Consider the following 115343-nt stretch of genomic DNA (forward strand, 5'->3'; position numbering starts at 1 on the left):
TGGACCTGTGGTCAGCATCATTCCTTATCAAAATATTGAAGAAGCTATTCGGGAAACAAATGATTCATCATTCGGTTTGCAAGCAGGGCTGTTTACAAATCAAATGGATTTAGCTTACCGTGTTGCTGAATCTCTAGAAGTAGGAGGAGTTGTGATTAATGGAACCTCTAATTTTCGACTCGACCATTGGCCGTACGGTGGAATAAAAGACAGCGGCGTTGGTAGAGAAGGACCTCGATTTGCGATTGAAGATATGACAGAGACAAAAATGATTGTCCTGCAGCTATCGTAGCTGAGTTTATTACCTGAAAAAATATATAGTGAATTTAAAGGAGGATATACAATGGAAAAATTAATATCACATCAATTAGTAAATTATCTTGAGGAACGAGGCATCGAGCATATTTTTGGTTTGTGTGGTCATACAAACATAGCGGTACTAACAGCCTTAGAAGAAAGCAAAATTAAATTTATCAACGTTCGACACGAACAAATTGCAGCGCATGCAGCTGATGGCTATGCGCGTGTGACGAAAAAAGCAGCAGTAGTATTAAGTCACTTAGGTCCTGGCTTAACAAATGCTGCTACAGGTGTAGCTAATGCAGCGTTAGATTCAATTCCAATGGTTGTCATCGCTGGTGATGTTCCTACTCATTATTATGGAAAGCATCCGCATCAAGAGGTAAATTTACATGCTGATGCTTCGCAATATGAAATTTATCGTCCATTCGTTAAGCGTGCATGGAGAGTTGACCGTCCAGATTTATTTCCAGAAATATTAGAGAAAGCATTTTTACTAGCGGAAAGTGGAAATCCTGGCCCCGTATTAGTATCTGTACCTATGGATATCTTTTCAAAAAAGATCGATGTTTCTTTATTTGATCGATTGCATCGCCAAACGAAATCTTTGCAAAAACCTTCTATCGATGATGAAACGGCAAAGAGTATCGTACAAAAATTAATTAATGCCAAAAATCCAGTGTTATATGTAGGCGGAGGTATCCTATTAGCAGATGCAGCAAATGAATTAAAAGAGCTTGTGGATCACTTGAACATTCCGGTAGCCCACTCCTTGATGGGCAAAGGAGCACTTCCAGATGATCATGACTTGACTCTAGGAATGACTGGTTTTTGGGGCACGAAGTTTATTAATGAAAAGTGTCGGACTGCCGATTATATTTTAGCATTAGGAACAAGATTTGCAGAAGCAGATTCTAGCTCCTGGGAGCCGGAATATACGTTTGATTTTTCAAAAACAAAATTGATTCATATTGATATTGATCCTAGCGAGATAGGGCGTAATTATCCTGCCGAAATTGGTGCAGTAGCTGATTTAAAACAAGCTCTTAAAGTCTTAAATCGCGTAGCTAAACAGCTTATTCCGGAAGGAGTAAAAAATGAAGCATTAATCAAAGAGATTGCTTCTTATCGTGAAGAGTTTAAAGCTAGCAATGAAGAGTATATTCACGATAATTCATTCCCAATGCAGCCGCAGCGAATTTTAAATGAAGTTCGTGAAGTCCTGCCGAAAGATGCCTATATTACTACTGATGTAGGCTGGAATAAGAATGGGGTAGGACAGCAGTTTCCAATCTATGAAGCTGGAAGTATATTAACTCCAGGAGGCTTTGCCACAATGGGCTTTGGAGCGCCGGCAGCTTTAGGCGCAAAGGTAGCTCAGCCTGATAAAATAGTTGTTTCTCTAGTAGGAGACGGGGGTTTCGGCCAGAATCCAGCTGTGCTTGCTACGGCAGCCGAAGAGAATATTCCTGTGGTTTGGATCATTATGAACAACTTTGCGTTTGGTACGATCGCGGGACTGCAAAAAGCACACTTTGGAACCACTCTAGGCACGGTATTTGAAAAAGATGGAGAGGTATATTCTCCTGACTTTGCAAGTATCGCTAAAGCTTATGGAGTAGAAGGCATAAAAATTCAATCAGCTGAAGAGTTTAAACCGGCGCTTCAAAGAGCTGTTGCTTCTAATAAACCAGTTGTAATTGATGTAGCGATGTTAAACAATCCTGTACCAACATCAGGACATTGGAACATCATGGATATTTACTCACCGGATAAGAAAGTACACCATGTATCTGTTTAACAAGTATCGAACAAATGCTGAATTGAAAACGGAAACATTTAACTTTGATAAAAAGGAGCTGTTCCTATGTTAGAACGAGGAGAAGGAGCTCATTCTCCAGCTATTTGTACCCCTTTAGTAGGCAAAGATCGCAAAGAGCTTTTAACAGAGCTAGCGGAAATTTTATTAAAAAAACCGGATATAATTGAATGGCGCTTAGATTTTTACGAAGAAATTCAAGATATAAACAGCGTCCTTTCTGCAGCTAAAGATATATATGAAAATAGTGAGCGCACGCCTATTTTGCTTACTGTACGTTCTCAAAAAGAAGGGGGGCAGCCTATTTCCTTATCAGAAAAGGAAGTAGTAGCCATACTTGCAGAGGTATGTAAGCATCCATATGTAGCAATTATTGATTTTGAAGTATCAAATCAGCCGGATCATATCCGCTATTTACGTGAAGTTTCCAAGGAAAATAATAAGAAACTTGTGCTTTCTTATCATAATTTTTCTTTTACGCCTCCTAAAGCGGAAATTTTTAAAAGCTTATTTTTAGCTGAATTTTACGGAGCAGATGCAGCAAAAGCAGCTGTCATGCCTCAGAACAATCAAGATGTTTTAACTTTATTGGAAGCTACAAGAGAGGCTGAAAAAGAGCTCACCATTCCTCTCATTACCATGTCGATGGGAGGACTAGGAGCTATTAGCCGGATTGTCGGGTGGATGTACGGATCTTCTGTTACTTTCGCTGTAGGGAAAAGCAGCTCAGCTCCTGGGCAAGTTCCAATTGATGAATTACGAAAAATAATTCAGTTAACAAAAAAAGTTACGGATCCTGAGAACTATCATTCCCATCAAATCGTTTCGATGTAAAATAAAAAGCACAAGAGCATGCTATGCTCTTGTGCTTTTTATTTATCCTTTAAATGCATGGAAAGATACACCCGAGTATCTTTTTTGCGGTCGTACTTTGGATTAGCGCTTCGCGTATATTCTTTTGACTGATGTTCTATATGGTAGTTCTGTTCAAACTGTTTGATTGCTTCATTAATTTCTTCTTGTGTTCCCATTAATCTTACTTGCAGCATTGTAATGTCTCCTTCCATACACTTTGCTTTTTGACTATATCATGAAATGAAAAAGAAGTAATTTTATTTTTGTTGACGAACCTGTATATACAGGTTAGAATAAAAACATAAAATTTGTATATACAGGTTTGTGGTGAGATTTATATGGGGGATAGGAAATACAGGAATAAAATGAAAACGGAAACAAGGGGGAAAAGACATGAATCGAGAATCTGTGGAGCGTATTGTAGAAGCCGTTGGCGGAAAAGAAAATATCTCTGCTGCAACGCATTGTGTAACGCGTCTTCGACTTGTTTTAAAAGATGAAGGTAAAGTCAATCAACGTATGCTAGATGAGCACGAATTGGTAAAAGGATCTTTTTCTACAAACGGCCAGTTTCAAGTTGTTATTGGTCAAGGCACAGTTGATAAAGTATATAAAGAAATGGTGACGCTTACAGGGATAGGTGAACTGTCAAAAGAGGAAGTGAAAAACGAAGCGGCTAAAAACTTAAATCCGCTGCAGCGCGCAATAAAAACATTAGCTGACATTTTTATTCCCATTTTACCGGCCATCGTAACCGCGGGTTTATTGATGGGAATCAATAATGTACTAACAGGAGCCGGAATTTTTTACGATGATAAATCAATTGTAGATGTTCATACACAGTGGAAAGACTTCGCAAGCATGATTAATTTAATTGCCAATACGGCTTTTGCCTTTTTGCCAGCTCTTATTGGGTGGTCAGCTGTTACGCGTTTTGGAGGAAGCCCTTTATTTGGAATTGTCCTTGGGCTCATGCTTGTCCACCCTGATTTGCTAAATGCTTGGTCTTATGGAGAAGCATTAAAAAAAGGAAGTATCGATACGTGGAATTTATTTGGCCTGCATGTTGAGAAAGTCGGCTATCAAGGACAGGTTTTACCTGTGTTAGCTGCTTCGTTTGTACTAGCAAAAATCGAATTATTCTTAAAAAAACGAATACCGGATGGTTTTCAGCTTTTAATTGTAGCGCCTGTAGCTCTTTTAGTAACAGGGTTTCTTGCTTTTATTGTGATTGGTCCGATTACATTTGCAGTAGGAAATGTTATTACAGGTGCAGTTGTATGGCTGTTTAAAACGGCTCCATTTATTGGAGGGCTCGTATACGGAGGCTTATACGCTCCTCTTGTTATTACAGGCATGCACCATACATTTTTGGCCGTAGATTTACAGCTGATTGGAAGCGTAGGGAGTACGTTCTTATGGCCAATGGTAGCATTATCGAATATTGCACAGGGCTCTGCGGCTTTCGCGATAATGGTTCTTTCAAAAGATGATGAGAAATTAAAAGGATTATCTTTAACGTCAGGGGTTTCAGCGTGGCTTGGCATTACGGAACCTGCAATGTTTGGTGTGAATTTGCGTTTTAGATTTGCTTTTATTTCTGCAGTGATTGGTTCAGCTATTGCGGGTGTTGTCATATCTGTAGCCGGAGTGAAAGCAGCGTCGGTGGGAATTGGGGGTATACCAGCTCCGTTATCAATTGTTCCACAGAGCTGGCCGCCTTTTATTATTGGAATGGTAATCGTAATCGTTGTGCCGTTTCTTTTAACGTTAACGCTCGGAAAGCTTCAGAAAAAATCAACCGTTACATCAACTGTCGCGGCTACAGAATCGTTTCAACATAATCCAAAGAATTAAATGGTGGTGTTAAAAATGCAAGAACCTTGGTGGAAAAAATCGGTTGTCTATCAAATTTATCCTAAAAGCTTTTACGATACGACTGGCAACGGCGTGGGTGATATAGCTGGTATTATTGAAAAGCTAGATTATTTGAAAAAGCTCGGGGTAGACGTTGTGTGGCTAACGCCAATTTATAAATCGCCGCAGCGGGATAATGGATATGATATAAGTGATTATTTTGTTATTCAAGAAGAATACGGAACAATGGAGGACTTCGATCGTTTAGTAACAGAAGCGCATAAGCGGGATCTTAAAATCATCATGGATATTGTCGTTAATCATACGTCAACTGAACATGAATGGTTTCAAGAAGCTAAAAAATCGAAAGATAACCCGTACAGAGATTTTTATATTTGGAAAGATCAAAAAGAAGATGGAAGTGCTCCGACGAACTGGGTTTCAAAATTCGGAGGATCCGCGTGGGAGCATGATAAACTCACAGAACAATCGTATCTGCATTTGTTTGATGTTACGCAAGCGGATTTGAACTGGGAAAATGAGCGTGTGCGCCGCAGCGTGTATGATATGATGACGTTTTGGTTTGAAAAAGGAGTAGATGGATTTCGTCTGGACGTGATTAACTTAATTTCAAAAGATCAGCGCTTTTTAGATGATGATGGTTCTATCGCGCCAGGAGATGGACGGAAATTTTATACCGACGGTCCTCGCGTTCACGAATATATGCGAGAAATGAATCAAGAAGTTTTTTCAAAATACGACAGCATGACCGTTGGGGAAATGTCGTCGACAACTGTTGACCACTGTATTCAATATTCTCATCCGGACCGGGGCGAGCTTAGCATGACGTTTAATTTTCATCATTTGAAAGTCGATTACCCAAACGGAGAAAAGTGGGCGTTAGCAGATTTTGATTTTATTAAATTAAAAGAGATTCTATCAACTTGGCAAACGGAGATGAATAAAGGAGGGGGATGGAATGCACTATTTTGGTGCAACCATGATCAGCCTCGCGTTGTTTCCCGCTATGGAAACGATGAACTCTATCATAATAAATCTGCCAAAATGCTCGCTGCAACGATTCATCTGATGCAGGGAACACCTTATATTTATCAAGGGGAAGAAATAGGTATGACAAACCCGAAGTTTTCTTCTATTGATGAATATAGAGATGTGGAGTCATTAAATGTGTATGAGATAAAACGTGCACAAGGAACGAACGAAACTGAAATTTTGGAGATTTTAAAACATAAATCAAGAGATAATTCCCGTACACCGGTGCAATGGAGCGATGAGCCAAATGCAGGTTTTACAAAAGGAAAGCCATGGATTAATCCGGCCGATAACTACCGTGAAATTAATGTAGAAAAAGCGTTAGATGATGAAGATTCAATTTTTTATTTTTATCAAAAGCTTATTGCACTGCGAAAGCAGTACGAGATTATCACCTATGGAAACTATGAATTGATTCTTGAAGAAGACGAGCAGATTTTTGCTTATATCCGAAATGGAGCAGATGAAAAGCTGTTGGTTATAAACAATTTCTACGGCAGCGAAACGACTTTTGAACTGCCAGAAAATCTGAATTTTGAAGCATATCATAGTGAAATATTGCTGTCTAACTACGAAGATTCATCAAAGGAATTCAAGCGAGTCTTACTTCGGCCGTATGAATCGATCGTGTATCATTTAAAAAAATAGAGAAAAAAGTAAAAAGAACGATGGGTGACAATCTATCGTTCTTTTTATACAATTGGGTATATATAGAAAGTAAAATAGGTGATGGCAATTGAAAGAAAATAAATTTATCAGCATTTACGAACAGCTAGTCGATAAAATTAAACGTGGTGACTGGCGTCCTAATACAAAACTTCCTTCTGAAAATGAGCTTGTTGAACAGTATCAAACGTCTCGTGAAACGATACGGAAAGCGTTAAATTTACTTTCACAAAATGGGTACATTCAAAAAATGAAAGGAAAAGGCTCATTTGTATTGGACGTATCACGCTTTGATTTTCCAGTATCAGGACTTGTTAGCTTCAAAGAAGTAGCGGAAAAGCTAGGACATACATCGACTACTATTGTAAAAGAGTTTGAATTAATTAAGGCCGATCAAGATCTGTGCACACAGCTTGGGGCGACGAAAAAAGATCTCATATGGAAAGTAGTTCGAGCGCGTGAAATCGATGGAGAAAAAATTATTTTAGATAAAGATTTTTTTCATAAAAAGTATGTTCCTCACCTCACAAAAGACATATGCAAAGGCTCTATTTATGAATACTTAGAAAAAGATCTTGGGCTGAAAATAAGCTTTGCCAAAAAAGAAATTTCCGTTGACGAGCTGACGGACGAAGATAAGTGTTACTTAGATTTAAAAGACTATGAACATATTGTGGTAGTAAGAAACTATGTGTATTTAGAAGATGCAAGCCTTTTTCAATATACGGAATCACGTCATCGTCTTGATAAGTTTCGTTTTGTGGATTTTGCTCGCAGAGGTATATAATGGTTCACTGCCCATGAGTTTTTCCTTTTTGTACATGTTCACAAAAAACTGCTTTGGTATAAAAAACAAAGCAGTTTTTTTATGGGAAAAATGGAAAAACGTGATCATTTTGACGATAAAATTTTAAAAAAGTTGAATTTTTCTTTGGAGTTTGTTTTAGTAGAACATAAGATTATTTTATATTTGTATAATGTTATCCATACAGGATAGGGATTTATTGTTCTTTTTTTATTAGATGTATAAGAAAATGTTATTTAAAAACAACAATTCCATTAGTAATTCTAATGGATGTATCTAACTACAGCATTAAAGGGAGCTGCTCAAACAATACTAAGTAAAAAGGAGGAGACGGAATGAGTCACGATTATCGACTTTATCCTCTTGGTGACAGCGGCATTGTCGTTTCATTTGGAGACGAAATTAATTTCGGTATACATAAACGTATTCAGCAATTTACTGAGGTGCTAGAGCAATCATTATGTAAGGGAATGATTGAATATGTGCCGGCTTTTGCAACAGTTACAATCTATTATGATCCTTGGATAATGAGTGAAAAAGGAAGAAGAAATCCTTACACAGAAATATCTACATATATTGAAGAACTGCTTTTCCGCCAGGAAGAAAAATCTGAAGCGGTCGCTAGACAAATTGAAATTCCGGTGTGTTACGGAGGAAAGTACGGCCCGGACTTAGAGAGAGTAGCCGCTTTTCATTCATTAACGCCTGATGAAGTTATCTCTATTCATACAAATGGAGAATATTTGGTGTATATGATAGGCTTTGCTCCTGGTTTTCCTTACTTGGGAGGGATGAGCGAAGAAATTGCGACTCCAAGAAAAGAATCACCGAGAAACAGCATCCCAAAAGGGTCAGTTGGCATCGCAGGAATGCAAACCGGAGTGTACCCAATTGAAACACCTGGAGGATGGCAGTTAATCGGGCGTACTCCTCTTACACTATTTAACCCAGAAAAAGACTCGCCAAGCTTACTTCAAGCAGGTGATCGTATCCGATTTGTTTCCATTTCTGAAACGGAATATGAAGCACAAAAGGAGGTGGATGAAGATGAGTATTAAAGTGATACGTCCTGGTTTATTAACAACGATTCAAGATATCGGCAGACATGGATATCAAAAGGACGGCATGATTGTCAGCGGGGCAATGGACAAAGTTGCTTTAAGGATTGCCAACTTATTAGTAGGAAATCAAGAAAACCAGCCGGTTATTGAAATTACGTTAATGGGACCAAAAATTGAATTTCAGCAAGATGCTTTGATTGCCCTGACAGGAGGGGATTTATCGCCAACTGTTAATGATGAAGCCGTAAAGATGTGGCGGCCTTTATATGTGAAAAAAGGGAGCGTGCTGCAGTTTGGTGTTCCGACTTTAGGGTGCCGTTCTTATTTATCGGTTTCCGGTGCTTTTAATGTTCCTGCAGTTATGGGAAGTACATCTACTTCACTTCGCGCTCGGATAGGCGGGCTGCACGGTAAAGCATTACAGTCAGGAGACGAAGTATTAAGCCATCCTCCTACAGAAATAGGGGAAGCAATTATAAAGAAACTGGTGAAAAAGCAAACGGACCGCTCTTTTCAGCAGGCTTTTTGGACGATTCATCCTAAACTTCTTCCTTCATACGAGACGCCTATTATCCGCACGATGAAAGGTGCGGAATTTGATTGGTTTACGAAAGAAAGTCAACAACATTTCTTTAATCAAGAATTTGACGTTACGCCGCAATCTGACCGAATGGGCTATAGGCTAAAAGGGAAGAAACTAGTCCTTGGTCAAGAAAAAGAGCTGCTTTCTAGCGCTGTGACGTTCGGTACAATTCAAGTACCAAAAGAAGGACACCCTATTGTTTTATTAGCAGATCATCAAACAACAGGCGGATATCCTAGAATCGGACAGGTAGCAACTGCAGATTTTTCAGCGCTGGCGCAAATTTCTCCAGGGAAAAAGGTTTCTTTTCAAGTAATTTCACTGGATGAAGCGCAGCATTTATATATGGAGCAGGAAAAGAAAATAAATCATATTAAAAGAGCACTTCGAATGAAAATATAAGGAGAGAAGAAGATGGCTACCGTTGATCTGAACTGTGACTTAGGGGAGAGCTTTGGGAACTATAAATTAGGAAATGATAAAGAAATTTTACGCTATGTAACGTCAGCAAACATTGCTTGTGGCTTTCATGCCGGAGATCCTTCGGTTATGAGAGAAACAGTAAAGCTGGCTTTGAGTGAAAATGTGGCGATTGGCGCGCACCCCGGATTGCAAGATTTAGCTGGATTTGGACGTAGATATATGAAAATTACGCCTCGAGAAGCTTATGATTTAATGGTGTATCAAATGGGGGCTCTTTCAGCTTTTATACGTGCAGAAGGAGGGACCCTTCATCATGTGAAACCTCATGGCGCTTTATATAATATGGCTGCAGGGGATCGAGACATAGCTAAAGCTATTGCTGAAGCTGTTTATAATGTTAGTCAGGAAGCTATTCTATATGGTTTGGCTGGAAGTGAATTGATTAAAGCTGGAAACGAAATGGGCTTGCGTACGTCTCAGGAAGTATTTGCAGATCGAACCTATCAACAGAACGGCATGCTGACGCCGAGAAACGTTGAAAACGCCGTGATTCAAGATGAAGAAGCGGCTATTGCTCAAGTAATTAAAATGGTCAAAGAAAAGAAAGTATTCACTGTGCAAAACGAAGAGATTTCCATTCAAGCAGATACCGTTTGTATTCATGGAGACGGTGCACATGCTGTTGAATTTGCCAAAGCTATTTGTGACAAGCTAAAAGAAGAACAAATCATTATTCAACCACAATGAGGTGACATCATGAAAAAAGAACGCAACTGGAGCGTGCTGCTCGGCGCAGCATTTTTAATGGCTACTTCAGCAGTGGGTCCAGGTTTTTTAACTCAAACAACGGTCTTTACACAAGCTCTCGCCGCAAGTTTCGGTTTTGTCATTTTACTGTCGATTTTATTAGACATTGGCGTTCAGCTAAACGTATGGCGTATTATTGCCGTTTCAGAAAAAAGAGCACAGGATATCGCTAACAGTGTTTTGCCAGGTCTCGGCTTATTTATTGCTATTTTAATTGTAATTGGAGGCTTAGCATTTAATATTGGAAACGTAGGAGGAGCGGGTCTTGGCTTTAATGCGCTATTTGGTATTTCTCCTAAAGCGGGTGCAGTCATTACAGCCATCATTTCTATCGCAATCTTTTTAGTCAAAGAAGCCGGAAAATTAATGGATCGATTTGCTCAATTAATGGGCGGAATATTAATTATTTTAATGGTGTATGTGGCTATTTCGTCCGCTCCCCCAGTAGGAGAAGCGGTATCTAAAACATTTTGGCCGGATCACATTGACGTAATGGCAATTGTGACTCTTGTAGGAGGAACGGTAGGAGGATATATTACATTTGCAGGAGGTCATCGTTTATTAGATGCAGGAATTAAAGGAAAAGCTGCGATTCCTGAAGTAACAAGGGGAGCAGTATCCGGTATTACGATTGCTTCCATCATTCGAATTTTTCTATTTTTAGCGACATTAGGTGTGTTGAGTCAAGGGTTAAAACTGAATCCTGATAATCCACCAGCCTCTGTTTTTCAGTTAGCCGCAGGGGATATTGGCTATAAATTATTCGGTGTCGTCATGGCAGCAGCGGCTATCACTTCAGTTATTGGTTCAGCATATACATCGGTTTCCTTTATTAAATCCTTCAGCAAAAGGATTGAGAAATATGAAAACTGGATTATCATTGCATTTATTACGATTTCAACCCTGGTTTTCTTGACGATTGGCCAGCCGGTCACTCTGCTTATTTTAGCTGGAGCATTAAATGGGTTAATCTTACCTATTACACTTGGAACAATGCTTATAGCGGCGTATAAAAAGAAGATAGTAGGCGATTACAAGCATCCGACTTGGCTTACCGTTTTTGGCGGTTTTGTGGTCGTTATTATGGCTGTACTAGGAGTCTATACGCTTGTGACTCAAATGGCAAAACTGTGGTAAGGAATTCTATAACCAATTAAAAAAGGGCCTTCTGGCCCTTTTTTAATTGGTTATAGGCAATACATATAAAATGATTGCTAAAAAGTGGAGTACGGTTCCGCCAAGAACAAACATATGCCAAATCATATGATGAAAACGAAATCCTCGCCATACGTAAAAAACGGCCCCGATTGTATACAACACGCCTCCAACTACGAGAAGGACAATTCCTTGATGGGCAATGTTTTGAGTTAACGAATCCCAAGCAAACACAATCATCCATCCCATAAATACGTAAAGAATGGTGGAAATAAAAAGGAATTTCTTCACAAAAAAAGCTTTGAATACAATTCCTGCAAGAGCGATGCCCCACACAATTCCAAAAAGTGTCCAGCCGGTGGTTCCTTTTACTGCGATAAATAAAAATGGAGTGTACGTACCGGCAATAAACAAATAAATAGAAGAGTGGTCAAATATCTCAAAAAGATCTTTTACCTTACCTTCCGGAAAACTATGGACAAGCGTAGAGGAGACATAGAGAAGCAGCATGGTTACTCCGTAAATAGTAAAACTGATAACATGCCAAGGCGTTCCTTCTAACGAAGAAAGTACGATTAAAAGCGTTAATCCAACAATGCTGAGTATGGCTCCAACGCCGTGTGTAATCGCATTTGCAATTTCTTCTCCTCTTGTAAATGTGTGTGTAGTAGCCATTTACAAAATCCTTTCTTTACACAAATTTATCTTCTATTTTCTCAGAGGTTCAGGTTTGAACATACCTGCTGAGAAAAAATCCGTAACTGTCAAAAACATGAGTGGAAAGTTCATTGATTATTTCTTTATTATAGACCATTCTTTTGATTTTATCTATTTTGACTGGAGGTTCGAAAAGAGGAAAGATGTATATGTGAATGTTCACTAGCTGTAAAAAGCATGTATAGAAGAAAAAAATGCTTTTTGAAAAAATGGCAGAAAAGTTGTCATGAAGGCATGATTTTGAAATACATATAAAATAAAACTTTTAACAGTCAAGGTTACGATTACTGCTTAGCTCATTTGCAATAGATAAGTAACAAGATTGTAAGAAGGCAGGGGGATGGAAGCAGTGAAAAAAGAAGTTATTTTTGATGAAACAGGCACATACAAATACTCTCTATTATGCAAATGGAGTGAAGTAAACGAACGTAAACTTACGTTTGTCTTGTCATTTCCAGAAAATACGTATGAATACAGCGACGATACAGCTATATCCAAATGTATAGAACTGGCGCAAAAGTGGGGATTTGGAGTCTTAGAAATCGTTTATTTATTCAGCTATCAAACCGATCATGTTTCGTTTTTACGCATGCTTTCAAAAGAAGAAGCTGTTGGAACAAGAACAGGTGAGTATATTCAAAAAGCAGTGGAAGATGCTGAACTGGTTGTGGTAGCTTGGGGTGATCATGGAAGCATTTATAACCGGCAAGAGGAAGTAGAACGCTTTTTGAAACACAAGCCGGTATACTGTTTTGGAAAAACGAAGCAGCAATTCCCTCGCCATATTTTATCCGTCGTGCACCGTACAGAATTACAGAAATACGAAGTGCCGGCTAATCGTGAAGAGTCAGAAGAAGTTTCTTCGTTTATTGAAGACATAGATCAAAGTTTTGGTGGAGAGGATTATTCTCCAATTAAACAACTAACAGAAGAAGAACCGCTTATGTTTATTGAAGACATTTCCAGTATGTATCGGTAAAAAGAAGAAGCGAGGTTTATATTCCTCGCTTTTTCGTTAGTATAAAACACCAAGTTTTGTCATATGGTTGTATCAAGAAGCGTGTGTGAAGGGGGAACTTTATGAAGTTGAATGAAGTGTTGCACCGCATCACAACTATTTATAATGAGTTAGAAGAAGAGTGCTTTCAATATATAGGGGCTGTGATCAACGAAAATGCAGAGCTGGATATTTCTCGTCTAGAAGAATTAAGTACGCTGTTAAACTTCGTATATGAATGCTCGCAGGATATATTAGTAGGTTCTATTTTAACAAAATTGGATTATGGACAACCCATTTATCAATTTGCTATGTTAAAGCCTATTTCTCTGGAAGGAAATGAAGATAAGTTAGATATTTTATATGAAGAAAAAGTAAAAGTAGAAAGAGCTATTCTAGATGTGTATACAGCTCAGCGAAAGAAGTTATTGACTCAAGCAGCTGAAGACTTAAAAGAACTGCACTACGAGCTGCAGACCTATGTATATGCTTGCAACATATAAGTGAATCTGTTGAACTGGCAAGGCATATATACAAATAAAAGGGAACATGTTAGGATAAATAAAAAGAACTCCTAATCAAAGAGTTCTTTTTATTGTAAAATATATGATTTTGAACTAGTAAAGCATAAAGACGGTGGTAATGGCAGTTACCCTTTTCTTTGTGCTTTTTTTATCCAATTGTGTTGATGATGCTGCTTACCGCGTTAAATAAGTTCATTAAAACGTCGTTGAACATGTTTGCAACCTCCTTTATGATAGATTTACATAGTAATACGAGAAAACATAAAGTTTGGATCACATTTTTTTAATGTTTTTTTAGAAAAATAGTTAAAAAAAGAGTTTAATGGAGGTTGAAGAAGATGAATTCGTTTACAAACGACGAAAAGCAAGCAGTATACAAAGCGATTTATGGAAGAAGAGATGTACGAACATTTTTGTCTGATGAGATTCCGAATGAAACGGTTTATAACATTCTACAGGCTGCTCACAGCGGACCTTCCGTCGGGTTTATGCAGCCTTGGAATTTTATATTAGTATCTGATACAGAAGTGAAAAATAAACTTGCCTGGGCAGCAGATAAAGAGAGAAGAGCACTGGCTATTCATTATGAAGGTGAAAAGAAAGAAGATTTTTTAGAGCTAAAGATTCAAGGATTAAAAGAAGCGCCGTTAACTATTTGCGTAACGTGTGATCCAACAAGAGGGGGCTCTCATGTTCTCGGAAGAAACTCAATTCCAGAAACCGATATGATGTCAACTGCGTGTGCGATTCAAAATATGTGGCTTGCTTCATATGCAGAAGGACTGGCAATGGGGTGGGTAAGTTTTTATAAGAAAAATGATGTACGTGACATTTTACATATTCCTCCTCATATTGATCCTGTAGCGCTCATGTCAATTGGCTATACAGATAAATATCCTGAGAAACCAATCTTAGAACAAGCAAACTGGGAAAAAAGAAGGGATTTAGACAAGCTAATTTATCATAATGTATGGGAAAATGAAAAAGAATAGCGAAGAGAAAATAAAGACATACTAAAAAGCGCCGAAATATAGTGAAATTTGAATATTAAATGATACACTATATATAGCGAAAGCGGATATGAGCGTCTAGCGTATCCGTTTTATTTATATGTATACAAATGACTTGGGAAAAAGAGAGATAGGAGAATTGAAGGTTTCATGAATATTGCAAGAAGTTGGCTTCACAACAAACTTACTGTTCGCATCATTACGCTTATTATCATTACAGTTTTACTTGTCAGCATTAGAAGTATGCTTCAGCTGCTGTTATTTACGTTTATTTTTACCTTTTTAATTGGTCGTCTTCAACAAACGTTAAGAAGAAAGCTTCCGCTTAATTCAACGCTTATACTCATCGTCATCTATATCGCACTGATTGGGGCCCTCGGTATTGTAGGATATGTATATATCCCGGTTATTATGACGCAAGTTACTGAGCTTGTACAGAAGCTGATGTATTTTTACAAACACCCCCCTGATAATACATTCGTCACCTATATTATCGATAATCTAAAGAGATTCAAATCACCAGAAAATATTCAGCAGAATATTGATTTAGTATACAGCTATTTATCTAATATTGGAAAAGTAAGTGCACAAGTTTTCTTAGCACTCTTGTTAAGCCTATTCTTTTTACTTGAAAAGTCGCGGATTCACCGATTATTTGTCCAACTGGAACAATCTAGGCTGGGCTGGTTTTTCAAAGAAGCTGGCTATTTGGGGAGAAAATTTGTTAATTCCTTCGGCAAGGTAATAGAAGTTCAGTTTATTATCGCTTTTGTGAACAGCATTTTGTCCGTTATTGCGCTGTGGGTGTTAGGGTTTCCTAATTTGCTTGCACTTGGCGTTATGGTCTTTCTACTAGGGCTAGTGCCGGTCCTTGGGGTATTTGTTTCACTCATTCCACTTTGTACAATCGCTTACAGTTTAGGAGGCGGTGTAAAAGTACTATCTGTGTTAATTATGGTGGTAGTACTTCACGCACTTGAAAGCTATGTATTAAATCCAAAGCTCATGTCATCTAAAACAAACTTGCCAACGTTCATTACGTTTATCATTTTAGTGTTTGGTGAACACTTCTTGGGCGTGTGGGGGCTGATTCTTGGTATTCCTATCTTTATTTTCTTTTTAGATCTAGTAGGAGTAGATTCAGCACAGCAGCTGTCAAAAAAAGAAACCTCCGTAGACTAGTCTGCAGAGGTTTCTTTTCTTAAGCAGCGTATCGTTTTTTGAATAGTAGGATGATCGCGATGCTTAAGTTTATAAGCAAGAAAGATCTGATTTTTTACTGCTAAATGTTCAAGTTCGATTTTTACTTTTCTTTCTCGAAGCGCTTCTTGAATTAAATAGCGGGGAAGCAGGCTGATTCCCATGTGATGCTGAATGGCTTTTAACACCGTTTGAAGATTTGGAATGACGTGATGAGGCTGAATTTCAGGTCGTTTTTTAAAATGCTGTCGCCAAAAACGTCTAATAATAGGAAGTTCAAGACCATAGCTAATCCACCGCTGGTTGTATAAAAAATCTTCTACGTCTTTACTAGCTGTCATTTCAAAAGAAGGAGGAACAGTTAAGACAAACTCTTCTTCTTCAATGACCGTATATTCAATTCCAGGTATTTGCAATCTTTGGGTTGTAATCGCAATATCAATTTCGTCGTTTTGAATCTTTTCAAGTAAAACAGAAGCAATACCAAACTGGCTGTAGCATCGGATACCTGCATCTTTTATTCTCTCTAAAGCTTGTTCGGTAAAATACTCTACGGGAGAACCAATTTTTACGACCGGCAGCGCGTTGGGAGATGAAGCGGTCATTTTTAATTCAATTGAAGCAGCTTCTAGACTTTCAATTAACGGGACAATACGCGTGTACAGTTCTTTACCTTTTTCTGTTGGAATCATCTTTCTCGGTGCACGGATAAATAAACCTTCGCCTATTTCAGCTTCTAAAGCAGCTAAGTGCTGACTCATGGCCGGCTGCGTTAAGATCCTCGCTCTGGCTGCTTCAGAAACGGATCGATATTTGTAAATGCTTATAAAGCTGCGATACCATTCAAAATCAATCATTTATGTCATCCTTTCTTATAAATTTATTTATGGTTATCTATTTATTTTCTAATTTGTATTATAGACAAGCTCTCTTTAAAATAAAAATAGTAAGCAAATCATTTTTAGATAAAATAATAATAGCAACGCTAGGCAAATGATTTAAAAAGGAGAGTTAGACTGTGAAAGCATTATTATTGCAAGATAAAAATAAATGGACAGAAATGAAAGTAGAAGAAATAGAAAAACCTCTTCCGAATAAAGGGGAAGTAGTAGTTGAAGTTCACGCAGTGGGACTTAATCCCGTAGATTATAAAACAGCTACTAACGGAAACCCTCATTGGACATATCCTCACATTCTAGGTTTAGATGTAGCTGGGACAATTGATGAAGTTGGAGAAGGAGTAGTTGATTGGAAAAAAGGAGACCGCGTCGTCTATCACGGGGACTTTATGAAAAAAGGTGGATATGCTGAATATGCGGTTACAACTGCTCATTCAATTTCGCGCATTCCTGATGCTGTTACATTTGAAGAAGCTGCTGCTTTGCCTACTGCAGGTTACACGGCGTATGAAGCACTATTTCGTAAACTTCCAATGAACCATATTCAAACCATCTTAATTCATGGAGGAGCTGGAGGCGTAGGGGGCTTTGGCGTGCAGCTTGCTAAAAACGCTGGAAAGACCGTTTTCTCAACAGCTTCAGCACATAATCATGAGTATGTAAAGTCGTTAGGAGCCGATTATGTAATTGATTATCGCGAGGAAAACGTCGCAGAAAAAGTATTGGAGCTGACAAATGGCCGCGGCGTAGATGCTGTGCTTGACACGGTGAGCGCAAAGAACGCAACAGACTCTTTAGATATGATTGCCTATAGAGGGCATTTAGCACATATTGCTGGTGCACCTGATTATACAAAAGTAAAGCCTTTTACAAAGGTGATTTCTTATCATGAAGTAGCTTTAAATGCTGCACACCACGTTGATGACATGATTGCGCAAGCGGATTTAGCAAAAATGGGCGATGAGCTTTTAGCATTGGTAGCAGAGAAGAAAGTAGCTCCGATGATTGAGCGCATCATCTCGTTAAAAGAAGTGCCAAGTGCATTAGAAGAGCTTTCAAAACGCCATGTGAAAGGGAAAATCATTGCTAAAATTAAATAATAGCAGGACAGAAAAGACTCTTTTATTACAACTAATAAAAGAGTTTTTTTCTGCTATTTTCTTTTTTTGCGTTACTTCACTTATGAACTGCATATGATAGAAGATAATCAAATATGGCAAACGAGTGCGTATGAGCTTTTTTTACTAGTAAAATTGCTTTGAAATCGTGAAATTTTGAATAGTTTGAGTTATGATGAAAGAACGTGAAATTTGTATGATTGAAAGGAGAAAAAAGGTGCAAGGGTTTATTGATTTTGTACAAAATTTAGGCATAGTGGGCATCTTTATTGCTACAGCAATCGAAGCTGCGGCAATTCCTTTTCCGTGTACGTTATCGATTTTGCTCATTGGCTCGGTGCTGCAGCTTTCAATATGGAAAATCCTTATTGTTTCAGCTGTCAATACCGTTATTTATATCGCATTCAACTATATTCCGTTCGTTATGGGATACAGGTTTGAATTTATTACCAAGCGCTGGTTTGGTGAAAAAAATATAAAGCGTGCCCAAAAATGGTTTCATAAATATGGAAAATGGAGTATTACGATTTCTCGTCCCATCAGTATCGCAAACTATATAACCTATTTGGCAGGCCTTAGTAAAATCAAATCTAAGGACTTTGTTTTATACAGTACCTTAGGAATTTTTCCGTGGTTTGTTTTTTTGCTCTATGTAGGAGGACTTGGAGATATTGAAAAAATCCAAAAATATTTGCATGATGTAGATCGTTTAATATTTGTTATTCTTATAATCGGAGTGATAGTTGGTGCAGGCTGGTGGATGAAAAAGAGAAGAGAAAGCCACGCTCAAGAATAAAGCTATAATGATGGTTATAGCTTTATTTTAATATAAAGAAATTCTTTAAATAAAAAGATTTTTCTGAAAAATAATAAAAAAACATTTTTCCTTTTAAAAAAATGTGATACTATGATACATAAGGTCGCTAAGAATTATCTTGGTTCATCCGGTGTTTACTGCAGTTATTTAATAAAAGAAGCCAGGTATAGGTAAAAGCTTTGTTTCTAGCAATGTTGAGAAATGCTGCCTTGTGAAGGGAGGTAAGACGTACAGTACGTGTCAAACGTGTGTTATTAAAACCATAAATTTGTAAGCGATTTCTTTCTTTTTACATGTGAGTAGAGCAGCTTTGGTTTTGAATGCAGCTTGTTACAGATTAGTTAAATAATGAGTATAGTTTAAAATTAGATCGATCTAATTACCCGTACTATATGCATATGAAATGTGTTTGATCGTAAATGAAAATAAGCTTAAAAAGTACAGGTTAGGCACCACAAGTATTTCTGAAATTTTAATAAAACAGGAGGTAGAATCATGAAAAGTGCAGGGCGTATCAACGGCAAAACTCAGCTCATTGGCCTGTTAGCAACTCCAATTGGACATTCATTATCACCATCTATGCATAATATGGCCTTTAAAAAACTGGGATTAAATTATGCTTATTTAGCTTTTGAGGTAGGAAATGACTCGTTAGAAGATGCGATTAAAGGGCTGAGAGCGTTAAATGTTAAAGGTTTTAATGTATCCATGCCAAATAAAACAAAAATTCTCCCGTTTCTTGATGAATTAGCAGACAGCGCCAAATTTTCAGGAGCTGTCAATACCGTCGTAAACGATAATGGCGTACTAGTTGGGCATAGCACAGACGGTATGGGCTACATTCGAAATTTAAAAGAGAACGGCGTGGAGATCACAGGGAAAAAAATGACGTTGGTCGGTTCGGGTGGAGCAGCGACGCCTATTGCTATTCAAGCGGCTTTAGAAGGACTTGAAGAATTAACAATTTTTGCTCGTCATGATGAATTTTATTCAAAAGCTGTAGAAAACGTAAAAATTATTAATGAAGAGATGAAACATGTTTCATGTAAAGCGAAGCTGTATTCTCTTGAGGATACAGACAGGTTAAGAGAAGAAATTAGAACGAGCGATATTTTGACAAATGGAACAGGAGTAGGAATGAAACCGTTAGAAGAATTCAGCATTATTGAAGATATATCAATGCTGCGTCCTGATTTAATTGTAACAGATGTCGTGTATATGCCTATGAAATCAAAACTGTTAGAACAAGCTGAATCAATTGGATGTCACACTGTTAATGGAATAGGAATGATGATCTGGCAAGGGGCCATGGCGTTTGAATTGTGGACAGGAAAAGAGATGCCTGTGGAGTATATTAAGCAACAAATGTTTGAACCGAGCTTACAGTATTAAAAACGCGTATTTTTTAACTTTGCTAGAAATTTGTATAAATGAAGGGACTATATCTTCTTTTCCTCTAGCACAATAAAAAAATGATTCTAGACGATTAATATATAAAAGGTTTTGTTATATTAAAAAAGTATATATTTCAATTTTCTAAAAATTAAAAATATATATTGCGCAGAGAAATGTAATTCAGTATACTAAAACTCAAGTTTGAATTAATTTTACATTAGGCTGTGTCAAAAGACGACGCTTAGTCAAAAAAGGCAGGTGTTACAATGAGAAATTAAAAAAGCAGACACTAATCACATCATGTTCGGATATTTGAGTAGATCATAAAATATACGGCATCGTTCCGCAATATGTGAAGAGATTCCCGTTGGAATTAGATCGTTCTAATAAAAATTTATTAGATCGTTCTAATTAGAACTTTCTATTAATCTTTTTAATTCCACTAATAAAAGTTTTACGGAAAGGATAAGAGAACAAGTAAATAGCTAGAGGATTAGGTTTTCAGCATTGCCATCTTTCAACTTTAGTTCAGGCAGACTTTATGTAAGTAAGCAATTGTAAATGGGATCTGAGCAAAGAAATATTTCACAAAAATGAAAGCGCATACTTAAAATCTTATGAGTGAGGGAAGATAATGAAAAAACATCGTTGGTCGATTGTATTCTTGATTGCGGTTGGTGTAGTTGTAAACTATTTTGATCGAATTAATATGTCCATTGCTATGCCATTGTTACAAAAAGAATTTAACTTGACAGCAGGTCAGATGGGGATTTTCCTATCAGCATTTGCATGGTCTTACGCTTTACTTCAACTTCCTATAGGGCCTTTGCTAGATAAAATAGGCGTAAAATGGGTAACGCGTGTAGCGACTGTGATATGGACAGTAGCTTGTCTTTTAACTGCAGTAGCAAATGGATGGGGGTTAATTATTTTATCTCGAGTGCTGTTAGGAGTTGGAGAAGCACCATTCTTTCCATCTGCTGCCAAAGCAGTTAGCCATTGGGTTCCGCGTCAGGAACGCGGAAAAGCTATAGCAGCTTATGATTCTCAATCCAAACTTTCCAACGCCATCGGGGCGCCTATATTAGCACTAATTGTAACAGAGTGGGGCTGGCGAGGCGGTTTCTTAGCAACTGCTATTCTTAGTTTCATATATGCTATTGTTTATTGGATCTGGTATCGTGAACCTCATGAAGATGAGCGTTTAACGAAAGAAGAATATGACTACATTGTTCAAGGCGGTTCTCAAAGTTCAGAAGAAGTTAAAGGCAGTGCAATGGAGAACATTCGATATTTGCTAACTAAAAGAAAAGTCTGGGCAGTATTCATTGGGTTTGCGGCATACGGCTATTCATGGTTTTTGTTCTTGACTTGGCTTCCTGGATATTTAGCAACAGAAATGAACATGTCTATTTTAAAATCAGGCTGGTACTCGGCTATACCTTGGATTGTAGGTACCATTACTGAAATAGTAATCGGGGGCTGGCTTGTTGATCGTCTTATTAACAAAGGGTATAACCGGACGCGTGTCAGCAAGTTTTTTCTAGTAATAGGTATGGTATTTGGTTTGTCAATTATTGGGGCAGCGTTTACTCACAGTGCGAACGTAGCTGTATTTTGGATTTCAACAGCACTTGGAGGTCTTGTTGTCACATCTGCTGTTGCCTACAGCATTCCTACATTTATTGCACCAAAAGGAACGGTAGGAACATTAACGGGACTTTTAACATTCGGGAATAACTCAATGGCTATTGTTGCACCTATTACGACTGGGTTTATTGTTCAGGCCACGGGTTCATTTATGTATGCTTTCCTTTTAGCAGCTGCTTTTTTAGTGATTGGAATTTTAAGCTATACGTTCTTATTAACAGATTTAGACCCGATTGAAAGCAAAGAGTCTATCCTATTAGAAGAAAAAGAGTTAACTTTAGAAAAATAAATAATCTTAATATTTTGACTAATGATATCCGTTTTTAACATATCAAAGGAAATCTACTAATTAATTATCTTAATTAAGCATACAAACAGTTATTACCGGAGGGGATTCAACGTGTTAACCAAAAATTATGGACCTTTAACAGGAGTTCAAATACTGGATATTTCTACTATGATTGCTGCTCCTTTTGGAGCTACTTTACTAGCGGACTTGGGGGCGGAAGTAACCAAAATTGAACTTCCGGGAAAAGGAGATACGCTTCGGACTGTAGGGCCTTGGAAAGGGACTGAACCCTTAAGGTGGCCCGGACTTGCCCGCAATAAAAAGTCTGTTACGCTGGACATTCGATCAGAAGAAGGAGCAGAAATTTTCAAAAAGCTAATTAGTGGAGTAGACATTTTAATTGAAAATTTTCGCCCCGGTACACTGGAAAAATGGAACTTAGGATATGAAGAGCTTAAAAAAGTTAACCCTAAGCTAGTAATGGTGCGCGTATCAGGTTATGGACAAACAGGTCCTTATCGAGAAAAAGCTGGATTCGGTACACCTGGTACAGCATTTAGCGGACATACTTATTTACAAGGATATTCAGATCGTCCGCCCGTCAGTCCTTCTTACTCTTTACTAGATTATGTAACGGGCATATATACCGCGTTCGCTTGTGTAAGCGCTATCTATCATAGAGATGTACACAAACAGCCGGAAGGTCAAGTAGTAGAAATGGGATTATATGAATCTATTTTTCGAATGATGGAGTTTTTAATCGCTGAATATGATCAAAACGGAAAAGTAAGAGAGAGAAGCCCTGGACTTGCAGGTCACTCAAGCCCTGCAGGCACATATGAAACAAAAGACGGAAAGTTTGTTGTATTAGTATGTAGTACAGACTCTACCTTTGATCGTCTTGCAGAGGCAATGGAAAGAAAAGATATGTTAAAGGATCCGCGATACTATACAAACGTAGAGCGTCTAAAGCATGATCATGAAGTTCAGGAAATTGTGTCAAATTGGATTAAGTCCTTCACTCAAGACGAGCTGCAGGCAAAGTTAGATTCATTTGGTGTGCCAGTTAGTCCTATCTACAGCATTGAAGATATATTTAATGATCCTCAGTACAGAGAACGAGAAAACATTGTAGAAGTAGAGCACCCCCGCCTAGGAAAAATTAAGGTTCCGGGAGTAGTGCCAAAGTTTTCACATACACCGGGAGCAATTCGTCATCGTGCCCCTGAATTGGGAGAACATAATGAAGAAATTCTAGGCGGGAGACTGGGGTTATCAAGTGAAGACTTAGCGGTGTTAAAAGAAAAGGGGGTTATTTAATGAATACTATTCAAAAAATAGAATTACCGGAAAAAGTCATAATCTGTGAAGTAGCTCCAAGAGATGGGTTTCAAGCTGAACATGAGTGGATTCCTACAGAAGAAAAAATATCTATTATTCGTCAGCTAGCCAAGACAGGCATTCAATCAATGGAAATTACGTCTTTTGTACATCCGAGAGCGATTCCTCAGTTAAAGGATGCCGAGCAGGTCGTAGAAAGTGTTCAAGATTTAACCAATATCAAATTTCGCGCGTTAGTGCCGAATGTAAAAGGTGCACAGAGAGCCATTGACGCCGGAGTGAAAAAGTTAAAGCTTATGCTTTCAGCTACAGATTCTCACAGCTTATCTAACGCAAATTGTTCTGTAGAAGAAGCCCAAAAAGGTTTTTACCCTATTATCGAATTAGCAGAAAAGCATAACGTTAAAGTGGGAGGTTCAATTTCGGTAGCGTTTGGATGTCCTTATGAAGGTAAGGTTGCTATAGAACGCATTTCTTCTATTGTAGAACGATACAGAATGATGGGTGTCGAAGAAATTTCTTTAGCGGATACAACGGGGATGGCAAACCCTCAGCAAGTGTATCGTATACTAGGGTTTCTTAAACAAAATTATCCCGGCATTATTTTCTCCATGCATTTGCACAATACGAGAGGAATGGCATTTTCTAATGTAGTAGCTGCTTTGCAGCAGGGTGTTATTCATTTTGATAGTTCTATTATCGGTTTAGGAGGGTGTCCCTACGCTCCAGGCGCCACTGGAAATATAGCTACAGAAGACCTGGTTCATGGATTAAGTGAAATGGGAATTCATACGGGCATCGATCTTAACAAGCTTATTCAAGCAGCAAAAGAGGTAAAGCACGTAATTGGCCATGACGGTGGAAGCTATATGCTACAAGCAGGTCCTTGTTCAGAACTTCATGCCAAGCCAAAGGTTCAAGAGAAATTAGTATAACTAAGCCGTAAACATGATAGCCTTTTAGGAAGTGATGGAAGCGTTTAAATTAAAATAAATTAGATCGATCTATTTTCCTCTCATGTAAAAACGTTCAGGCCTTGTTTTATATAAAAGTTTGTTTAATAAAAATGAAAAGTTGGTGCTAAACATGATAGAAACTATTGAAAAGAAATCACAGCCTTATATTAACGGTGAATGGATTATTGAAGATCGAGAAGTAGCTTTAATAAAAAACCCCTATTCTGGAGAAGTCATAGGTGAGCAGCTATTAGCGAATGAAGAAGATGTTGAAAAAGCATTAGCATCAGCATATGAAGCAAAAAAACATGTTGTTGCCCTTTCTTCTTACCAGCGTTCTAAAATCTTAAAGAAAGCGGCTCTATTACTAGAACAAGAGAAGGAAAAATTTGCTCGACTTATTTCTTTAGAATTAGGAAAGCCTTTGAAAAATACGCTGGACGAAGTGGCCCGTTCAATCGAAACATTGGAACTGTCAGGGGAAGAAGCAAAAAGATTGATTGGTGAAACATTGCCTGGCGACGTTTCAGAACGAGGTGCACAAGCTATTGCATCTACTTTCCGAGTGCCCGTTGGTGTTGTAGCGGCTATCACACCGTTTAACGCTCCTTTAAATCTTGTATGCCATAAAATTGGGCCGGCTTTTGCTGCTGGGAATAGCGTTATTTTAAAGCCATCTTCGCAAACAACTTTAATTGCAACAGAGCTTTTAAAGCTGCTGCTGCGGGCAGGCTTCCCTAAAAATGCTGTAAATATGGTGCTTGGTCGAAGACAGGTTGCACAGCAAATTGTAAAAGATGATCGTGTGAATATTATTTCATTTACAGGTGGAACAGTAGCTAGTAAAAACATCTGTGAGCTAGCTGGAATGAAAAAAGTATTGCTCGAGCTAGGAGGAAATGCTGCAACGATCGTCCATAACGACGCAGATTTAAATCGTGCTGCGGCTATGTGTGCTAAAACCGGATTTAGCAATTCTGGCCAGAGCTGTATCTCTGTTCAGAGAATTTATGTACATCGATCTGTGGTCTCTGAGTTTACCAATCTTTTAAAAGACGAGGTGCTGAAACTTAAAATCGGAGATCCTTTATTGCCTGATACGGATGTAGGGTGTGTAGTAGATGTCCATGCAGCTGAGCGAGTGACGAGCTGGATTGATGAGGCCGTACAATCGGGAGCACAAGTGATATGCGGAGGAAAGCGCCGCGGAGCTACGGTGGAACCTACCGTTCTACTAAATCCTTCTAAAGAAAGCAAAGTTATTTGTGAAGAAGTATTTGGTCCTATTATTAGTATTGTCCCGTACGGTACGATTGAAGAAGCTATTGAAGAGACAAATGATTCTACTTTTGGTCTTCAAGCAGGGATTTTTACGAACAAAATGGATTTGGCTTATAAAGTGGCTCATTCTCTTGAAATGGGCGGTGTAGTTATTAATGGAACATCTAACTTTAGATTAGATCATTGGCCATATGGCGGAGTGAAAAACAGCGGTATTGGCAGAGAAGGCCCACGTTACGCCGTTGAAGAAATGACTGAAACGAAGATGATTGTATTAAGACTCCCTACGGAGAATTAAAATCAAATCAATATGTAGGACGTCTATAAATATATATCGTCATTTTGATTAGATCGATCTAATTCGTTTGAATAAAGGAGGAATTTATAAAATGCCTAATCAATTTTCACTTGCATATCTTACTGTTCTTGGATGTTCACCGCCTAAAATGACGTATATGGCTGCAAAGGCAGGGTATGATTTTGTTAGTTTAAGGCCTATTTACATGGGGTTGCCTGGAGAGCCTAATTATGCGTTAGCTGAAAATAAGCAGCTGATGCGAGAAACAAAATCTGCCATGTCAGAGACAGGAGTGAAGCTCCTTGATATAGAGTTAGCACGTATCTATGAAGGAGTTGATCCAAAACGTTACTTACCTGCAATGGAAGCAGCTGCTGAACTTGGAGGACGTCACGTCCTTAGTAGCATTTGGACGGACGATCGCAATTTTGGTATCGAATGCTTTGCTGAACTCTGTGATCTAGCTAAGCCTTTTGGGTTAACCATTGAATTAGAATTTGTTCCTATTGCGAGCGTATACAACCTTAAAGGCGCAATGGATGTTCTTTATACGGCTAATCGTGAAAATGCAGGTCTTATGATTGATATCCACCATTTTCATCGATCAGGAGATAAGGTGGAAGATTTGGACGACGTGCCTCGTGAGTGGTTTCGCTATCTTCATCTTTGCAATGCTTCTGCGGAAATTCCAAGTTCAAAGGAGGAGATGACTCGAGTTCTTAGAGAAGAACGATTGTATTTAAATGAAGAAGGTATTGATGTTGCAAGTATTATTAATCGTATCCCGCAGGTTCCTTATTCCATAGAGTTGCCAAATGTAAAACGTGCCAACGAATTAGGGTATGAAGAGTTTGCGCGTCAATGTTTACAAACTGCTAAACAATACTTAGATAAACATCCGCGCAAGAAGTATGTTTCTCATCAAGATCAGCTGCGTTTTCATTCTACACGATAGGTGCTTGTATACCCTTTTAAGTCTAACTGATGTTAGATAGTTTAACAAACTTTTAAAAAAGTAAACTTTTGTAAAAGGCGAACTATATATAATTTAATTAAAAAGATTATTCGTTTATAGTTGACTTGTAGAGAGACCTATAGTATATTTGTAGACAAGAAAAAGCTAAATACGGTTCACTCATATATGTTTGAGAATATGGCTCAGACGTTTCTACCTTATCACCGTAAATGATAGGACTATGAGTAAAAAGTGAATCTAGGTTCCCATTTTTACGTTAGTAGAAAGTTTGGTCCAAGCGATTCACATATTCACTTTTGAAAAGAAGTGGATATGACACCGAAGGGATAAAAGCCCAGGCGGGTAGGTTTTTGCTCATTGTATTTGAGAGACCTGCCTTTGTTTGGGCTTTTTCTTATGTGTCTATTTACAGTATGAGCGAGTGATCGAAATTTCTTGTTTGTATCTGCATTGCTTTCTGGGGAGAATAGCGATGCAAAGCATGAAATCACTCACTGAAGCTTTATCTGTAAGCCCTCATTTAACCATGGGAAGTACATTCTATCTATTTTCTAGCATTTTTTCTTTGATGAGCAGCGTGGGGACGCTGCTCTTTTTTTTGTTCTTGCTTTTTTCTCTGTAAATAAAGGTCTCTAAAGAGAAGGTGATTTGCGAAATTTGGCGAATTAATGCTTTAAACAATAAATGATAGAGAAGATAAAGCGGTCTATGAAAAATGAAGAAGTTGAAAAATTGAGGAGGGAATTATATTGCTTCACTTAATTAATGTTCGTTTGCCAATTATGCACGATCACGCTCTTTTTGAAGTGAAAATTTCAAATGGAATGTATACTTCTATCGTTTTACAAAACGGTTACCTTGAAGGTGACGAGTTTTTTCCGCTGCACGCAGCCGTGTTAGGAAAAGAAACTTCACTTGATGCACAGGGCCGTGTGCTATTACCAGGATTTGTAGATATGCATATGCATTTAGACAAAGCTCATTCGCTTCCTCAAGTGCCAAATATATCTGGAACTCTTCAAGAAGCTATTAAAAATTACAGCAGCAGCCTGCCGGCATTTCCAGAAGAAGAAATTAAGCAGCGAATGTTAAAAACTGCTTTGCAAGCATTAGGTAACGGTACGACTACGATTCGAACGCATATTGATTTTGACTGCAGCATGGAAGAAGATAGTTTATTTCGAAGTTTACAAGCGGCTGTCGAAGTGAGAGATGAATTAAGCCCGTATATGGAAGTGCAGGTTGTTCCGCTATTCTCTAACTTAGACATTGATGATATGAGTAAAATGAATAAAATCGAGCGAGTATTCGACCTTGAAATCGATGCGATTGGAGGCTGTCCTCATTTAGCTAGAAATCCAGAAAAAGAGATTGATGCTCTGTTTTCGCTCGCTCAAGCCTATAATAAACCTCTTGATTTACATGTGGATGAAAGCGATGATCCATCTGTTGATACAATCATTAATATTGCTCATAGAACGATTGAACTGAATATGGAAGGAAAAGTGGTAGTGGGGCATCTTTGCTCGCTTGCAGGAATGACTGATGCAAAAGTGAAAGAAATCTTAAATCTTTTGAAGCAGGCAAAAATTGGAGTTGTCACATTACCTGCTTCTAATTTATATTTACAGGGAAGAGAAGATAAAGGAATTGTAAGACGAGGCGTAACGCGTATTCGAGACATACAAAAAGCAGCGATTCCAATTGCTACTGCATCTGATAACGTGAACGACCCCTTTCATCCGTTTGGAAAAGCAGACTTGCTGCAAGTAGGGTTACTAACTGCCTATGCTGCACATATGGGAAGTCCGGATGATCAGCGGCAGTTGCTCCGCATGATTACAAGTATACCAGCTCGGCTGATTGGAAAAGAAAAGTATGGAGTCGAAGAAGGAAACGAAGCAAACTTTGTTCTATTAAATGTGCAGTCTGTACAGGAAATATGGACTGAACTTCCTGAAACTCGCTTTGTTTTCAACAAACATCGCTGGCTTAGCGTAAAAGAGACGCATCAGCGGCTCGCGGATACGAACTTGACTAACCTTTGGCAGGAAAACCAAATTTTAATTGGTTAAAAATGAGGTTGAGACATAACTATATCAATTTAATCTAAAGATGAACAAATAGTATAAATCATCTAATAGATATCACTACTTGTTACACCGCTGTCGTTGATTTCCGTGCAAGACTTCGCTTTCCGCGGGCGGCCGGTGAGCCTCCTCGTCGCTTGCGCTCCTGCGGGGTCTCACCTATTCCGCTTTTCCCGCAGGAGTCTGCGTCTTGCCCTCCAATCAACAACTAGAAGAAATTATATACATGAATCCTACGTGCACAAGCCTAATGAAAAGATCCGAACGAGTTGGATTCTCCATCAAAAATCCACTTCGTTCGGACCTTGCTTCAACGAATATACTCTTCTCTGTGCCTCATCTCTATAAATGTTTTGTTTAGCTCTGGCGTCCTAAAGTAGAACGTGATTGTACTTTTGCCACTCGAATGCCTTTCTTTAAGCGTATTGTACTAAGTTTTAACATCAGAAAAGCAATGCCTACTGAAAAGATAATTATAAGAGCAATGCCTATTAGATAAGTTATAGCAGGATGTGCCATTTTAAATGAAAGCAAATCAGAAACTAGACCAGCTATGAAACCAATGAATCCACTTCCTGCAAGTTCGTCTGCAAATACTTTAAATGAAGAAGGGAGGTTTAGTAAAGCAAATGGAATAAGGGCAATAAATAAATACACATAGGCTAAAATTGCTAAGAGAATCGACACACCAAATGTAAGACGGTTCTGAGGATTGTTAGGGTTGTGTTTAGCACCAATGGTACCTAACCAAATCCCGATACTGCTAATTCCAACGGTTAAAATTCCTTTTAGCAAAATACCACCAATTATTTGTAAAGCAGACCAATGAATGAACAAGCCTAGAACAATTTCAATAGTTGATAGCAGGATGAAAGGAAGCAGCCAGCTGATCCACAGCTTACCTAGTGCGAGTTGCCAACTTGAAATCGGCAGACTTTTTATAAGTGAAGCTGTTTCTGCTTCACGTGCGATGGAAGAGGCAGACATTGATCCGTTAAAGAGAGCGTAAAAGAAGAGGAAAAAAACTTGTACGCCGAGCCATACGTTATCTTTATAAGAAATTAAATTCTCTAAAGTAGCTCCACTTTTTAAAAACCCAACGGTAGGAAAGATAAGAAAGAATACAAAAGGCATAAAAACGAGCCATTCTCGCAAATCTCTTTTTATGTTTTTCCAGTCTGTCAAACCAATAACCATAATCGGATGATGAACTTTATACTTTTTGCTTGATGAAATTTTAGCTCTCTTTTTTGCTTTTCCTTCACTTAAACGAACCCATCCAGTTCTAAAACCTTTCTCCACTAAAGAAGAAGATAAGAGAATACTTAAAAAAGCTAACACCATAATACTTAACGCCGGTACAAAAGCATGAACAGATCCTTTAGCACTTGAAGTTATCGCTATGCTTGCCCAGTGAAAAGGTGTCCATGTAGGAAATAAGGGAAGGCCTGCTATTGCTTTTTCAAAAGGTGCTCCATTAGAACTAAAATTAGGAAGTTGAAATAATACATACACAATGACACCTGATAAAGCACTCATGGCTGTCATAAGTTCGTTTGCTCTCTGTGCAGGAATGAGTTGAACCAATATAAGGTTAAGTAAATAACAAAGAGAAAGTCCAGTTACCACTGTACTTAATAAAACTGCAAATGAAATAATGTAAAATAAAAAGTTAGTATGAACTCGAATACCGTATACGATAAATGGTATATAAAATAGAAAAAACATTATCAACGGTGTAGAAAGAAAACTCTTAATATATTTTACCCAAAAAAGCTGTCTTGTCGGAATGGGCAGTGTAAATAAAAAAGATAGGTCCAAAGAAGAATACAAGTTTTTAAATACCTGTGGGATCCCCATTAAGACCAGCATCCCTATTAATAATAAACAGCTATAAGAAAATAAGCTGCCCATCAGCTCAAAAGAGAGAGAGGGTGCGATTCTCCATACGCCTTTTGATAAAAAATACACAATAAGAGCAATGAATAAAGTAGAAAACCCAACCGTGGCGTATGCCTGTTTTTTAGAAGATCTAAAATGATTAAGAAGTAGTTTTCCTTCTGTTTGAAGCAAGAGTTTCATCATTGAATTTCACCGGCTTTTGCAAGTTCTTCTATGATGTTTTGCTGCTCTTCATTGCCTGTTAAATTGAGGAAAATGTCTTCGAGGGTAGACTGATCATTGTTCGCTTGCTGTCTAAGCTCTTTCATGGAACCTAAAGCAATAACTTCTCCATCTAAAATAATGCCAATTCGATCACAAAGCTGTTCAGCAATTTCTAAAATATGAGTAGTGATAAAGACCGTTACGCCATTATCGCAAAGTGTACGTAATAGATTCTTCAGCGTTTTTGCGCTTTTGGGGTCAAGTCCTACAGTTGGCTCGTCCAAAAAAATAATTTCAGGGTTATGTAAAAGCGCTCCGCATAAGGCTATTTTTTGTTTCATGCCGTGTGAGTAGCCTTCAATGAGTTCATGTGCTCGTTCTTCTAGCTGAAAAAGGCTTAGCCATTTATTGGAGCGTTTCTCGAATTCATCAGCAGATAATTTAAAAATAGAGGCAATAAACTGTAAGTATTCCATACCAGTGAGTTTTAAGTAAAGTGTAGGTTGATCAGGAACGTAGGCGATTTTTTGTTTTGCTTCAACAGGGGACTCCCACACATTAATTCCGCACACATTAATAGAGCCGGAAGAAGGTTCTAATAGTCCTGTCATCATTTTAATAGTCGTTGTTTTTCCTGCACCGTTAGGGCCTAAAAAGCCGAATAGTTCGCCAGTTTCTACGGTTAAATTAATGTTTTTTACCGCTTTGTACGAACCGTAACTTTTAGATACATTTGATAGTGAAATAGAGTGCATCTTTATCCTCCTCATTTGTTTTTCTACTATCATATACGATTGAAAAAGGATAAAGTTTCATAAAATGTAATAAAAAATCCAAAAAAGAGCATAAAAAGAAGCTGTCACATTAGTGACAGCTTCTTAATCAATTACTTTTGAACGTTAGCAGCTTGTGGTCCACGAGCTCCATCTTCGATTTCAAATGTAACTTCTTGACCTTCTTCAAGTGATTTGAAACCTTCGCCTTGGATAGCTGAGAAGTGTACGAATACGTCGTCTTGTCCTTCTACTTCGATGAATCCAAAACCTTTTTCTGCATTAAACCATTTTACTTTACCTTGTACCATTGTAGTACCTCCTGTGTGGAAAATCCACGAATATATTACTATCTCTGCTCAATTTCAATAAGAATCACTTTAAAGAAAGTCTTTCTATTTGTTAACACCGAACAAGAAATAATATACCTAGTATAACACTTTTTTATAAAAAAGAAACCTTTTTTCATAAAAAAGTACTCTGAGATAAAAATAAGTTGAAAATATGGATATATTTTGAAATAGTAAACAAGCTATTGTTTTGTGGATTTTTAGCAATCACTAAAATCTTGTATCTCGTAAAAAAAAATGAATAGCGAGGTTGACAAATTGAATAGATTGTAACTATAATGGTTACAACAAGCTGAGAAGAATTAGCAGTGCTATAAAAAGCTCAAATTTTTTTGTGTCATATGTAACCGTAATGGTTACAACTAAAATAAAAGGAGAGAATAAAAATGAAAATTGGTGTTATTGGAGCAACAGGAAAAGCAGGTCAATTAATTATGGAAGAAGCAAAACAGAGAGGACATGAAGTAACAGCCATTGTTCGAAATGCTTCTAAACTAAAAAATCAAACAAACGTAATGGAAAAAGATATTTTTGCCATTACTTCAAAAGACATTGAACAGTTCGATGCTGTGGTAGATGCATTTAATGCACCTCCTGGAAGCGAACAGCTCCACGTTGAGTCTATACAATCACTTATTAAAGTATTTCAAGGTGTTCAAACGCGACTCGCAGTAGTGGGCGGAGCGGGAAGTTTATTTGTAGATGCAGAAAAAACAACGCCTTTAATGAGCACAGAAGGTTTTCCAGCAGCTTATTATCCAACGGCTTCAAACATGGGAAAAGGTTTAAAAGAACTTGAAAAGTCGACTATAAATTGGACTTATTTAAGCCCATCAGCCTTTTTTGATGCAGAAGGTGCTCGCACGGGAGCCTATCAATTAGGAAAAGATCATGTGATCACAAATAGTCAAAATGAAAGCTATATTAGCTATGCTGATTACGCGATTGCTTTAATAGATGAGTTAGAGAATAAAAAACATGTGAATAAACGTTTTGCTGTAGTGGGTGAGAAAGCATAAGCTTACGTTTGAATCATATTGAGAAACAGCTTACATTTGTTGTGAGCTGTTTTTTATATAGAACAAAATAGATATAAAGCAATGGAAAACGGTATAGATTTTTTATTATTTCTTCGTTTTTCTTTTTAAAAACGATACAATACAACATAGATGATAAAAAGGAGATGAAAAGATGATTCGTTTTGGCGTAATAGGAACAAACTGGATAACAGATCGATTGTTAGAATCAGCTCAGTATGTAGACAACTTTCAGCTTGCAGCTGTTTATTCTCGAACTATTGAAAAAGCAGAAGAATTTGCAGGTAAATATGATATTCCTCATATATTTACTGATTTAGAGGAAATGGCAGCGAGTGCGGAAATTGATGCAGTGTATATTGCTACTCCAAATGCTTATCATGCGGAACAAGCTATCTTATTTTTGAAAAATAACAAGCATGTACTGTGTGAAAAACCGCTCGCAGCTAATGCAGCAGAAGTAACTCGCATGATTCAAACAGCCAAAAATCACAAGGTGTTACTAATGGAAGCGATGAAATCAACCCTTCTTCCCAACTTCCAAGTGATTCAAGAGAACTTACATAAAATTGGTCCAATTCGGAAATACGTTGCATCTTACTGTCAGTATTCTTCTCGTTATGATAAATATAAAGAAGGTATCGTGCTTAATGCCTTTAAGCCAGAGCTTGCCAACGGTGCACTAATGGATTTAGGCGTATATTGTCTTTATCCTCTGATTACATTGTTTGGAGGGCCTCATAAAATAAAGGCAACGGCGTTTATGCTAGAATCTGGAGTAGATGGAGAAGGGTCAGTTGCTTTAGAGTACGAAGATCGCGACGCGGTCATCATGTATTCTAAGATTACAAATTCGCATTTACCAAGTGAAATTCAAGGAGAAAAAGGCAGTATGATTATTGACAAAATACATACCGCTGAAAAGGTAGAAATTCGATACAATGACGGACGTGTAGAAGAGTTAACGGTCGATCAGCCTTATCCTGCTATGTACTATGAAATAAATGAGTTCGTAGAGCTGTTAAAGCAAGGAAAGACGGAATCGGACACAAATTCGTATGAAAATTCGTATCTAACAATGCGCGTAATGGATAAAGTACGAGAGCAAATTGGTCTTGTATATCCAAATGATAAGAAGTAAATAACAGAGGCTGGAACAAAAATAGTTTAGGTGAAGGATAATCCGACCGAGTTTGATTCTTGATGTAGAATCAAACTCGATCGGATTTTTTCGTGGGTGGGGTAAAAGCAGGTTTCAAGTAACAAGTAGTGATGCTTATTAGATGATTTATACCATTTGTTTGTCTCTAACTTGGATTCAAATCGTTATGTCTCATTCTCTTTTATTGCGGTTATAAAGAGCATAATTGAGATTCCAAATCTTGCTGCAGCACACTTTAAAAGCAAATATGTTGAAATAGGGGAAGTTTTTTAGTATCTTCTATGTTCATTCATCCCTGCATACATAGGATTGATCAAGGGAAAGAATAAAAAGAGTGGAAAATATTCGATAATCAATCCTAGATTAAAATTATTATAAAAAAGTATTGACTATAATAATAGCTCGTGTATAATAAAGAGTGTAATCAATAGTTATTCCTAGTTTATAATGATACTAATAATCGTTATCAAATAGTAAATAGCGCTGATTGCATTAAAAATAATACATACAAGCATAAGCTTGTGAAATATATTGCACAAGGAGAGGTTTTGACATGGCAGAACGTATGGTAGGAAAACAAGCACCACGCTTTGAGATGGAAGCGGTACTTGCAAATAAGGAGTTTGGAAAAGTAAGTTTAGAAGAAAATATGAAAAATGGTAAATGGACAGTATTATTCTTCTATCCAATGGACTTTACATTCGTATGTCCAACAGAAATTACAGCTCTATCAGATCACTACGAAGAGTTTGAAGATCTAGACGCTGAAGTTGTAGGTGTTTCTACAGATACAATTCATACTCACTTAGCTTGGATTAACACTGATCGTAAAGATAATGGACTTGGAGATTTGAATTATCCATTAGCTGCAGATCCAACGCATGCAGTAGCGCGTGATTACGGCGTATTAATTGAAGAAGAAGGTGTAGCGCTTCGCGGATTGTTTATTATTAATCCAGAAGGTGAATTACAATACGCAGTTGTAAACCATAACAACATCGGTCGCAGCGTAGAAGAAACGTTACGTGTACTTCAAGCACTTCAAACTGGCGGACTTTGCCCAGCTAACTGGAAACCAGGTCAAAAAACACTTTAATAAATAGCGGTGGAGTAGAGGGGAAATTCCTCTACTGCTGCCATTAAAATAGAAAAGATAGTTTTCTAATTATAAAAGACTGAATATTCAGTCTTATTAATATAGAGGAGGATTTTAACATGAAATTACGTGAACAAATGCCTGAATTAACTGGAGCAACATCTTGGATTAACGACGAAGTAACAAAGGAAGATTTAGTAGGTGATAAAGCAACGCTTATCCACTTTTGGTCAGTAAGCTGCCATTTATGTAAAGAAGCAATGCCTGAAGTTAATGATCTTCGTGATGAGTATGATGATCAATTGAATGTTGTAGCTGTTCATATGCCTCGTTCGGAAGATGACTTAGATATGGGTGTTATTGAGGCAATGGCAATGGGACACGATATTACTCAGCCAATTTATGTAGACAGTGAGCATAAGTTAACAGACGCTTTTGAAAATAAATATGTACCAGCATATTATGTATTTGATAAAGAAGGTCAGCTTCGTCATTTCCAAGCGGGTGGAAATGGAATGCCAATGCTTCGCAAACGTATCAACCGCGTCTTAGGCGAAGAATAATCTCTACATGAAGAAGAAATAAAAAGGGCCGGGATAAAAATATTTTAGACGAAGTTAAAAACGAACCACTGATCAACATGTTTGATTAGCGGTTCGTTTTTTTTTGCTATGCTGAACGTAGATTTCATCTGTTTCGTTCCTATAGCAGTTGATTGGAGGGCAAAGCGAAGTCTTGCACGGAAATCAACGGCCGTGTCACAAGCGGATCAGCTCATGTATCCTATTTGTGCGTCTTTAAATTAGATTCATTTCGTTATCTCTCAATCTCTTTTTTTATTTTTTACTGAGTCATTTCAATCATTAATAAGCCTTTCATCATATTGACATAAAAAACCTAATATAGTTAAATTTATATAAGAACAAATGTTCGTTTTAGTGTTGTTATTTTACTCTTTTCTCCCTTTTTAATAAGTATAAGAAAAAAAGGAGGAGATTTGCACAATGACTCAGCTCTATTCGCAGCAAGAAAAGCAGCACGACAAAGAATGTACTTTTCATACATTTCTTACAAACCACAGCGCAACTCTTCAGACTCATATAATGAATACATTTTTGACACCAGAACGCTATGAGCGATTACAAAAAGCGGTTGTTAAAAATGATACAAAAGAACAAAGACTTCTAAACAAAGAATTTCATCAGTTTTATAGCGAAGTTAGATTGCTTCATTATATTAACAAGCTTTGCAGACATTATTCCAGAGATGTTATGCGTGTAAAAGAAAAAGAGCGTTCTTATATTCCTCTTCGCCTGCAGCAGCCGGCTCTTCTAGATGGAAATCGAACAGTTGAAGATATGCTAGGAGTACAGGACGGAGCTGTATGGGAGCATGAATTTTTAGGAAATCAACTTGAAAATCGTATGCTTCATCATGCATTTCGCCAATTAACGGCCAAGCAGCAGTGTATGCTGCACTTGATTATTGTCGAACGCTGGACTCATAAAGAAATCGCTGCTTATTTTTCTATTTCTCAGCAAGCGGTTTCTAATCATTATCAACGTGCGCTAAGCAAGTTAAAAAAAATTATGAAGGTGAGTGATAGATATGTTTGATCCTCAGTGGCTTCAACTTGTTGGAAACGTAGGATTTCCCGCTGTCCTTTCTTTTTATTTATTACTGCGTGTAGAAAATAATATAAAGCGACTTGAAGAAAAAGTGGAAGAATTAACAACTGACCTAAGAAAGAAGTGAAGAAATGGAAACTCTATACGAACTTGTAAATAAAGTGAAAGCTGGAGATGAAGAAGCATCAAGGCGTTTATTAAAAAAACTGGAACCCAAAATAAATAAAGCTGTTCAAAGCTTTTCACTGCATGATAGAGACGACGTAAAGCAAGATTTAAAGGTTAAAATTCTTTCCGCTGTTAAGACCTTCGATTTTTCTCAAACGCCAGGTCTTTGGGAATTTTTACATCAAAAATAAAAAAGAGCGCTCGTTTTATCGACGCTCTTTTTTTATTTTTGTCGCATTTCGACTACTTACATTTCAGTGGAACATTCAAAAAACAGAAAATGGATAAATATTTTAAAAAAGGTAAAAGGTGATGTGTACACATAGAGTTTAGTAGTATACTAACAAGTAGAATTTCTTATGTGAAAAGAGGGAAGTCGTTTCTTTCGTATAGAGGATTGTCTGCAACGAATATAGTATAGAAGCGTTTTATTTAATGAAGAAAAAAATAGTGCTGTTCGATAAATCAAACAGCACTATTTATAAAAAAGCAGCAGTAAACAAAACGTAAGCTAAGAAGCCTATTGTTTTTTGTTTTAGCTTTTGGAAAGAGGTGAAGAATAAAGTGAGTCAGCTTCTCTTTAATATTACGCTAATTATTTCTTTTTTGTTTGCTGCGAGTATAGTTCGAGAGCAAATTATTTATAGAGTAGAAGGAATAAAACGGTACAAAATGTATCGCTTAATTTATTACGGATGTTCTTACGGACTATTAGGCAGCATTTTAATGATATATACAATTAAAATAGATTCTACTATTATTCTTGACCTTCGCTTTTTAGCGGTGACAATTGTTTGTCTTTATGCAGGAATGGTACCCGCTGTTATTGCGGCTTGTATTATAGGGGTAATGCGTTTGCTTTTGTTTGGAATTACGGAAAGCGGAATAATAGGGGCAGCTACAATTATTGTAATGGCTTTACTGTCTGGGTGGACGGTTCGCTTACCTTATCGTCCATTTATTCGTTTTCAATTAATGAATTCGATCAGCTTGCTTTGCGTATTTTTCTCATTGTCCTTTCTTTTTAAAGATATCAAGCACGCTGCTACAACTATCATCTATTTACTGCCTGCTTCTTTTATAGGTGGGGGTTTAGTGTATCTGGTAGGCAGATATATATATGTATCCCGAGTAACGACAAGTCAGCATAAAAAGCTGTCTAAAATGTTTTCGGTTATGGTTCAAAACGCAAAGACTGGTACCATGATTGAAACGCCAGAGCGCGAAGTAGCCGTTATTAATCAAACTTTTTGTGACATGTTTGATATACCCGGACCTCCTAATCAATACATTGGATTGAAAAGTAATCAGCTGTTTTTATCTCACGCTCCTATGTTGAAAGATCCTGCTAGGTTTTTAAAAACGGTAGAAAGCACTGTTTATTCAAAAGAGTCAATAGTAGATGAAGAAATTACGTTTATTAACGGTAAAATTTATGCGCGTGACTACATTCCAATCTATGAAGGTCATGTGTATATTGGCCACTATTGGGAATATCGAGATATTACGGAGAAAAAGAAGGCTGAGTGTGATCTTCGCAAAGCCAATAAAAAGCTTGAAATGCTGTCCATGAAAGATGGCTTAACGGGTCTGAACAACCGCCGATCTCTTGATAAACAGCTGGAAATGGAGTGGGAATACGCACAGAAAGAAAAAGAGCCGCTTTCTTTTCTCTTATTTGATATTGATTATTTTAAAGCATATAACGATACCTATGGCCATATTCAAGGAGACGAATGCTTAAAAGAAGTAGCGAATATCGCTAAAAGCGTTGTCTTTGACGAATCGGCTTTTGTCGCAAGATACGGAGGAGAAGAGTTTGGTATATTGCTTCCTCGAGCTAATCAATATGAAGCGATAAAAATGGCAGAAGCTATTAGACAGCAAGTGGAGCAGCGTGGAATTGTCCACCAGGCTTCTGAAGTGTTTAAGTGTATCACAATCAGCGTTGGAATAACGACGGTCGTTCCATCCGAAAACATACCGCCGATTTCAATTATCCATGGAGCAGATCAGGCTTTATATGAAGCAAAGCGTACGGGTCGAAATCGAATTTCAGTATATTCTCACCACAAAGAAGCTGACTCAAACGTTTGAGTCAGCTTTTAAAAGAGATATAAGCATCTTATTTAGGAGGGGCTTTTTCTTTTTCGTCTTCTTCCATAATTCCTTTTGTAGCATTTTTAAACTCTTTTAACGTTTTTCCAGCAGCTTTGCCTAATTCCGGCAGTTTCTTTGGACCAAAAAGCAATAGAGCGACAAATACAATTAAGGCAATTTCTCCAAACCCAAGGTTCATTGTCATCGTCTCCTATTTTTTGAAAGTGTTTACAAGTTTAGTATAGCATGAAAAGAGGGGAAGTAGTACACCCTTATCCAGTGATTTTAAGGCCGATTACACCTGCTACAATACAAAAAATAAATAAAATTCGACGCATATCTTTTGCTTCGCGAAAGCAAAGCATGCCAAGAAGTACGCTTCCGGCAGCTCCTACGCCCGTCCATATACCGTAAGCTGTTCCAAGAGGTATTTCCTTTAACGCTAAGGAGAGAAAATAAAAACTTCCTGCACCGAAAAGGATAAATCCAATCGAAGGAAACAATCGCTTAAATCCATTTGAAAGTTTTAAGAAAATCACAAATCCCACTTCGCAAAAACCGGCAGCTATTAATGCAATCCAAGCCATGTTAAGATTCCTCTCTTTCTGTTTCTTCAGTAGAAATTAACTTTAAACCGATGATTCCAAAGATCATTAATCCTAAAAATAAAATCTTTCCAATATTTGCGCCTTCGTCTAAAACGGTCATTCCAAGTATCGCTGTGCCAGCAGCTCCTATACCAGTGAACACTGCATAAGCTGTTCCCACAGCAATTTTTTTTAAGGCATTTGAAAAGAAATAAAAGCTGATGACAATTGTGACGATCGTAATGATTGTTGGAGTTAATTCAGTAAATCCGTGTGAATATTTTAAGCCGATTGCCCATACAATCTCGAGCAAACCAGCGATAATAAGGTAAATCCAAGCCATTTTAATTCCTCCTTACATAATAATAAGCCCTTTTTACAGGGCCTATTTAGCACGTATGCCTTCCCAAAATATTGTCCAAGCATCGTGGATTTTTTGGTCATAATACTCTGGTTCATAATAAAAGCGCTGAATGAACAGTCCGTCGGTTAAACAATAAAAGCTATTGATATACAAATCAATGGGACGTTCAATTATTTCGCCTTCAGCCATTCCCTGTGTAAAAATAGCATGCAGAATTTGATCAGACAATCGTTCGCTTCTTAAGAAAATAGCTTTTACTTCCGACTGCAAATGTTCAGGTGGAAACAAAATAAGACGACGGTACATCTGGCCAAAAGAATCTTTTTCAATCATCGTGCAGAAATCTACAACAAAGCAGTGAAGCTGTTCTTTAGCAGACTTTGTTTTATGCTGTTCGTATATAATAGATAACTTTGTTAAAAGTAAATTCATTAAATCATGCACGGTTAGTAAAAATAAGTCGTCTTTGTTCTTAAAATGAGCGTACAGGGAAGGTTTTTTTATGCCTACTTTTGATGAGATATCAGCAAGCGATGTTTCTGTATAGCCTTTTTCTCCAAAGAGCTCCATTGCTGCAGCTCTAATTTTTTCTACAGTTGATAATTCACTCAAGAAAAGCTCCTCCTCAATCTAACTAACGGTCGTTAGGTAAAAGATATCAAATATAAAAAAAAGAAGCAAGGGAATCGCTTCTTTTTAATGTATTTTCACTAAATGACGCTGAGTTAGAAATAAAGAGAAGATAAAAATAAGCTCAAACGTATTTGTTACGGCTGTGCTTGGTATAGGAATTGACACGGCACTTCCTATAATCATCACGGCTACTCCAATCATCATACTGCTCCACCTGGTCTTGCGAAATAAGGAAATTCCAACGAAAAGCAAAATAATCGCCACAATGAGAACCATAAGAGGGGGACCGGATGATCCCACTAACGTATAGCGAACAATGCCATATTCACGTACAACTTCCATGCGCTGACTAATCGTCTCGATTATTTCATAGCCGATTAAGGCAAACGTAGTTAGCAAAAAAAGAATGCCGGCCACAGGTTTTTTAGCCCATGTAATCGTCGAGTATTTCGCTACGCCATAAGCAAAGAGCACCAAAGTAGGGGTAAATAAAGCGTGAAACCAAAAGCGAAGCATGCTGAGTGAACGTAAAGTATCGCCTTCACCGATAAATGAACCAATCCCAATCATTATATTATCGTAAATTAGTCCAGCTATTACTAAAGGAAGAAAAAGCATGTAAAACGGCGAAGTGTTTTTTCGTACTACATATATGCTAAAGAAAAACAGGACGATATAGCAAAAAGAAAATAGAAAATAAAGGATTGTATCAACCATTGTTTTCCTCCTTTTGGTGATACTTCTTCTTTTTATGATAACATCATATGCCAAAAAAGTGAGAAATCATGCATTTTTCTAGGCAATCTTATCGGACAAAAGCTACCTTTATCGGTAGAAAGATTCAGAAAATATTGAAATAAAAATAGGAAAAGAGGCCATAGTCAAGAGATTTAGATTTACTGAATTGATTATTAAATAAAGGGAATCTATAAAACAACAACAAAAGAACTAGGAACATATGGAGTCTAAATGCTTATATAATTAGAAAAAAATATTTAATGTCCTTTCTATCTAAGTAAGTTAAATGTAAGCGGAAAATGATAAGAAAATGTATTTTTTTTACTTTTATATCTATCTATCATCCTTACAAGTACGGTTGTTAGACAAATTCAATTGGTATATCCATAAAAAGTAATTAATGTAATAAAATATATTTTATCCCATCTTTATATTACAAAACGTTTTCTAAAGTTAAGAAATTTTTAATTACGTAATATTTCCGTGTGTTAACTGTAAGAGTGATGTATAAAATATTCCTGTTGTTATGGTAAAAAAAGGTACGTATGGGATTTTTCTAGGTAAATAAACTTTAGACCTATTCTGTAAATTTTAAATAAAACGATGAGTTTTTAATTCTGTGAATAGACAATCGGAATTGTAAGAATATATAACATTTGAGCTATTGACCACTAATGAGCGCAGATGATAGTTTTAGAGCTGTTGAAATTGGTACTCGAGTCCATTTTTCAAAGCAGGTGTTTTAGCAGCATGCTAGCGCTGTTAATTGATTAGCTCCCATACATATATATAGGGAGTGAAACTATGAAATCGTATATCTATCATTATGAATCAAAAGCATTCATAACGTATCCAACAGGAGAAGTTTGGAAGGAGAAGAATGAAACATGATCTTAATTATCCTATGCTGCCTATTTTTAGTAGGGTATGGCGTTTGGGAGTATCGCAGACATTTACGCAAGCTGCATTCAATTCCTGTACGAGTGAATGTTAATGGTATTCGCGGAAAATCCACCGTTACACGATTGATTACAGGTATTGTAAAAGAAGCAGGTTATAAAACAGTAGGGAAAACGACAGGAACACAAGCGCGTATGATCTACTGGCATACAAGTGAAGAAGAACCAATTATTCGTCGTAAAGAAGGTCCGAACATTGGAGAACAGCGACGAGTGGTAAATGAAGTTGCCGATATTGGCGCGGAAGCTCTTATTTGTGAATGTATGGCGGTACAGCCTGATTATCAAATCACATTCCAAAATCAGCTGATTCAAGCCAAGGTAGGCGTTATTGTAAACGTACTAGAAGATCACATGGATGTAATGGGTCCAACTCTAGATGAAGTTGCTCAAGCGTTCACTGCTACTATTCCTTATGATGGCCACCTTGTTACGATTGAAGGCCCATATTTGGAATACTATAAAAAAATAGCTGCAGAGCGCAACACAAAGGTTATTGTAGCTGACAATGATAAAGTATCTGAAGCGTATTTACGTGAATTTGATTATATGGTTTTCCCTGATAATGCTTCCATCGGTTTAGCAGTAGCAGAAGCACTTGGTATCGATGCTGAAACAGCGATGAGAGGAATGCTAAATGCCCAGCCTGACCCAGGAGCTATGAGAATTACAACGTTCGGCGATGAAAAAAATCCAGCATTTTTAGTAAATGGATTTGCTGCCAACGACGCTTCTTCCACGCTTCGTATTTGGGAACGTGTAGATTCAATGAACTATAGTGAAAAGCTTCCTATTGTCATTATGAACTGCCGTCCGGACCGTGTAGATCGCACGGAGCAATTTGCTGAAGATGTAATGCCATACATTGAAGCGGACGTAATGATTGCAATTGGTCAGACGACCTCACCAATCGCTGCTGCACACCAGAGAGGCGAATTGCCAACAAAAGAATTCTGGGATATGGAAGGCGCTTCTACAGAAGAAATTTTAGAGCGCATGAAGCCTTATTTAAAAGATCGTATTGTATACGGTGTCGGAAATATCCACGGTTCAGCCGAGCCGCTTGTTGAAGCTATTATTGAAATGAAAAAGATGAGAAAAGCAGTTTAATCTAGGAGGCCATTTCATGTTCGGATCAGATTTATATATTGCCCTTGTGTTAGGGGTTACACTAAGCTTAATTTTCACAGAAAAAACGGGCGTATTGCCAGCCGGTCTTATCGTACCGGGGTATTTAGCTCTTGTATTTGATCAGCCAATTACCATTTTAATGATTTTCTTAATTAGTATTTTAACGTATGTTATCGTCGTGTACGGAATCTCAAAAGTAGTTATTTTATATGGACGTCGCAAATTTACAGCGATGTTAATTACGGGTATTGTGATTAAAGTTGCATTTGATTATTTCTTCCCGATCTTGCCGTTTGAAGTGTTTGAATTACGCGGAATTGGTATCATTGTACCGGGCTTAATTGCAAATACAATGCAAAAGCAAGGTCTTCCTTTAACAGTTGGAACAACGGTTTTATTAAGTGGTGTAACATTTGGAATTATGCAAGTTTATTATTTATTTTAATACACAAACAAACCGCAGCTGGTAAAGGAAGGTGAAAGCGTTGAAAGAGAAAAAATTAAACTTTCAAGAAAAAGTATTGATGTTTATAAAGAAAACAAAGCCTACAACAGGCAAGCAAGCTCTTATCTTAACGCCAATTTTAATCGTAATTTTAGCTCTTTCAGGATGGATGGAGCGTTCGGATGCTCTTGAAAACCCTGAGACGGCTAATCCAGAGGCCAATAATGATTTAACGATGACTATGGTCGGAGACATTATGATGGGTCGCCATGTAAGAGAAGTAACTGAACGCTACGGAGAAGATTTTGTATTCCGCAACGTGGAGCCGTTCTTTAAAAATTCGGATTACGTAAGCGGGAACTACGAAACGCCGATTTTAACAAATGACGTAGATTCATATAAAGCAATGGAAAAAGGTATTCATTTATATAGTAAGCCTGCTGATCTAGCGACCGTTAAAAATGCAGGTTTCGACGTATTAAACTTAGCGAATAACCATTCAATGGACTACAGTGCAAAAGGGTTAGAAGATACGATCTCTACTTTTGAAGCAAACAAATTAGATTTTGTTGGTGCTGGCCGTAACTCTGAAGAAGCAAAGCATATTTCATATAAAGATGCTGACGGCATCCGCATTGCAACCGTAGGTTTTACGGATGTACATTCAGACGGAATGTCGGCTGGAAAAAACAACCCAGGTATTTTAAAAGCAGACCCGGATCTTATTTTCAGCACGATTCAGCAAGCGAAAGCAAATGCTGATTTAGTTGTAGTAAATGCCCACTGGGGTGAAGAATACGATGCACAGCCAAGTCCTCGTCAAGAAGGACTAGCAAAAGCGATGGTAGACGCTGGTGCGGACATTATCATCGGTCACCATCCGCACGTTCTACAGTCATATGACGTATATAAAGGTTCGGTTATTTTCTATAGCTTAGGAAACTTTATTTTTGACCAAGGGTGGTCAAGTACGAAAAATACAGCGATGGTTCAGTATCATTTAAACAAGCAGGGCCAAGCTAAAATTGATGTTATTCCAATGGTTATTAAAGCAGGTACACCAACTCCAACAGATAACCCTTGGCGCATGAAGCGTATTTATAACGATTTAAACAAGTTTTCTTCAAACCCTGAACTGTTAGAAAAAGAACGAAACAAGTTTGAATTAAACTTAGATCATTCTCGCATTATAAAACATGCAGAGGAGCGCAAAAAGAAAGAAGCGCAAGCTAACTAATAGCCCGTCATACACAGAGGAGGTAAAAGATGATAAATAAACGTAATACGATTATTGTTTCCATTGTCATCTTTTCACTCATAGTAGGTGTATGTGTTTATCAATTTATGTTTCCAAAACAAGAATATGCAGTAAGTACTTCAGATCCTCGCGCCACAAAAGTAGGTATGGAAATTCTTAAACAAGGCGGTACAGCAGTTGATGCAGCTATTGCCATTTCCTACACGCTTGGTGTTGTGGAACCGTACGGATCAGGACTTGGGGGAGGCGGCGGAATGCTGATTGATCCAGCAGATGCCTCTCCAACATTTATTGACTACCGAGAAATTGCACCTAAGAATGATAAAGAAGATGAGATTGGCGTACCAGGGTTCGTCGCTGGTATGGATTATATTCAGCACCACTACGGATCTCTGTCGATGAGCAAACTAATCGACCCGGCCATTAACTATGCCGAGAATGGGTACAAAGTGGACAAAGATTTGCACGATAGGCTGGTTTCATACAAAGGTAATGTGAATGAAGATGAAATTCCTAGCTTTTATCCAGATAAGGACGCCATTAACACAGGTGAAATTGTCAAACAGCATGAATTAGCGAACACGCTGCAAAAGATTAAGGAAGAAGGGCCAAATGCTTTTTATAGAGGGAAAATTGCAGACGATATTACAGAAGAAACAAAAGTAAGTCACAAAGACTTGCGAAAGTATGCGCCTGTTGAGCGGAAACCTCTATCAACGAATTATAAAGGTCATCAAATTATTTCAGCACCTCCGCCTTTTGCTGGTGCTACGCTCATTCAAATGTTAAAAATGACGGATCAAGAAGATATTTGGAAGCTGAAGAAATCGCATCCTAGTCTTTATTATCATTTTCTTGGTCAAATTTCAAAAGTAGCTTATCAAGACCGCTTGAAAAAAATTGCCGATCCGGCTTTTATAAAAGAAACGCCAAATGATTGGATCGACGATCATTACGTGCATTTACTTCGTAATAAATTAAATAATACTGAAACAGATCATACAAAAGTAAGCGACGTCGAAGAACATGAAAGTACCACTCATTTTGTTGTCATGGACGGTGAAGGAACCGTTGTATCAACAACAAATACGCTGAGTAATTTCTTCGGCAGCGGTGAGTATGTAGATGGATTCTTTTTAAATAATACACTCAATACGTTTGGAGAAGGAATTAATAAGCGTCAACCTGGTAAGCGTCCAAGAACATTTACAGCCCCTACCATTATTCGTGAAGGTGATGAATGGGTAATGTCCATTGGCACACCGGGAGGAAATCGCATTCCTCAAGTATTAACGCAAGTAATTGGGGATTATTTTGAAGACAAAGATTCCATTAAAAACGCAGTAGAAAACAAGCGTGTCATTTTTGATTCTCATAAGTTTTATTCAGAAGCTAAGCTTAAACAGTCAACTAAAGATGGTTTAAAAACGTACGGCTATGACTTAAAAAACAATGATAACGCGATGTTTTACGGAGGCGTTCAAGCACTTGTGAAAGACTTAAAGAAAAACAAAATTCAAGGTGACGCTGATCCGCGCCGCCACGGTTTATGGGAAAAAAGTACAGACTAACTTAATTGGAGGAATAGAAAATGATCGCAAAACGAATCGTAGGGATTGTAGGACCAATTGCTATTGTAGCAGGAGTAGTAGCAGGACTTGGAGCTTTAAAACATCCGGCTACTCTTTCAACAGATGAACAGCAAAAAATTGAAAATAACGTAAAAATGATTGAACAAACAAAATCTGCTGCTACAGATGCAGTAAATGATGCTGCGGCAGCTTCTGGAAAATAAATCTTAGGTAGTGACAAAAAGGCATCGTCCTAGACGATGTCTTTTTTGTGTGCAATGTAATGTATGGATAAAAATGAAAGCGCTTCACAAAATATACAGATGAGTAAAAATGGAGGGTAAGATGTGAATAAAAAATTACTGTTGTTTAATATTATGGCTTTTTTATTATTAATTTGCGTTATAGTCGCTTTTTTTATGACTCAATCGAGTACAGACCTTAGTCCTGAAAAGCTGCTTAAAAAAAATAATGATCATTCTTATGGTGTGAGTTCTTCTAATTCTCTGGCAGCAAATGTAGGGATGGACGTATTAAAAGAAGGCGGGAATGCAGTAGATGCGGCCATTGCTATTTCGTATGCCCTCAATGTAGTCGAACCTTTTGGATCTGGAATTGGCGGAGGTGGAGGTATGCTGATTGCCAAAAAAGATCAGCCTGCTACCTTTATCGATTACCGGGAAACCGCTCCAACTTCTATGAGTGGTAAAAACGGCGTGCCGGGATTTGTCGCTGGTATGGAATATATTCAGCAGAAGTATGGTACAAAATCAATGAGTGATTTGATTCAGCCGGCTGTTGAATACGCTGAAAAAGGGTTTGAAGTAGACTCTCTTTTATCTTCTCGATTGTATTACTCTAGAGGAAGGATGGATGTAGCCGATCTATCCGCTTTTTATCCAAAGGGAGAAGCAATCGAAGAAGGAGAAACGCTGTCGCAGCCAGTGTTGGCTAAAACGTTAATTAAGATTCAGCGAGAAGGTGCATCTGCATTTTATAAAGGAGATATGGCACAAGATCTTGCTGATGCAACGCCTATTTCTAAAAAAGACCTATCTTCCTATCAAGTGACAGAAACCAAGCCTGTCGTTTCTGCTTACAATGGAACGGAAGTGATTTCAGCGCCTCCGCCTTTTTCCGGAATTACACTTATTCAAATGTTAAAAATGGCAGAGAAAGAAAATCTTGAAACCAAGCCTGATAAAGACTATTACGAAACGATGAACAGAATTAAAAAAGCAGCTTACTCCGACCGCTTAAAACAAATCGGCGATCCTGACTTTCATAATCAAAACTCAAGTGAGTTAGTTAGTGATGATTATATAACAAACCTGGTCAATCACCCGACACGTTCTTCAGGTGAAGGCGATGAAGAACACGAAAGTACAACACATTTTGTAGTTATTGATTCAGAAGGAACCGTCGTATCTACAACCAATACGTTAAGTAACTTCTTTGGTACAGGGGAACAAGTTGACGGCTTTTTTCTTAATAACAATGCTGATACGTTTGGAAGCAAAGAACCGAATAATCGTGAGCCGGGAAAAAGAGCAAGAACCTTTACGGCTCCAACTATTATAAGAGAAAAAGGCGAGTGGGCGATGGGAATAGGTTCTCCAGGCGGAACACGGATTCCTCAAATTTTAACTCAGGTACTTTCTAAAAATCTTGAAGGAAATGAACCGCTTCAAAAAGCTGTAAATGAACCGAGATTTATTTTTGACGATTCGACTATTTATGTAGAGCCTGATTTAAATACAAAAAATATTCCTTCTGCGTTTCGAATAGAAACAAAGGAAAGCGACGTCTTTTATGGAGGTATCCAAGCGTTAACCATTAATTTTCAAGATAAACAAATGGAAGGAGCGGGAGACCCTAGAAGAAATGGAGTTTGGAAAACAGGAGATTAACGAAGTAAAGATCCCTTCTCATATGCTTAGGCATAGTGAGAAGGCGTTTGAAAATATCGAATGGAACGAAATTCTTTGTCACTGGAATGAAAATGTACGTAAATGGGGGAACGATCTAAAGCAGGGTGAGCGTTGAAAAACGTGGCATCACCGTAGCGCAATGCTTTTAGCAAGTAAGGCATTTCTTGTTTGAAAATAGCATATCGTATGGCTTGAACGGATTTTTCCGTTTGTTCATTTCCAATAAATACGTATACATACAGTGTATCAACACCGTCTTTGTGGAGCCATTCGGCAAAAAGCTCATTTCGCTGCTCATTTAATTGATCAACAGCAAACTTTTCGTCGATCCAAAGAAATAAATCGTCTGTTTGTTCAGAATGTGTGAGGGTATAGCGTCGCCCAATAAAAGGAAAGGTGGGCGTGCTTCCTTGCCGGTATGTGACGCTAAATTGCTGAGGATTAAAAGCAGACAAAGGGCATCTTCCTTTCACGCTTTTAAGTAGTTTATGCATAAAAAAGAGAAATTTCACACATTCGTCAAGAATTTTAAGCTGCTTTTCTTACATGCATACTTATGAAAAAGTTGTTACACTGAAGAAAAGAAATAGTGGGTGATAGAAGATGGAGCCGCTGTATATTGTTTTAACGATTTTTTTAGCAGCCATGCTATCGTATGATATTGCTAAATTTGTTCGAGGGGATCGGCCAGATTGGAAAGAGGGTCTCGTGACGGGCCTTGTGTTCGTCGGCTTTTTAGCAGCCATGCAAATGGCTTTTCACATTGTATAGCGCAGAAAGAGACTGTGACAAACGTAGTTTAGTTGAAGGAAGATCCGAACGATGAATCGTTCGGATCTTTTATGGTTAGGGTGAACGTAGATTTCATGTATGTAGTTATGTCTCAATCTCTTTTTTAAAGATATGCCTGATAAGTTTAGTCCGGCAATACTAAAAAGCCCCGATATCGAATAAGCTGTTGTATACTGCATTTTTGATAAAGGGGCTTTTTACTTGTATCGAAAAAAAACACTGCTTTTGAAGCGAAGTTTAGGAGTAGCTGTGTTTCTTGCTGTGATTGCGCTGGGAGTTTGGATATTTCAATTTACATTCTTTTCTCCGAGTCATCAAGCCAAATCTGCCGTAAAAGAATTTTATACGCTAGAACAGGAAGGGAACTTTTCGGAATCATGGAACCTTTTTCATTCGTCCATGAAAAAGAAGTGGACAAAAGGTGCATACATACAAGATCGAGCACACGTATTTCTCAATCATTTCGGAGTAGACACTTTTACGTATTCCATTGAAGGTGTTGAAAAAAGAAAGAGCTGGAAGATGGAAAATGATCGTAAAGCGTTTCCTGTTGTTTACGAAATGACCGTTATCCAAACGTATAAAGGGAAATATGGAAACTTTGATTTGGTGCAGAAAGTGTATGCTGTTCGTGAAAAAGGAGAATGGAAAGTCGTGTGGGATTATAAACAGTAGGAGAGCCTGCTGTTTTTTCTCTTCATAAGAAATGAGCATACCTCAGCTGGTAATATGCCTCTTTTTTAACAGAAAAAACGTTATGTTTTTTTACGAGTGGGTAAAATGAAAGAAGGAGGCGAACACAGATGAAATTTAAAACGATTTTATTTGATGCATATGGAACACTGTTTGATGTACATACCGTTATTGAAACGTGTGATAAGCTGTATCCGGAGCGGGGAGAAAGTATTAGCCATTTATGGCGTTTGAAGCAAATTGAATACGCCATGCAATATCAGCTGATGGGACGATACATTGACTTTTATACATTAACAAATCAATCCCTGAAATATGCAGCAGAAGCAAATGATATTGATTTAACGGAACATGAAGAAAAAATGCTGATGAGTGCTTACATGAAGCTGAATGTCTACGATGAGGTCAAAGAGGTGCTCGCCTATTTAAAAGAAAAAGGATATCGTCTGGCTATTTTTACGAATGGTCCTAAGCACATGATTGATCCGCTTGTTTCTTATCACAATATGAATCATTTATTTGAAGACGTTATTTCCGTAGACGAAATCAAACAGTACAAGCCTACAATGGCAAGCTATCATTATGCAAAAAATAAAATGAATGCAAAAAGAGAAGAAGTATTGTTTCTGTCATCGAATACATGGGATATTGCCGGTGCTAAAAACTACGGGTTCGCAGCGGCTTGGGTTAACCGAAAAGGAAATGTAGCTGAGCATAAAGAGTTGCAGCCAAACGTAATCATTAAAAGCTTAAATCAGCTTATTAAATAAAAAAAGAACGAGCATTAAGCTCGTCCTTTTTTTATTTATTGCTAAATGTATCTTTTGTTTCACCTACTGCTTTTTGAGCATTTCCTTTTGTTTTCTCAGCTTTTCCTTCACGCTGAAGGTCGCGGTTATTTGTTGCATTTCCCACTTGATCTTTTACTTCACCTTTAGCTTTTGATACATTTCCTTTAATTTTATCTCCTAAACCTTTACTCATTTTAATCTTCCTTTCTATTAGTGAATAAGTAGTGTTACTTGTCTATTCCACCATTAGAAAGGAATTAAACATATTTTCTGATTTTGGCCTAAACAGAAGCTAAGCCTGCGATATTCAAAAGTAATGTTTAGTCACTATCATCATTCGGAGGTTTTAAGTTCCCATTCATCATAAATCTGAGATTCATAAGGCCATGATAATAAGCTTAAAGATTCCACTGCTTTTAGAACAAGAGGCGAAGCATTATCGATGTTAAGATCCTGCGGTGCGATCCACAATGCTTCTAAAGAATCCTGTCCTTCAAACTGGACGGGGTTGGAAAGAAGCTCACCGCCGGCAATATCTACGTGATAAAAAACGGCAATGTGATGTACATGGGTAAATTCTTTCCACTTACAGGGATACTGAAAATCCGTTGTGCCCGCTTGAGAAATAATAGTAATTTCAAAGCCTGTTTCTTCACTAAATTCTCTTTTCATTGCATCTATTAATGTTTCACCGTGCTCTAGCTGTCCGCCTGGCAAATCAAAGCGATGAATATACGGGCCCCTATTTTTTCGAATAACAAGCAGCTTGTTATCTCGCATACAAATTCCATATACGCCAAAAGCGCGATCATAGTTTGCTTCCATCTTTTTTCACTACTTTCTATAACAGAATGGCTTGATAAAGCATCATTTGATTTCTTTATCCTACCATACATTTTGCTATAGAACCTTTTTTAATGAGATGCTTTTACAGTAAGCGTGCGGGAAACAGCACTTTCGTTATGCAAACGGTCAACAGAGGTTACAACATATGTGTATGTTTGATTTTTGAGTGCGTTTTGATCTACAAACAATTGTTTTTCTCCTGTTTTTCGAACGGTTGTCAGCAAGTTTTCTGCGTTGTTAATATCGCCTTTTTTATTGCCTTGGAAGCGATAAATGGCATAATAAGCGGAATCATTCTGCTGGTGATCTCGAATTTCAAATGCTGGTTCTTTTGTATGAGGGCCCGCATTTTTTAATTTTGGTGCTTTTGGGGCTACATTATCAAGCCAAGGCATTGAAGGAATAAGAGCAGGATGTTTATAAATATCGTTTTGCAGCTTGTCCTTTATTCCTAGCGGGTTTCGGTTCAAATCTTTCAGGCTAAAATGCATGCTCCCCTGTACTTCTGGAAACTGGTGATTTAGAGCAATTTGCCTTGGATACTCATCGGGATCAGACCAAGCTTCCACCGCGTTGTTATTAATTTTGTAAGCAGCTTGTCCAATATAGAGGTGGACTGGCTTTCCGCGAACTTCATCTCTCCACCAGTTGAGCAGCGTATCGTAAGCAGCGGGTTCAAATCCGATATTCCAATAAATTTGCGGAGTGATGTAATCAATGTATCCATTTTGAATCCATGTACGCGTATCTGCATACAAATCATCGTAATTTGTTTGTCCAGCAGTCGTCTCAGAGCCGGTTGGATCATTAGCGATGTTTCGCCATACGCCGAACGGACTGATGCCAAACTTTACGTATGATTTTGTTTTTTTAATAGACGTATTTAAATCTCGAACAAGCTGATTAACATTGTCACGTCGCCAGTCTTCAATATTGGAAAACGTTTGAGCACCGTAGGTTTCATATGTTTTTTGATCTGGAAACGTTTGACCTGCAATTTTGTAAGGATAAAAATAGTCGTCCATATGAACAGCATCAATATCATAGTTTCTTACGACTTCGAGCACTTCTTCAATAATAAAATTTTTCACTTCTGGAATACCTGGGTTGTAGTAGAGTTGTTTTCCGTAGGAGACGACCCAATCAGGATGTTGTTTGGCAGGATGATTATCGGCAAGTTTGTTTAAATCAGTATGATTCATTGTAATGCGGTAAGGATTAAACCATGCGTGGAATTCTAAGTTGCGCTTGTGTGCTTCCTCCACCATAAAAGCCAGAGGATCGTAGCCGGGATTTTTTCCTTGTGTACCGGTTAAATATTCTGACCACGGGCCATATTTCGAGGGATAAAAGGAATCAGCGGTAGGTTTAATCTGAACGACCACAGCATTCATTCCCATCTTTTGTACTTCATCTAGCAAATAGGTAAACTCTTTTTTCTGCTGCTCAACCGGAAGACCAGGCTGAGAAGGCCAATCAATATTGTATACGCTTGCAATCCAAGCCGCTCGAAGCTCCCGTTTTTGATACGTAGTAGGTACGTCTGCTTTAGCAGGTAATGTGCTCGAACAAAACAGCAGTAAAAACAAGATGCCTCCAACCCATTTTTTAATATGCATGTTCGTTCCTCCTTCTTTTTTGGCTGAGATAAAATTTCTTTCATAATATAGCATGCGGTCGTTATATTCACAATAGATTTTAATAAAATATTCTGAAAAATAAAATAAAGTTTTAAAAATATCAGAAAAACATTGAAATTAAACTTCAGAAAAAATATAATAATGGTAATTTAAAGAATATTTTAGAAATACGTTACTTAACGATGGAGGAATTCATGCGCCAATTTTCCGTACTTACTTTAATCGATGCACAAATGAATCATTACAGTCCTGCTGAAGGAAGAGTAGCTGATTACGTGTTAGAAAATCCTACGACCACGTTGAACCTAACCACCAAACAGCTAGCGAAGCAGTGTCAGTGCAGCGAAGCTACGATTATTCGCTTTTGTCAGCGTGTAGGGATCAATAGTTTTAAAGAGTTAAAAATTGAATTAGCAAAAGATGCCCATAAGGTGAATACCGAGCAGCTGCCGAATCTTCCTGTTAATTTCGAAGACGAGACCGAAGCCGTGCTTGAAAAAGTCATGAGCAAAAGTATGAGCGCACTTATGAACACAAGCCGGCTAGTGAGCTCTTCTGCAATTGATGCAGCTGCGGAAGCTATTCATGGAGCGAAACGAGTGTTTTTATACGGAGCAGGAGGGTCATCTGTAGTTGCGCTAGATGCTCAGTATAAACTGCTTCGAATTGATATTTCGGCTCTGTTTTCATTAGATAGTCATGTTCAAATGGTGATGGCTACGAATATGACAAAAGATGATGTGCTGTTTGTGGTATCAACTTCTGGTCAAACAAAAGAAGTGGTGGAGCTGATGCAAATAGCCAAAGATAAAGGAGCAGCCGTTATTTTGCTAACGCAGCACGGATCATCTCCAGCTTCTAGATTAGCTGATATTCTGCTGACTATTTCAGTAGAAGAGCAGCATATTCGAATTGGAACGATGAGCGCTCGTATTGCTCAGTTAGCCATTGTAGATGCGATGTTTATACGGTTATGTATTCAAAAAGGCAATCAAGTGTTTGAACGCATAATCGATACACATAATGTAATTCAAAAAATAAAGAGGTAGGGGGAAACGAGAAAATGAAGGTATTGTTTGTATGTTCTGGAGGAATGTCAAGTTCAATTGTGGTAAAAGCATTAAAGACGGAAGCACAAAAGCACGGAACGGATATGGAAGTGCTGGCAATTGGGACAAATGAAGTGGCAGAGGAAATTCAAAAAGGCTGGGACGTTGTAATGGTTGCACCGCAGATTCGTCACCGGTTTAACGCAGTGAAAGCGGAAGCGGATAAAGCTTCTGTTCCATGCGGGCCCATTCCGCCGCAGGCTTATACGCCGCTTGGAGGTCCGACGCTTTTTAAAACGGTTCAACAGCTCGTTAGCTGAGGAAAGCAGGTGTATTCCTGCTTTTTAAATAAATAAGGGGTTTATTACACAAGGGGAGAATATAGAGGGGGAAAGGGTATATGAGCAAATTTGTGTCGTTTTTAGAGAACAATTTATCGGGACCCATGGCCAGATTATCAGAACAGCGGCATCTTCAAGCCATTCGTGATGGTGTTATTTCCGCTTTGCCGTTTATCATTATCGGAAGTTTTTTCTTGATTTTAGCGTTTCCGCCTGTGCCGCAAGATAGCACAATTGCGAAATGGGCCGCTGATAACAGCGCCAATATTTTAATACCGTATCGAGTAACGATGTTTATTATGTCTTTATATATAGCCTTTGGGATAGGGTATAACTTGTCCAAAAGCTATAATCTCGATCCGCTGTCAGGAGCGCAAATTGCAGTTGCTGCACTACTTCTTACGCTGACTCCAAAGCTGATTGAAGAAGAAGGGTTTATGCTTCCAATGACCAACCTTGGAGGTCACGGTTTATTTGTGACGATGATTGTGTCGATTTTATCGGTCGAAATTCTCAGGTTTTGTAAAGCAAAAAATGTCACCATTAAAATGCCGGAACAAGTGCCGCCTTCGGTATCGAGGTCTTTTGAAGCACTAATACCGGTTGCGATTGTTGTTGTACTTATGACGATTATTACGATTGTTTTAGGTATCGATCTTCACCATTTAGTTGATAAACTAGTTGCTCCGCTTGTAGAGGCAGGAGATAGTTTAGCAGGAGTATTAATACCGGTTTTCTTAATTACGTTTTTCTGGTCATTTGGAATTCACGGCGTCTCTGTTGTTGGGACAGTGGCACGCCCTGTATGGGAAGTGTATTTAGCCAAAAATGCTGAAGCGGTGGCAGACGGAGCTTCCACACTTCCGTATATTGCACCTGAAACGTTCTTTCAGTGGTTTGTTTGGATTGGAGGATCTGGAGCAACGCTGGGCCTTGTTTTAGCAATGCTGTTTTTCTCAAAATCTAAATATTCGAAAGCGCTTTCTAGGACATCTTTTATTCCAGCGGTTTTTAATATTAACGAACCAATTATTTTCGGTTTGCCAATTGTCTTAAATCCTATTTTAATTATTCCTTTTATCATTATCCCGATTATTACAACGATCATTTCATACGCAGCAACGGCGACAGGTCTTATTACGCCAACCTACGTAATGGTTCCTTGGACGCTACCTGCGCCAATCGGGGCTTATCTATCAACCGGAGGAGACTGGCGGGCGGTTGTGCTAGTCGTTATCAATATTGCTATTTCTGTTGTCATTTATCTTCCATTCTTTAAAATGTATGACCGAAAAATGGTTGAAATGGAAAAAAGCGATGAAGTAACGGTTACACCATCCGATAGTTCAGTTCAAATGTAAAGAAAGAGAAGCCAACTTGTTTGGCTTCTATCTCTTTAATAGGAGTGAGGATCAATGTTTGTTCGGTTTCGTTATAAAACAGTGTTTTTATTTCTGCTAACCATGGTTCTTTGTAACGTTATTTTTACACCTCTGCTGCAGTATGCTGGTCTGTCAGCGCAGCATAGTTTATTTGCCATTACAAGTCTGTCAGCAGCGCTGCTGACAACATTTATTTCCATTCGGCTTTCAACAGCAGCTTTATCTAAAACCGCTGTTTGTATACGCTTTGTTTTGCTCGGGGCAGGGTGCACAGCCGTTACATATTTAGCCGTTTTTTAACAAGGAGGGGCAAAAAATGAAAGTAGTGACAATAGGGGGAGGATCAAGCTATACACCGGAATTGGTCGAAGGGTTTATTAAACGATATAATGAGCTTCCAATTCGAGAGCTATGGCTTGTAGATGTTGAAGAAGGAAAAGAGAAGCTTGAAATTGTAGGAGCACTTGCGAGAAAAATGGTCAAAAAAGCAGGTGTTGATATGGAAATTCATTTAACGCTTGATCGAAAAAAAGCGTTGATAAATGCTGATTTTGTAACGACACAGCTTAGAGTAGGCCAGCTTGATGCACGTATTCATGATGAACGCATTCCCCTTAAGTACGGAATGATTGGTCAAGAGACAAACGGGGCAGGAGGGTTATTTAAGGGCTTGCGAACGATCCCAGTTTTGTTGAAAATTGCCGAGGAAATACACGAAATTTGTCCAAACGCCTGGCTTATTAATTTTACAAATCCTGCTGGCATGGTAACGGAGGCGCTGCTTCGCTACGGAAAGCATTCTAAAGTAGTAGGAGTCTGTAACCTGCCTGTACATATGACAAACTCAATCGCCAGCTTGCTTCAAATCGAAAAAGAAGATGTTCACATTGAATTTGCAGGGTTAAATCACTTGGTATATGGGCTGCACGTGTATGCAAAAGGAAAGGAAGTAACGCAAGAAGTAATTCAGCGTTTAAGTGATCCAAAGTCCCGAGTAACAATGAAAAACATAGCTCCTATTCCATGGCAACCAGACTTTTTGGAAGCTCTTGGCGTGATTTTATGTCCTTATCACCGCTACTACTATAAAACAAAAGAAATATTAGAAGAAGAGCTGGTGGCCTTTCAGTCAGGTACTACGCGCGCTGAAGTGGTCAAAGCATTAGAAGCCGAGCTCTTTGAACTCTACAAAAATCCAAATCTAGAAAGTAAGCCTCCGCAGCTAGAAAAACGAGGAGGCGCTTACTACAGCGATGCCGCATGTAATTTAATTTTATCTATTTATAACGATAAAGGTGATATTCAAACATTAAATGTAAGAAACAATGGCGCTATTTCCTCACTCCCGAACGAATCTGCGGTTGAAGTAAACTGCGTGGTAACAAAGCAAGGACCAGTCCCACTCGCTGTCGGTGAACTTCCTGTAGAAGTGAATGGACTGGTACAGCAAATTAAATCGTTTGAACGAGTAGGAGCAGAAGCTGCGGTTACAGGATCTTACGAAAAAGCACTGGTTGCACTTACTATTAATCCGCTTGTTCCAAGTGACGCATTGGCTAAGTCGGTCTTAGACGAACTGCTTCAAGCTCATCGCAAGTATTTACCCGCTTTTTTTAAGGAAGTGAACGCGTAGTATGTATGCTGTTGGACTTATGTCAGGAACGTCACTGGACGCAATTGATGCAGCTCTTGTGGAGATTGAAGGAAGCGGCTATGAAAGTAAAGTTAAACTTCTTCAGTTCATTACCATGCCGTTTTCACCTCCGTTAAAAAAGGAAATTGAACAGGCGCTTTCTCTCGAACATTCAAATGTACAGCTGATCTGCAGCTTGAATTTTAAACTTGGCTACGCGTTTGCAGATGCAGTGAAAAGAGTGTGCCAAGAAGCCGGGTTTTCTCTTGAACAAGTAGATATCATCGGATCGCATGGGCAAACCATTTACCATCAGCCCTATGCTTCAGAAAATATAGCGATGTCTACACTCCAAATTGGAGAGCCCGCTGTTATTGCCTATGAAACCAAAACGAAGGTAGTGGCAAACTTCAGAGTGATGGACATGGCAGCGGGCGGGCAAGGTGCTCCGCTAGTTCCTCACACGGAACGGATTTTGTACAGCCACGATGACCGTACAAGGCTGCTTCAAAACATTGGAGGTATTGGGAATGTAACGTTGATTCCGCCAAAACACTCTCCTATACCGGTAGTAGCTTTTGATACGGGGCCGGGAAACATGATGATTGATGAAGCGTGTCAGCAGCTTTTTAATGTTTCATTTGATGAAAATGGGCGTTTAGCAGCTGAAGGAAAGATTATTTCGGAGCTTTTAGAAGACTGTATGAATCATGATTATATGGAGCTTTCTCCTCCTAAATCGACGGGAAGAGAGCTGTTCGGTACACAGTACACAAGGAGGCTGCTAGAGAAATATAGCAAACATAAAAAAGAAGATCTGCTAGCTACGATTACTATGTTCACTGCATCATCCATTGTACATCACTATGAAACATTTATTTTTCCTGCCTATTCTATTGACGAAGTGATTATTGGAGGAGGCGGAAGTTATAACAATACGCTGATGAATATGATTAAAACGCAGCTTGGGAAGCGCTGCAGCGTGTATACACAAGAAGAAATAGGAATGTCTTCAGAAGCAAAAGAAGCCGTAGCTTTTGCGGTGCTCGCAAATGAAACACTTTCAGGTTATCCAAGCAATGTACCAAGTGCAACCGGCGCCTTGTCTCCTGTAATATTAGGAAACATTACGCCTGCACCACTATAAAAAAGGGGATGGAAGAAATGACAGAAGCAGCAAATATGGAAAATGAAATTTTTGAACTTATTGCATACGGAGGAAATGCTAGATCACTGGCATATGAAGCGTTAGAAGCAGCTGAAGACTATGATTTTAATAAAGCCGACGAACTGTTAAAGCAGTCTCAAGAAGAGCTTAGTCATGCTCATAAAACGCAAACTGCGCTTATTCAACGTGAATTGAACGGAAAAACAATTGAAAAGTCGCTGCTTTTAATTCACGCGCAGGATCATTTAATGACGGCTATTTCAGAGCAAAAATTAATTGAACATATGATTAAGCTTATTAAAAAATTTAAAAAAGAAGGCGAAAATCAATGAAAAAGCTAGGTATTGCGATTTACCCGGAACATTCGACCGTGGAAAAAGATAAAGCGTATATAGCACTTGCGCATCAATACGGATTTACACGTATTTTTACGTGCTTGCTTTCTGTTGAAGGCGATCAGAAAAAAGTAATGGCAAATTTTAAAGAAATTATTGAGTTTGCCAATGAGCTAGAGATGGAAGTAGTAGTAGACATCGCTCCTCGCGTATTTGGAGCGCTCGGCATTTCTTATGATGATCTATCTTTTTTTCACGAACTAGGGGCTTATGCTATTCGTCTTGATCTAGGGTATACGGGAAATGAAGAGTCCATTATGACCTTTAATCCATACGGCTTAAAAATTGAAATTAATATGAGTAATGCAACAAAGTATGTCGATAATATTTTAAGTTACCGACCGAACCGTAAGCAGCTGCTCGGGTCGCACAACTTCTATCCTCATCGATATGCGGGATTGTCGTATGATCACTTTATGAAGTGTTCAGCATTGTTTAAAGAACATAACCTTGAAACAGCTGCTTTTATTAATTCACCAAGCGCTACTTTTGGACCGTGGCCTGTTACTGAAGGACTTTGTACGCTTGAAATGCATCGCACGCTTCCGATCGACGTGCAGGCTAAGCATCTTTTTAAAACGGGATTAATTGATTGTGCAATCATTGCGAATGCTTATGCATCAGAAGAAGAAATGAAGGCGCTGCGTGATGTTGTTCAGCAAGAGCGCTTTACCTTTAATGTGACCCTGTATGATACGATTACTGAACTTGAAAAGAAAATTGTGCTGGAAGAGTTTCATTTTTACCGCGGAGACGTATCCGATTATTTAATTCGCTCTACGCAAAGCCGAGTAAAATATAAAAAAGAAGAATTCAAGCCTACGCATACTCCTTCCATTCGAAGAGGCGATATTTTAATAGAAAATGAACTTTATGGTCAGTACAAAGGAGAGCTGCAAATTGCGCTGTTAGACATGGAAAACTCCGGGAAAACTAACGTAGTAGGGCGCATTGCAGAAGAGGAAATTTTCTTATTAAATGAACTGCAGCCATGGGATAAATTTGCTTTTTGTGAGCGGTGATGAAATGGACTATATTATCGGTATCGACGGTGGCGGAACAAAAACAGAAGCCGTTGCGTACAGCTTAGACGGTCAAAAGCTCGCTGCTTCAAAAAGCGGTTACGGCAATTTACTCATTAATTACAATACGGCTGTTACTCATATTGATGAATGTATTACGGCGTGCAAAAATGCGCTTGCTGGTCATACATGTAAAGGCATTTCACTAGGGCTTGCTGGAAGTAAAGCATTATCCAAAGAAGAAATAAAAAGATATTTTTATGGTCGGTATCAGGTAGAAGTAGGTTTATATGATGACGCCATGATTGCACATGAAGCACTACTGCATGGAAAAGACGGAATTTTAACCATTGCAGGAACTGGAGCCGTCAGCATTGGAAAAAAAGACGGGGTATACGAATACGGAGGAGGGTGGGGACACCTTCTTGGAGATGAAGGAAGCGGATATTGGATTGGTCTTCAAGCACTGATATTGCTGACGAAAGAGCATGATCAAAGCCGTCCTTACAGCAGCCTTAGTCAGACAATCTTGCAACATGTAAAAGCAGACACCATACACGACATAAAAAAGTTTGTCTATTCATCTCCTAAATCAGAAGTTGCTTCACTCACTCCGCTTGTTGTACAGCAAGCAAGAAATCATAAACAAGAAGCGAGTGACATCCTTCACCAAGCGGGAAAACACCTTGCAGATATGACTCTTCATTTGTATACGAAACAGCGGTTTGAAGGGAGCTGCTTGCTGGCATGCAAAGGCAGCATTTTAACGGAAATTCCGGAAGTGTTTGATGTTTATAAAAAAGCATGTGAAAAAGAAATAAAGCATATCCAGTGGGCAACACAGCGAGTATCATCTGCTAAAGGAGCTTATCAGCTGTTCATGAATGAGTATAAATAGAGAAAAAATGATGGTGGAAAAGGCAGGGGATCACAGTGAACTTAAATCATATCTTAACAGAAAAACGCAATCCGCAAACCTTAAACATTGATGAATTATCAAGCCTGGAAATTGTAAAAAAAATTAATGAAGAAGATCACCAAGTGCCTCAGGCAATCAATAAGGTGCTGCCTGTTATTGCTCTGTTAGTAGATGAAATTGTCAGTGCTTTTAAACAAGGAGGACGTCTGATTTATATCGGAGCAGGTACAAGCGGGCGGCTAGGCGTGTTAGATGCATCTGAATGTGTACCAACATTCGGTACACCTGCCGAACAAGTAATTGGGATCATAGCCGGGGGAGACAAGGCGCTCCGGCATGCGTTAGAAGGAGCAGAAGATAATAAGAAACAAGCGATAGAGGATTTGAAAGCGATTAATTTATCGAATAAAGATATTCTTGTAGGGATAGCTGCAAGTGGAAGAACGCCTTATACACTCTCAGCGCTTGCGTATGCAAACAGCCTGGGGGCATTAACAGGCTGCGTTGTAAATTCTCCTCAATCAGCTATGGAACAAGAAGCAAACTATGCAATAGTAGCAGAATCAGGGCCGGAAGTTGTAACAGGTTCTACAAGAATGAAAGCTGGAACTGCTCAAAAGCTTGTTCTTAATATGCTGACGACCGCGTCTATGATTCAAATTGGTAAAGTCTACAGCAATCTAATGGTAGACGTACAGCCGACTAATGATAAACTCGTACAGCGTGCTAAAAATATTATTGCAGAACTAACAGGCGTCTCATCAGAAGAGGCAGCGGAAAGTTTACAAACATACAAAACGCCAAAAGCTGCCATTCTTGCGCTTCTTACTTCTACAGAAGGTGATGAGGTGCATCGGCTACTTGATAAACATGACGGACATTTAAAAAAAGCCATTGGAGAAGCAATGGAACAGCAGACTAAAGATTAAGCCGCCAGCAAATTAAATTATTTACGTAAAGATAAAAAACTCATGTTACGCTAGTAGCATGAGTTTTTTTATGATATTGGAAGTGGAGGAGCAATGAATGAAAATTGGGTTAGCGCAAGTGAGATTTCCAAAGTCAGCCGCAGAGGGTGTAGAAACGGTAGAAAATTGTATGAAACAAGCAGCAGAAGAAGATTGTAACCTTGTATGTTTTCCAGAATCAATTGTGCCGGGACTTAGAGGAGTGGGTTTTGAAGTTGAGACATACAATCACGAAATTCAACAAAATACGCTTTATAGAGTTAAGTTGCTTGCCAAACAGTTAAAGCTCAACGTAATTTTACCACTGGAGTGGCGCGACGAACTTGGTATGCATTTAACTGCTTTCGTAATTGATGAAAATGGAAAAGAATTAGGGTATCAAACTAAAAATCAAATTGATCCAGCAGAAGATCAATTTGGTTATAAGCCTGGAAATGGCCGCCAGTTGTTTGAAATAAACGGCGTGAAATTCGGTATTGTTATTTGCCATGAGGGATGGCGCTATCCTGAAACTGTCCGATGGGCTGCTATAAGAGGAGCGAGCATTGTGTTTCATCCACAGTTTACTGGTGAAGTACCAGATCCGAAGTTTTATGATTATGCAATGATTGCAAGAAGTACGGAGAATGGTATTTACTTTGCAAGCGTGAATTACGCATTAGAGAACCAAAAAAGCACGACTTCTCTTCTTTCTCCAAAGGGTGAATGTTTGATAAAAGCGAAAGCTGAAAAGCAAGAACTACTAACGTATACGATAGAGCCCGGTGAGGCTAACCGCCTGTTAGCTCAGCGTCTGTTATCAAATTTACTATTGTAAAAAAGTTTATTTTCTCTAGTTAAATTAGCATGTGCGCTCTTATAACCCTTTGGTTATTTCTCCTTATGACGATATAAACGTCAATGTGGTATTATCAAAAGTTAAAGGGGTATTAAAAGGTGTGTGGAAACAATGGATCGGAAAAAAGCCGCATCAGTAGCTGGAGCATTGGTCATTGCCGTAGGAATTTGGCTGTTTCAAAGCGGGAAATTTAAAAGTGAAGCGCAGGCAGATAAGTTTACGAGTACATTTTTGGTCGATCATGAACAAACAGACAATGGATTTGAATTATTTACTTCGGATACCAATCAATATAGGATGTGGTTTCCGCTTCAGTATGTTATTCATAAATCTTCTTATAAAAGCAGTGAAGATGAAAGTGAAGTATGGACAGCATCAACGAAGGAAAATGATTCATACAATGCTGGAAAAATAACGGCTTTATTTTCTAAGAAAAAAAGTAAAGCAGCTCAAAATAAAATGGATGCGTTTCAGCCTGATTACATGTTAAAAGGTAAAAATGCAACAATTTATGTGAAAAAACAAACAAGAGATGGAAAGCACAGCATTTATCATGCTTATGTGAATGATGATTATTCAGACAAGTATATTTACTATACGTTTGAACTAAAAAGCAGCGAACAGACAAACAGTACAAAACAGCAGTATTGGGTAGAAAAAATTCTTCTAAATACACAGTTTCAAAAAAACTCAGCTGAATAGTCAGCTGAGTTTTTTCGTAAGAGTTCATAATGCTTTTGCTTTTTTATGTAAACGGGTACAATATGAGTAAGGAGGCCTTTGTATGATTGAAAAACAAGCAGTTGGTGAAAAAGCAGCACAATTTGTTGAAGATGGAATGATTGTAGGGCTAGGGACAGGTTCAACAGCTTATTATACAATTGTAAAACTAGGTGAACGAGTAAAAAATGGATTAAACATCAAAGCGGTTCCTACTTCTCAAAAAACAGAAGAGCTGGCAAGGAAACTAGGTATTCCCATTGTTACCTTAGCAGATGTTGAATATATTGATATAGCAATTGACGGAGCAGATGAAGTGGATAGCGAACTTTCTTTAATTAAAGGAGGAGGAGGCGCGCTGCTTCGAGAAAAAATGATTGCGTACGCAGCGAAGCGGTTTATCGTGATTGCGGATTCTAAAAAAATAGTGAAGACGCTAGGAGCTTTTCCTCTTCCTGTTGAAGTTATACGTTTTGGCTGGGAAATGACGGCGAAGCATATTCGCAGTGCAGGTTGTGTACCGCAGCTTAGGCTTTTAGATGATCATACGCCGTTTATCACCGATAACGGAAATTATATTCTAGACTGCCATTTTTCAGAAATTGAAAATCCTGCTGAGTTGGAAAAACAGCTGATAAGGATCCCAGGCGTAGTAGAAAGCGGTTTGTTTGTAGGAATGACGGAGGAAGTTATTACCGTACAAAATCAAGATGTTCATATCATAAAAAAATAGAAGCTTTGGCGTCGGGCCTAGGCTTCTATTTTTTAATTGGAAAGAACGTTCCAATTTTTCTCTAATTGATATATGTATTGAGACGCGTTCAGTACATTTGGATGAACGAAGGTATCAATTGTTTTTTGCGGACAAGCAGATCCGTATAATGAAAAAATGACAAGCTTGCTATGCTCGATTGGTGATACGACGTGAGATAAACAGCGATAAGAAGGATTTATCAAGCTTTTTACCATCTCATGGATATCTTCTTTGTCGTAAAAATCGACTTCAATTTCCGTCTTTACTAAATAACGGCTTTCAATGGCGCTGCTTCGGTAATAATTGTAGCGTGCTCCTATGAAGTAGGACGGATCTGATGTGGAAACGTCCAAATTCGTATATGTTTGATCCTGCTTGCTTTTATAAAAAATAGAATCATGAGTATGCTTCATGAATTCTTGATAAGTTGTTCCATCTTCCCACAGAGCTAAAATACAAGCATCTGTTTCATCTTCCACGTTCCAACCCCCTAATTGGCCAATGAAACCATTCACGTGTGCAAGAGCAGCCCAATGCTGTTGCGTATATGAAAAAGATGCTTTTTTATCAGTCGGTATGCTGCATTTCACAATTTTTGTCAACATTCTCCCATCACCTCAATTAATTACTTCGATAAATGAAGGGAAAATCCTTCTAAAAAGAGGAAAATCATAGACATATCCCCCCCTTAAAAGCCATACATTTCAAATAGGACAATGTTAGGGAAAGAAGGGGAAATGAATGAAAGTTTTTCGTGCAAAAGCCTGTCAATCTCCTATGCGAAAAGGCTGGTCAATTATGTTTCAGCATCCGTTTAAAAAAGATGAAAGAGGAAGATCGCACCCGTTTGTTAAACGGTTTATGTATACAGAGCAACACGATGAAATTGACATTCTGGTTGAAGAGATGAATGAACTGCTGAGAGTGCAGGATTTTTGGACAAGTACTGCAAAAGGAAGAGCAAAAGCAAGATATGATGAACGAGTAGTGAATGCTTTTTATAACGATATTGAAAAAAGAACGAGTGAACAAATTGACAGCGAGTATGAGTACATTCATGTAATCGGAGAACAAGGAAGCGGCAAAACAGCCTTAATCCGCCAGCTTCTTGGTATAAAAAAGGAATGTGGCTTTTTAGGAATAGGCAGTAAAGGCGCTTATTCTGCTACGTATAAGGTGAAGGATTCCCAACACTATGAAGCTGCTGTCTCTTTTTTTACGCGAAGTGAAGTGCAAAGGAAATTGGAGAATATCCTACTAAGAAGCGCTGAAGTGTATGCTGAAGGAGGAACGGATTATGACTTGGTCTTTGAGTTGTTACACGGAGATTCTTCTTTTAATCTGCGCGCTCTTTTGGGAGATATTCCATACAAAGCCCGTTATTTTAATGATGATGTTCCTTTAAGAATGAGCGACGAAAATAGTTCATTCAAACAATTTGTAGATGCAATTAAACGAGAAAGTGAAATAGTAAAAGACGCTGTTGATCAAGAAGGAAGAGATTTTGCAGAGGTATGGCATAAGCGGCTTGAATGTAGGAAAATCACCGAGCAAATGCTTCTGTCAATTGAATCCCAGTTGAAAGAATACAAGGAAGGAATATGGGAAATAGGAGAAGACGACTGGCCAATATCCTGCCGTCTCACAGCAAAAGAGCTGTCTTCCTTTGGCCCGCTAACAAATGAAGAAGAAGAAAATAACGGATGTCTTATTTATCCATTGTTTCGTAGAATTGAAGTTTGCGGCCCTTTTTCTTTCAAAAAAGGAGTAGCGATTTGCGAGCATCCGTGTTTTGAATATACGAGCACCATCCACAATTCTTTTAAACAAGCAGCTTCTATTTTATACGTACATCATGGGCTTAAAGAATTAAATATTCAATTTCTTCAACAGCTCATCGTACATGGTCACGGTGCTAAGGTAAACGTTTGTGTTACACACGGAGATTTGCTTACCTCTCCAAGCTGCCGTACGGATTATGCTAAAAAACATGCCATGGCTAAAATGATAGATTATGCGCTTAAAAGCGTTTCACCTCTTATGAAAAAGCAGCTTCACTACTATTTAACAGTAGGGAATACGTCTATTTTAGAATATGTACACGAGGAATTCAAAGAGAGCCACCTTCTGTATAAAGACATAAAGGCAGCTTTAGTATCAGAAACGAGAAAAAAGCAGCAAGAGCTGCATCCTATTTATTTAAACTTAACTGTTTCCCAGGCTTTTTATGAGGCGATGGAGTCGCTGAACATTCCTTATATGGATAGAGAAACGTGTTTGAACATTTCCTTAGGAGAGCATGAAGGGCCGGTGCCAGTCATTGCGTCCGCTTTTATTTCATCTGTCTACGAGCATTTTCTAAGCCAGCCGTCTGGATGGTCAAGTACCTATCATTCGGTCACCGACCGACAGCAGGTTATTCAAGAATTAGCAGGAGAATTCGCAAGCGTTGTTTATTCATATTTGAACGAGCAGCTACTTGAAAATGCCCGTAAGGACTGGCTCGCTCTTTATAAAGAAAAAGAAGACGATCAACCGTATAAATATAGCAGACTAATAGAAAACGTAATTCCTGCCAAAAATGATATCTATCAGCAGCAAATTCTTATGAGAACGGTTTATCAGCTGATTAAGCATGTGATAGAAAAGAAAGACGGCGTAATGGTTCATTAAGGAGTCAATGTAAAAAGAGGCTTATCAATAAAAAAACAGAGCCTGATTTCAGGCTCTATTAGCGTTTGGAAATAGCAGTTAAAGTATTAGGTCCGGCAACGCCGTCAACTGCTAGCTTATTGTCTTTTTGAAACTTACGCACAGCAGCTTCTGTATTGGCGCCGAAGATACCGTCCGTGCCTTTTGTATCATAGCCAAGCGCTGTTAATTTCTTTTGAAGGGCTTGAACATTGCTGCCTTTGCTTCCTTTTTTAAGCGTTTGTTTTGTATTAATTGTTGAGTCTGCTGGTGGATTTGTTGGCTTTGGATTTGTTGGGTTTGTTGGTGTCGTCGGGTTCGGTTTCGTTCCTGAACTTCCTAAAGCTTTATATGTTGATGGACCAACAATGCCGTCAGCCGTTAAGCCGTGGTCTTTTTGGAACTTACGAACAGCTGAATCTGTATTGGCACCGAACACACCGTCCGTACCCTGTGTATTATAGCCAAGTGAAGTTAGTTTCTGCTGAAGTTCTTTAACTGCATTTCCTTTGCTGCCTTTCTTTAAAACAGTTCCTGTAGAAGGAGCTGGAGTAGAACCTGAGTTTCCAGAAACGTTGTATCCGTTTGCTGCTGCAATGTCGTTAAATGATTTAGAAGAAGTTGTAATCACCACTGGTGTACCGACGGTCACTTTACTAAATAACCATTCTACTTCTTCATCGTACATACGAACGCATCCACTGCTTACATATTTGCCGATGGAAGCAGGATTATTATTTCCGTGAATAGCATACGTCGTGCCGTATGTACCTCTAGCATTTAGGCCTAGCCAGCGATTGCCAAGGGGGTTTCTAGGATCTCCACCAGGAATGTTCCCTTTGTAATAAGGGCGATTGACGATTTTATTTACTACTTTGAAATGGCCTTCTGGTGTAAGAGACTGTGTACGTCCTGTTGCTACTGAAAACGTTCGGACAAGTGAACCATTTTGGTAATAAGCGAGTTTATTCGTCGCTTTGTTAATGATAATTAAATGAGATGGTGTTGAAGCAGCTTCTGTTTTTGGAACTCCTACAAACAAGCAGGCTAGAGCTAAAATAGCTGCTATGAGTACGATTGTTGTTCTTGATATTCTATTTGCCATGTGCTGCGCCTCCTTAGGCTGCATTATTAATGAAAAACATATGGTGCGGCAGTGCTATAAATTCTTCACTAATAAAATAAAAGACGAATAGCTGCATTTTCTATACCTGTATGTATGCGCTTAATAAGGAAATCATTAAGTAGAAAGACTTTACTAGCGGGAATTTATAATAATAAGAATAACTAAGCTTTTCTTGCTGCTTTGTACAACTTTAGGAATATAAGTTTACTAATCTAGCGGATTCATATTTACGTAGGCATCACACCCTTTCCAGTTCTTCATTTTTGTGTAAAGAAATGAAAGCGTTATACAGATTGTTTTGTAATCATATTGTAACATAGTTGTATTTTTTATACCATAAAAAGACATAAAATAGTATAAAAATACTTTATATGGGTTTTATGTACAAAAAATTCAAAAGTTCAGGAGAACGAAGCTATTATTAGATATACGAAACTGGAAAAGAAGTATGCGTAGTTTTGCGGAAATAGATAAATATTCTTATTCGAATATAGGGAGGGAAGGAGTGAAAAAACTACTTGCAAAGAGACAAGTAGTTTTTAAACCGTTATTTTTGAGCATACATTACAACAAAATTAAAAAATTTATAGATGCAATCCACTGTGCTGAACCCGCTTGCTGTTAACCAATTTAACTGATCATGTAGGGTTGCCATTTTATCTAACTTCGTACGTTCATGAGCAGCCTCAATTTGCTCATGAGTTAATCCGCTTGCGGCAATTCTTTTGCTCCAGTCTTTTTTATATAATTCTTCAATAATAGAAGAATGGCCTAATACTTGATCAGCATTAATAAATACTCCTCCTGTATGCAGCAAATCATAAATTTGTTCATACAGCTTTTGTTTTTGTTCGTCTTCTAAATGATGAATAGCAAGTGAAGAAATCACAATGTCAAATGAGTGCTCAAATTTGTAGCTTGTTATATCTGATACGATAAATTCTATATGCTGTTCGTTTTTAAAGCGCTCCTTAGCTTTTTCAAGCATTTGATCTGACACGTCAATCAACGTGAAATGAGCATCTGGGTATTTTTCTTTAACAAAAGAAGAAAACAATCCTGTACCTGCTCCGATATCAAGTACGCGAAGCGGCTTGTTTGAAAAGTGAAGAAGAGAAACGGGAATGGAATAAAAATCAAAAAAACAAGAAATAAGTTTGCGGCGCTGCTCATCATACTGAGAAGCATGAGCATTAAATTTTTCTTTCACATTATTTTTCATTTTTACAGCTCCTTTATTTGGTAATATTGAGATACATATATCGTATAGAAGTTTGGTAGAAAAGAAAATAAACAAAAATAAGCAGTATTGATTCCAGTTTGTTATGAATAGAAAGAGATGGAGAGAAGAAAATGGAGATCAAATGGTTAAAAACATTCATCATAGCGGCTTCTTATGAAAATTTCAGGCAAGCGTCTGAAGATTTATTTTTAACACAGCCTGCTGTATCAAAGCATATTCAGCGACTGCAGCAAGAGCTAGGCGCTGAGCTTTTTAAAAAAAAAGGTAAATATATCGCGCTGACTGAGGCAGGACGCTTTTTTTTGCCTCATGCTCAAAAAATGGTGAGGGCATATGAAGAAGGAGTAGGAAATTTTAAGTTATGGAAGCAAGGATATAACCGAAAACTGACTATATCCGCTGCTCCTCAAATAGCAGCATCTGTTTTGCCGATTCTAATCAAACAATTTGTAGAGAGATATCCCCATATTGAAGTCACGGTTAATATTACAAATTCGTTTCAAGTGGGAAAAGACATCAGCGACAGAAGGTCAGATATTGGATTAACAAGGATGCTTCCGGGTCAGGCAGACGTTTTTTATGAGTTAATACATAAAGAAAAAGCAGTCTTAGTTGCCCCGTTTTCTGCAGGGGCACGTACGGAACAGGAGCTGTTATCTTCCTACCGGCTGCTTACGAATAATCATCCTGTTTATTGGGAAGATTTACTCCTTCAAATCAAGGCTTGTTATCCTCACATTCAGCTGCTTCCTGTGACGCAAGTAGAAATTACAAAGCGCTTTATTGAAGAAGGTTTAGGCGTATCTTATTTGCCATTTTCCATGGTGAAAAAGGAAGTTGAAAATCAAACGTTGAGCGTAATTTCACAGCAAAAAATTATCCGGCCTTCTTCGCATACGTATATCGTAACAAAAGGCGAAACAGAAGAAATAAAGCAGTTTAAGCACTTTGTAGCTGAGACCTTAACAGAAACGAGCTGAAATGATACCATAAAAAGGAAGGAGAGATGACAATGTATATATTAATCATGCTAGTAGCAGCAGCAGTCGTAGTAGATTTTATTTTAAGAAAAGTGCTTGATATACCTCGCAGCAAATTTTGGGGCAAATATGAGTATGAAAGTCTAGCTTTAGAACGTTGGGACAAATATGTCATGGTAGCTTTTGTTCTTTTTCTAGTACTCGATATGATTTTTATGGTTGTAGAGCCTTATATTGTATCTTTCCTATTCTTAGTCGTGAATATTTTGTTGAAAAGCATAGATGAATGGAAATATAAACAAGAAACGAAAGAGTACATCACAAGCTTTGTACAGCTGGGATTCTTCTTTACAGGATTTGTTTTATTAGCCGGCGGAATTGTATAGAAAAAAGAGCTTTACCTATGGTAAAGCTCTTTTTATATTATTTAAAAATATGATCAATGTCTTTAATTTCGGAAGAAGTGAGCTGAACATCTAATGTTTTTAAGTTATCAAGTACTTGATCAGCGCGTTTTGCCCCTGGAATTAACACATCAATTGAATCGCGCGTTAAGTACCAAGCCAAAACAAGATGAGCTACTTCTACGCCTTTTGCGCTAGAGATTTGACGGAGACGCTCTACTTTTTCTAGATTTTGCTGAAATGCTTCCCCGATAAAATGAGGCATATCTTCGCGCAGGTCATTAAACTTTGTATTTTTATCATATTTCCCAGCAAGTAAACCAGCAGCTAGCGGGAAGTATGGAATAAATGAAATGCGGTTTGCAGCAGTATAAGGTAAAATATCGCTTTCTGCTTCTCGCTGAATTAAGTTATATTGGCCTTGGACCACGTCTACATAACCATCTTTATTTGCTTCTTTTAACTGATCTAACGAGAAGTTTGATACGCCAATAGAACGGATCTTACCTTCATCTTTTAATTCTTTTAACGCACCAACCGCTTCGTCTTTAGGTGTGTTTTTATCTGGAAAGTGAATATAATATAAATCGATATAATCTGTTTGAAGGCGTTTTAAGCTATCTTCAACCGACTGTTTTAAAAATGCAGGAGAATTGTCTAGCAGTACTTCATCTCCAACAATTTTATGTGCTCCTTTTGTAGCGATCACCGCTTCTTCACGATTCCCGCGTTCTTTTAGCACTTCGCCAATTAATTCTTCAGAACGTTTAGGACCATAAATGAACGCTGTATCAAGTAAGTTTATGCCATTATCTAGCGCCTTATGAACAAGGTCTTTGCCGACTTCTTCGTTTAGGTTAGGATATAAGTTATGTCCTCCTACAGCGTTTGTTCCAAGTCCAATAGGATTAACATATAATTCGGATTTTCCAATCTGCACTTTTTCTGCCATGTCTAACGTCCATCTCCTTTTTTATATCTTCTTTTTTACTATAGCAAAATATACCACGAATCAAAAATAGTACGCTCATATGAAAAGCAGCCTTAAAAAAGTATGTGAACTTGAGTTACACGTAAATAAGGAGTATATTCTACAGGGCTCTATTTCAATAGCAGAAACAAAAAAAGAACCTCTTTTAAATAAGAGACTCTCTTTTAGTCATGGTAATATGATAGCTTTTTGACAGCTGAAATGTTTCAGCGAGCTGCCTGCGTCCTTGCGCTCCTTGTTCGCGCACATAATCTAATTCGTTTGGTGTAAGAAGCTTCATGCTAATCAGTTTAATAGATTCGTAAGGTAAAGAGAGGCTAGTTGAAACAGAAGGAGACTGAACTCCTAGCAATACACCAATATCTCCATTTTTATTTACAAAATGAGGCGGTACGTCCAAATCCGTAAATTCAATTGAAAGAACATCATGCTTCATGAATAGTTCTAGCATATTAGGATGAGCGGCGGCATTTTGACTCATTTGATAAAGAAGGTCAAATGCCCAGTGATCCTGAATATCAGATAAAGGCCCGCGCAGAGATTCATCATCGCATTCGATATAGAATTCTAATCCTTTTCCTTGCTTTCGGCTCTTTTCTTCGGGGGATTGAAACGGATCGGACAAGCCGTCGCTTGCTAGAATAACCGTCTCTGTTTTTTGAACACGAATAAATGTTTGACGTCCAGATGGCCAAGCAGGTCCGCCAAAAAACATGGGATTTAACAAATGAGTTAATACGTCTCCGTCTACATGTCCAATTGTGTTCCAGTAGTCTTTTCTTTTTGAGATTGATTCCTCAAGAACACGCTCTGCTTCTTTTTCCTGCTTCTTTTGCTTCCACTTTAAAAATAATGACAAGTATCCCACACCTCTTTACGACTTCATAGTACCCAATATATACCTCATTTAGGGAACTCGTAAACCACTATTTAACAATAGTGTATAGATTACTGTATATTTTCTTTCAACTAACCAGCTTAGAACCTTTTAGTCCTTAATTGTTTTAAGTGTACTTATGTCTACTAGAAGGGGTGTTTTTTTATACATAATAAGCGTAACCAACTAGGTTGAAAATTTATATATTTATAGTTGCTAGATACATATACAACGGTTTACTGCTTTTACTCATCTACCACCTAAATTTGCTTCTATTTCAATAATAAACAAAGATAAATAAAATAAAAAAAAGTGATGTTCTTAATAAAGGTACGAATTTTGTAAAAATTTATATCTTTTTGTTCTTAATAAAGGTTTACTATTTTTATTTTGTTCTTTATAATAGAAAACAACTAGTTATTAAGTATTATGATTCCGGGTTTAATAGGTTTAAATGACTAGTCAGGGATATCTGTTGAAGTTTTGTTCTTTATAATGAACATTATTATGAAGTATGAAAGGAAAGCGAGTAGTGTCACAACTGTCTTTTATCCCCTTGTCTAAAGGACATATAAAAATTTAAAAAAGAATGTGTAGAAGCGTGAAATTCATGTGAAACAAATTATTTTTTGTGAAGTGTTTTTCTAGTTACTAGGTTAATAGTTGAGGGAAAACCTTATCACTTTGCTTCTGGGAGTTGAGGTATAGTAACCTCTTTAATCCTCGAGGTCAAGGAGTTAAAAAAGAACCCTCAAATTATTATATATAATCTGAATAATATGACGAATTGAAAGGAGGAGTACACTATGAAAATGACAAAAAAACAACCAGGCGTATCACCTAAGCGCCCAATGGTTATGGATCATCAGCCTATTAGATTTGAAACTGCTCAAAGTTGGAATCCTGGAAAAGGTAACCAAGACCACCCTGGACATGGTAATGGAGGTGTTAATTTTCCACCAAACAATCCAAATAGACCGTAAAAAAGGATATAAAAAGAGGTTCTAAACCCACTTGTTAGGCATCTTAACAAAATCTATTATTTTTAAATCAATGTTGAATGCTACATATAGATGATTGTATAGATGCCTAACATTTACTTGTTTTTCTCTATTTAAAAATTGAAGGAGCATATTATGGAAAAAGTTACAATGAGAATTGGAGAGCATCAAGCTTTAATTGTTTGTCATTCATTTCAGATTTTAAATTTAATTCAAAAAAACTACGAGCCTTTTTTTTCTAAAATTGAATGCCCAGATATGGTTATACATATAGAAAGTGGATATGGAATTCCTTTTGTAGACTATCAAGTAGAAGTCGAACAAGAGGCAGATACTATATCTTTTCAAAGAGCTGATTATAGAATTCAAGCAAATTTGAGCGAGGGAAAGGCTCAAATTCAAATTTATGATGAATTAGCTTTAAAGCATGCGCTTATGAATTTTTATAGTTCTTATATTGTTTATCACAACTGGGGGCTGCTTATTCATTCCTCATGTGCAACTGAAAAAGGAAAGGCCCATTTATTTGCTGGCCAATCCGGAGCAGGAAAATCAACTTGTGCACAATTGTCCGCTCCAAGACCTATTCTTTCTGATGAAGCAACTCTTCTAAAGGTTGAAAAAAATAAAATTACTGTGTTTAATTCTCCATTTCGGAGTGAGCTCTCAGCTCCATCTATTGAAGGAACTATTCCACTAGCAAGTATTCAGCTGCTGCATCAATCTTTGAACAACGAGAGAATAAAGCTGGGTAAAGCAAGTGCTTTGCTTCAAATAATGGATAAGGTCTTTTATTGGAATAAAGACCGAGAGGAAACAAAAAAAATTGTACAAATGATAAAAGAGGTATTAGATCATGTACCTGTATATGATCTTTACTTTCAAAAAAATAATACGTTTTGGGAGTTGATATCCTAATGAAGCAGTTTGTTCGAAATCAAGATATGGAGGCCGTTCAGCTTGACAGTGAATGGGTGATTTTAAATACAGAAGCGTATACAGTAACAAAAATTAACGAATTGGGAGGTTACTGCTGGTCTTTACTTGAAAGGCCTTGTACAATTCCTTCGCTGATTAAATCTTTGCAAACGGATTATCGAATAGAAGACGAACTTTCGTTTGAAGATATGGAAACCTTTCTATCTGAGTTGATAAAATATGGATTGATTGATCATGTCAATTAACCAAGAAAGCGTACTATTGTTGAAGAATGTTATAGAAAAAAAAGGGTATGTTCATTTTCCTTCTGAGGGGTTCAGCATGTACCCTTGCATTCGTCAAAATGACCTTTGCACCTTTGAAAAAGCAACTGTTTTAAAAAAAGGTGATATCGGTCTCTTTCATACGGAAAGCGGGCAATTGATTGCTCATCGATTAATTAAAACAGGACACAAGAACGAGCAGTTGCACTATATATTTAAAGGAGATACTAATCTTTACTGTGATGAGCCTGTAATGGGAGAACAAGTTATTGGGAAATTGACGGCAATCTCTAGAAAAAATCAAAAAAAAGTTTATATGGCTGCTCCTTTTGACTATATATGGTGCTGGTTAATGCTTTTTTTTCCTTTTAGCTCCCGTTTCTTAAAAAAATATATCAATCAAAAAATAGTTAATTAAGCTAATCGCTTATTTTTGGAGTGTTCCGATGAAATTAAACCGAGCTGATATAAAGCAGTATTTTGACAGAGAGGAAATGATAAGCGCTTTTTCAATTGTATCCCCTTTACTTAAAAAACATTGGAAAGCTTACGCAGGGCTAATGCTTTTTTTATTGACGGACATTTTAATTACTCTTGTCTCCGCATGGTTTCTTGGAGATCTTTCAGACGCTGCCGTTCAAGGGGACTTTACCCGCGTTAAGCACTTGCTGCCACTTGCTTTTGGTCTAATACTAATAAGCTTTCTTACCATCTATTATGATACGTATATTGAAACGATTGCAACATCTTCTATTAAACGAGATTTAAAAGAGCAGCTGCTAAGGCAACTGTTACTTTCTCCCGTTCATAAAATTCATAGAACCCACTCTGGAGAATTTATTTCTCATTTTACCAATGATATTAACAGCATAGACGGAATGATTGGGCGCAATCTTATTAACCTTATAAAACTACCGTTATTATTTATTGCGATCTTTCTTTATCTATCCCATATCAGCCTATTACTTTCATTTGTAGGTTTATTTATTATACCTATTGCTGTCATTGCAGGTGGTATTTTTGGTTTTTTATTACGCAACAGCAGCAGGGAAATTTTGAAGCTAAACAGTGAAATGACCAGTAGTTTATCTGAAATCTTTCAAGGGTTTATTGTCATTCGATCTTTTTTATTAGAAAGATCTTTCTTTAGTAAATACCGTCAGCAAAACCAGCAAGCTTTAGCATTAGATTTGTATAATGGAAAAATGAAGGGGTTATTTTATGCAGGAGGCGAAGCTATTGCATTAATAGCCTTTCTAGTCACTCTCTGCTTCGGCGCCTTAATTGTTTCAAAAGGGATGTTAACGGTCGGTTCCCTTCTAGCGTTTGTAAGTCTCAGCAACCGTCTAATTTATCCATTAAATGGACTGGCAGGACAGTGGGCTGCATTTCAACGGTCTATATCAGCAATTGAACGAATAGCCCATATACTAAAGCAGCATGAAACTATTGATTTTCCTGAGTTTTCTCAAGAGAAGCCAAAGCAAAAAGCTATTTATTTTCAAGATATAACCTTTAGCTATGACGGGATAAGGTGTATTTTTGAACATTTTAATTTACAAATACCGGCAGGGAAAAGTATAGCTATCGTTGGAGCGAGCGGTGCTGGTAAATCGACTCTATTTAACTTATTACAAGGTTTTTATCACCCTCAAGCCGGAAAAATTTATATAGATCAAACATCGCTTAGTGCTCTTACTGCATCCGAACTGCAGAACTTAATTGCATATGTCCCACAAGAAACTTTTCTTTTTACTGGTACTATAAGAGAAAATCTGCTTTTAGCCAATCCTCAGACAACTGAAGAAGAGCTAGTCATAGCTGCAAGAGCTGCTCATATTCATGACTTCATTCTGTCACTTCCTCATGGGTATGAGACGAAAATAGGCGAAAAAGGGGTAACATTATCGGGGGGGCAAAAACAAAGGATGGCAATTGCTCGCGCCATCTTGAAGAATGCACCTATTCTGTTGCTTGATGAAGCAACGTCCGCATTAGATAACGAAACGGAATATTTAGTGAAAGACGCGCTGCAAGGAATTATGAAAAATCGGACAACGATTGTAATTGCTCATCGCTTATCAACCATTCAAAATGTTGATTCTATTGTTGTTATTGATAATGGAAAACTGATTCAATCAGGAAAGCATGAAGAGCTGATTCAACAGCCAGGTTTATACCGAGACCTTGCTCATGTCAACACATCACAGCTTTCTAATAACGAAGAAAGAGCAATCATGCTGTAAAGAAATATAAATTAGGAGGATTTCCATAATGTTTATTGAATTTATTCAAGCATTATATGATCAAAACCGTCCGTTACCAGAAAATCGGAATGATTACAACGCTATATTAGAAGATATCGAATACTTTCACTTATCAGCAACGGTATATTCCTTGTTAAAACAGCAGGGAAGAATCGAGCAAACGCCAACATATTTTCAAAATCAGCTAAAGACAGAATACCAAGCTATTTTGTATAACAACCTTTATATTAAAAATCAGCTGAAGCTCATTTTGGATACGTTTGAAGCTAACGATATTTCTGCCATTCCCTTAAAAGGAATTTTATTTAATGAAACGTATTTTGGTCATTTTAGTGCAAGACGGACAACGGATATTGATATATTAATTCGTAAAGAGGATATGGAAAAAGCGATAGGGTGTATTCAAGAATTAGAATACGATACAGAAGGAGAATACTCATCTCATCACTTTCATCGTTCGTTTGGTAAAGCGATCCCTCATTCACCTGTTCCGTTAGCTATTGAACTTCATTGGGATCTTCTTAAAGAGGAGAGTTCCTCATTAGAAATTGAGCAATTTTGGAAGCACTCTACTCCGTTAGAAGGTTACAAACATATAAAACAACTGTCTGAAATACATACCTTTTATATGATTTGCCTTCATGGGTGGAAGCATGGAATGGATTCTTTAAAATATTTTATCGATATTATACAAGCTATACATGTCTTGAATCATAAAATCAATTACGATGCGTTATTTAAAATGGCAAAGAACGATCAAACTTTAAAACGACTAACAAGCACATTAACAGTTGTTTATAATCAATTTCCACATCTGGATCAAATTAATAGCCTTCCTTTTAATAAAAAACCAAAAATATGGTGGAATTATCAAGAAATACGTTATGGAGACAGACAAAGCGTAAAAGGATTTAAAAATCTTATTCGGGTACATTTGTCTGAGTATGACCGGTTTGAGCATTCTATGATCTTTTTTAAGAGATTGCTTTTTCCAAATAAATCGGAGATAACTAATCTTTATTCACCTTCAATAAAACATAAAAAATATAGTATCTTTAGAGGGTATATTAAATTTTATAGGAAAAAGTTTCATACATTATTTCGTGCTTTATTTTATTCAAAAGTTAAAAGTTAGCAAAAATATTGAAAGAGTAATATAGTTAAACCTCGTTTTTGGTAATTTTACAAGACATTCAATGATCGTTGATTAAAACTTTAAAACGGTAGCTATAATAAAGCGTCTTTCTACTTAGAAGGTGCTTTTTTGTTTTAGACAAAAAAATTAAAAAGTCAGGTTACTTTTATGAAGGTGCTTTTAGATAAAAATCTATTGCAAGGAAAACGCAAATAAAGAATGCTATCTCACACAAAGAGAAGCATCCTTTGTTTAAATATATACGTTTGTGAAGCAATAATTAATTATATTGTTTCTTCTGCGTCGTTCTCTAATAAATCAGTTGAAAAATCAAATAAGCCACATACACGGCCTGTAGGAAAAATAAAAAACCCCAAAAGCGTGCTGAAAGATGGGTAAGCTGCTTTAAACTCGTAGCGTCACCTGCATCGTGTGGATATTTGATGCTTAACACAAAAATGATAAAGGCAGAAAATAGAGATTCTACAAGTAACAGCGCACCAACAAACATCATGCTGTAGCGCGTAAGCTGTGGGTCTTGTAAATAATAAATGCCTCCGAGGATCAAACCGATAGAAAAAAGCCACACAATTCCGTATCCGTTACGTACCCAAAGCAGTAAATTAATAACAACCACACTTCCTAACCCGTAAAAAAGCCAGTCGTAGTGATGGTGAACGAGCAGGTAGAAAAACAAATAAGCCATTGCTGAGCTGAACGGGTAGCCGGCTAAAGCAATAATGACGCGCGGCAGCCATCCACGGGATCCCGCGTAGGTGGCAGTCACAGCTACGCCTTCATTATTGGTATACAGCTCAATGCGATTGACGCCTTTTCCGACAATAAGCCCCATTAACGCGTGGCCATCTTCATGAAACATCGTATTTAAATTTGAAAAATAACGTCCAATATGCCGAAGTAGCTGATTAATGCTAGGAGCAAATGAACCTATAAAGGGAATGCCTCTTGTTAGCACAAAAGCTAATAAAATAAATAAGAAAAGCGTAGTAGATTGTTCCATCGCGATAGTCCTTTTCATAAAATGATATGTTTCTACTTTACTCGCAAACGTGCTAAAAGGGAAATGAAACGGCTAGTTTCTCTAGGAAAAGAGAAACTGGAAGATTTGCATAATATTAATGTTAACAGACCTGACACATTCATTGACCAGCTTATTCCAAATTTTATATTCTAAACAGATATAAGAAATGAGGAGATGGTTGAATGAAAGATACGTGGAACGCATTTGTAGACAGTGATCTTTACGTACCTCCAACGGGAACGGGAATGTTAAATAACTTGAGTTTTGCGTTAAAAGACGTATTTGATGTACAAGGACATATATCAAGTGCGGGAAATCCAGATTGGCTCTCCACGCATCAGCCTGCAAGTGAACATGCAGACGTAGTAGCTGCTCTTTTAAAAGAAGGAGCTGCGCTAAAGGGAGTTACGCATACTGACGAGCTTATGTACGGATTAAATGGAGAAAACGCGCATTACGGAACACCGGTAAACCCAAAAAGCGCAGATCGAATTCCGGGAGGATCTTCGAGCGGCTCAGCGGTTGCTGTGGCAGCGGGAATAACTGATTTTGCAATTGGAACAGACACGGGAGGATCGGTTCGAATTCCGTCAAGCTACTGCGGTATTTTCGGGTATCGTCCTTCTCACGGACGCATTTCTACAAACGGCCTGATTCCACTGGCTCCAAGCTTTGATACAGTCGGTGTAATGGCTAGAGACGGCCACACTCTGCAAAAAGTTGGAGCAGTTTTATTAAATTCAACGTCTCGTGCTAGTGGATTTACACGGCTATATGTACCAACAGACGTGATGGAACTCGTGGATGAACAAAGCATGCAAGCTCTTGCACCTTCTATTAAGCACGTAATGAAGTCTTTTTCTACTATAGAAGAAATAGTAATTGCCCCTCAGGGTTTTTCTACATATATGGAAACCTTCCGTTTGCTGCAAGGAAAAGAAATCTGGCAAACGCACGGAGAATGGATTCAAAAAGAAAATCCAACGTTTGGAGACGATATCGGAAGCCGCTTTCAATGGGCGAGCACTCTTACCTTATTAAATATGAATTATATAGAAGAAAAGCGTCGTGAACTTCGCTATTTTATGTACTCACAGCTTGGAGAAGACGGAATATTAGTGCTTCCTACAGCTCCAGGACCCGCGCCTGTAAAAGATGCAAAAGGACCGGAATTAGAAAACAGAAGATTGCGAACACTTCAAATGACGTGTATTGCCGGACTCAGCGGCCTTCCGCAAGTTACGATACCTGCAGGAGAACTAGACGGTTTGCCAATCGGCTTATCTTTTATTGCAGGATATAACCAAGATGAAAAATTATTAAATTGGGTAAAAGAAAACAGCGATCGTGTCATTCAAGCATCGGTAAGGAGCGTATCATGAAGTTAGTAAATATAATAGAGCAAGGAAAAGAGCAAGCAGCTATTTTAGACAATGACAGCATTCTGCTTGTAGAAGATATCAATACTAAATATTTAACAAACTGGTCTACAACAATTTGGGATCTTATTCAATATAAAGAACTTCGCCACCTTGAAACATGGTATGCCCATAATAAATTTGGTATGAACAGCTCTTTTCCCGCACTGCACTTGCAGGGCAGAAAAACAGCTCCTATCATTAGTAATCCGTCGAAATTGTTAGGCATTGGATTTAATTACGCAGCTTCTGAAGAAAAACTAAAAGACTACGACCGTGCCATTGATCCAGTTAGTTTTTTAAAACCCGCAACCGCCATTATTGGACCAGATGACAGCATTCGTATTCCAAAGCAGTCCTATAAAACAACGGCTGAAGCGGAACTAGCGGTGGTAATCGGTGAAACATGTAAGGATATAGAGCCAGATGAAGCGATAAACGTAATTGCTGGTTATACGTCAGCCATTGACGTAACCGCAGCTGATATTCATGCGGCGAATCATCGCTACTTAATGCGAGCAAAAAGCTTTGATACATTTTGCAGTATAGGCTCAGAGTTTATCACAAAAGAAAGCATATCAAATGTGAAATCACTTCAAGTGCGCACATTGCTCAATGGAAACGTACAGCATGAAAATACCGTGTCTAATATGATTTACGACATCGCATACTGTGTTTCATTTTTCTCAAAAGTCATGACGCTGCACCCGGGAGATATCATTCTAACAGGAACGCCGGGACCCGCTGTTATTGAAGACGGAGACTGTATTGAATGTCATATTGAAGGCATGCTTCCATTAAAAAATAAAGTGAAAGATATGAAGAAAGTGCCTCAGCAAATCTAGGAAATAACCCCTGTAAAGAACAGGGGTTACATGACTGTTTATTTCGAAACTGGAAGTGTTTGTCCACTGTCCTTTTTCGGAATAGGAAACGCACCTAAAAATAATGCGTTTGTAAGAAAAAATTGTTTGAACAATACATGACATATTAAAGGAATCAATGTTCCCATTACTATGTATAAAAAGACGGTAGATATGCCGGTGTATTTTTCTATTAAAATAGTAACCGGTACATGCAAAAACATGATGGTAAACGAGGATCTTCCTATGTATTCAAAAAGCTTACTCCACTTTGTTAAACTCATTTTTTTGCTTATATATACAAGAATGCTTGCCGCGCAAAGAGGAATAATCAAATCAAGCAGCCATGTATAAACGTTTGCTTTAATATCTAATGTATAAGAAAGAACGTTGAGCTTTTCTAAAACTACAATCAATAAAATGATCAAGCTGCTCAAAATTACGGTGCTTTTTCTCTCAACAAACGAAAAAGCTTGTTTGCTGTAATATCCAATTGCGTAATAACAAATGGATAGCAAAACGGAATTGGCGCTCCATATAATGTTTTTTTGCTGAAGAAATGGAAAGCTTACATAAATATGAGCGATGAAATAGCATAGAGCTAAGAAAAGAACCATTGAGCTTTTTCTTTTAATCAGTAGAGCTGCATAGGCAAAAACAAGGTGAGTTAAGAATAAACAAGTGACAAACCAAAAAACACCGTAATAATATCCGAGAGTTCTTCCGCCAATACATAAATGGTAGATGTTTAGTAACACTTCCCGAACGTTAAATGTTTGAACAAAGATAAGGGCTGCTATTAACAGGCCAAATGAAAAATAAGGGATAAGTAAACGCATCCATTTTTTCAAAATCCATTCTCGTACTTCTTGTATTCTAGAACGTGGGTGAAACAGATAGCCGCTAATCATAAAAAAGAGAGGCATGTGAAACCAAAAGAAATAATGATGAAAAAAAGGGCTGCCAGAATGCCCTGCGACTACTGTAAGAACACATAATCCTTTTAGCGCATCTAGCCATGAATGGTGTTTGCTCATTAAGCTTTCATTCCTTTAATAAGTAAATTAGTTCCTGCTATATTATCTAATTCTCTGTGAAAAAGAGCAATAAAAATTTCCTTCCCTTTTCTTCATAATGAGTTCATATTGATTGTCTATACTAATAAAAAATATAAACGTATCGCTGCAGGATACTGAAAAATGAAATATTTACAAATGGAAAAGAAACGGGTACGATATCTGTAGCGACACTTAATAAAAAGGAGCTGACTGACAGTATGATTTTAGTTATCGGAGGAGCAGGCTATATCGGAAGCCACCTAGTAAAAGAATTAGTGAAAACAAATGAAGTTGTGGTACTTGATAATCTATCAACGGGTCATCGCTGGGCAATCGATGAGAAAGCGGTATTCGTAGAAGGAAATCTAGGTAATGAGAAAGATTTAGAAAGCGTATTCACAAATCATAAAATTGATGCTGTCATGCATTTTGCTGCTAATAGTTTAGTAGGGGAGTCAGTAACAGATCCTCTTAAATATTATCAAAACAACGTAGCTGCGACGTTAACCCTTTTACAAACGATGATGAAGCACAATGTGAAAAAGTTTATTTTTTCATCTACTGCTGCTACATATGGGATTCCTTCTGTAGATATCATTACAGAAGATACGGCAACAAACCCAATTAATCCGTACGGACGTTCAAAGTTAATGATTGAACAGATTTTAGCTGACTTTGCAAATGCTTACGATATGGAATATGTTGTGCTTCGTTACTTCAACGCAGCGGGTGCTTACGAAACAGCGGAAATTGGTGAGTGCCATGATCCTGAAACTCACTTAATTCCAATCATTCTTCAGCACCTTCTTGGTGAACGTAAAAACATCTCTGTATTCGGCTCAGACTACGATACTGCAGACGGAACGTGCATCCGTGACTACATTCACGTAACCGATCTAGCGAATGCTCATATTTCAGCGCTTCAAGCACTGTTAGACGGCTCGAAGAAGACAGCAACATACAATCTTGGAAACGGGCTTGGCTACTCTGTAAAAGAAGTGATCGAAACATGTGAAAAAGTAACGGGTAAAAAAGCGAATGTCGTTATGGCAGCCCGTCGCGCTGGAGATCCGGCACGCCTAGTTGCATCTTCTGATAAAATTCATGCAGAATTAGGCTGGAAAGCGCAAATTTCATTAGAAAAAATTATCGCATCAGCTTGGAACTGGCATCAAAACAGCGCAAACGTAACAAAGTAATAAAAAGTGCCTCTTTTCTTTTTGAAAGGGGCTTTTTTATTAGAATTAAACTGATTTATGTTCTAAATAATCATTTTGAAAATCCAGTGTTTTAGCCCACGGACAAGCCTTCTTCTTTTCGGACATTTTCCCTAAACAAGCACGACTTTTGTTCTTTTCCATATGATGTAGGTAAATATACCATTCACAACTATCCCCGTTTATAAAATAGTCCGCAAGGAGGTTATGATATGTATTACTGTGTAAGATGCTCCAAATTTCATGACGAACAGGAAAAAGAAAACATCTTTCAAAATGGTTTTTACATTGATCCCTATTTGCTTCAAAAAGTTCATTTAGGCATGTGCGTACACAAATCCCCGTCAATCAAACAAATAAGAGCCGTAGAACGATTCGAAACGAAAAAGATGTAGAATTTACATTCACCAATAAGAAGCTAGATCTAATCAGGTCTAGTTTTTTCAGTGGGTAACAGCTTTCTTCAGCTATCTTTCATGTAATATTAAGAGAAATTTAAGACAAGCCCGCTATACTAGTTAGTAGACGTATACATAGGATATGGTACGTTAAGAAATTGAAACAGCAGTCCGTTTTATAAACTAGAAAGGATGGCGTCAAATGATTTCTGAAAAACGATCTCTTTTGTTGAAAGAACAAGCAAAGCTTCTCGCATTAAAAGAATATAAAGGCATTGTCAAATCCATATCGCTGAGTAAAATACTCACTCTTCCTATTTATATAGTAGACATCCTTACGTTAAACGGAGAAGAGCATAAAGTGAAAATTAACGCCCAAACTGGGAGTATTTTGAAAGAAAAAACGATTCCTTTAACCAAAAGCCGTGCAAAAGCATATGCATTAAGACAGCATAAAGGTATTATCGAATCGGTTGTTCTCACTAACAAGCAATATGAAATTGTCATCCTTGGACTTGATGGGAAAACCCACAGCGTGAAAATTGACGCTGAAATTGATGTGCTGGCGCAAGAAGAGCGAAACATTCAGTAAATGGCCTATATTATGTAATCAACCTCACTTTGTTGAAAGTGGGGTTTTCTTTAGGGGAGAAACCACTAATAATAGAGATTATTAATTAATCATTCGAATTTTTTTGTTGTTATGGTAAACGTAAATTTCATGTATATAAATGCTTCTAGCTATTAATTGGAGGGCAAGGCGAAGACTCCTGGGGGAAAAGCGGAACAGGTGAGACCCCGCAGGAGCATAAGCGACGAGGAGGCTCAGCGGCCGCCCGCGGAAAGCGAAGCCATGCACGGAAATCAACCGTGGTGTCACGAGCAATTTATACTAGTCCCTTTATCTAATTTGCTCATCTTTAGACGGGGTTGAGTTACTTATGTCTCAATCTTTTTTTTGAAACATCCTTTACAGCCTATCTATCAAAAGCATAAAAGTCTCTAAAACACTTCTTTGTTGCTATCATAAGCCTCCAGCAAGTCTCAAAATACCTAAATCGCCTAATGGAATATCTTACTTTTAATGGACAATTAGCTGTTTTTAGGATATATTTTTATAAGTTTAGGTTATGGAAGAAATAGTATATTGAAAACGAAAGGTGATTAAACGAAAGAATGGATGCTCATGTTTTAAAGGAACTGACGTATGAAGACTTTCAGTTTGTATATCAGCCTATTTATGCGTTGAATTCGTGGGAGACGCTGGGTTTTGAGGCTTTGCTACGCACAGCTTTCGCAAAAGGGCAAATTGAAGAGTTGTTTTCACTGGCAAGACGCCATAATTATTTGTACAAGCTTGATACGATGGCAATTGAAGGAGCGATCAAACACTTTCCGTTTGATGTGTTGAAATCAGAGAATGTATTTATCAATGTGTTTCCATCTACTCTTCTCCACCCGCATTTCCAACTGTTTTTAACGTATCTGTTGAACACCTATAAAAATGCGAAACATCGTATTGTATGGGAGTTAAATGAAACGCCTTATGAAAAGATTTTATGGGAATCACCTGCTCTTTTTGCTCGAGTAATGAGTTTGAAAGAGGCCGGTTTCAAAATTGCGATTGATGATTTTGGAGCAGGAGCCGCAGCAATGAGACAGGTAAGCATGTATGAGCCTCACTATATGAAATTGGACCGAAGCTATGCGGAAGGGCTAGCCGACTGCAAGCAAAAGAAAGATCTGATTGATTTGCTTGTTAACTATTATCCGCATACGAATCTTATTTTAGAAGGCGTTGAACGAGATAAAGATTTAGCTGCAGCGATTTCGTTAAACCTACATGCTGCTCAGGGTTATTTGCTGGGCATGCCGCAGTCGATCTCTTCCTACTTAACTTATAATAAGTACCGCAGTTTATTCAGACGAGAAAGGCTGCTGAACTCTTAAACCATACACTTCACTAAATAGATAATTTAACGTAATATAAAAGTGAGTAATTAGACCTATATGAAGCATAGATGTCTTGAATTTTTATAAAATTATGTGATTTTGTGCGATTGTTAAAATATTTTAAGGGATAAAGAAGATGTGTTGGTTTGGGAGAATGAGTGAATTGCATATCAAAACAAGACGTTTAGTGAAATTCCAAAGGCAGATGGAGGATATTTAGTATGTATAGTGAAGGGGTATTCCAATTTTATTTTATGAATATGCCGCAGCCTGTTATTTTAATTCAGCAAGAAAAACATCAGCTATATTATAAAGAATGTAACAAAGCAGCTCAGCAATTCTTTGACAAAATGGAAGACAAGATAATCAATAAAGAAGAAAATCTGCTTTTTTACACACTTTGTGAAAAGACCATTGCCACGAAAGAACCGATTCAATATCAATACATACAGCTTTTTCAGCCCGACCGGCATGCATATGAAGTAACATTTACTCCTCTTTTTAATCAAGCGACAGCCCCTTCACATGTCCTTGTCATGGCTCAAGAAATTCATTATAAAAAAACACAGGAAGAGAGCACGCGTTTGCTCGATGCGTTTCTAGAAAACACGGTAGACGCCATTCTAATTGCTGATTGTGATGAGAAGGTCTTAACAGTCAATGGAGCATTTGAAAAGCTATTTCAGTGGAGAAAAGAAGAAGTTATAGGAAAAAGCCGTCAAGAGATGAACATCGTGTCAAAGAAAGAGGAACAAGAAAACCTTAAATTAATAGCAGAATTAAAAAATGGTAAGACGCTGTCTCCTTATGAAACAGTCAGGTACACAAAAAGCGGCGAAAGCGTGTGTGTATCTGTCAGCTGTTCACCGATTTATGACTATCAAAATCAACTGGTCGCCTATTCAGTGATTTACCGAGATATTACAGCTATTAAAAGATTAGAATTAGAGCTCATAAAAAGCAAACAGTGGTACAAATCGCTATTTACAAACCACCACCACGCAGTTTGTATGCTGAATTTGGACGGCACGATTTTAAATATCAACAGCGCATTCTTAGAAACACTGAAGCTTTCTGCAAGCGATGTGCTGCATAAAAATTACCGAGACATTGCTAAAAGACTGGGAGCCTGTAATTATAAACGCTGGAATGTATATGAAGAAATCAGCTATAGCACAGAGCTAACGTTTTGTAGAAGCCAACGTTCCATACAGCATGTGTATATTACAACGATTCCTGTCAAAGTAAATAATCAAACGGTTGGCGCCTATGCAATCTTACACGATATTACGCCTCAAAAAGAAGCAGAAGAACAGCTGGCTTATACGCTGAAAGAACTTGAAAATATAAAATATGCGCTTGATGAATCAGCTAGCGTTATGATTATAAATGCAAGTGGAACTATTACCTATGTAAATGATATGTATGTACAGTATTCAGGTTATGAAAAAGAAGATTTAGTAGGGAAGTATTATCGAGATGCAGGGCTTAATCATGACCATCATGAGCTGCTTGAAACAATAAAAAGCGGAAAAGTATGGCGAGGACAGCTTGAAATGGGGACGAAGCATCATCAGTCATACTGGGTATCGAAAACAATTGTGCCGTTAAAAGATATAGACGGAAATATTACTCATTATGTATCCATTCATAATGATATTACTGAACAAAAAGCGCTAGAAAATAAACTTCATTTTGAAGCCACTCACGATAGTTTAACAGGTCTTCCCAACCGGGCGATGTTATTAAAAGAGTTAAACAAAGTAATTGAAAAAGGGCAGCAAAAAAGCGATGAGTTTTTTGCGCTTTTGTTTCTCGATTGTGATAATTTTAAGCAGATTAACGATGAATATGGCCATCATATAGGAGACGAATTTCTAAAAGCATACACGAAGAGATTAAAAAGCTGTGTGAGGAAAGGCGATCGTATTTATCGTTTGGGCGGAGATGAGTTTATCATTATTTTAAACGTAACAAATGGACGAGAAATTGAACAAATTGCTAGGCGAATTCACGTATCCCTTCAGCAAAGCTGGAATGTACGGGGCTATTGTTTGCGCACAACAACTACTATCGGCGTCTCTATTTATCCAGAAGACGGGGCATCGGCTGCTTTATTATTAAAAAATGCAGATGATGCGTTATATAAAGGAAAAAGAGAAGGAAAAAATAATTATATCCTCTACCAAACGTAAAAAAAGCCTCCAAAGAGGCTTTTTTATTTTATCCACGTTTTTGCCCACTTGCTGACGGGCCCTAAGATCATACCAAGCTCTGATCCTTTTTTAGTTAAGATATATTCAATACGAACCGGACGTTCAGGAATAACGTGCCGGATTACAATGCCTTCTTCTTCTAACTCTTTCATTCGTTCGGTTAACATTCGTTTACTCAAAGAGGGAATGCTGGTGTGAATTTCACTAAAGCGTTTAGGACCGCTCATCAAGACATAAATAATTAATCCATTCCATCTTTTTCCTATTATATCAAACGTTTTCCACACTTTTGGACATAACTCATCAAATTCATTCATTCATGCCACCTACTTTATCGTATATAGGATATTAAAAGTAACTCTTATAATGTTATTATATACTAGCATTTGGATAATGAAAAGGCTATCTTTTTTTATTTTCAAAACTTTCAGTAGCTTGGAAACGCTGTATTGTAAAGTTTTTAAAAAAAGTCACAAAATCGACATATTATTATTGACGTATCAAGAAAAAAGGTCTAAGATTGGTTACATAAAGTTACCTAGTTAAATAAAAGGTACTTTAAATTTACAATTACATCAAGAGTTTGAGAAAGAAGGTTAGTATCAAATGGATATCCTTTTGGCTATTCTTCCTGCGATTTTCTGGGGAAGTATTGTCCTGTTCAACGTTAAACTGGGCGGAGGTCCTTACAGTCAAACGCTTGGGACTACAATTGGTGCGCTGATCTTTTCAGCCGTTATTTATTTCGTAGTTCATCCAGTGTTGACGCCGCTTATTTTTATTGTCGGAATCGTTTCAGGATTATTTTGGGCAGTTGGGCAAAGTAATCAGTTGAAAACGATTGATTATATTGGTGTTTCAAAAACCATGCCAATTTCAACTGGTATGCAGCTTGTGACGACATCACTGTTTGGTGTTATCGTGTTTCACGAGTGGTCAACAACAACAACCGTTATTTTAGGCGTGTTAGCTCTTATTTTCATTGTTATTGGTATCGTGCTAACATCACTAGAAAGCGAAAAAAACCCAGAGCAATCTGGACAATTCAAAAAAGGGATCATTACCCTTATTATTTCAACAATTGGATACTTAGTGTATGTAGTTGTCGCTCGTTTATTTAATGTAGACGGCTGGTCGGCACTATTCCCACAAGCAATTGGTATGTTAATTGGTGGACTTATACTTACTTATAAACACAAACCGTTTAATAAATACGCAATTCGCAACATTATTCCAGGGCTGATTTGGGCAGCTGGTAACATGTTCTTATTTATTTCTCAACCTAAAGTAGGGGTTGCAACAAGCTTCTCATTATCACAAATGGGAATCGTTATTTCAACGCTTGGCGGTATCTTCTTACTTGGAGAAAAGAAAACAAAGCGTCAGCTTATTTCAATTACGATTGGTATTGTGCTCATCATTTTAGGTGGCGTATTCCTCGGAATGGCTAAAAGTTAACGTTTACGTAAAAGTTAATGATAGTATGTATGAATAAATGAAAACACTAGGAGGATTTTATTATGTATACAGATTTAAAAGATAAAGTAGTTGTAATTACAGGTGGATCAACAGGTTTAGGACGTGCAATGGCTGTTCGTTTTGGTCAAGAAGAAGCAAAAGTTGTTATTAACTATTACAACAATGAAGAAGAAGCTTTAGATGCGAAAAAAGAAGTAGAAGAAGCAGGCGGACAAGCAATCATCGTTCAAGGCGATGTAACAAAAGAAGAAGACGTTGTAAATCTTGTTCAAACAGCTATTAAAGAATTCGGTACATTAGACGTTATGATTAACAACGCTGGTGTTGAAAACCCAGTTCCTTCTCATGAGCTATCTTTAGATAACTGGAACAAAGTTATTGATACAAACTTAACAGGTGCATTCTTAGGAAGCCGTGAAGCAATCAAATATTTCGTTGAAAACGACATTAAAGGAAACGTTATTAACATGTCTAGCGTTCACGAAATGATTCCTTGGCCATTATTTGTTCACTACGCAGCAAGTAAAGGCGGTATGAAACTAATGACGGAAACATTGGCTCTTGAATATGCGCCAAAAGGTATCCGCGTAAATAACATTGGACCAGGTGCGATGAACACACCAATCAACGCAGAGAAATTCGCAGATCCTGTACAACGTGCAGACGTAGAAAGCATGATTCCAATGGGTTACATCGGTAAACCAGAAGAAGTAGCAGCAGTTGCAGCATTCTTAGCATCATCACAAGCAAGCTATGTAACAGGTATTACATTATTTGCTGATGGCGGTATGACGAAATATCCTTCTTTCCAAGCAGGAAGAGGCTAATAGTTTTTAATCGATGTAGAAAAAAGAGACATGGCAAAATCGGCCATGTCTCTTTTTTTTATACCTAAGCGAATGCCACCCCCCTTGCGGGGTTGGTGGCATTCGCCTAGGTAAAACCTTTTTGGGAAGGTTCATGGGAGCTTTTTGTGCTTCCCTTATAAGTTTCTTATATTAGCCAGCCATTTTTTTGTTAGACGAGGGCTGGTTTTTGTCTTTTAGTTTGCTGAAGATAAAGGCAAGAACTGAGCCTGAGATGTTGTGCCAGACGCTGAAGATGGCGCTTGGGACAGCGGCTAGTGGCGAAAAGTGAGTGGAAGCAATGGTAACGCCGAGCCCTGAGTTTTGCATGCCAACTTCCATTGCCACTGCTTTTTGTTTGGCTAGATCCATTCCGCATAAGCGGGCAAAGAAGAAGCCGATTGTGAAACCAAGAATGTTGTGAAGAACAACTACGGCAAAAATGATACCGCCTGTTTTAGCAAGCTGTGCTTGGCTTCCTGCCACAACGGCAGATACGATCAAGACAATCGCGACTACTGAAATAAGGGGGAGAGCTTTGGAACTTGCTTCTGCAGCTTTTCCAAAAAACTTTTTGATCGTAAATCCAAGAGCAAGTGGAATGATGACAACTTGTATAATGGAAATAATAAGAGACATGATATCAATATCGACCCACTTGCTTGCAAATAATAAAATGAGAAGCGGTGTAACGATCGGTGCTAAAATGGTTGAAACAGAAGCGATGGCAACTGCGAGCGCAACGTTTCCTCGAGCCAAAAAGACCATTACGTTTGATGATGTGCCGCTTGGACAGCAGCCTACTAAAATAACGCCCACTGCTATTTCTTTTGGTAAATCCAAGCCAATCGCCAAACCGAATGCAAGAAGCGGCATAATGATAAAATGTCCTACCACGCCTAGTGCTACTTCTTTCGGTCTTCGAAATACTTCGCTGAAATCAGACGCTGACAGCGTTAATCCCATTCCAAACATGACAATTCCTAATAGTGGAACGATATACTTTCCAATCCATACAAAGTGTTCTGGGAATGAGTAGGCAATAACGGAAATTAAAATAACCCAAAGCGTAAACGTTTTTCCTGCAAATGTACTGATTTTCTCTATTGTTTTCATCTGTACGATACCTCCTGCGAACTATAAGAAGAAATTATACTATTTATTCTGAAAAATGAAAACAGTATTTTTGTAAAATAGTACAGAATATTTTATCTTTTGGAGATTATTTCAGTTTAAATGCAAGCATTCCTTCATTGAATACACAGAATATGTGGTAATATAAAGAAGTTAGTTTTAGAAAGTCGGAGGAGTTTAGTCATGAAATTTATCTATATTTTGTCTGTCCTTCCGTTCGTAGGCATATTAGGTTTTCTCCCTTTTGTTAATCGAGTGACTCCGTTTGTTCTCGGTATGCCGTTCAATATGTTTTGGATGGTGATATGGGTGGTGCTTACGTCCATTATTTTAGGGGTTATGTACAAGCTTGATCCCAGAAATCGGGAAGGGGAAGAAGAATGAATAGTGCACTTATTATTATTTTACTATTTTTAGTGGCCGCTATTTTTCTTGGCATACGATCAACCAAAGGCAAGGATATGAACTTGGAGCAGTGGACGGTAGGCGGCCGCGGTTTCGGGGCTATTTTAGTGTTTGTGCTGATGGCCGGAGAAATCTATACAACGTTTTCGTTTCTAGGCGGAAGCGGATGGGCTTATGGAAAAGGAGCTCCTGCACTTTATGTCTTGATTTATATTAGCTTATCATATGTCTTATCATACTGGCTTCTTCCTGTTATTTGGAAGTATGCAAGAGATCATAAGCTCGTCTCGCAGCCTGATTTTTTTGTAAGCAAATATAAAAGCCCTTACCTTGGTGTGCTTGTAGCTGCTGTAGGAGTGATTGCCGTCATTCCTGTTATTGTTGTGCAGTTAAAAGGATTGGGTATTATTGTATCACAAGCATCATACGGAGCCATTTCAATGCCGGCAGCCATTTGGATGGGAGCTATCAGTTTAACGCTGTATGTTATGATATCCGGTATCCACGGTTCTGCATGGACGGCCGTTATTAAAGATATTATGATGCTTGCTGTGATTGGATTTTTAGGCATTTATTTACCTTTTCATTATTACGGAGGATACGGTCCGATGTTTGAAGCTGTGAATACAGCGAAGCCCGGGTTTTTAAAGTTTCCTGAGCAAGGATTAAGCGTTTCGTGGTTTATTTCGACCGTTATTTTACTAGTACTTGGGTTTTATATGTGGCCGCAGGTGTTTAGTTCAAGCTATACAGCAAAAAATGCAAAGGTATTTCGTAAAAATGCAATCATTAGTCCTCTTTATACGCTGATGCTGCTCTTTGTATTTTTTGTTGGATTTGCAGCTATTTTAAAAGTTCCTGGTTTAAGCGGGGGAGACGTGGATCTTGCGCTATTACGGATCTCAATCCAAACCTTTGATCCTTGGTTTATTGGAATTATAGGAGGAGCGGGTTTGCTGACAGCGCTTGTGCCGGGGTCGATGCTGTTAATGAGTGCGTCAACGCTGCTGGCGAAAAACATTTACAAACCGTTTGCTCCTCAAGCAAGCGAAGCGCGTATTGCTCTTTTAGCGAAAAGCTTTGTACCGGTCGTGGCCCTTATTTCCGTTTACTTTACGCTAAACGGAGGAACGACGCTTTCAACGATTATTTTAATGGGCTATAGTCTAATGACACAGCTGTTTCCATCTCTGCTTTTCAGTTTGAAGAAAAATAACTTTGTAACGAAACAAGGAGCAGCGTGGGGAATTGTTGCTGGAATTATTGTAGTGGCCTATATTACAATCAGCGGATCTACGATTGGTACGTTATTTCCGTCACTGCCTCAGCAAATGAAGGATATCAACGTCGGATTTATTGCGCTGCTTGTCAACTTTATCGTAATGTGGGGAGTCAGTATGCTCACAAAGCAAAACGAGGCCGGGACAAAAGTATGTTAGACGAAGTGAAAAACGAACCATTGATCAACACGTTTGATTAGTGGTTCGTTTTTTTGTCAGGGTCAACGTTAGACCCTTCTAGCAGTTGATTGGAGGGCAAGACGAAGACTCCTGCGGGAAAAGCGGAACAGGTGAGACCCCACAGGAGCGCAAGCAACGAGGAGGCTCAGCGGCCGCCCGCGGAAAGCGAAGTCTTGCACGGAAATCAACTGCGGTGTCACAAGCAGTTCAGCTCATGTCTCCCGTTTGTTCGTTTTTATATTAGATTCATCTCATTATGTCTCAGCCTCGTTTTTTCTAGTCAAAAAGCAAAGAGCCAAAGGAATAGGACCATCCTTTGGCTCTTTACGTGGCTTTTAACCGATAAATTGTAAAATTTCCTACATCAACTGATTTACGCTAAAGCGGGAACTCGGTCGTTATAGTAAATAACTTCCGATAGGATCTTACACCCTTTAATCTCCTGAAATGTTTTTTTCGCCTCTACCTCTGATTCAAATTCAAACATAGTCGGACTTTGGTTTTTCGAGTAAACGGTAATGATCCACATTGTAAAATAAGCTCCCCCTATAAAATAATAGTTTTCCTTTTTAGTGTAGCTATCAGGTGATGTAATAATAATTGAATAGTTGTGATACAGCCTCACATTTTAAAAGGTACTTCTACTATACAACAAAAATTACAAAATAAAACAAGAAAATCTAAAAAACTACAGAGAATAATGAAAGAGAATAAATAACTGTTTATATATGGGCTATATTTATAAATGGAAGTAGGAATGTAAAAAAATATAGGGAAGAGCGATTGTCTTTTAGATTGCTAAACTATATACTTATGTTCAAAAAGTGCAGGACGTGAACAATGAAAGTTGATACGGTAGTAAAAAAAGATGTTTTACTCATTCTGGTGATGATAGTCGTTGTGCCGCTAGCAGGAGAGCTTAAATATTATCCTTTTCATGATACGTATAGAGTCAGCTTTGCTGTGCCCATTTTTTTCTTTTCACTGCTGCTTTTAAGAAAGGTATCTCCTGTAATACCAGGTATTTTAGTTGCTAGTGCTATAGTGGGTTTTCGGATGTGGCTTGATTGGTATAACTACGAATCATTTGATTTTCTGCATTCTTTGCAGATCCGGTGTTCAGCAGGGATTTATTATCTTGTTTATGCGATTGCTTTTTCTTGGTTTAAGATTAACGATTTTCATTCAAAGCCGTGGATTATTGGCATATGGAGCATCATCATCGAAACGGTTTCAGGCGGCATGGAATTGTTTTTTATGTATGTGATGGTTCATCATCACATTGTGTTTCCAGAATTCATGCAGATTTTTATTGTAGGCGTCTTTCGAAGTTTCTTTGTTTTATGCCTGTTTAGCATGATCAAACTTTACGAAGGGCAGCTGAGAGAACGGCAAATCTCTCAAAAAAATGACCAGCTGCTTGTTGTGCTTTCAAATTTATATGAGGAATCTATTCATTTAAAAAAAACGCTGCAAGACGCTGAGAGAATTACGAAAAAGTCGTATGATTTATATGAAGAACTACACGAAGCAGATATCCATCAGCTTACTTCGCTGCACGAATTTAGCCAAAAAGCATTACAAATTGCAGGAGAAGTACACGATATTAAAAAAGACAATCAGCGGATATCAGCAGGACTGTCCAAGGTCATTACAAAAGAAGAATTTTCTGAGTATATGGAAATCGAAAGTCTGCTTCAAATCGTCATGCGCAGCAACGAAAAATATGCGGCGATGTTAGCAAAAGATATTCATTTTTCATATTCGATTTTAGGAGAGCATTTTCGCTATCACGTGTACTTGTTTTTATCATTAATTAATAATCTAGTAACGAATGCGGTCGAAGCGATTGAAAAAGAAGGCGCGATTGTGATCGACGTCTGTCGAGAAGAAGACCGCATTCTATTGTATGTAAGAGACAGCGGTCCCGGAGTGAAAAAAAGGCATGAGCGCCTCATTTTTAAAGCAGGATTTACATCCAAATATGCAAAGGACGGAACGCCTTCTACGGGCCTTGGGCTTGTCTACGTTAAGCAAATGACCGAGCAGCTGGGGGGGAACATTCAATTTGTTAATCTGTCTCCAAGCCCCGGTGTTCAATTTGCTATAGATTTACCTATTTCTACGTTAATGGGGGATAAGGACTAATATGCGATTTTATATCATAGATGATGACGAAGTCTTTCGTTCAATGTTAGCCGAAATTATTGAAGATAATGATCTAGGGGAGGTTATAGGAGAAGGAGAAGACGGGATCGTGTTAAATGATCAAGTTTCTTTATTGCAGCAGATCGATATTTTATTTATTGATTTATTAATGCCGATTCAAGACGGAATCGAAACCGTGCGCAAAATAAAGGATAGTTTTAAAGGGAAAATTATTATGATGTCACAGGTAGAAACAAAAGATTTGATTGGAAAAGCCTACTCGCTTGGCATTGAATACTATATCACGAAGCCGCTTAATCGTATGGAAGTGCTCATGGTCATTCAAAAAGTAATTGAACGAATTCATGTTCAACAATCAATGGAGAAAATTCAAGAATCATTAAATACCGTACTTAATGTGGGAAATCAGCACAAAACGCCTTCTTTTGGTAAAAAAGAAAGCGATCCGGCAGAAGCGTGCAGGTTTCTTTTAAGAGAACTTGGGATTTTAGGAGAAAGCGGAAGTAAAGATTTGATTGAAATCATCAATTACTTGCATCAAACGGAAAAAAGCACGATGTATGAACAGCATTTTCCTTCTCTCAAAGAAATTTTTGAGAAAATTACCGTGAGAAAGCTTGATTCATCTTTTTCAGAAGACGTGCTGCAAAAAGAAATGAAAGCAGCCGAGCAGCGAGTAAGAAGAGCTATTTATCAGTCTTTAAATCATTTGACCTCTCTTGGTATGGTTGACTTCTTTAATCCTAAATTTGAAAATTACGCTTCTAAGTTTTTCGATTTTTCAATGGTGCATCAGCGCATGAGAGATATAGAAAAAGGGACGGGAAAAAGCAGCCCTCCGAGTCGTATAAACGTAAAAAAATTTATTCAAATGCTCTATTATGAAGTCAAACAAACGCTGTAGTAAAAAAACTACAGCGTTTTCATTTTGTAATTTTCTAAAAACTTTTTGTTAGTTTCAGTAGGTTTTTGTTAGATTTTGTGATGCCTGTGATAATGTAATCTTATGAATAAAAGAACTACTTAATAAACAGTTCTTAATTGAATTGTATCTGTTGAATACATTAAGTGCAAATAAACAGCTTCGAGCTGTTAGAAAAAAGAAGGAAGGTGCAAAGATATGTTCAAAAAGCTTGGATTAGCAGGACAAATTCTAATTGGTTTGATTGCAGGTATTATTGTAGGGGCTATTTTTTACGGAAATCCTAAAGCAGTTGAAGTGCTGCAGCCAATTGGAGACGTATTCATTCATTTAATTAAAATGATCGTGGTGCCGATTGTTATATCTAGTATCATTGTGGGCGTTGCGGGTGTTGGTGATATTAAGAAGCTTGGTAAATTAGGCGGAAAAACAATTCTTTACTTTGAAATCATTACAACGGTTGCCATTGTGGTAGGCTTATTAGCAGCTAACTTGCTTCACCCTGGTACTGGTGTGGACCGCAGCGGTCTTGAAAAGTCAGATATCAGCAGCTACACATCAACGGCAGAAGCTACAGAGCAAAAAGGATTTGTAGAAACATTTGTTCACATCGTTCCAACGAATGTATTTGAGTCAATTGCTGCAGGCGACATGCTGCCAATTATTTTCTTCTCGGTCCTATTTGGACTTGGAATTGCATCAATCGGTGAAAAAGGCAAGCCGGTTTTAAGATTCTTTGAAGGCACGGCAGAAGCGATGTTTTGGGTAACGAATTTAGTTATGAAGTTTGCACCGTTTGGCGTATTTGCATTAATCGGTGTAACCGTATCAAAATTTGGACTAGCGTCTCTGATTCCGCTTAGTAAGCTTGTAATTGTTGCTTACGGCACAATGATTTTCTTTGTATTAGTTGTACTAGGACTTGTAGCCAAATGGGCAGGCGTTAACATCTTCCACTTATTAAAAGTGCTAAAAGATGAATTGCTGCTAGCATTTTCAACTGCAAGTTCAGAAACAGTATTGCCGCGTATTATTGCTAAAATGGAAAAGTTTGGATGTCCTAAAGCGATTACATCTTTTGTTATTCCGACGGGATATTCGTTTAACTTAGATGGATCTACTCTTTATCAAGCGCTTGCTGCGATTTTTATCGCGCAAATGTACGGTATTGATATGAGCATCACACAGCAAATTTCACTGATATTAATTTTAATGGTTACATCCAAAGGAATTGCAGGAGTTCCGGGCGTATCGTTTGTTGTACTGCTTGCAACGCTTGGATCTGTAGGACTTCCGGTAGAAGGACTTGCTTTTATCGCTGGAATCGACCGTTTGTTAGATATGGGACGTACAGCGGTAAACGTAATTGGAAACTCACTTGGTGCAATCGTCATTTCGAAGTGGGAAGGTCAATTTAACGATAAAGACAAGGAAGCTTATATTAACGAAGTAACGAAAAAAGTATCGTAATTACAAACGTATTTTAGTTGAAGGAAGATCCGAACGAGTAATCGTTCGGATTTTTTCGTTTGAATTTGCTTTGAAAAGTTGGGAATAGTAACTAAAGATGAAAAACAAATGATTGATACAAGGAGGTCTCAACATGGGAAGAGCAAATAATCACAAATCATCACATAACAACAAAGGGTCACTGCCTCAAACACCAAAAGAGTTAAAAATTGCTCCGGATCAAGCAAATGAAGAATTTTCACGCGAGTTAGCGCAGCATCATGATGCTAAAGCGAAACAGGACTTAATTTTGAAACAACAAAAAGAAAAGTAAAAGAAAAAAAACTGAGACATAATGAAATGAATCCAGCCTAAAGACGAATAAATGAGATACATGACCTGGACTGCTTGTGACACCGCAGTTGATTTCCGTGCAAGGCTTCGCTTTCCGCGGGCGGGCGCTGAGCCTCCTCGTCGCTTGCGCTCCTGCGGGGTCTCACCTGCTCCGCTTTTCCCGCAGGAGTCTTCGCCTTGTCCTCCAATCAACTGCTAGAAGGAACGAAACAAATAATACTATGTTCACAACCACAAAAAAACGAACCACTAATCAGACATGCTGATTAGTGGTTCGTTTTTCCCTAAGTGAAAAATGCTTTTGTCCCACCCTCTTTTTTATAAACAACTAAAGATAAAAATTCCTAAGTAACCATTTTGTAACATTATTTAATCATAGCGTAATAGTTTTTGAGGCTTTTTTCATTATAATTAAACCGAACACATTGAAAAATAGGTTCATAGAAACGTAACGTTCGGTTACATAATGGAGGAAAAAAATGAAAAAAGCCATCATTGGGTCTATAACGGCAGCTGCAGTTTTATTTAGCGGAGCCAGTCCGTTTATTGCACCTGCTCAAACAGTGGAAGCAGCGTCATATTCATACAAAGACACGGCTATTGCTACTGGTAAAAAATTAATGGGTGTTCCTTATAAATGGGGAGGCACAACAACAAAAGGTTTTGACTGCTCAGGATTTATTCAATACATTTTCAAAAAAGCTGGGAAAACACTTCCGCGCACAACGGAACAAATGTATCGAGTGGGGACAAGCATTTCAAAAGCAAAGCTTCAAAAAGGAGATTTAGTTTTCTTTCAAACGTATAAAAAAGGTCCTTCACATGTAGGTGTGTACTTAGGAAATAATCAGTTTCTTCAAGCTTCTACGTCTAAAGGAGTGACGATTACATCTCTTAGCAACAGCTACTGGAAAGCACGTTATATTGGTGCAAAACGGATTTAACCATCCGTCATTTTTTTGAAAAACAACACTACGTTATGTAGTGTTGTTTTTGTTTGCGTATATATAACATATTGCCGATATTATTTTTTAACGCTTTATACAAAAAAAATCCATATTCTGTGAGATAATAACGTTAACACATTTTGCACTTTAACATAAGGAATATCCCACTCTATTCGAAAGTTTGGTGAGCGAAGATGAAGCGCTTAGTATGGAGTTATGGAATAGGTATTGTTGCAATAGTAGCAGTACTCTCATTTTTCTTTATGATGAAAGGTCAAACAGAGAAAGCCGTCGTTAGCGGAAATGTACCAAAAGCTCATGCGGAGGGAGAAAGAGTGAAGCAGCCCATCTCACAGTTCCAAGCAGTACAGCCTCATGAAGCAGGTAATGAAATGAAAAATGTAAAAAACAACATGCCTGAAAAAGCGGATCCTCCTCCATTTTTGGTCTACATTGACCCTGGTCATCAAGCTCATGCTAACCTAGAGAAAGAGCCAATCGGACCGGGAGCAGCAGAAACAAAAATAAAAGTTTCCGGAGGCACATCAGGTGTGGTGACCAAGAAGCCGGAATACAAGCTGACGTTGGAAGCCTCTATGATATTAAAACAGCTGCTCGAAGAAAAAGGCATCACCGTAAAGCTTACTCGTAGTTCTGATAATGTAGATATCAGCAACCGGGAACGAGCGGAGCTTGCGAACAATTCGAAAGCTGACTTACACGTGCGGATACATGCAGATGGTTCTGAAAATGCTTCTGTAAAAGGATTTTCTGTGCTTACTCCTGCAGAAGATAATTCCTATACAAGGTCTATTTATCAAAGCAGTCTGCAGGCATCTCAAGCTATTCTGACAGAGGTGAAAAAAGATCAGTTTGTCGAAGCAGACGGCATTCGCTATCGCAGTGATCTTTCAGGATTTAACTGGTCGACTGTACCCGTAACGCTAGTTGAACTGGGGTATATGACGAATCCAGAAGAAGATCGGAACCTGTCCGATCAAGCTTACCTTACAAAGCTGATGAATCATATTGCAGATGGTATAGCGGCATATGAAGAAATGACAAAATAAAAGGTGAAAAGACCTATAAAAGCGTGTGACTAAATCAATTGATTTATGTCACACGTTTTTTTTGTCATTCATATGATATAAAAAAGCGTTTTTTCGACAAAAAAATGGACGAGCAGAAAAGAAAACTAGGTAAAATGCTTTAATTTTTATAGAACTGTGTCGATATAACGAGTGATATTAAAATGCGTTAGACAGTACATGAAAATGGGGGAACAAGATGAGAAAGTTAACGGCATTAGCTTTAGTACTAAGCGTACTGCTGTTTCAATTCACGCCGCTTGCTAGCGTGAAAGCTGAAACGGTAGAACCAGTTGTGTCTGTAAAATTAGTAAACTATTTAGGAGATCAGCATGCAATTACAATTAAGCCGTCTTATTTATACACTATTAAAAACTCGGATTTGGTCTTAAAGGCAAATACAGAGTATACGGTAACGGCAACAACTCAAGGTGTCACTCTAAAACAAGGGACCACTGTCTTAGGTGATTTTACAAGCTTTGAAATTACACCGTCTCTTTATAAAAATCCCGTATCTATTAACGGCAGACAGTACTTAGGAGACGTTGCGTTTACAAATGAAAAAGGAACGTACGTCAGACCTGTTAATACGCTGCCGATTGAAGACTATTTAAAAGGCGTTGTGCCAAATGAAGTCTATACATCTTGGAATCTGCAAGCTTTAAAAACTCAGGCAGTAGCAGCGAGAACATACGCAATGAGCTATGCAGGAAAAGTAATCAATGACACGGTAAGCTATCAAGTATACGGTGGCTATACGTGGTACGACAGTACAAACAAAGCAGTAGATGAGACATTCGGACAAGTAGTAACGTACAACAACAAATTAATCAACGCCGTTTTCTCATCAAGCAACGGTGGAAGAACCGAATCAAACAGCAATGCCTGGGGAGGAACTCAGCTTTCTTATTTCCCGGTGAAAGAAGATCCATACGACAAGCAGACGCCGTGGACGTTAGCTATTCAAAAAACGCAAATTGATTTAACAGGAAAAGATTTAGCTAACTATAGCGCTTGGTGGAATACGGTTTCTGAAAAAGATAAAACCGTTACGGATAATTTGAAGTCATGGTTAGTAGCCAATAAGCATCCTGGTAAAACGATTAAAATTACCTCTATTCCAAAGGTGAGTTTTTATGCTCCTTCATCAGGAGGCCGTGTGACTAAAGGTGCGATTACAGTGGACTACCTTGTTAAAGGAGATGTAGACAGTTCGCAAAAACTAGTGGTTCATCATTTGGAATTAACAGATTTAACATCGACGAAGCTAAAATCGATGTTAAACAGTCGTGCGATGCTTAGCCTGCTTGTAACGGAAACAAATGAAACAAGCACATCAACAACTTTTAATGGCAAAGGAAATGGCCACGGTGTTGGAATGAGTCAATACGGTGCTCAAAAAATGGCAAGCGTAGGGAAAGACTATCGTGAAATTTTAGATTTTTATTATCCAACAACTACTCTTTTAAGTTTTTATACAACAAAATATCCGCGAAAAGAGCAGGAGCAAGAAGCACCAAAAGATACGGTTGCGCCTGATGCACCTTCAGTTAATGCACTAGGAGATAACGAAACATCGCTTACGGGTGTAACAGAACCAAATGCTTCTGTTATTGCAAAAGTGGAAAATGAAGTAATTGGAACGGGTCTTGCTGACGAAGCTGGAAAATTTGCAATTACGATTGCCAAGCAGCCAGCAGATACAAAAGTATCGGTAACGTCTAAAGATGCAGCTGAAAATGAAAGCACGGCCACAGTAGTGACCGTAACGGATCAAACGCCGCCTTCTGTTCCAATCGTAAATGAAGTAAGTGACCAAGATACGACCGTAACAGGCGTAACAGAAGCAAACGCCGCCGTGACGGTAAAAGCAGGCGATGCAACGTTCTCTGCAGTAGCGGATGGTAACGGTACATTTACTGTTTCAATTCCAGTACAAACAGGTGGAACAACAATAGCGGTAAGTGCAAAAGATAAAGCAGGAAACGAAAGTCAAGCTCCTTCTTTTGCGGTTAAATCTACGTTAAAAGCACCGCTTGCACCAAAAGTAAATGCAGTAAGTGATCAAGACACAATGCTTAAAGGAACGGCTGAAGCAAATGCGGCGGTCATCGTTAAAAACGGAAGTCTTCAACTTGCAGCAGGCAATGCAGATGGCAAAGGAAATTACAGCATCTCAATTGCGAAACAAAAAGCAGGAAGCACGCTATACGTAACGGCTCAAAATGCAGGTGGAACAAGTTCAGCCACTGCGGTAACCGTACAGGATAAAACGGCACCAGATGTGCCAAAAGTAAACGCAGTAAGTGATCAAGATACAAAAGTTACAGGTACAGCAGAAGCAAATGCGACGGTTACTGTAAAAGTGGGAACAACAACTGTAGGAACGGCTAAAGCAGGTGCAAATGGAACGTTTTCTGTTGCCATTTCTCTGCAAAAAGCGAATACAAAGCTAAGCGTACAAGCAAAAGATGCAGCAGGAAACAACAGCTCTGCATCCACTGTAATCGTTACAGCAAAGCAAAAAGCTCCGGTAAAACCGACAGTGAATGAAGTGAGTGATCGAAGTACAGCCGTTACGGGTACAGCAGAAGCAAATGCGACGGTCATCATTAAAAACGGAAGTCTTCAGCTTGCAGCAGGAAAAGCGGATGCCAAAGGAACATACAGCATCTCGATTGCAAAACAAAAAGCAGGAAGTAAGCTGTCTGTAACGGCTGGAAACGCAGCGGGCGTGAGTCCAGTTGTAACCGTAACCGTACAGGATAAAACAGCACCCGTTACACCAAAAGTGAACGGTGTGAGCAATCAAGATACAGTAATAACGGGAAGCACGGAAGCAGGAGCAGAAGTGCATGTGAAAATTGATAAAAAAGTAATCGGCAAAGGAACTGCAAAATCGGATGGAACGTTCAGCATCACCATTCCAAAGCAGCCTGCTGCTACAAAATTAGCTGTTATTGCAAAAGATGCAGCTAATAACTACAGCTCCAACACGTTTGTAACAGTTAGTGCCGCGCAGACAAAACCGGCGCTTCCAGCCGTTAATACGCTTACTGAAAAAAGTACAGCGGTAACGGGAACAGGAGAAAAAAATGCGTCTATTTATATTAAAGTAGGCGGAAAGATTATTGCGAGTGGAAAAATTGATGGAAACGGCAAGTTCAGCGTAAAAATTCCTGCTCAAAAAGCAGGAACAGAAGTGACGGCAGTCCTGCAAAATAAAGTAGGATACAGTCCATATAAAATTGTAAAAGTGCAAGACACCACCCCGCCGGCACCTCCGGCGGTTGATGCCGTTACGTCTTTGTCCACCTCTATTTCTGGAAAAACAGAAGCAAATGCCGTAATTACGATCAAAAGCGGTACAAAGCTGATCGCATCGGGCAAAGCAGATAGCAAAGGACAGTTTAAAGTAACGATTCCAAAACAAACACCAGGTGTAAAGCTGGCTGTGACGGCAAAAGATGCAGCCAATAACTACAGCTCCAACACGTTTGTAACAGTTAGTGCCGCGCAGACAAAACCGGCGCTTCCAGCTGTTAATACGCTTACTGAAAAAAGTACAGCAGTAACAGGAACAGGAGAAAAAAATGCGTCTATTTATATTAAAGTAAGCGGAAAGATTATTGCGAGTGGGAAAATTGATGGAAACGGCAAGTTCAGCGTGAAAATTCCTGCTCAAAAAGCAGGAACAGAAGTGACGGCAGTCCTGCAAAATAAAGTAGGATACAGTCCATATAAAATTGTAAAAGTGCAAGACACCACCCCGCCGGCACCTCCAGCAGTGAATGCCGTTACGTCTTTGTCCACCTCTATCTCTGGAAAAACAGAAGCGAATGCTGTGATTACGATTAAAAGTGGTACAAAAGTAATCGGATCAGGCAAAGCAGATAGCAAAGGACAGTTTAAAGTAACGATTCCAAAACAAACACCAGGTGTAAAGCTGGCTGTGACGGCAAAAGATGCCGCTGGAAATACAAGTTCAGCAACGAACGTAAGTGTTAAATAGAAAGAGGCTGGAACAAAAGTAGTTTAGTTAAAGTTAAACACGAACTATCTATCGAAAACTGATAGATAGTTCGTGTTTTTTTATGATTATGGTGAACGTAGGTTTCAGTAGGTAGGTGCTTCTAGCTGTTGATTGGATGGCAAGGCGAAGACCCCGCAGGAGCGTAAGCGACGAGGAGGCTCATCGGCCGCCCGCGGAAAGAGAAGCCTTGCACGGAAATCAACAGCGGCGGAAAAAGAAGTCCAGATTATTTATCCAGGTTGTTCGTCTTTAGGTTGGATTCATTTCTTTATGTCTCAATCTCTTTTAGCGGTTTTTAAGTAAAATAGCAGGTTACTTCTAAGTTACCTTAGAACTTTGAAGTGCCTAACTTACTTTAAAGTGGGTTCTATCTTTTTCTTTTTTTCTGTTTCATAATAACAAATGTAAAGAAATTAGCAGGGGGTTTTTTATAATGAGTAATCATTTGCAAGATACAGTAACACTTCACAACGGAGTCAAAATGCCTTGGCTTGGATTAGGTGTATTTAAAGTTGAAGAAGGGCCTGAATTAGTGAACGCCGTGAAAACAGCTATCGTCAAAGGCTATCGCAGCATTGATACGGCAGCTATTTATGGAAATGAAGAAGGTGTAGGAGAAGGAATTCGCCAAGGTCTGAAAGAAGCAGGTCTTTCACGCGAAGACATTTTTGTTACATCAAAAGTTTGGAACGCAGATTTAGGTTATGAAGAGACGCTGGCTGCTTACGAAACAAGCTTACAAAAGCTTGGCTTAGAATATTTAGATCTATACTTAATTCACTGGCCGGTAGAAGGTAAGTATAAAGCAGCGTGGAAAGCATTAGAAACGCTGTATAAAGAAGAAAAAGTAAGAGCTGTGGGCGTAAGTAATTTTCAAATTCATCATTTAGAAGATTTAATGAAAGATGGAGATGTTAAGCCTGTTATTAACCAAGTTGAATATCATCCTCGTTTGACGCAAAAAGAGCTGCATGCTTTTTGTCAAAAGCACGATATTCAGCTAGAAGCATGGTCTCCGCTTATGCAAGGAGAATTGCTAGATAACGATGTGTTAAAAGAAATTGCTGAAAAATACGGTAAATCAGTTGCTCAAATTATTCTGCGATGGGATCTGCAAAACGGAGTTGTAACGATTCCAAAATCCACAAAAGAACATCGTATTGTTGAAAATTCATCGCTATTTGATTTTGAATTGGATGCTGAAGACGTAAATAAAATTAATGAATTAAACCAAAATTACCGAGTAGGTCCAGATCCGGACAACTTTGATTTTTAATAGAAGAACGAAGAGGCTGGGAGAAAAGTATTTTAGCCCAAGTGAAAAACGAACCACTGATCAACTAGTTTGATGAGTGGTTCGTTTTTTTTTCTGGTGAATACAGCTTCATCTATTTCGTCCTTTCAATCAACTGCGGCGTCATAAACGGTTCAGCTCATGTATCTCATTTGTTCGTCTTTAGGTTGGATTCATTTAGTTATGTCCCGGCCTCTTTTTATGCATTATTACATAAATTTAACATTTTCTTCACAGTAAGCTAAAGGACGGGCCGTATGATAAAGAAAGGTCGTGAAAGATAGAGAAATCATTTCATTTTTAAGTGTAAAATAGGCGGTGTAACGATGACAAAACAAGCTTACTCTCACATACAATGTAAAAAAACATCAATGATTGATTTATTGCTGGATGCAGGGGTTTATAAAAAAGGAAACAAGCAGCTATATGAGCTTACGCTTCAAGAGCTAGAAACAGAATATGAAGCTATTTCACAACAGCGCATATCTCCATGAAATTTTGATACATTGCTAGAATTTGTTATAATAGAGGAAAGGATAGGAGTTGATTTATATCGAAAAGCACCCGACAGACTCGCAGCCCATCCGTATGGATATCCTCGATTCTATATTTGCTAAAATGGTATTAAATAAGGCTATCCGAGATTTTAGAAGAGATCAAATTTTACGTGAAGTCGATCAAACATTAGAAGAAAGAAACAAAGAGAAATTTTTTCAATTAATTGAAGAATTAAAATCAATTTCGTAAAGGGCGTTCGCGCGCTAGAATTTGATTTTATCATTTTAGCATATAAAAACAGGTAAGAAGCGGCATGCTTAGTTACCTGTTTTTTTGTTGTCTTATTGTAAACGAAGGCCTCACATAAGAAATGAACCTTATTACTGAACAGACAAAAAGAGCAAGTCTAATGTACTCACTCTTTTCAGAAAGGTATGGGTGTTACTGAGAAAATGAATGTCACTCTCTAAATGTTGCGTGTGGGGTTTAGAAAGTTCTATGCAACTGCATATTTTCTAATTCATTCGCTCTATGTATTGTTAAAGTAACAATATAACCATATCTTATCACATGAACGAAATTCGATTCAATATATTTATTGATTTTCTTTTTAAATTGTTCTAAATAATTAGTGAATGTAAAAAAATGTTTTTATTGGGTGAATGTGTATCTATAAAAAAACAATAGAAAAATCTAGTGGGTTTTTATGAAAGACATTTGTTTATTTCTGACGGACTGTAAGCTTCAAAAGAGTACAATCCGTCCTGTAAATCAGTATTAAGAAAAAATGAGCTGAACCCAGTAGAATAGGAGGAAAAGCGTAACGATGGTGGTAAGCGGGATAACGATAAGTGATACTTTTAAATAATCTTTCCATTTTACCTTGATATGATTTTCTTTTAAAATATGCATCCAAATAAGAGAAGCCAGTGTTCCAATCGGCAATAAAAGCGAGCCCATATCACTTCCAATAATATTAGCAAGGTAAATAGTTTTAAGAGTAATAGGATCGAGCCCCATTTCAGTCAAGGTAATGGTTCCGACCATTAAAGCAGGGTGATTGTTAAACAAGTTAGAGAGAATGGAAACAAGTCCTCCCATGATAAAGCTTGCTTCAAAAAGCCCTCGATTCACAATTGGTTCGCAAATTTTTACAAGTAGATCTGTCAATCCTACGTTATGCAATCCGTAAATAATAACGTACATCGAAAATGCAAAAACGAAAATGTGCCACGGCGTTTTCTTTAAAATATCAATCGGGTTTGTACGTAAGTGATACCATCTCCAAATAAGTAGGATCAGTGAGCCCAGTACAGCAACCAATTCGATTGGTATGCCGAAATAAGAGGCGACAAATAGGAGACAGCGCATAACAAACACAAATAATAAAACTTTCAGCATAAATTGTGTGCGTTTACGTTTTGTTTCAACAGAAATGCTTCCTTTTAAGGGGTGAAATTGTTTCGTAAAGAAACTCTCTTCTATATCTTTTGAAGCATGCGGCAGTTTTTTTGGCAAATGGCGTTTTACGACCGTATACATGAGCCAAGACATAAATAATAAACCAAGTGTCGCCGGTACAAACATCATCGCCGTGTGCATATAAAGCGACATATGAACAATTTTTAAGGCAATCAAATTGACAATATTACTTACACCTATAGGCGCGCTGGAAGCGGTAGCAATAAGCGCTCCACTTAAAAGGTAGGGGATCTGCTGATGGGGTTTTAGCTGAAGGTTTTTCAAAAGTAGAATTAAAATTGGAGTGGTAATTAAAATACTGCCGTCATTATTAAATAGTAAAGTCATTAAAAAGCAAAGCAGTTGAATGTACCAATATAGCCGGTACCCTGAGCCTTTGGATAAACTCACTAGTCGTGCAGCTGCCCAGTGGAAGAATCCAAAACTTTCTAATATGACGGCCATGACAATGGTGGCAATAATGGTGATAGAAGCGCCACTTATTTTCCCGAGAATATCAACGATGTCTGATTTGGATACAATGCCTGTAAGTAGGATAATGGCTGCTCCTATGGATGCCGGCCATGCTTCGTTGATGCCGTTTGGCCTCCAAAAAATGACGAGCATTGTCATTGTAAACACGAAAATGGCAATTCCAATTTCAATATTCATCAGTATGCTCCTTTCTTCTAAAATTTGTAATGAATATACCCTTGCATGTCCCTTACACTCTATTTATATTCATTTATTTCTAGAAGGATTGTGCATAAGACCATTTTTGCTAATATGTTTGTTTATCTTGTCAAGGCACGTGTCATATCGAGAGAGGAGCCTATGAAAAAAGGCTGGGACATAACTAAACCCATCCAATCTAAAGAGAACTCAATTGGATAAAGGAACTAGTAGGCATTGCTTTTTAAAACGCTGTTGATTTCCAGGCCAGACTTTGCTTTCCGCTTGTCCCGCATGAGTCTCCGTCTTGCACATATAAAAGCCACTATATACATGAAACCTACGCTCACCATATCAATAAAAAAATCCGAACCATTCATCGTTCGGATCTTCCTTCAACTAACATACTTTTGTTCCAGCCTGTTTAAGATTAGCAAGTATAGACTTTTTCGTGTAAAGTTAGCGCTTTTATCTGATCGTGATCAGGTTCATAGCCGATGCCTGGTGTATCAGGAACGGAAATAATCCCGTTGTCGACCGTGATTTCCGGATGAACGATATCACGCGGCCAGTATTTAGATGATGCGGCCGTATCTCCGGGAAGCGTAAAATTGGCAAGTGTGGTAATGGCAATATTATGTGCTCGTCCGATACCGGATTCCAGCATACCGCCGCACCATACTGGCACACCGTGAGTTTGACAAAGGTCATGAATTTTTTTGGCTTCTGATAGTCCGCCTACTCGTCCAATTTTAATGTTAACAATTTGTGTGCTTCCAAGTTTAATAGCTTTTCGAACGTCTTCAGCTGAATGAATGCTTTCATCTAAGCAAATGGGCGTGCGCATGCTGATCTGCAGTTCAGCGTGATCAATTAAATCATCATGAGCCAACGGCTGTTCAATCATCATTAAATCAAACTCATCAAGCTGAGCAAGGTGATCAGCATCTGCAAGCGTATAAGCAGAGTTCGCATCAACCATCAGGGGAATAGAAGGGAACTCGTTTCGAACTGCGCGCGTCAAGTTAAGATCCCAGCCCGGCTTAATTTTAATTTTGATCCGCTTATATCCTTCATTCAAGCCGGCTTCAATTTTGCGAAGCGTTTCGTCAATCGTAGGCTGAATGCCAACGCTAAGACCAACTTCAATTTGACTTTTACTGCCTCCTAACGCTTTAGATAGAGAGAGGTTTTTCCTGCGCGCATACAAATCCCAAACTGCGCCTTCTAACGCCGATTTTGCCATGTAATTGCCTCGAATATGAGCAAAGCGTTGAGATACTTCATCAGGATGCTGAATTTCTTTCTGGTGAAGCAAAGGAATTAAAAAATCCTCCATAATGTGCCAGTTTGTTTTGAGCGTTTCTTCTTTATAAAAAGGATCGGCGCACGCTACGGATTCAGCCCAGCCGGATCGTCCGTCTTCGTCTTGAATTTCTACTAAAATAAAGTCTCGATCCACTTCTTTGCCAAGACTTGTGGTAAACGGATGAAGTAAATCCATTTTTAAATGCCGTAAAATGACGTGTTTGATCTTCATTTTTGCACCTCTTTTTTCGTTAAAATGTAAAAATGAACGGGTGCGCTGCTCTCTGGATGCTTCATGAAGCCTGTTACTTCCAATCCCTTTGCAAAACACGTTTGAAATACGTATCTTGTACGCATACGCCAGTCCAATGCAAGAGAAGGAGAGACTTCTTTCATTTGCTGAAAAGCAGACGGAATAGCTACAGACACGACGTCACGATCCAACCACTTTTCATCAATACCTGTAACAGAAGGAAATCCTTCATCCGTTAACGTCCATTGAGTGAGCGATGCGTCCATTATTTGATCTGGCGTATAGAGAGGCTGAGCTCGTTTTGTATCCTCTAAAGATGCCCATTCTACAACGAATCGATCAGAAGGCAAGTCGGCATTTAACGGATCATTCATGTCTCCGTAGCAGTTTTCAATATATGTAGAACAAACGGCTCCAAGCTTTCCAATATTTAAATACCCGTTGGCGCTTTCTAACGGATCGTACGTCCAGCTGATATATGAATAACCCTTTTTTTTACTTTCCTGTCGCTGTGCATGCTTAAGTTTGGCACCAATGCCCATGCTGCGATAGGCAGGGTCAACTGCTAATATATGAGAACATAAATAGACACATGTTCCGTCAAACCCGGGAAAGCTATATTGAAAGCCAATCAGCTTTTCATCTAGAAATGCACCGAGAACAAGACCTCCGTTTTTAACAGCGGTCAAAGTTTGGTGAACAGGTGTTGCTTCTTCTTCTCCCCAGACGCGGCTTTCTAATGCGCGTACTTCTTCTAGTTCATTGGTTGTTGTAAGTGAACGAATCGTTAAGGCTTCAGTCATTTGTTTACTTCCTTTCTTTTGATCATTTATTCTAAAAAGATGCCTTGCTCGGCATAGAGCTTTTCTAAGCTTTCCTGCCTTTTTCCAGCCGTTTTTTCATCTCTTTTTTGCATGCTGCTAATTACAACTTGTGATAGGGCAAGAAGCGATAAAATATGTTCAGTCGTACCTGCTAAAAGCGTGATATCAGCGATTTGACCTACCGGAGACAAACGGCGGTCTGTAATGGCAATTACTTTTGCTCCTTGTTTTTTAGCCTGCTGAGCTACTTCGAGCGCTTCTTTTGTATAGCGCGGCAGTGAAAATACAACAACAGCAGATTTACTAGTAAGATTGCATAGCGTTTCAAGCAAAAATCCTGTTGGAAAGGATAAAAGAACATGATTGCGAAGCTGATTCATTTTATAATACAGCCAGTAGGCCGCCGTATGAGATTCACGGAAACCCGCAATATACACTTGATCACTTTTGATAAGCGCATCTACAGCTTGAGATAATTCTTTTTCGTCAACAGGGGAAAGCCATTCACTAAAAGGTTTCTTTTCTTCCGCTGCAGAATCAGCTGCAGGCTTGCTAGCTGATTCTTTTGATTCGGCAGAAGAAAGCCATTCTTTTCGCATTAGCTCCTGCAAATCAGAAAAACCATTTAACCCCAGTGCGTAAGCTAGACGAATAACGGTTGTTTCACTGACACCTGCTTCTTTTCCAATTTGCCCAGCCGTGTACAGCGAGCCTTTTTCCGTAAAATTAACGAGAAACTCAGCTACTTTTTTTTGACCGCGAGAAAGGTCAGGGAATTTATGTTTAATTAATTCTTGAAATGATTGATTCATATACCCTCCTAATAAAAGAAGTTATAACTTCATAAAAATATATTAATGCATTTTTAACTTCATTTCAATTGCTGTTTCAAAATAAAAATAAGTCCTCGTGGTATAATAAATTGATTATTCAAAAATAAATGCCGTTATTCAAAAACGAATTGTATTTTATTCAAAAATGAATAGAAAGCGGGGAGCATACATGAATTCAGAATGGAATGAAAATCAGTGGATCCTTCATTCATTAAAAGATGATTTGCTTGTGACGGATGAAAAAGGTATCATTGTGCGAATACATGAAGGAACGGGAAACATTTACGATGTAAAAGCTGAAAAACTGCTCGGAAAGTCTGTGTATGAACTTGAAAAACAAGGGCTTTTTACACCAATCGTCACGCCAATTGTGCTTGAAACAAAGAAGAAAATTACGCTTGTACAAACAACTAAACAAGGCAAGCAAGTGCTCGTTACGGGCATTCCTGTCAAAGATGAAAAAGGAGAGATTAAAAGAATCGTCAGCTATTCTCATGATGTGACGGAGCTTATGGAAATGAAAACATATCTTGATGCGATGGAAGGCGAAATGCAGCGCGTAAAGAGCGAGCTTATGCTGCTAAGAAACCAAAATCTATCAACTGAAGGAATTGTATGCAACAGCGAAAAGATGCAGCACGTTCTTCGTACGGCCGTTCACGTTTCGAACGTGGACGTAAATATTTTGCTTTTAGGGCAGTCCGGAGTAGGAAAAACGCACTTAGCCAAGCTGATACATAACAAAAGTACAAGAAGCAAAGGGCCGTTTATTGAAGTGAACTGCGGGGCAATTCCAGATCATTTATTTGAGGCTGAACTGTTTGGATATGAAGCAGGGGCTTTTACCGGTGCATCGAAAAACGGAAAGGTGGGACTGGTCGAATTAGCAGATGGAGGTACGCTTTTTTTAGATGAAGTGGGAGAACTGTCACCGGCTCATCAAGTAAAAATCTTAAAGCTCATTCAAGAAAAACAGTTTTATTCCGTTGGAGGAAGAAAGCCTAAAACTGTGGACTTTCGCTTAATTGCAGCGACGAACAAAGATTTAGAAAAAGCCGTTGCTGAAAAAGAATTTCGAGAAGATTTATATTTTCGTTTAAGCGTTGTACCGATTACCATTCCATCTTTGAACGAGCGCCCTGAAGATATTTTTCCGCTGCTCACACATTTTGCCGAGCAGTTTGAAAAGAAATATAACCGAAAAAGAACGTTTGATAATGCGGTTATTCATGCACTGCTTGCGCATGAGTGGAAAGGAAACGTACGAGAGTTAATCAATGTGATTGAACACGCTGTGGTTGTGTCTTCACAAACGCTGATTACAATGGAGCATTTACCGCATTCTCTGCATAGAAAAAAACGGATTCAGCACGTTGAAGAACATGGGGAAATGAAGCTTAATGACGCGTTAAACGAGCTGGAAAAAGAGATATTAGTAAGAGCAAAAAAACAGTATAAAACAACAACAGAAATAGGTGAAGCACTTGGAATCAGTCAGCCTTCAGTTGTTAGAAAATTAAAAAAACATTCCGTTTTTTAACGTCTTTGGCACGCTCTTTGCATGTAAAACAAGTACAAACACATTACTTGATAGATTGCGAGGAGGAAGTCAGATGAAGCAGGCATCACTTACACAGTTAATGAACAGTCTACCCGATTTACTAGCACCAAGCATGGCCAAAGATCACCCTAATTTACCCGTGGTAAAAGCAGAGGGCTGCTACTACTACGGAGCTGATGGAAAAACGTATTTAGATTTTACATCGGGTATTGCAACAGCTAATACAGGTCATCGTCACCCTAAAGTTGTACAAGCGATTAAAGAAAGCGTTGATCATCTTATGCACGGCCCGTCAGGTGTGATTATGTACGAATCTATTTTACAGCTTGCTGAAGAATTAAAAATAGTATTGCCAAGAGGCCTGGACTGCTTTTTCTTTGCCAACAGCGGAACTGAAGCAATAGAAGGAGCGTTAAAGCTAGCAAAATACGTGACGCAAAGACCTTATACGGTTTCGTTTACGGGCTGCTTTCACGGCCGTTCTCTCGGAGCGCTTAGCGTGACGACATCAAAAAGCAAATACCGGAAATTTCTTCAGCCATCGGGCTTAACGTATCAAGTGCCTTATGCAGACGTGACTCAGTGTCCAAAAGGAAAAGATCCGGAAATCTACTGCGTGGAAAAGCTGGAAAAAGATTTTGACACTTTGTTTAAGCATCAAGTAACGCCGGAAGAAGTGGCGTGCATGATTGTAGAACCGGTTCTTGGAGAAGGCGGCTACGTAATCCCGCCGAAAGCGTGGCTGCAAAAAATAAGAGAAGTATGTGATAGACACGGCATTCTCCTTATTTTTGACGAAGTGCAAACCGGCTTTGGACGCACCGGCGAGTGGTTTGCAGCTCAAACGTTTGACGTGACGCCTGACATTATGGCAATCGCAAAAGGCATAGCATCAGGACTTCCGTTAAGTGCTACCGTAGCTTCCAAACAGCTCATGGAAAAGTGGCCGATTGGTACACACGGAACAACTTTTGGAGGCAATCCCATTGCTTGTTCAGCAGCACTTGCGACGCTAGAGGTATTAAAAGAAGAAAAGCTGATTGAAAATTCAAAAGCAATGGGGAAATATGCAGCGGATCAGCTTCAGCATTTAAAAGCGAAGCATGAAGTGATTGGAAGCATTCGTTCAGTGGGACTAATGATTGGAATTGAAATTATTAATCCGAAAACAAAGCAAGGTGACGGAAGTCTTCTTCTTGAGATTTTAGACAAATGTTTGGAAAAAGGAGTGCTGTTTTACCTTTGCGGAAATAGCGGAGAAGTGATTCGAATGATTCCTCCTTTAACGATTACAAAAGAAGAAATTGATGCCGGGCTTCGCGTGTTAGACGAAGCATTGACA

General features: G+C 38.2%; 117 protein-coding genes and 1 riboswitch (2 of these 118 cut by a window edge). Of the genes, 87 read left to right on the forward strand and 30 right to left on the reverse strand.

Annotated features, from left to right (window positions below; all coding sequences use genetic code 11):
• The 3 genes from MMB69_RS18595 to aroD form a co-directional block, all read left to right on the forward strand.
• Positions 1-292 carry the 3' end of an aldehyde dehydrogenase family protein gene (locus MMB69_RS18595; RefSeq protein ID WP_277448176.1) on the forward strand. Its footprint begins 1139 nt before the window's first position, so 292 of the gene's 1431 nt are visible here — the last part of the coding sequence; the start codon falls outside the window, past its left edge; its stop codon occupies positions 290-292.
• A gap of 51 nt (positions 293-343) precedes the next feature.
• Positions 344-2101 (forward strand): thiamine pyrophosphate-binding protein, encoded by a 1758-nt coding sequence (locus tag MMB69_RS18600; protein ID WP_264408912.1) that lies wholly within the window; start codon positions 344-346, stop codon positions 2099-2101.
• A gap of 66 nt (positions 2102-2167) precedes the next feature.
• Positions 2168-2953 (forward strand): type I 3-dehydroquinate dehydratase, encoded by a 786-nt coding sequence (aroD, locus tag MMB69_RS18605; RefSeq protein ID WP_221783897.1) that lies wholly within the window; start codon positions 2168-2170, stop codon positions 2951-2953.
• A gap of 38 nt (positions 2954-2991) precedes the next feature.
• Here the strand turns inward: aroD and MMB69_RS18610 are convergent, their stop codons facing one another.
• Positions 2992-3168, reverse strand: coding sequence for a YvzF family protein (locus MMB69_RS18610; RefSeq protein ID WP_221783899.1), 177 nt, complete (start codon positions 3166-3168; stop codon positions 2992-2994).
• 199 nt (positions 3169-3367) lie between these two features.
• Between MMB69_RS18610 and treP the strand changes: the two genes are divergently transcribed.
• From treP to MMB69_RS18645, 7 genes are all read left to right on the forward strand, one after another.
• Entirely contained in the window at positions 3368-4831 is a 1464-nt protein-coding gene (treP, locus tag MMB69_RS18615) for a PTS system trehalose-specific EIIBC component (protein WP_264408913.1), read from the forward strand.
• Positions 4832-4846: 15 nt separating this feature from the next.
• Positions 4847-6532 carry an alpha,alpha-phosphotrehalase gene (gene treC, locus MMB69_RS18620; protein ID WP_221783903.1) on the forward strand — a complete coding sequence of 562 codons (1686 nt, stop codon included), beginning with the start codon at positions 4847-4849 and terminating at the stop codon, positions 6530-6532.
• A gap of 88 nt (positions 6533-6620) precedes the next feature.
• Positions 6621-7337, forward strand: coding sequence for a trehalose operon repressor (treR, locus tag MMB69_RS18625; RefSeq protein WP_028412210.1), 717 nt, complete (start codon positions 6621-6623; stop codon positions 7335-7337).
• A 353-nt stretch (positions 7338-7690) separates the two neighbouring features.
• Positions 7691-8413 (forward strand): 5-oxoprolinase subunit PxpB, encoded by a 723-nt coding sequence (pxpB, locus tag MMB69_RS18630; RefSeq protein ID WP_277448177.1) that lies wholly within the window; start codon positions 7691-7693, stop codon positions 8411-8413.
• Positions 8403-9401, forward strand: a complete 999-nt coding sequence (locus tag MMB69_RS18635; RefSeq protein ID WP_277448179.1) for a 5-oxoprolinase subunit C family protein — start codon at positions 8403-8405, stop codon at positions 9399-9401. The genes pxpB and MMB69_RS18635 overlap by 11 nt, the downstream gene beginning before the upstream one ends.
• Before the next feature lie 12 nt (positions 9402-9413).
• Positions 9414-10169: a LamB/YcsF family protein gene (locus MMB69_RS18640; protein ID WP_277448181.1), complete on the forward strand. Its 756-nt coding sequence runs from the start codon at positions 9414-9416 to the stop codon at positions 10167-10169.
• A gap of 9 nt (positions 10170-10178) precedes the next feature.
• Complete coding sequence (locus MMB69_RS18645) at positions 10179-11366, forward strand: NRAMP family divalent metal transporter (RefSeq protein WP_277448182.1); 1188 nt, start codon at positions 10179-10181, stop codon at positions 11364-11366.
• Between the two features lie 42 nt (positions 11367-11408).
• Here MMB69_RS18645 and trhA read toward each other — a convergent pair whose 3' ends face one another.
• The gene (gene trhA, locus MMB69_RS18650; protein WP_221783913.1) at positions 11409-12059 is read right to left on the reverse strand and encodes a PAQR family membrane homeostasis protein TrhA; all 651 of its coding nucleotides are present in this window, start codon (positions 12057-12059) and stop codon (positions 11409-11411) included.
• 382 nt (positions 12060-12441) lie between these two features.
• On the opposite strand from trhA, the gene MMB69_RS18655 reads away from it, so the two are divergent.
• From MMB69_RS18655 to MMB69_RS18670, 4 genes are all read left to right on the forward strand, one after another.
• Entirely contained in the window at positions 12442-13080 is a 639-nt protein-coding gene (locus MMB69_RS18655) for a DUF1643 domain-containing protein (protein WP_277448183.1), read from the forward strand.
• A gap of 101 nt (positions 13081-13181) precedes the next feature.
• The gene (locus tag MMB69_RS18660) at positions 13182-13601 is read left to right on the forward strand and encodes a hypothetical protein (RefSeq protein ID WP_115653170.1); all 420 of its coding nucleotides are present in this window, start codon (positions 13182-13184) and stop codon (positions 13599-13601) included.
• Positions 13602-13960: 359 nt separating this feature from the next.
• Positions 13961-14614 carry a 5,6-dimethylbenzimidazole synthase gene (gene bluB, locus MMB69_RS18665; RefSeq protein WP_013055676.1) on the forward strand — a complete coding sequence of 218 codons (654 nt, stop codon included), beginning with the start codon at positions 13961-13963 and terminating at the stop codon, positions 14612-14614.
• 168 nt (positions 14615-14782) lie between these two features.
• Positions 14783-15814, forward strand: a complete 1032-nt coding sequence (locus MMB69_RS18670; protein ID WP_221783915.1) for an AI-2E family transporter — start codon at positions 14783-14785, stop codon at positions 15812-15814.
• Here the strand turns inward: MMB69_RS18670 and MMB69_RS18675 are convergent.
• Positions 15811-16689, reverse strand: coding sequence for a LysR family transcriptional regulator (locus MMB69_RS18675; protein WP_264408918.1), 879 nt, complete (start codon positions 16687-16689; stop codon positions 15811-15813). The genes MMB69_RS18670 and MMB69_RS18675 overlap by 4 nt on opposite strands.
• 161 nt (positions 16690-16850) lie before the next feature.
• Here MMB69_RS18675 and MMB69_RS18680 point away from each other — a divergent pair, with 161 nt between their 5' ends.
• The 9 genes from MMB69_RS18680 (at position 16851) to MMB69_RS18720 (ending at position 28927) form a co-directional block, all read left to right on the forward strand.
• Complete coding sequence (locus MMB69_RS18680) at positions 16851-17831, forward strand: zinc-binding dehydrogenase (protein ID WP_277448185.1); 981 nt, start codon at positions 16851-16853, stop codon at positions 17829-17831.
• A 235-nt stretch (positions 17832-18066) separates the two neighbouring features.
• Positions 18067-18645 (forward strand): DedA family protein, encoded by a 579-nt coding sequence (locus MMB69_RS18685; protein ID WP_277448187.1) that lies wholly within the window; start codon positions 18067-18069, stop codon positions 18643-18645.
• A 516-nt stretch (positions 18646-19161) separates the two neighbouring features.
• Entirely contained in the window at positions 19162-20058 is an 897-nt protein-coding gene (locus MMB69_RS18690; RefSeq protein WP_277448188.1) for a shikimate dehydrogenase, read from the forward strand.
• A 637-nt stretch (positions 20059-20695) separates the two neighbouring features.
• Entirely contained in the window at positions 20696-22000 is a 1305-nt protein-coding gene (locus tag MMB69_RS18695; protein WP_013081988.1) for an MFS transporter, read from the forward strand.
• 111 nt (positions 22001-22111) lie between these two features.
• Complete coding sequence (locus MMB69_RS18700) at positions 22112-23320, forward strand: CaiB/BaiF CoA transferase family protein (protein WP_277448190.1); 1209 nt, start codon at positions 22112-22114, stop codon at positions 23318-23320.
• On the forward strand, positions 23320-24276 hold the full coding sequence (locus MMB69_RS18705) for a hydroxymethylglutaryl-CoA lyase (protein ID WP_264408920.1): 957 nt from the start codon (positions 23320-23322) through the stop codon (positions 24274-24276). The genes MMB69_RS18700 and MMB69_RS18705 overlap by 1 nt, the downstream gene beginning before the upstream one ends.
• Positions 24277-24427: 151 nt before the next feature.
• Positions 24428-25876 carry an aldehyde dehydrogenase family protein gene (locus tag MMB69_RS18710; protein ID WP_277448191.1) on the forward strand — a complete coding sequence of 483 codons (1449 nt, stop codon included), beginning with the start codon at positions 24428-24430 and terminating at the stop codon, positions 25874-25876.
• A 91-nt stretch (positions 25877-25967) separates the two neighbouring features.
• Positions 25968-26831: a sugar phosphate isomerase/epimerase family protein gene (locus MMB69_RS18715; protein ID WP_221783926.1), complete on the forward strand. Its 864-nt coding sequence runs from the start codon at positions 25968-25970 to the stop codon at positions 26829-26831.
• Between the two features lie 160 nt (positions 26832-26991).
• A riboswitch (purine riboswitch) is annotated at positions 26992-27093 on the forward strand.
• Between the two features lie 508 nt (positions 27094-27601).
• Positions 27602-28927, forward strand: a complete 1326-nt coding sequence (locus MMB69_RS18720) for an amidohydrolase family protein (RefSeq protein ID WP_277448193.1) — start codon at positions 27602-27604, stop codon at positions 28925-28927.
• 82 nt (positions 28928-29009) lie between these two features.
• Here the strand turns inward: MMB69_RS18720 and MMB69_RS18725 are convergent, their stop codons facing one another.
• The 4 genes from MMB69_RS18725 to MMB69_RS18740 all read right to left on the reverse strand — a co-directional run bounded on the left by MMB69_RS18725 (position 29010) and on the right by MMB69_RS18740 (position 32132).
• A complete protein-coding gene (locus MMB69_RS18725) occupies positions 29010-29147 on the reverse strand; it encodes a hypothetical protein (RefSeq protein ID WP_277448194.1) in 138 nt (45 codons plus the stop codon).
• A gap of 152 nt (positions 29148-29299) precedes the next feature.
• The gene (locus tag MMB69_RS18730; protein WP_277448195.1) at positions 29300-31027 is read right to left on the reverse strand and encodes a putative ABC transporter permease subunit; all 1728 of its coding nucleotides are present in this window, start codon (positions 31025-31027) and stop codon (positions 29300-29302) included.
• On the reverse strand, positions 31024-31803 hold the full coding sequence (locus MMB69_RS18735) for an ABC transporter ATP-binding protein (protein ID WP_277448196.1): 780 nt from the start codon (positions 31801-31803) through the stop codon (positions 31024-31026). Before MMB69_RS18735 ends, MMB69_RS18730 begins: the two co-directional genes overlap by 4 nt.
• A 131-nt stretch (positions 31804-31934) precedes the next feature.
• Positions 31935-32132: a cold-shock protein gene (locus tag MMB69_RS18740; protein WP_013055689.1), complete on the reverse strand. Its 198-nt coding sequence runs from the start codon at positions 32130-32132 to the stop codon at positions 31935-31937.
• Positions 32133-32557: 425 nt separating this feature from the next.
• Here MMB69_RS18740 and MMB69_RS18745 point away from each other — a divergent pair, with 425 nt between their 5' ends.
• The 8 genes from MMB69_RS18745 to MMB69_RS18780 all read left to right on the forward strand — a co-directional run bounded on the left by MMB69_RS18745 (position 32558) and on the right by MMB69_RS18780 (position 39359).
• Positions 32558-33190, forward strand: coding sequence for an NAD(P)-dependent oxidoreductase (locus tag MMB69_RS18745; protein WP_277448199.1), 633 nt, complete (start codon positions 32558-32560; stop codon positions 33188-33190).
• Positions 33191-33362: 172 nt separating this feature from the next.
• Positions 33363-34349, forward strand: a complete 987-nt coding sequence (locus MMB69_RS18750; RefSeq protein ID WP_264408927.1) for a Gfo/Idh/MocA family protein — start codon at positions 33363-33365, stop codon at positions 34347-34349.
• Positions 34350-34923: 574 nt separating this feature from the next.
• Positions 34924-35466 (forward strand): peroxiredoxin, encoded by a 543-nt coding sequence (locus MMB69_RS18755; RefSeq protein WP_014461319.1) that lies wholly within the window; start codon positions 34924-34926, stop codon positions 35464-35466.
• A 119-nt stretch (positions 35467-35585) separates the two neighbouring features.
• The gene (locus tag MMB69_RS18760; protein WP_013055693.1) at positions 35586-36029 is read left to right on the forward strand and encodes a TlpA family protein disulfide reductase; all 444 of its coding nucleotides are present in this window, start codon (positions 35586-35588) and stop codon (positions 36027-36029) included.
• A 441-nt stretch (positions 36030-36470) separates the two neighbouring features.
• Positions 36471-37082 (forward strand): sigma-70 family RNA polymerase sigma factor, encoded by a 612-nt coding sequence (locus tag MMB69_RS18765; protein ID WP_264408929.1) that lies wholly within the window; start codon positions 36471-36473, stop codon positions 37080-37082.
• Positions 37075-37221: a YvrJ family protein gene (locus MMB69_RS18770; RefSeq protein WP_013055696.1), complete on the forward strand. Its 147-nt coding sequence runs from the start codon at positions 37075-37077 to the stop codon at positions 37219-37221. The genes MMB69_RS18765 and MMB69_RS18770 overlap by 8 nt, the downstream gene beginning before the upstream one ends.
• A 4-nt stretch (positions 37222-37225) precedes the next feature.
• The gene (locus MMB69_RS18775; RefSeq protein WP_014461317.1) at positions 37226-37453 is read left to right on the forward strand and encodes a helix-turn-helix domain-containing protein; all 228 of its coding nucleotides are present in this window, start codon (positions 37226-37228) and stop codon (positions 37451-37453) included.
• A 373-nt stretch (positions 37454-37826) separates the two neighbouring features.
• Positions 37827-39359, forward strand: coding sequence for a diguanylate cyclase domain-containing protein (locus tag MMB69_RS18780; RefSeq protein WP_277448200.1), 1533 nt, complete (start codon positions 37827-37829; stop codon positions 39357-39359).
• A gap of 28 nt (positions 39360-39387) precedes the next feature.
• Here the strand turns inward: MMB69_RS18780 and MMB69_RS18785 are convergent, their stop codons facing one another.
• The 5 genes from MMB69_RS18785 to MMB69_RS18805 form a co-directional block, all read right to left on the reverse strand.
• Positions 39388-39561: a twin-arginine translocase TatA/TatE family subunit gene (locus MMB69_RS18785; protein WP_013055701.1), complete on the reverse strand. Its 174-nt coding sequence runs from the start codon at positions 39559-39561 to the stop codon at positions 39388-39390.
• A 73-nt stretch (positions 39562-39634) separates the two neighbouring features.
• Positions 39635-39949: a DMT family transporter gene (locus tag MMB69_RS18790; protein ID WP_264408931.1), complete on the reverse strand. Its 315-nt coding sequence runs from the start codon at positions 39947-39949 to the stop codon at positions 39635-39637.
• 1 nt (position 39950) lies between these two features.
• Positions 39951-40292: a quaternary ammonium compound efflux SMR transporter SugE gene (gene sugE / locus MMB69_RS18795; protein ID WP_025749661.1), complete on the reverse strand. Its 342-nt coding sequence runs from the start codon at positions 40290-40292 to the stop codon at positions 39951-39953.
• 42 nt (positions 40293-40334) lie between these two features.
• The gene (locus tag MMB69_RS18800) at positions 40335-40925 is read right to left on the reverse strand and encodes a TetR/AcrR family transcriptional regulator (protein ID WP_264408932.1); all 591 of its coding nucleotides are present in this window, start codon (positions 40923-40925) and stop codon (positions 40335-40337) included.
• Between the two features lie 84 nt (positions 40926-41009).
• The gene (locus MMB69_RS18805; protein WP_264408933.1) at positions 41010-41663 is read right to left on the reverse strand and encodes a hypothetical protein; all 654 of its coding nucleotides are present in this window, start codon (positions 41661-41663) and stop codon (positions 41010-41012) included.
• Between the two features lie 908 nt (positions 41664-42571).
• On the opposite strand from MMB69_RS18805, the gene pgsB reads away from it, so the two are divergent.
• From pgsB to MMB69_RS18835, 6 genes are all read left to right on the forward strand, one after another.
• On the forward strand, positions 42572-43753 hold the full coding sequence (gene pgsB / locus MMB69_RS18810; RefSeq protein ID WP_014461310.1) for a poly-gamma-glutamate synthase PgsB: 1182 nt from the start codon (positions 42572-42574) through the stop codon (positions 43751-43753).
• 16 nt (positions 43754-43769) lie between these two features.
• Positions 43770-44219, forward strand: a complete 450-nt coding sequence (gene pgsC / locus MMB69_RS18815; protein WP_013055707.1) for a poly-gamma-glutamate biosynthesis protein PgsC — start codon at positions 43770-43772, stop codon at positions 44217-44219.
• A 40-nt stretch (positions 44220-44259) separates the two neighbouring features.
• Positions 44260-45456: a CapA family protein gene (locus MMB69_RS18820; RefSeq protein ID WP_028412240.1), complete on the forward strand. Its 1197-nt coding sequence runs from the start codon at positions 44260-44262 to the stop codon at positions 45454-45456.
• 29 nt (positions 45457-45485) lie between these two features.
• Positions 45486-47048 (forward strand): gamma-glutamyltransferase family protein, encoded by a 1563-nt coding sequence (locus MMB69_RS18825; protein ID WP_264408934.1) that lies wholly within the window; start codon positions 45486-45488, stop codon positions 47046-47048.
• 20 nt (positions 47049-47068) lie between these two features.
• Positions 47069-47272: a CapE family protein gene (locus MMB69_RS18830; RefSeq protein ID WP_014461308.1), complete on the forward strand. Its 204-nt coding sequence runs from the start codon at positions 47069-47071 to the stop codon at positions 47270-47272.
• Between the two features lie 123 nt (positions 47273-47395).
• Entirely contained in the window at positions 47396-48958 is a 1563-nt protein-coding gene (locus tag MMB69_RS18835) for a gamma-glutamyltransferase family protein (protein ID WP_277448202.1), read from the forward strand.
• 26 nt (positions 48959-48984) lie between these two features.
• On the opposite strand, the gene MMB69_RS18840 is transcribed toward MMB69_RS18835, so the two are convergent.
• The gene (locus MMB69_RS18840; RefSeq protein ID WP_221783947.1) at positions 48985-49434 is read right to left on the reverse strand and encodes a staygreen family protein; all 450 of its coding nucleotides are present in this window, start codon (positions 49432-49434) and stop codon (positions 48985-48987) included.
• A gap of 148 nt (positions 49435-49582) precedes the next feature.
• On the opposite strand from MMB69_RS18840, the gene MMB69_RS18845 reads away from it, so the two are divergent.
• The 3 genes from MMB69_RS18845 (at position 49583) to MMB69_RS18855 (ending at position 51234) form a co-directional block, all read left to right on the forward strand.
• Positions 49583-49750, forward strand: a complete 168-nt coding sequence (locus tag MMB69_RS18845) for a hypothetical protein (protein ID WP_014461305.1) — start codon at positions 49583-49585, stop codon at positions 49748-49750.
• Between the two features lie 222 nt (positions 49751-49972).
• On the forward strand, positions 49973-50446 hold the full coding sequence (locus MMB69_RS18850) for a hypothetical protein (RefSeq protein WP_264408936.1): 474 nt from the start codon (positions 49973-49975) through the stop codon (positions 50444-50446).
• A gap of 128 nt (positions 50447-50574) precedes the next feature.
• Entirely contained in the window at positions 50575-51234 is a 660-nt protein-coding gene (locus MMB69_RS18855; protein WP_264408937.1) for a haloacid dehalogenase type II, read from the forward strand.
• Positions 51235-51265: 31 nt separating this feature from the next.
• On the opposite strand, the gene MMB69_RS18860 is transcribed toward MMB69_RS18855, so the two are convergent.
• The 3 genes from MMB69_RS18860 to MMB69_RS18870 form a co-directional block, all read right to left on the reverse strand.
• Positions 51266-51448 (reverse strand): CsbD family protein, encoded by a 183-nt coding sequence (locus MMB69_RS18860; RefSeq protein WP_013055716.1) that lies wholly within the window; start codon positions 51446-51448, stop codon positions 51266-51268.
• A 140-nt stretch (positions 51449-51588) separates the two neighbouring features.
• Positions 51589-52080, reverse strand: a complete 492-nt coding sequence (locus MMB69_RS18865; protein WP_221783951.1) for an NUDIX hydrolase — start codon at positions 52078-52080, stop codon at positions 51589-51591.
• Positions 52081-52169: 89 nt separating this feature from the next.
• Positions 52170-53720: a glycoside hydrolase family 10-like protein gene (locus MMB69_RS18870; protein WP_221783953.1), complete on the reverse strand. Its 1551-nt coding sequence runs from the start codon at positions 53718-53720 to the stop codon at positions 52170-52172.
• Between the two features lie 215 nt (positions 53721-53935).
• Between MMB69_RS18870 and MMB69_RS18875 the strand changes: the two genes are divergently transcribed.
• The 13 genes from MMB69_RS18875 to rpiA all read left to right on the forward strand — a co-directional run bounded on the left by MMB69_RS18875 (position 53936) and on the right by rpiA (position 64909).
• A complete protein-coding gene (locus MMB69_RS18875; RefSeq protein ID WP_221783954.1) occupies positions 53936-54790 on the forward strand; it encodes a MurR/RpiR family transcriptional regulator in 855 nt (284 codons plus the stop codon).
• A 14-nt stretch (positions 54791-54804) separates the two neighbouring features.
• Positions 54805-55110 (forward strand): PTS sugar transporter subunit IIB, encoded by a 306-nt coding sequence (locus tag MMB69_RS18880; protein ID WP_221783955.1) that lies wholly within the window; start codon positions 54805-54807, stop codon positions 55108-55110.
• Between the two features lie 80 nt (positions 55111-55190).
• The gene (locus MMB69_RS18885; RefSeq protein WP_277448203.1) at positions 55191-56492 is read left to right on the forward strand and encodes a PTS sugar transporter subunit IIC; all 1302 of its coding nucleotides are present in this window, start codon (positions 55191-55193) and stop codon (positions 56490-56492) included.
• A 54-nt stretch (positions 56493-56546) separates the two neighbouring features.
• Positions 56547-56813 carry a hypothetical protein gene (locus MMB69_RS18890; RefSeq protein WP_033578208.1) on the forward strand — a complete coding sequence of 89 codons (267 nt, stop codon included), beginning with the start codon at positions 56547-56549 and terminating at the stop codon, positions 56811-56813.
• Between the two features lie 16 nt (positions 56814-56829).
• Positions 56830-58146: a 6-phospho-beta-glucosidase gene (locus MMB69_RS18895; protein ID WP_277448204.1), complete on the forward strand. Its 1317-nt coding sequence runs from the start codon at positions 56830-56832 to the stop codon at positions 58144-58146.
• 1 nt (position 58147) lies between these two features.
• Positions 58148-59293: an anhydro-N-acetylmuramic acid kinase AnmK gene (gene anmK, locus MMB69_RS18900; RefSeq protein ID WP_277448205.1), complete on the forward strand. Its 1146-nt coding sequence runs from the start codon at positions 58148-58150 to the stop codon at positions 59291-59293.
• 17 nt (positions 59294-59310) lie between these two features.
• Positions 59311-59646, forward strand: coding sequence for a PTS lactose/cellobiose transporter subunit IIA (locus tag MMB69_RS18905; RefSeq protein WP_013055725.1), 336 nt, complete (start codon positions 59311-59313; stop codon positions 59644-59646).
• Complete coding sequence (locus MMB69_RS18910) at positions 59643-60731, forward strand: DUF871 domain-containing protein (protein ID WP_221783965.1); 1089 nt, start codon at positions 59643-59645, stop codon at positions 60729-60731. The genes MMB69_RS18905 and MMB69_RS18910 overlap by 4 nt, the downstream gene beginning before the upstream one ends.
• Positions 60721-61629 carry a BadF/BadG/BcrA/BcrD ATPase family protein gene (locus tag MMB69_RS18915; protein WP_277448206.1) on the forward strand — a complete coding sequence of 303 codons (909 nt, stop codon included), beginning with the start codon at positions 60721-60723 and terminating at the stop codon, positions 61627-61629. The genes MMB69_RS18910 and MMB69_RS18915 overlap by 11 nt, the downstream gene beginning before the upstream one ends.
• Before the next feature lie 35 nt (positions 61630-61664).
• A complete protein-coding gene (gene murQ, locus MMB69_RS18920; RefSeq protein WP_277448207.1) occupies positions 61665-62579 on the forward strand; it encodes an N-acetylmuramic acid 6-phosphate etherase in 915 nt (304 codons plus the stop codon).
• 97 nt (positions 62580-62676) lie between these two features.
• Positions 62677-63435, forward strand: a complete 759-nt coding sequence (locus MMB69_RS18925; protein WP_269870536.1) for a carbon-nitrogen hydrolase family protein — start codon at positions 62677-62679, stop codon at positions 63433-63435.
• Positions 63436-63567: 132 nt separating this feature from the next.
• The gene (locus MMB69_RS18930; protein ID WP_098600133.1) at positions 63568-64158 is read left to right on the forward strand and encodes a hypothetical protein; all 591 of its coding nucleotides are present in this window, start codon (positions 63568-63570) and stop codon (positions 64156-64158) included.
• Positions 64159-64240: 82 nt separating this feature from the next.
• Positions 64241-64909, forward strand: a complete 669-nt coding sequence (gene rpiA / locus MMB69_RS18935) for a ribose-5-phosphate isomerase RpiA (RefSeq protein WP_013055734.1) — start codon at positions 64241-64243, stop codon at positions 64907-64909.
• Between the two features lie 32 nt (positions 64910-64941).
• On the opposite strand, the gene MMB69_RS18940 is transcribed toward rpiA, so the two are convergent.
• Positions 64942-65535, reverse strand: a complete 594-nt coding sequence (locus MMB69_RS18940; RefSeq protein WP_013055735.1) for a YdbC family protein — start codon at positions 65533-65535, stop codon at positions 64942-64944.
• Positions 65536-65671: 136 nt separating this feature from the next.
• Between MMB69_RS18940 and MMB69_RS18945 the strand changes: the two genes are divergently transcribed.
• Positions 65672-67603 carry a hypothetical protein gene (locus MMB69_RS18945; RefSeq protein WP_277448208.1) on the forward strand — a complete coding sequence of 644 codons (1932 nt, stop codon included), beginning with the start codon at positions 65672-65674 and terminating at the stop codon, positions 67601-67603.
• A 58-nt stretch (positions 67604-67661) separates the two neighbouring features.
• On the opposite strand, the gene MMB69_RS18950 is transcribed toward MMB69_RS18945, so the two are convergent.
• Together MMB69_RS18950 and MMB69_RS18955 are read right to left on the reverse strand one after the other, a co-directional pair.
• The gene (locus tag MMB69_RS18950; protein ID WP_221783978.1) at positions 67662-68726 is read right to left on the reverse strand and encodes a L,D-transpeptidase family protein; all 1065 of its coding nucleotides are present in this window, start codon (positions 68724-68726) and stop codon (positions 67662-67664) included.
• A gap of 568 nt (positions 68727-69294) precedes the next feature.
• Positions 69295-69969, reverse strand: a complete 675-nt coding sequence (locus tag MMB69_RS18955) for a class I SAM-dependent methyltransferase (RefSeq protein ID WP_277448209.1) — start codon at positions 69967-69969, stop codon at positions 69295-69297.
• A gap of 131 nt (positions 69970-70100) precedes the next feature.
• On the opposite strand from MMB69_RS18955, the gene MMB69_RS18960 reads away from it, so the two are divergent.
• Positions 70101-70970, forward strand: a complete 870-nt coding sequence (locus MMB69_RS18960; protein WP_277448210.1) for a LysR family transcriptional regulator — start codon at positions 70101-70103, stop codon at positions 70968-70970.
• Positions 70971-71002: 32 nt separating this feature from the next.
• Positions 71003-71356, forward strand: a complete 354-nt coding sequence (locus MMB69_RS18965; protein WP_264408946.1) for a DUF4181 domain-containing protein — start codon at positions 71003-71005, stop codon at positions 71354-71356.
• A gap of 37 nt (positions 71357-71393) precedes the next feature.
• On the opposite strand, the gene MMB69_RS18970 is transcribed toward MMB69_RS18965, so the two are convergent.
• Positions 71394-72326, reverse strand: a complete 933-nt coding sequence (locus MMB69_RS18970; RefSeq protein ID WP_028412263.1) for an aldo/keto reductase — start codon at positions 72324-72326, stop codon at positions 71394-71396.
• Between the two features lie 184 nt (positions 72327-72510).
• Positions 72511-73224: a suppressor of fused domain protein gene (locus MMB69_RS18975; RefSeq protein WP_221786055.1), complete on the reverse strand. Its 714-nt coding sequence runs from the start codon at positions 73222-73224 to the stop codon at positions 72511-72513.
• Positions 73225-74054: 830 nt separating this feature from the next.
• Between MMB69_RS18975 and MMB69_RS18980 the strand changes: the two genes are divergently transcribed.
• The 6 genes from MMB69_RS18980 (at position 74055) to MMB69_RS19005 (ending at position 78847) form a co-directional block, all read left to right on the forward strand.
• Complete coding sequence (locus MMB69_RS18980; RefSeq protein WP_264408948.1) at positions 74055-74225, forward strand: hypothetical protein; 171 nt, start codon at positions 74055-74057, stop codon at positions 74223-74225.
• Positions 74226-74378: 153 nt separating this feature from the next.
• Complete coding sequence (locus MMB69_RS18985) at positions 74379-75161, forward strand: hypothetical protein (RefSeq protein ID WP_277448211.1); 783 nt, start codon at positions 74379-74381, stop codon at positions 75159-75161.
• A complete protein-coding gene (locus MMB69_RS18990) occupies positions 75161-75427 on the forward strand; it encodes a PqqD family protein (protein WP_277448213.1) in 267 nt (88 codons plus the stop codon). The genes MMB69_RS18985 and MMB69_RS18990 overlap by 1 nt, the downstream gene beginning before the upstream one ends.
• Positions 75417-75863, forward strand: coding sequence for a S24/S26 family peptidase (locus tag MMB69_RS18995; protein ID WP_277448214.1), 447 nt, complete (start codon positions 75417-75419; stop codon positions 75861-75863). The genes MMB69_RS18990 and MMB69_RS18995 overlap by 11 nt, the downstream gene beginning before the upstream one ends.
• Before the next feature lie 28 nt (positions 75864-75891).
• Positions 75892-77691, forward strand: coding sequence for an ABC transporter ATP-binding protein (locus MMB69_RS19000; RefSeq protein WP_277448215.1), 1800 nt, complete (start codon positions 75892-75894; stop codon positions 77689-77691).
• Positions 77692-77719: 28 nt separating this feature from the next.
• Positions 77720-78847, forward strand: coding sequence for a nucleotidyltransferase family protein (locus MMB69_RS19005; RefSeq protein WP_277448216.1), 1128 nt, complete (start codon positions 77720-77722; stop codon positions 78845-78847).
• 310 nt (positions 78848-79157) lie between these two features.
• On the opposite strand, the gene MMB69_RS19010 is transcribed toward MMB69_RS19005, so the two are convergent.
• Complete coding sequence (locus MMB69_RS19010) at positions 79158-79868, reverse strand: M50 family metallopeptidase (protein ID WP_214985209.1); 711 nt, start codon at positions 79866-79868, stop codon at positions 79158-79160.
• Between the two features lie 203 nt (positions 79869-80071).
• Here MMB69_RS19010 and MMB69_RS19015 point away from each other — a divergent pair, with 203 nt between their 5' ends.
• Positions 80072-81271, forward strand: a complete 1200-nt coding sequence (locus MMB69_RS19015; RefSeq protein WP_277448217.1) for an amidase — start codon at positions 80072-80074, stop codon at positions 81269-81271.
• On the forward strand, positions 81268-82152 hold the full coding sequence (locus tag MMB69_RS19020) for a fumarylacetoacetate hydrolase family protein (protein ID WP_269870545.1): 885 nt from the start codon (positions 81268-81270) through the stop codon (positions 82150-82152). The genes MMB69_RS19015 and MMB69_RS19020 overlap by 4 nt, the downstream gene beginning before the upstream one ends.
• Before the next feature lie 38 nt (positions 82153-82190).
• Here the strand turns inward: MMB69_RS19020 and MMB69_RS19025 are convergent, their stop codons facing one another.
• Positions 82191-83207: an acyltransferase family protein gene (locus tag MMB69_RS19025; protein WP_277448218.1), complete on the reverse strand. Its 1017-nt coding sequence runs from the start codon at positions 83205-83207 to the stop codon at positions 82191-82193.
• A 239-nt stretch (positions 83208-83446) separates the two neighbouring features.
• On the opposite strand from MMB69_RS19025, the gene galE reads away from it, so the two are divergent.
• From galE to MMB69_RS19050, 5 genes are all read left to right on the forward strand, one after another.
• Positions 83447-84427 (forward strand): UDP-glucose 4-epimerase GalE, encoded by a 981-nt coding sequence (gene galE / locus MMB69_RS19030; RefSeq protein ID WP_269870547.1) that lies wholly within the window; start codon positions 83447-83449, stop codon positions 84425-84427.
• A 230-nt stretch (positions 84428-84657) separates the two neighbouring features.
• Positions 84658-84840 (forward strand): DUF3973 domain-containing protein, encoded by a 183-nt coding sequence (locus tag MMB69_RS19035; RefSeq protein ID WP_028412270.1) that lies wholly within the window; start codon positions 84658-84660, stop codon positions 84838-84840.
• A gap of 205 nt (positions 84841-85045) precedes the next feature.
• On the forward strand, positions 85046-85435 hold the full coding sequence (locus tag MMB69_RS19040; RefSeq protein WP_269870548.1) for a PepSY domain-containing protein: 390 nt from the start codon (positions 85046-85048) through the stop codon (positions 85433-85435).
• Between the two features lie 584 nt (positions 85436-86019).
• Positions 86020-86793, forward strand: coding sequence for an EAL domain-containing protein (locus MMB69_RS19045; RefSeq protein ID WP_277448219.1), 774 nt, complete (start codon positions 86020-86022; stop codon positions 86791-86793).
• Positions 86794-87017: 224 nt separating this feature from the next.
• On the forward strand, positions 87018-88991 hold the full coding sequence (locus tag MMB69_RS19050) for a diguanylate cyclase domain-containing protein (protein WP_277448220.1): 1974 nt from the start codon (positions 87018-87020) through the stop codon (positions 88989-88991).
• Between the two features lie 23 nt (positions 88992-89014).
• Here MMB69_RS19050 and MMB69_RS19055 read toward each other — a convergent pair whose 3' ends face one another.
• Positions 89015-89329 (reverse strand): winged helix-turn-helix transcriptional regulator, encoded by a 315-nt coding sequence (locus tag MMB69_RS19055; RefSeq protein WP_014461264.1) that lies wholly within the window; start codon positions 89327-89329, stop codon positions 89015-89017.
• 289 nt (positions 89330-89618) lie between these two features.
• Here MMB69_RS19055 and MMB69_RS19060 point away from each other — a divergent pair, with 289 nt between their 5' ends.
• A complete protein-coding gene (locus MMB69_RS19060) occupies positions 89619-90470 on the forward strand; it encodes a GRP family sugar transporter (RefSeq protein WP_014461263.1) in 852 nt (283 codons plus the stop codon).
• A gap of 62 nt (positions 90471-90532) precedes the next feature.
• Positions 90533-91318, forward strand: a complete 786-nt coding sequence (gene gdh, locus MMB69_RS19065) for a glucose 1-dehydrogenase (protein WP_013055759.1) — start codon at positions 90533-90535, stop codon at positions 91316-91318.
• 171 nt (positions 91319-91489) lie between these two features.
• Here gdh and MMB69_RS19070 read toward each other — a convergent pair whose 3' ends face one another.
• On the reverse strand, positions 91490-92452 hold the full coding sequence (locus tag MMB69_RS19070; RefSeq protein WP_277448222.1) for a bile acid:sodium symporter family protein: 963 nt from the start codon (positions 92450-92452) through the stop codon (positions 91490-91492).
• Between the two features lie 201 nt (positions 92453-92653).
• On the opposite strand from MMB69_RS19070, the gene MMB69_RS19075 reads away from it, so the two are divergent.
• From MMB69_RS19075 to MMB69_RS19105, 7 genes are all read left to right on the forward strand, one after another.
• Positions 92654-92854, forward strand: coding sequence for a DUF3311 domain-containing protein (locus MMB69_RS19075; RefSeq protein ID WP_013055761.1), 201 nt, complete (start codon positions 92654-92656; stop codon positions 92852-92854).
• Positions 92851-94314 (forward strand): sodium:solute symporter family protein, encoded by a 1464-nt coding sequence (locus MMB69_RS19080; RefSeq protein WP_116741419.1) that lies wholly within the window; start codon positions 92851-92853, stop codon positions 94312-94314. Before MMB69_RS19075 ends, MMB69_RS19080 begins: the two co-directional genes overlap by 4 nt.
• 85 nt (positions 94315-94399) lie before the next feature.
• Positions 94400-94579, forward strand: coding sequence for a hypothetical protein (locus MMB69_RS19085; protein ID WP_277448224.1), 180 nt, complete (start codon positions 94400-94402; stop codon positions 94577-94579).
• Between the two features lie 596 nt (positions 94580-95175).
• Positions 95176-96483 carry a sensor histidine kinase gene (locus MMB69_RS19090; protein ID WP_277448225.1) on the forward strand — a complete coding sequence of 436 codons (1308 nt, stop codon included), beginning with the start codon at positions 95176-95178 and terminating at the stop codon, positions 96481-96483.
• A 1-nt stretch (position 96484) separates the two neighbouring features.
• Positions 96485-97408, forward strand: coding sequence for a response regulator (locus tag MMB69_RS19095; RefSeq protein ID WP_277448226.1), 924 nt, complete (start codon positions 96485-96487; stop codon positions 97406-97408).
• 216 nt (positions 97409-97624) lie between these two features.
• A complete protein-coding gene (locus MMB69_RS19100; RefSeq protein ID WP_028407730.1) occupies positions 97625-98896 on the forward strand; it encodes a cation:dicarboxylate symporter family transporter in 1272 nt (423 codons plus the stop codon).
• A 133-nt stretch (positions 98897-99029) separates the two neighbouring features.
• The gene (locus tag MMB69_RS19105; RefSeq protein ID WP_013055768.1) at positions 99030-99209 is read left to right on the forward strand and encodes a YfhD family protein; all 180 of its coding nucleotides are present in this window, start codon (positions 99030-99032) and stop codon (positions 99207-99209) included.
• On the opposite strand, the gene MMB69_RS27330 is transcribed toward MMB69_RS19105, so the two are convergent.
• Positions 99155-99421, reverse strand: coding sequence for a hypothetical protein (locus tag MMB69_RS27330; RefSeq protein ID WP_080564780.1), 267 nt, complete (start codon positions 99419-99421; stop codon positions 99155-99157). The two genes, MMB69_RS19105 and MMB69_RS27330, sit on opposite strands and share 55 nt — an antisense overlap.
• A 287-nt stretch (positions 99422-99708) precedes the next feature.
• On the opposite strand from MMB69_RS27330, the gene MMB69_RS19115 reads away from it, so the two are divergent.
• The 7 genes from MMB69_RS19115 to MMB69_RS19145 all read left to right on the forward strand — a co-directional run bounded on the left by MMB69_RS19115 (position 99709) and on the right by MMB69_RS19145 (position 107338).
• Positions 99709-100173: a C40 family peptidase gene (locus MMB69_RS19115; protein WP_277448227.1), complete on the forward strand. Its 465-nt coding sequence runs from the start codon at positions 99709-99711 to the stop codon at positions 100171-100173.
• A 197-nt stretch (positions 100174-100370) separates the two neighbouring features.
• Positions 100371-101246, forward strand: a complete 876-nt coding sequence (locus tag MMB69_RS19120) for an N-acetylmuramoyl-L-alanine amidase family protein (RefSeq protein ID WP_277448228.1) — start codon at positions 100371-100373, stop codon at positions 101244-101246.
• A 217-nt stretch (positions 101247-101463) separates the two neighbouring features.
• Positions 101464-105276: an Ig-like domain-containing protein gene (locus MMB69_RS19125; RefSeq protein WP_277448229.1), complete on the forward strand. Its 3813-nt coding sequence runs from the start codon at positions 101464-101466 to the stop codon at positions 105274-105276.
• 132 nt (positions 105277-105408) lie between these two features.
• Positions 105409-105600: a hypothetical protein gene (locus MMB69_RS19130; protein ID WP_269870555.1), complete on the forward strand. Its 192-nt coding sequence runs from the start codon at positions 105409-105411 to the stop codon at positions 105598-105600.
• A gap of 130 nt (positions 105601-105730) precedes the next feature.
• Complete coding sequence (locus MMB69_RS19135) at positions 105731-106573, forward strand: aldo/keto reductase (RefSeq protein ID WP_277448230.1); 843 nt, start codon at positions 105731-105733, stop codon at positions 106571-106573.
• A gap of 344 nt (positions 106574-106917) precedes the next feature.
• Positions 106918-107085 carry a Fur-regulated basic protein FbpA gene (locus MMB69_RS19140; RefSeq protein WP_075421395.1) on the forward strand — a complete coding sequence of 56 codons (168 nt, stop codon included), beginning with the start codon at positions 106918-106920 and terminating at the stop codon, positions 107083-107085.
• Positions 107086-107134: 49 nt separating this feature from the next.
• Entirely contained in the window at positions 107135-107338 is a 204-nt protein-coding gene (locus MMB69_RS19145) for an IDEAL domain-containing protein (RefSeq protein WP_016766443.1), read from the forward strand.
• 528 nt (positions 107339-107866) lie between these two features.
• Here the strand turns inward: MMB69_RS19145 and MMB69_RS19150 are convergent.
• From MMB69_RS19150 to MMB69_RS19165, 4 genes are all read right to left on the reverse strand, one after another.
• Positions 107867-109222 (reverse strand): arsenic transporter, encoded by a 1356-nt coding sequence (locus tag MMB69_RS19150; RefSeq protein ID WP_221782110.1) that lies wholly within the window; start codon positions 109220-109222, stop codon positions 107867-107869.
• 430 nt (positions 109223-109652) lie between these two features.
• Complete coding sequence (menC, locus tag MMB69_RS19155) at positions 109653-110762, reverse strand: o-succinylbenzoate synthase (protein ID WP_277448231.1); 1110 nt, start codon at positions 110760-110762, stop codon at positions 109653-109655.
• On the reverse strand, positions 110759-111586 hold the full coding sequence (locus tag MMB69_RS19160; protein ID WP_269870557.1) for a GNAT family N-acetyltransferase: 828 nt from the start codon (positions 111584-111586) through the stop codon (positions 110759-110761). Before MMB69_RS19160 ends, menC begins: the two co-directional genes overlap by 4 nt.
• Before the next feature lie 26 nt (positions 111587-111612).
• The gene (locus MMB69_RS19165) at positions 111613-112419 is read right to left on the reverse strand and encodes a MurR/RpiR family transcriptional regulator (RefSeq protein WP_221782113.1); all 807 of its coding nucleotides are present in this window, start codon (positions 112417-112419) and stop codon (positions 111613-111615) included.
• Between the two features lie 190 nt (positions 112420-112609).
• Here MMB69_RS19165 and MMB69_RS19170 point away from each other — a divergent pair, with 190 nt between their 5' ends.
• Positions 112610-113980, forward strand: a complete 1371-nt coding sequence (locus MMB69_RS19170; protein ID WP_221778521.1) for a sigma-54 interaction domain-containing protein — start codon at positions 112610-112612, stop codon at positions 113978-113980.
• A 73-nt stretch (positions 113981-114053) separates the two neighbouring features.
• Positions 114054-115343 carry the 5' portion of an aspartate aminotransferase family protein gene (locus tag MMB69_RS19175; protein ID WP_269870559.1) on the forward strand. The gene runs 27 nt beyond the window's last position, so the window shows 1290 of its 1317 coding nt (coding positions 1-1290); its start codon is at positions 114054-114056; its stop codon lies off the right edge, out of view.

The organism is Priestia sp. P5, from assembly GCF_029522155.1.
Classification (GTDB): Bacteria; Bacillota; Bacilli; order Bacillales; family Bacillaceae_H; genus Priestia; species Priestia megaterium_E.

Excerpts from the sequence above, each read along its gene's own strand:
- MMB69_RS18600 (WP_264408912.1), top strand. The coding sequence starts at position 344 with ATGGAAAAATTAATATCACATCAATTAGTAAATTATCTTGAGGAACGA.
- aroD (WP_221783897.1), top strand. The coding sequence starts at position 2,168 with ATGTTAGAACGAGGAGAAGGAGCTCATTCTCCAGCTATTTGTACCCCT.
- MMB69_RS18610 (WP_221783899.1), bottom strand. The coding sequence starts at position 3,168 with ATGCTGCAAGTAAGATTAATGGGAACACAAGAAGAAATTAATGAAGCA.
- treP (WP_264408913.1), top strand. The coding sequence starts at position 3,368 with ATGAATCGAGAATCTGTGGAGCGTATTGTAGAAGCCGTTGGCGGAAAA.
- treC (WP_221783903.1), top strand. The coding sequence starts at position 4,847 with ATGCAAGAACCTTGGTGGAAAAAATCGGTTGTCTATCAAATTTATCCT.
- pxpB (WP_277448177.1), top strand. The coding sequence starts at position 7,691 with ATGAGTCACGATTATCGACTTTATCCTCTTGGTGACAGCGGCATTGTC.
- MMB69_RS18635 (WP_277448179.1), top strand. The coding sequence starts at position 8,403 with ATGAGTATTAAAGTGATACGTCCTGGTTTATTAACAACGATTCAAGAT.
- MMB69_RS18640 (WP_277448181.1), top strand. The coding sequence starts at position 9,414 with ATGGCTACCGTTGATCTGAACTGTGACTTAGGGGAGAGCTTTGGGAAC.
- MMB69_RS18645 (WP_277448182.1), top strand. The coding sequence starts at position 10,179 with ATGAAAAAAGAACGCAACTGGAGCGTGCTGCTCGGCGCAGCATTTTTA.
- trhA (WP_221783913.1), bottom strand. The coding sequence starts at position 12,059 with ATGGCTACTACACACACATTTACAAGAGGAGAAGAAATTGCAAATGCG.
- MMB69_RS18655 (WP_277448183.1), top strand. The coding sequence starts at position 12,442 with ATGGAAGCAGTGAAAAAAGAAGTTATTTTTGATGAAACAGGCACATAC.
- MMB69_RS18660 (WP_115653170.1), top strand. The coding sequence starts at position 13,182 with ATGAAGTTGAATGAAGTGTTGCACCGCATCACAACTATTTATAATGAG.
- bluB (WP_013055676.1), top strand. The coding sequence starts at position 13,961 with ATGAATTCGTTTACAAACGACGAAAAGCAAGCAGTATACAAAGCGATT.
- MMB69_RS18670 (WP_221783915.1), top strand. The coding sequence starts at position 14,783 with ATGAATATTGCAAGAAGTTGGCTTCACAACAAACTTACTGTTCGCATC.
- MMB69_RS18675 (WP_264408918.1), bottom strand. The coding sequence starts at position 16,689 with ATGATTGATTTTGAATGGTATCGCAGCTTTATAAGCATTTACAAATAT.
- MMB69_RS18690 (WP_277448188.1), top strand. The coding sequence starts at position 19,162 with ATGAAAAGTGCAGGGCGTATCAACGGCAAAACTCAGCTCATTGGCCTG.
- MMB69_RS18695 (WP_013081988.1), top strand. The coding sequence starts at position 20,696 with ATGAAAAAACATCGTTGGTCGATTGTATTCTTGATTGCGGTTGGTGTA.
- MMB69_RS18705 (WP_264408920.1), top strand. The coding sequence starts at position 23,320 with ATGAATACTATTCAAAAAATAGAATTACCGGAAAAAGTCATAATCTGT.
- MMB69_RS18710 (WP_277448191.1), top strand. The coding sequence starts at position 24,428 with ATGATAGAAACTATTGAAAAGAAATCACAGCCTTATATTAACGGTGAA.
- MMB69_RS18715 (WP_221783926.1), top strand. The coding sequence starts at position 25,968 with ATGCCTAATCAATTTTCACTTGCATATCTTACTGTTCTTGGATGTTCA.
- MMB69_RS18730 (WP_277448195.1), bottom strand. The coding sequence starts at position 31,027 with ATGATGAAACTCTTGCTTCAAACAGAAGGAAAACTACTTCTTAATCAT.
- MMB69_RS18735 (WP_277448196.1), bottom strand. The coding sequence starts at position 31,803 with ATGCACTCTATTTCACTATCAAATGTATCTAAAAGTTACGGTTCGTAC.
- MMB69_RS18740 (WP_013055689.1), bottom strand. The coding sequence starts at position 32,132 with ATGGTACAAGGTAAAGTAAAATGGTTTAATGCAGAAAAAGGTTTTGGA.
- MMB69_RS18745 (WP_277448199.1), top strand. The coding sequence starts at position 32,558 with ATGAAAATTGGTGTTATTGGAGCAACAGGAAAAGCAGGTCAATTAATT.
- MMB69_RS18750 (WP_264408927.1), top strand. The coding sequence starts at position 33,363 with ATGATTCGTTTTGGCGTAATAGGAACAAACTGGATAACAGATCGATTG.
- MMB69_RS18755 (WP_014461319.1), top strand. The coding sequence starts at position 34,924 with ATGGCAGAACGTATGGTAGGAAAACAAGCACCACGCTTTGAGATGGAA.
- MMB69_RS18760 (WP_013055693.1), top strand. The coding sequence starts at position 35,586 with ATGAAATTACGTGAACAAATGCCTGAATTAACTGGAGCAACATCTTGG.
- MMB69_RS18765 (WP_264408929.1), top strand. The coding sequence starts at position 36,471 with ATGACTCAGCTCTATTCGCAGCAAGAAAAGCAGCACGACAAAGAATGT.
- MMB69_RS18770 (WP_013055696.1), top strand. The coding sequence starts at position 37,075 with ATGTTTGATCCTCAGTGGCTTCAACTTGTTGGAAACGTAGGATTTCCC.
- MMB69_RS18775 (WP_014461317.1), top strand. The coding sequence starts at position 37,226 with ATGGAAACTCTATACGAACTTGTAAATAAAGTGAAAGCTGGAGATGAA.
- MMB69_RS18785 (WP_013055701.1), bottom strand. The coding sequence starts at position 39,561 with ATGAACCTTGGGTTTGGAGAAATTGCCTTAATTGTATTTGTCGCTCTA.
- MMB69_RS18790 (WP_264408931.1), bottom strand. The coding sequence starts at position 39,949 with ATGGCTTGGATTGCATTAATAGCTGCCGGTTTTTGCGAAGTGGGATTT.
- sugE (WP_025749661.1), bottom strand. The coding sequence starts at position 40,292 with ATGGCTTGGATTTACCTTATTATCGCTGGTTTGCTCGAGATTGTATGG.
- MMB69_RS18805 (WP_264408933.1), bottom strand. The coding sequence starts at position 41,663 with ATGGTTGATACAATCCTTTATTTTCTATTTTCTTTTTGCTATATCGTC.
- pgsB (WP_014461310.1), top strand. The coding sequence starts at position 42,572 with ATGATCTTAATTATCCTATGCTGCCTATTTTTAGTAGGGTATGGCGTT.
- pgsC (WP_013055707.1), top strand. The coding sequence starts at position 43,770 with ATGTTCGGATCAGATTTATATATTGCCCTTGTGTTAGGGGTTACACTA.
- MMB69_RS18825 (WP_264408934.1), top strand. The coding sequence starts at position 45,486 with ATGATAAATAAACGTAATACGATTATTGTTTCCATTGTCATCTTTTCA.
- MMB69_RS18830 (WP_014461308.1), top strand. The coding sequence starts at position 47,069 with ATGATCGCAAAACGAATCGTAGGGATTGTAGGACCAATTGCTATTGTA.
- MMB69_RS18845 (WP_014461305.1), top strand. The coding sequence starts at position 49,583 with ATGGAGCCGCTGTATATTGTTTTAACGATTTTTTTAGCAGCCATGCTA.
- MMB69_RS18855 (WP_264408937.1), top strand. The coding sequence starts at position 50,575 with ATGAAATTTAAAACGATTTTATTTGATGCATATGGAACACTGTTTGAT.
- MMB69_RS18860 (WP_013055716.1), bottom strand. The coding sequence starts at position 51,448 with ATGAGTAAAGGTTTAGGAGATAAAATTAAAGGAAATGTATCAAAAGCT.
- MMB69_RS18865 (WP_221783951.1), bottom strand. The coding sequence starts at position 52,080 with ATGGAAGCAAACTATGATCGCGCTTTTGGCGTATATGGAATTTGTATG.
- MMB69_RS18870 (WP_221783953.1), bottom strand. The coding sequence starts at position 53,720 with ATGCATATTAAAAAATGGGTTGGAGGCATCTTGTTTTTACTGCTGTTT.
- MMB69_RS18875 (WP_221783954.1), top strand. The coding sequence starts at position 53,936 with ATGCGCCAATTTTCCGTACTTACTTTAATCGATGCACAAATGAATCAT.
- MMB69_RS18880 (WP_221783955.1), top strand. The coding sequence starts at position 54,805 with ATGAAGGTATTGTTTGTATGTTCTGGAGGAATGTCAAGTTCAATTGTG.
- MMB69_RS18885 (WP_277448203.1), top strand. The coding sequence starts at position 55,191 with ATGAGCAAATTTGTGTCGTTTTTAGAGAACAATTTATCGGGACCCATG.
- MMB69_RS18890 (WP_033578208.1), top strand. The coding sequence starts at position 56,547 with ATGTTTGTTCGGTTTCGTTATAAAACAGTGTTTTTATTTCTGCTAACC.
- MMB69_RS18895 (WP_277448204.1), top strand. The coding sequence starts at position 56,830 with ATGAAAGTAGTGACAATAGGGGGAGGATCAAGCTATACACCGGAATTG.
- anmK (WP_277448205.1), top strand. The coding sequence starts at position 58,148 with ATGTATGCTGTTGGACTTATGTCAGGAACGTCACTGGACGCAATTGAT.
- MMB69_RS18905 (WP_013055725.1), top strand. The coding sequence starts at position 59,311 with ATGACAGAAGCAGCAAATATGGAAAATGAAATTTTTGAACTTATTGCA.
- MMB69_RS18910 (WP_221783965.1), top strand. The coding sequence starts at position 59,643 with ATGAAAAAGCTAGGTATTGCGATTTACCCGGAACATTCGACCGTGGAA.
- MMB69_RS18925 (WP_269870536.1), top strand. The coding sequence starts at position 62,677 with ATGAAAATTGGGTTAGCGCAAGTGAGATTTCCAAAGTCAGCCGCAGAG.
- MMB69_RS18930 (WP_098600133.1), top strand. The coding sequence starts at position 63,568 with ATGGATCGGAAAAAAGCCGCATCAGTAGCTGGAGCATTGGTCATTGCC.
- rpiA (WP_013055734.1), top strand. The coding sequence starts at position 64,241 with ATGATTGAAAAACAAGCAGTTGGTGAAAAAGCAGCACAATTTGTTGAA.
- MMB69_RS18940 (WP_013055735.1), bottom strand. The coding sequence starts at position 65,535 with ATGTTGACAAAAATTGTGAAATGCAGCATACCGACTGATAAAAAAGCA.
- MMB69_RS18945 (WP_277448208.1), top strand. The coding sequence starts at position 65,672 with ATGAAAGTTTTTCGTGCAAAAGCCTGTCAATCTCCTATGCGAAAAGGC.
- MMB69_RS18950 (WP_221783978.1), bottom strand. The coding sequence starts at position 68,726 with ATGGCAAATAGAATATCAAGAACAACAATCGTACTCATAGCAGCTATT.
- MMB69_RS18955 (WP_277448209.1), bottom strand. The coding sequence starts at position 69,969 with ATGAAAAATAATGTGAAAGAAAAATTTAATGCTCATGCTTCTCAGTAT.
- MMB69_RS18960 (WP_277448210.1), top strand. The coding sequence starts at position 70,101 with ATGGAGATCAAATGGTTAAAAACATTCATCATAGCGGCTTCTTATGAA.
- MMB69_RS18965 (WP_264408946.1), top strand. The coding sequence starts at position 71,003 with ATGTATATATTAATCATGCTAGTAGCAGCAGCAGTCGTAGTAGATTTT.
- MMB69_RS18970 (WP_028412263.1), bottom strand. The coding sequence starts at position 72,326 with ATGGCAGAAAAAGTGCAGATTGGAAAATCCGAATTATATGTTAATCCT.
- MMB69_RS18980 (WP_264408948.1), top strand. The coding sequence starts at position 74,055 with ATGACAAAAAAACAACCAGGCGTATCACCTAAGCGCCCAATGGTTATG.
- MMB69_RS18985 (WP_277448211.1), top strand. The coding sequence starts at position 74,379 with ATGGAAAAAGTTACAATGAGAATTGGAGAGCATCAAGCTTTAATTGTT.
- MMB69_RS18990 (WP_277448213.1), top strand. The coding sequence starts at position 75,161 with ATGAAGCAGTTTGTTCGAAATCAAGATATGGAGGCCGTTCAGCTTGAC.
- MMB69_RS18995 (WP_277448214.1), top strand. The coding sequence starts at position 75,417 with ATGTCAATTAACCAAGAAAGCGTACTATTGTTGAAGAATGTTATAGAA.
- MMB69_RS19000 (WP_277448215.1), top strand. The coding sequence starts at position 75,892 with ATGAAATTAAACCGAGCTGATATAAAGCAGTATTTTGACAGAGAGGAA.
- MMB69_RS19005 (WP_277448216.1), top strand. The coding sequence starts at position 77,720 with ATGTTTATTGAATTTATTCAAGCATTATATGATCAAAACCGTCCGTTA.
- MMB69_RS19010 (WP_214985209.1), bottom strand. The coding sequence starts at position 79,868 with ATGGAACAATCTACTACGCTTTTCTTATTTATTTTATTAGCTTTTGTG.
- MMB69_RS19015 (WP_277448217.1), top strand. The coding sequence starts at position 80,072 with ATGAAAGATACGTGGAACGCATTTGTAGACAGTGATCTTTACGTACCT.
- MMB69_RS19020 (WP_269870545.1), top strand. The coding sequence starts at position 81,268 with ATGAAGTTAGTAAATATAATAGAGCAAGGAAAAGAGCAAGCAGCTATT.
- MMB69_RS19025 (WP_277448218.1), bottom strand. The coding sequence starts at position 83,207 with ATGAGCAAACACCATTCATGGCTAGATGCGCTAAAAGGATTATGTGTT.
- galE (WP_269870547.1), top strand. The coding sequence starts at position 83,447 with ATGATTTTAGTTATCGGAGGAGCAGGCTATATCGGAAGCCACCTAGTA.
- MMB69_RS19035 (WP_028412270.1), top strand. The coding sequence starts at position 84,658 with ATGTATTACTGTGTAAGATGCTCCAAATTTCATGACGAACAGGAAAAA.
- MMB69_RS19040 (WP_269870548.1), top strand. The coding sequence starts at position 85,046 with ATGATTTCTGAAAAACGATCTCTTTTGTTGAAAGAACAAGCAAAGCTT.
- MMB69_RS19045 (WP_277448219.1), top strand. The coding sequence starts at position 86,020 with ATGGATGCTCATGTTTTAAAGGAACTGACGTATGAAGACTTTCAGTTT.
- MMB69_RS19050 (WP_277448220.1), top strand. The coding sequence starts at position 87,018 with ATGTATAGTGAAGGGGTATTCCAATTTTATTTTATGAATATGCCGCAG.
- MMB69_RS19055 (WP_014461264.1), bottom strand. The coding sequence starts at position 89,329 with ATGAATGAATTTGATGAGTTATGTCCAAAAGTGTGGAAAACGTTTGAT.
- MMB69_RS19060 (WP_014461263.1), top strand. The coding sequence starts at position 89,619 with ATGGATATCCTTTTGGCTATTCTTCCTGCGATTTTCTGGGGAAGTATT.
- gdh (WP_013055759.1), top strand. The coding sequence starts at position 90,533 with ATGTATACAGATTTAAAAGATAAAGTAGTTGTAATTACAGGTGGATCA.
- MMB69_RS19070 (WP_277448222.1), bottom strand. The coding sequence starts at position 92,452 with ATGAAAACAATAGAGAAAATCAGTACATTTGCAGGAAAAACGTTTACG.
- MMB69_RS19075 (WP_013055761.1), top strand. The coding sequence starts at position 92,654 with ATGAAATTTATCTATATTTTGTCTGTCCTTCCGTTCGTAGGCATATTA.
- MMB69_RS19080 (WP_116741419.1), top strand. The coding sequence starts at position 92,851 with ATGAATAGTGCACTTATTATTATTTTACTATTTTTAGTGGCCGCTATT.
- MMB69_RS19090 (WP_277448225.1), top strand. The coding sequence starts at position 95,176 with ATGAAAGTTGATACGGTAGTAAAAAAAGATGTTTTACTCATTCTGGTG.
- MMB69_RS19095 (WP_277448226.1), top strand. The coding sequence starts at position 96,485 with ATGCGATTTTATATCATAGATGATGACGAAGTCTTTCGTTCAATGTTA.
- MMB69_RS19100 (WP_028407730.1), top strand. The coding sequence starts at position 97,625 with ATGTTCAAAAAGCTTGGATTAGCAGGACAAATTCTAATTGGTTTGATT.
- MMB69_RS19105 (WP_013055768.1), top strand. The coding sequence starts at position 99,030 with ATGGGAAGAGCAAATAATCACAAATCATCACATAACAACAAAGGGTCA.
- MMB69_RS19115 (WP_277448227.1), top strand. The coding sequence starts at position 99,709 with ATGAAAAAAGCCATCATTGGGTCTATAACGGCAGCTGCAGTTTTATTT.
- MMB69_RS19120 (WP_277448228.1), top strand. The coding sequence starts at position 100,371 with ATGAAGCGCTTAGTATGGAGTTATGGAATAGGTATTGTTGCAATAGTA.
- MMB69_RS19125 (WP_277448229.1), top strand. The coding sequence starts at position 101,464 with ATGAGAAAGTTAACGGCATTAGCTTTAGTACTAAGCGTACTGCTGTTT.
- MMB69_RS19135 (WP_277448230.1), top strand. The coding sequence starts at position 105,731 with ATGAGTAATCATTTGCAAGATACAGTAACACTTCACAACGGAGTCAAA.
- MMB69_RS19140 (WP_075421395.1), top strand. The coding sequence starts at position 106,918 with ATGACAAAACAAGCTTACTCTCACATACAATGTAAAAAAACATCAATG.
- MMB69_RS19150 (WP_221782110.1), bottom strand. The coding sequence starts at position 109,222 with ATGAATATTGAAATTGGAATTGCCATTTTCGTGTTTACAATGACAATG.
- menC (WP_277448231.1), bottom strand. The coding sequence starts at position 110,762 with ATGAAGATCAAACACGTCATTTTACGGCATTTAAAAATGGATTTACTT.
- MMB69_RS19160 (WP_269870557.1), bottom strand. The coding sequence starts at position 111,586 with ATGACTGAAGCCTTAACGATTCGTTCACTTACAACAACCAATGAACTA.
- MMB69_RS19165 (WP_221782113.1), bottom strand. The coding sequence starts at position 112,419 with ATGAATCAATCATTTCAAGAATTAATTAAACATAAATTCCCTGACCTT.
- MMB69_RS19170 (WP_221778521.1), top strand. The coding sequence starts at position 112,610 with ATGAATTCAGAATGGAATGAAAATCAGTGGATCCTTCATTCATTAAAA.